This is a genomic window from Pantoea endophytica, assembly GCF_002858935.1.
GTDB lineage: Bacteria > Pseudomonadota > Gammaproteobacteria > Enterobacterales > Enterobacteriaceae > Pantoea > Pantoea leporis.
This window is the reverse complement of record NZ_PJRT01000002.1, coordinates 114,301-225,957: the sequence shown is the minus strand read 5'-3', so window position 1 is coordinate 225,957 and position 111,657 is coordinate 114,301. Positions and strand designations below refer to the sequence as shown.

The window sequence follows — 111,657 nt, the reverse complement described above, 5'->3', positions numbered from 1 at the left end:
CGGTGGGCGATGACTGGCAGGCAATCTATCGCTTTAGCGGTGCCGAAATGAGTTTGACCACCGCGTTCCATCACTATTTCGGCGATGGCGATCGCTGCGTGCTGGATACCACCTATCGCTTTAACGATCGTATTGGTGAGATAGCCAATCGCTTTGTACAACAGAACCCGCATCAGCTGCGCAAGCCGCTGAACAGCTTGAGCAAAGGCAATAAAAAATCGGTGACTTTGCTGCCGCAGGATCAACTGGAAGCGCTGTTCGATAAACTGAGCGGTTATGCCAAACCCGAAGAGCGCGTACTGCTGCTGGCGCGTTACCACCATTTGCGGCCAGCAATCCTCGATAAAGCTAAAACGCGCTGGCCAAAGTTAAAGCTGGATTTCATGACGATCCATGCCAGCAAAGGACAACAGGCGGATTTTGTTATTGTATTGGGGCTGCATCAGGGACGCGACGGTTTCCCGGCACAAGCGCGGGAATCCATCATGGAAGAGGGTTTGCTGCCGCAGCCGGAAGATTTCCCGGATGCAGAGGAGCGACGGCTGGCGTATGTGGCGATGACGCGTGCGCGCCAGCAGGTGTGGCTGATGTTCGATAAAGATCGGCCTTCGGTATTTGTCGAGCACCTGCGCGAATTAGGTGTGCCACAAAGCCGTAAGGCCTGATGATTAGGGTTTCAGGCGTTCGGCGAGATAACGCTGATAGTCTGGAATCTGAATCTCAATCTGTTGGGCAAACTTCGGTGACTGGATAATAAAATCTGCGGTGGTGCGGTTATTGGCCACCGGGATATTCCACACCGTGGCGAGGCGCAGCAGCGCTTTGACATCTGGATCGTGCGGCACCGCATTCAGCGGATCCCAGAAGAAAATCAGCACATCAATTTTACCTTCCGAAATCAACGCACCCACTTGCTGATCGCCGCCCATCGGGCCGCTTAGCATGGCGTTAACATCCAATCCGGTATGACGATTAATCAGATTGCCGGTGGTGCCGGTAGCGTACAACACATGCTGTTGCAGCGTGCTTTGGTTGGTTTGCACCCACTCCAGCAGCGAGGCTTTACAGTGATCGTGTGCAACGAGGGCGATATGTTTCTGAACCTGAAGGGTACGAACGGTCTGCTCCATAGGGCTTCCTGTTTCTTCTCATGCATTATGTGTTAATGCAGGAGTTTACCCCTGGCGTTTCATCACTATCAACTTGCGCGTAAGGTTTTCATCCAGCTAATAAAACGCAGACGTGTGGCGGCATCAAAACGCTTGAACCAGCCATGCAAAGAGGGAAGATCGCTAACTTCTTGCCAGGCGTAATCCAGATTCAACTGCGCCTCGCTGGCGCTCAGCGAATGTAAGGCAAAACGCGGAACCGAAGCGGCGTGGGCATCACGATTATAATTCACCATCGCCTTTTCGAAATCGTTATCACCTGGCTTCGGCAAATGGTCGCGCAGGCTGGTGATTTCTATGCCGCGTTCATCAATCAGTTGAAAGTTGAGGGTTTTGTCGAAGGTGGTACGTTCACGACGATTAGTGAGCGCAGGCAAGCGAATTGCCACCGAATGGGCATTGGCGCTGAAAGTGACAATCATCGGCACGGAATGAAAGTGCGCGGCGTCAGTGCCCGGTTTTTCCACACGAAACAGAAACTGATGCTGCCCACGATCCAGCTCAAGGCTGCCTGCGCCTTTCAACAGCGAACCAGAAATTTTACGCCCGTCCAGCACCAGCAGTTCGATCTCGGGATCGAGCTTGAGAGTGATGGCCTGGCATGAGGCTGATACGAGCAACAGCAGTAAACCCGTAGCAGTTAAAGACAGCTTCATTTCAACTCCCGGCAGAAGGGGGTAAATCGATTATGTGTAGCAAAGTATTACATTATGGCAGTAAATTTACATTTTTACATATTTATTCGTGCTGCTGCGCAAAGTTCTGGTGCCCAACAGTTGCAGCCTGATGCGCAATGCCATCTACACTTAAGCGAATGAACCAGGAGAAAAAAGATGAATGATCAAACGATTCGCGATGTGCTGACTAAAACCAAACGTATCGCGTTAGTAGGCGCCAGCGACCGCCCCGATCGCCCGAGCTATGGCGTGATGAAATATTTGCTCGATCAGGGATACGAGGTGATTCCGGTGAGTCCTAAATTGGCGGGACAGCAACTTCTTGGCCAAACCGCCTATGCCACGCTGGCGGATGTACCCGGAAAAGTGGATATGGTGGATGTGTTTCGCAATGCCGAAGCGGCGTGGGGCGTAGCGCAGGAAGCGATCGCTATTGGAGCGGATACGCTGTGGTTACAGCTGGGCGTGATTAATGAGCAGGCGGCGGTGCTGGCGCAAGACGCGGGTATGACCGTGATAATGGATCGCTGTCCAAAAATTGAAATTCCTCGGCTGGGGATTAGGCACTAAAACAGAAACGGCGACCGGAGTCGCCGTTTGATTAATGTCTCAGGCTGGGTGCCTGCAGCTGTTGCCGAATTGACGCGGCCAGCTCATCCATTGAAGGTTGTTCGGGATGTTCGAAGGAGGTTTCCCCCGCCAGCTGAACTTCAGCGACATAGGTATGCACCTGATCGCCTTCTTCATCTTCCATCACCACATGATACCAGGGCGCGGCGCGCAGCGTTTCGCTGGCAGCGACATCATCAACTTCTGGCTCATCAAGCGAAAACTCCGGATCGACATCCACGATAACGCCGAGCACCCCGGAGAGACGATGTCGGACCTGCTGTCCAATTCCAAATTTAGTCGTAATCATTGTGACCTCCCAAAAGACTGCCCTGTAACCAATATGGAGGCAGGGACAGCGTTTTCAAGTCACAGCACGCGGCAGGCAAAACCTTTCAGATAAAGCCCTTCAGGATAGCTGGCGATCACTGGATGGTCGGCTGCCTGACGGAACTGCTCTATAAATTGTACATCACGACCGGCATCAACGGCGGCATCAGCGATGATTTTCTGGAACAAATCGGTTGGCATCAGGCCAGAACAGGAGAAGGTCAGCAATACGCCACCGGGATTCAACAGCTGAATGGCCAGCATATTGATATCTTTATAGCCGCGACACGCGCCCATCAACTGGTTCTTGTTCTCTACGAATTTCGGCGGATCCATGACGATCAGGTCGAACTTTTCGCCGCTGTCGCGATAACGACGCAGCAGTTTGAACACATCGTCACGCACAAACTGGGCACGCGACACATCCAGACCATTGAGTTCAACGTTCTGTTTCGCCACGTCGAGTGCGTCTTGCGAAGTATCAACGCTAATCACTTCACGACAGCCGCCCATCAAGGCAGAAACCGCAAAACCACCGGTGTAAGAGAAGCAGTTCAGCACGCGTGCATTATCTGAGTAGCCACGCGTGGCAAAACGGCTGTCACGCTGATCAAGGTAATAGCCGGTTTTATGACCGCCCTGAATATCCACCAGCAGCTTCATACCGTGTTCAGTAATCGGCAGCAGCGGTGGCGGCAGTTCACCCGAAACCGGCCCTTGCGCCAGCTCCAGTCCCTCTTTTTTACGCACTGCCACATCTGAGCGATCGTAAATAGCGCAATCCGGGAAACACTGCTGTAAGGCGGAGACGATGGCCGGACGCTGATACTCGGCACCCGCAGACAACAGCTGCATCACCAGGAAGTTGCCGAAGCGATCGATGGTTACGCCCGGCATGCCATCAGACTCACCGGCAATCAGGCGATAGCTGTCCAGCCCATCACGTTTCGCCAGCCAGTCACGCCACAGCTGGGCTTGCTCAAAGCGGCGCACGAAGAAGGTGATGTCGATTGACTCATCCTGTTGCCAACTCCAGACGCGTGCGCGAATTTGTGATTGCGGAGAATACGCGGCGCGAGCCAGCCATTTGCCATTGCTGTCACAGATATCAATGGTTTCACCAGACTGGGCTTTACCTTCCATACGTGCAACGGCACCAGAGAACACCCACGGATGGCGGCGGAGCAGGGATTTTTCACGTCCCTTTGTGAGAATCAATCGAACGGTCATAGTTTGCTATGCTTACCTGAAAAAATGAGGCGCCATTTTCCGGCGGATGGCGGCAAATTGCAACGCAAGACGATGGGAGAACGCAATGGCTACCACATGCTGCAAAATTTGGGTGCACGGCATCGTGCAGGGCGTGGGGTTTCGCTACCACACCCAAGCGCAGGCCAGAGAGTTGAATCTTAACGGTTATGCGCACAATCTGGCGGACGGCAGCGTTGAAGTGCTGGCGTCCGGTGAGGCGCAGCAGGTCGATGCATTGATCAGTTGGCTCAAAGCGGGTGGGCCGCGTAGCGCGCGGGTAGATAAAGTGCTGGTGGAGCCGCATCAGCCCAGGGAGATGCCGACCCGATTCACCACCGGCTGATTACAAGCATTTCGCCGGTTTTGGCAATCCGGCAATTTTGGTCGCCTGCTTCGCCGGGCCTTCCGGGAACAGACGGAACAGATAGCGGCTGTTGCCTTTCTCCTCGCCATACTTTTGCGCCATAGCTTTCACCAGCATGCGCACCGCCGGCGAGGTATTAAATTCCTGGTAAAAGTTGCGCACAAAGTGCACTACTTCCCAATGCGCGTCACTCATCACGATCGCTTCTTGCTCCGCGATGGCAGCAGCCAGCGGTTCGCTCCAGTCCGCGCTATTTTTCAGATAGCCTTCCGCATCGGTGGCAATCTCTTTACCAGCAAAATTCACAGTCATTCCTCATGGCGTTAATCGACACATTGTAAATTCGCCCGGCCATAAAAAGCAAAAACCCCGCCGAAGCGGGGTTTGATAACTCTTGCGGCAGCTTAATCGCGGTTAGCGAAGCCCAGCAGGCTCAACAGGCTAACAAAAATGTTATACAGCGAAACATACAGGCTTACGGTGGCGCGAATATAGTTGGTTTCACCACCGTGAATGATGTTGCTGGTTTCCCACAGGATGGCACCCGCAGAGAACAGGATGAACAGGGCGCTAATCGCCAGATGCAGCGCAGGCAGTTGCAGGAAGATATTAGCAACCACCGCCACCAGCAGCACGACAAAGCCGGCCATCATCATGCCACTCAGGAATGACATATCGCGGCGTGTGGTCAATACGTAGGCCGAGCAACCGAAGAACACCAGCGCGGTGCCGCCCAGCGCCATAGCGATCACATCACCCATGCCTGCAGTGAGGAACGAGCTCAGGATTGGACCAAGGCAGTAACCGAGGAAGCCGGTGAAAGCGAAGGCCGCCAGAATACCTGCCGGGCTGTTAGCCAGTTTATGCGTCAGGAACATCAAGCCATAAAAGCCGACCAGCATCAGAATCAGGCCCGGTGAAGGCAAGGCAAACACGGTGCTGAGTGTGGCGGTGACGGCCGAGAAGGCCAGCGTAAAGCCAAGTAACAGATAAGTATTGCGCAGCACCTTGTGGGTGCTGACTAACGATTGCTGCGACGAGCTAAAAATTCTTTCCATCATGCGCTCCTTAAAGAGAGAAACACCAAATATGGCACGAGGATACGCAGCGCCTGAAAGACAGAAAAGGCGTTTTACCCATCTTTACGCGATAAATTGCTGTTTCGCTGAGCAGAATGGCGAAATAGACGCCGAAAAAATAGAATTTGGCTGTTTTTCAGCCGAACGATTCATTGCAGGCTTTACATCGTTATGGGGGATGTTTATAGTGCGCCTCATTGCGGAGGGGTGGCCGAGTGGCTTAAGGCAACGGTCTTGAAAACCGTCGATGGGAAACCATCCGAGAGTTCGAATCTCTCCTCCTCCGCCATTCACTCTTGCAGAGTGACGCAACAAAAAAATCCCCGGAGGGATGGCCGAGTGGCTTAAGGCAACGGTCTTGAAAACCGTCGATGGGAAACCATCCCAGAGTTCGAATCTCTGTTCCTCCGCCATATTAAAGAAGCCCGCAGAAATGCGGGCTTTTTGCTTTTCTGCGTTCACAAATTCCGAAAAACATCGCGTTGCTTTTCCATCTGCTGCCGTTCCCCGACGCCACGCGCGTTAACTGCTATATTCCATGCACGGTTTTTTGCAAACATCTGGCGATTTTCCGATGCAAGCTGAGTTACACTGTGCGGTAATTCGCTCTTTGGCGGGCTAATCGTTTGAAAGCCAGAGTGTTTCACTGATGAATTATGGAATAGGCACAATGATCAAGAAACTGAGTCTTTGCGCGTTGTCAGTCATCGCTGCGCTCCCGATGGGCATGTCCGCCTATGCTGCGGATGGAGATATGCAACTCCAGCAGGTGCTGATGTTAAGCCGTCATAACCTGCGTGCGCCGCTCGCCAACAACGGCAGCGTACTGGAACAATCCACCAAAAAGAGCTGGCCGCAGTGGGATGTCGCGGGCGGTGAGCTCACCACCAAAGGTGGCGTGCTGGAAGTCTACATGGGGAATTATACCCGTCAGTGGCTGGCACAGCAGGGCTTAGTCCAGAACGGGACTTGCCCGGACAGCAGCAACATCTTTGTCTACGCCAACAGCCTGCAGCGCACCGTGGCGACCGCGCAGTACTTTATCACTGGCGCCTTCCCTGGCTGTGATATCGCGGTCACGCATCAGGATGCGATGGGCACCATGGATCCGATCTTCAATCCGGTCGTTACCGACGGCAGCGATGAATTCAACAAGAAAGCCTTGGCTGCTATGACCGCCGCCAATGAAAAGCTGGCACTGAAGCCTGCCTTCCAGCATCTGGAAAAAATCGTCGATTACAAATCTGCCCCGGCCTGTAACGGCAAAAAGCAGTGTGATTTGAGCAGCGGCGATAACACTTTCAGCGCGGATAACGGTAAAGAGCCGAACGTAAGCGGTCCGCTGAAAATCGGCAACTCGCTGGTGGATGCGTTTACGCTGCAATATTACGAAGGTTTCCCGGCCGATCAGGTTGCCTGGGGCCAGATCAAAACGCCTGAACAGTGGAAAGAGCTGGCGTCGATCAAAAACGGTTATCAGGATGCGCTGTTCGCCTCTCCTGAAGTGGCGCGCGAAGTGGCCGCACCGCTGGTGGATTACATCCGCAGCCAGTTAGTCGATCAGGATAAAGCCAACGCGCCAAAAGTGACGCTGATGGTTGGTCATGATTCCAACATCGCCTCCTTACTCAGCGCGCTGCAGGTTAAGCCTTATGAACTGCCGGGCAACGATGAGAAAACGCCGATTGGCGGCCAGGTAGTATTCGAACGCTGGCACGATGTGAAGAACAACAAAGATCTGCTGAAAATTGAGTACGTCTATCAAACGGCCGATCAGCTGCGCGATGCCGATGTGCTGAGCCTGAAAAATCCACCGAAGCGCGTCACGCTGCAACTGGCGGGCTGTGAAACGGATGCCAACGGCTACTGCAGTTGGGATCAATTCATCGGCGCATTGAACGGTGCTCTGCAAGGTACGCCACTGCAGCCTGCTGCGGCACCGGCTGCGGCAGAACAGCCAGCACCTGCGGCCGCAGCACCAGCCGCAGATGACGCTAAGCAGAAAGCCGATCAGACTGCTGCGGATAAAGCAGCCGCAGACAAAGCAGCAGCGGATAAAGCCGCAGCACAGAAGGCTGCAGACGCGAAAGCGGCTGAAGAGAAAGTGAAGGCGGATAAAGCGGCCGCGCAGAAAGCGGCAGACGAAAAAGCCAAAGCGGAGAAAGCCACTGCCCAGAAAGCAGCGGATGAGAAAGCCAAGGCTGATGCGGCAGCAGCACAGAAAGCGCAAGCCGATGCTACGCCAGCCAAATCAGAAGAACCGGCCAAAGCAGCGACCAGTAACTGAGTTTGCTGCTCAAAGAAAACCCCGCCGCGGCGGGGTTTTTTGTGCCTGTTAACCGGCGACGACCACCAGTTTTTGGTTGGCGAACTCTTTAATCCCCAGATCCGACAACTCACGTCCGTATCCGGAACGTTTCACGCCACCAAACGGCAGCTCTGCGGAGGTATCGCTCTGCGAATTGATAAACACCATGCCGGTTTCAATCTGCGATGCCATCTTACGGCCGCGCGCAATGTCTTTAGTCCAGACTGAACCGCCCAGGCCGTAATTTGAATCATTCGCCAGTGCCACAGCGGCACGATCGTCCGCCACCACATACACCTGTGCTACCGGGCCAAAGAACTCCTGATAGTAAGCAGGATTGTCTGGCGTCAGACCAGTGAGCACCGTTGGCTGGTAATAGCAGCCGACGCCATCAATGGCGCGTCCACCAAACTCCACGCGCGCGCCATTTTGCACCGCTTCCTCAACCTGCTTCACTAAACGATCGCGCGCATCTTTTGAAGAGAGCGGACCAAGCGTGGTTTTCTCATCAAGCGGATCGCCCGGCGTGGCCGATTGCAGAGCCGCGCTAAATTTGGCCATAAACGTATCGGCAATTTTCTCATGCAAAATAAAGCGCTTGGCGGCGGTACAGACCTGGCCGCAGTTACTGAGGCGAGCTTGCGCACCCTGACGTACCGCTTCATCGATATCGGCATCGTCCAGCACCACAAACACATCGTTACCGCCCAGCTCCAGCGTCGATTTCTTCAAGTGTTTACCGGCCTGTTCCGCCACGGCACTACCGGCGCGTTCGGAACCCGTCAGCGCCACGCCTTGCACGCGCGGATCGGCAATCAAATCCGCGACTTGATCGGTGGAGATAAACAGGTTGGTCCATGCGCCTTTTGGCGCACCGGCTTCTTCTACCAGCTTTTCAAACACATCGGCGCAGTGCGGCACGATATTGGCGTGTTTCGCCAGCACCGGATTGCCGAGCGCCAGGTTTGGCGCCAGCACGCGCATCAGCTGATAGTAAGGGAAGTTCCACGGCTCGACCGCGACGATCACGCCAATCGGATGGTACTCAAGCCAGGCATCGCCCACATCGCTGGCGTAGGGTTGCGGCTGTAAAAATGTCGCGGCATGTTCAGCGTAGTAGCGGGCGATCTGCGAACAGATTTTTACTTCACCACGGCTCTGGCCAATCAGTTTGCCCATCTCTTTACTGGCGATGGTCGCCAGCTCTTCGGCCCGTTGGTCAATCAAATCGGCTAAACGGTGTAGCACCTGCAGACGCGGTTGAATATCGCCTTTACTCCACGCGGAATGATAAAGCGCATCTGCGGTTTCCAGCGCCTGTTGTGCATAGGCATCATCGTGCTCGTTCCACGCTTTTAGCAGTTGGTTATTGGCTGGATTGATACTTTGATAGGCTGACATACAAGGCTCCTTGGTGATGTAAAGGTAACAAAGGCGGGACAATGCCCGCCTGCAATTCAAACGTTTTTGCGCTCGACCGTTTTATCGTCCCAGGTCAGAACATCCTGGTCGGTCTTTTTGAAGGCGCGAATCAGCACTTCATCGCTGCCTTGCTGGCTCCAGATCTGCTCGGCTAAACGTTCGTCGTAGTTGGCTACCTCAAAAATGGCTTCAGCGATTTCGCGTGAAGTGTGGCGCAGTGATGCCCATTCGCCTACGTGATGCTCTTTCGACTGTTCTGTTGTCATGAAGGTCTCCTGTTGTGGATTTTATCCCTGTAGCTTTACCGCCAGTCCGGCGACGTGTTGGCCCTGAAAACGGGCAATATCCAGTTCTTCCGCCGAAGGTTGACGTGATCCATCTCCGCCCGCCAGGGTGGTGGCGCCGTAGGGCGTTCCGCCGCGTACGTGGGAGATGTCGAAGAGTTCTTTAGTGCCATAACCGATGGGAACAATCACCATGCCGTGATGGGCGAGGGTGGTCCAGACGGAAGTGATGGTTTGCTCCTGGCCGCCGCCGGTACCGGTGGAAGCAAAGACGCTGGCGATTTTGCCGTACAGCGCGCCCGAAGCCCACAAGCCGCCAGTGCGATCCCAGAAGTTACGCATCTGCCCCGCCATGTTGCCGAAGCGTGTGGGTGTGCCAACGATGATGGCATCATACTGCGGCAAATCTTCCGGTTTCGCTTCAGGCGCAGCCTGATCCACTTTGCCGCCAACCTGGGCGAAACGCTCGGCATCCATGCTTTCCGGCACGCGCAATATTGTAACTTCCGCGCCGCTCACGCTCTTTGCACCGTCGGCCACGGCTTGCGCCATGGTTTCAATATGTCCGTACATCGAATAATAGAGCACCAAAATCTTTGCCATGGTTTTCATCCTGCGAGGGTGGTGAGTAACCAAAAGTATAGAAGAGCCTGCGCAGGCTGCTGTACAGAGGTTAAGCAGGTGCCAATAAGTGTCGGCTAACTGCTTGTAACGCGGCGGTAAATTTGCTTTTTCGCAGTGAAATGAGTGAATTATCTGTTTCAAATTGTGAATATCAGGCCGATCTCACCGCTGCGTTGTCTATTATTTAATCAGGTGTGCGGAATATCCGCCGCCAGGCTTTTCACGGCAGCATCGTGACAAGCCCCTAATCTGGATGCTCAATCCGTGGAGGAAATGATGGCCGAACATCGTGGAGGATCAGGCAATTTCGCAGAGGACCGTGAAAGGGCCGCAGAAGCGGGTCGCAAAGGCGGCAAAAACAGCGGGGGTAATTTTAGAAACGACCCACAGCGCGCGTCTGTAGCCGGTGAAAAAGGGGGACGCAGCCGCGGCAAGAAATAGCGCGACTGACCGTTAATCCCCGGCCGCCGGGTTCGCCCGGCGGTGACAGGCATTGCAATTTCCCCGCTCTCTGAGCAAACTGACCGCCAACTGATTATTCTGGTGCGTTATGTCCGCTTCTTCTTCTCGTCTCAGCCTGCGTATTTCGCGTCAGGAGTTGGTGCTCATATTTATTACCATGGTTTGGGGTGGCACTTTTTTGGTGGTACACCGGGCGATGGCCCATTCCGGTCCGTTCTTTTTTGTGGGATTACGTTTTGCTACGGCATCGCTGCTGCTGGCCTTTTTCTTCCGTCGTTATCTCAAGCAAGTTACCTGGCTGGAAATCAAAGCCGGGGCGCTGATTGGCCTGTCGATTGCCGGCGGCTACGGTCTGCAAACCTGGGGCATGCAAACCATTTCCAGCAGTCAGTCGGCGTTTATCACCGCGCTCTACGTGCCGGTGGTGCCGCTGCTGCAATGGTTATTCCTGCGCCGTCCGCCGGGATTGATGGCGTGGCTGGGCATTTTGCTGGCGTTTACCGGTTTAGTGCTGGTGGCGGGTCCGCAGGATGGCAGTTTGACGCTGAATGCCGGTGAAATCGCCACCTTACTGAGCACGCTGGCAATCGCGGCGGAGATCATCCTGATCAGCCGTTATGCCGGACAGGTCGATGTGCGCCGCGTCACGCTGATTCAGCTGATGGTGGCATCGGCCTGCGCCTTTGTTCTGATGATCCCGAATGGCGAATCGGTTCCTGCCATGTCAACGCCGTTGCTGCTGAGCGCGTTGGGTCTGGGCGCGGCCAGCGCCTTGATTCAGGTGACGATGAACTGGGCGCAACGCAGCGTTTCACCGACGCGTGCCACGGTGATTTACGCCGGTGAACCGGTGTGGGCGGGCGTGGTAGGGCGTTTGGCGGGCGAGCGTCTACCTGCTGCTGCGCTGCTGGGCGCGGCCTTGATTGTTTGTGGGGTAATCGTCAGCGAACTGCGTATACGCCGCAAGAAAGCGGTGCCCGATCAGGCACCGCTCGAGCCTTAAGGGTGTTGCCGTGCCGCCTCGTTCGCCAGCGCGGCGCCGCGACGTTGTAAAATCGCGTTCAGGATGATGGCACCAAAGGTGGCGGTGCCGATGCCGCCAAGGGTGAAGCTGCCAATCTTCAGGGCAAAATCACCGGCGCCCAGCACCAGCGTGGTCGCCACCATGATCAAATTGCCATTCTGATTGAAATCCACATGGTTCTGCACCCAAATGCGTGCGCCTGCCACCGCAATCAAACCAAATACTACAATCGAGGCGCCACCAATCACCGGACCGGGAATGGTGTGGATTAGCGCGCCAAATTTCGGTGAGAAGCCAAGCACCAAAGCGATCGCCGCGGCGGCCACAAAGGCCAGCGTTGAATAGACTTTGGTCACCGCCATCACACCGATATTTTCCGCGTAGGTGGTGACACCGCTGCCGCCGATTGAGCCCGACAGCAGGGTTGCCAGACCGTCACCGACAAAGGCGCGGCCCATCCAGGGATCGAGATTGCGCCCGGTCATGCCCGCCACGGCTTTAATGTGCCCGAGGTTTTCCGCCACCAGAATGATCGCCACAGGCGCGATCATCACGATGGCCTGCATATCAAAGATCGGTGCGGTGGTGTGCGGCAGGCCAAACCACGGTGCGTTGGCAAGGCCGCTGAAATCCACCGGTTTGCCGAAGCCCATCACGTTGGTTAGCAGTGCATAGATGGCCCACGCGACAATCAGGCCGACCAGAATCAGCAGGCGCTGGATCATCCCGCGCGTGAATACCGCCACCAGACCAATGCACAGCACCGTCATCACTGCCATCCAGCTGTCAAACATCGAGCCGGATACACCGTGCACCGCAATTGGCGCCAGGTTCAGACCAATCGCCATCACCACCGCGCCCGTGACCACCGGCGGCATCAGACGCTCGATCCAGCCGGTGCCGACCTTCATCACGATCAGGCCAATCAGCGTATAGAGCGCGCCGCAGGCAATCACGCCGCCCAGCGCCAGCGCCAGGTTGGGGTTGAGTCCCTGACCGTTAAAGCCGGTTACCGCGATGATTACGCCGACAAACGCCGCGCTGGATCCGAGATAACTGGGTACGCGCCCGCCGGTGACCAGGAAGAACAGCAGCGTACCGATGCCCGAAACCAGAATCGCCAGATTGGGGTCCAGTCCCATCAGCAACGGCATCAGCACCGTTGCGCCAAACATTGCTACAGCATGCTGCAGGCCAAGCACGACCGTCTGCGCAAACGGCAGCGTTTCGTCCGGCGCAATCAGCCCATCATCGGTCATGGCTGACTTTTGCTGCCAGCGGGGGAACCAGGAACTCGCCATCGTCATCTCCAGGGTGTCAGTGAAAGCGGGCCGCACAAGGCGGCGTTAGCGGGCGTCCTGCCGTAAAAGGTGATGATAGCCACGGTCAAACCATGCCAGACCGTGCGTTTCATCATTGCGTACCAGCGCCTGCACTTCGCAAAACAGAATGTCGTGCGTGCCCACGCTGACCACTTGTGCCACTTTGCAGTCAAACGACACCAGCGCGCCGTCTAACAGCGGTGAACCGCTGGCCAGCGTGTGCCAGTCAGCGGCGGCAAAGCGTTCTGCCATCGGCGTTTTGCCGCCAAATAGCGTCGAGAGATCTTCATGCCCGGCGGCCAGGGTGTTAACGCAGAGATAACCGTTGTCGCGAAAAATCGGCCACACCGACGCTGAGCGATTAAGACAAACCAGCAGCGTAGGCGGCGTATCAGTAACGCTGCACACCGCCGAGGCGGTAAATCCGGCGCGTCCAGCGGGACCGTCGGTGGTGATGATATTCACCGCCGCGCCTAAGCACGCCATCGCGTTACGAAACGCATCGCGTTCTACACCGGGTAAAACTGGCAGTTCATGCACGCTCATTGGCGGCTCCTGTGATTAGCTGGCCGCTCGCTGGGCAGGCGCAGCCGTATCGGCCAGCCAGCGCAGCAGCAGCGCATTAAAGTTGTCGGCATCGGTGACGCTCATCGCGTGTCCGCCCCAGGCCATCTCAATCAGGCTGCCGTTGGGCAGCGCCTGCGCCAGCTGCGGTGAGCAGCTCCACGGCACCAGCAGATCGTCCTGGCTGCAGATCGCCAACACCGGCTGGGAGATGCGCCCCACATGTGCGCGGAAATCCGCGCTTTTCAATGCATGCAAGCGACGCAGCAGGTTTTCCATGCCCTGAAAATGGGCGACATGGTGCGCATCTTCAGCGTTAATGCGCTCCTGATTGCGCGCCAGCCATTCCGCGGGATAGAGGAACAGCGGCTGCGCACGCACAAAGGCTTCGACGCCGACGTTCATCAGCAGATCCTGACGCACCTGGAAGCAGCGCTGCGTGTGCGCATCCAGCGAAAGCCAGCCGTTGATCACTACCACGCGGCCCACGCGCTGCGGGAAGTCCAGCGCCAGCTGCAGGCCGATTAAGCCGCCCAGCGCATGGCCGATAATGTCGTAATGTTGAATGCCGTGCTGTTCCAGCGTTTCTGCCAGTTCCGCCGCCATCATCGTCATGCTGTAGCCGTCCGGCAGCGTATCGGCGCTGCGGCCAGTACCGCGCTGATCGTACGTCACCACGCGATAATGCGGCGTCAGCGCCGCCAGCTGCGGTTGCCAGAAACCGGCGACGCCGCCTAAACCGGAAGCGAGCACCAGCGTCGGCGCATCTTCAGTGGTTAAACCCTGGATCTCCAGATGCATCACGCCTCCTGTTTGCCGATATGCGCAACGCTGGCGATTTCGATCAGCGCATCCGGTTTCACTAAGCCGCACTGAATGCAGAAGCGCGCCGGTTTATCTCCGGGGAAGTATTCGGCGTAGATCTGGTTAATCGCTGCGTAGTTGCTCCAGTCGGTGAGAAAAATCGAGTTGAAGGTCACGTCTTCCATGGTGCCGCCGGCAGTTTCGATCACCTTTTTAATGGTCTCCAGCACGTGACGCGTTTGCGCGGCGGCATCACCGACGTGCACCACGTTGTTGTTGGCATCGAACGGCAAGGTGCCGGAGACGTAGACGACGCCGTCAGCTAAGGTGCCGGGCACGAATGGCGCTATGGGCATACCGGTGCCGGGCGGAATAATCACACTTTTAGGCATGGCGAAATCCTCTTCTTATCGGTTTGCAGGTGAATCGAGGCGTTAGCTTTTCAGCGTTTCGCAGAAGGTGTCGGTATCGCTGACCCAGCCAAAAAACGTTTCGATATTGAAAATGGCCGCCTGCTGGGCAAACGCCGGACCCGCCTGATAGGTCGCGTCTTCCAGCACCACGCCGAAATATTCCAGGAAGAAGCCGTCACGCAGCGTCGATTCCACGCAGATGTTGGTGGCGATGCCGGTAAACACCAGATGGCGGATGCCACGGCTGCGCAGCATGCTGTCGAGCGAGGTGTTGAAGAAGCCGCTGTAGCGCGGTTTCGGCAATACGATATCGCCGGCCTGCGGCACCAGTTCATCGACCAGCGCATAATCCCAGCCGCCTTTCGACAGCAGCGTGCCCTGTAACTCCGGGCGCTTGCGCATGGTTTTCAGCGCATTAGATTTGTGGAAGTTAGGCGATCCGGCATCACCGGCTTCAACGTATTGGTCGTCCCAACCGTTCTGGAACCAGATGATCTGCATCCCGGCGGCCCGCGCTGCGGTGACCGCCTGATGGATTTTGGCAATCACCGGCTTGGTAGCGGAGACATCAAAGCCCGCCAGATCGAGATAGCCGCCTTGCGTGGCGTAGGCGTTCTGCATATCCACCACAATCAGCGCACTTTGCGCGGGCGGCAGCGCGATGGCTTCCGGGCGCGCCGGCAAGGTGACGTTCGGTAAACTTGAGGTATGGGCGCAAACAACGGTACTCATCAGGCAACCTCCTGCTGGGATGCGATTAAATCGTGGCGACACTGCATTAAGGGCTGAATACGTTCACCGAAATCTTCGATGCCTTGCAGGAAGTCGTCGAAGGTGAGCAACACGCCTTGCGTGCCATCGACTAATGCAACCTCATCCAACATTCGTGCCACATTGGCGTAAGAACCCACCAGCGTGCCCATATTGATGTTGACGGCGGAGGTCGGATCGGCCATCTGGCGCACGTTGGTGTCGCTGCCAGATTTGGTGTCCTGCTGACTTTGCGTGGTGAGCCAGGCGAGCGCCTCTTCATCGGCACCGGCTTTGTAGTGCTCCCATTTGGCGCGTGCGGCTTCGTCGCTCTCGGCGGCAATGATCATAAACAGCACATAGGAACCGACGTCGCGGCCCGCTTTATCGGCAGCTTGCTTCATACGCGCGGCGGTTGGCGCGAAGGCAGTTGGCGTGTTGACGCCTTTGCCGAAGCAGAAGTTGTAATCGGCGTGCTGCGCCGAGAACGCCATGCCCGCATCGCTCTGGCCGGCGCAGATCACTTTCATCGGTTTCTGCGGCTGCGGGCTGACGCGGCAATCGTTCATGGTAAAGAACTCGCCTTTAAAGTCGCTCTGGCCGGTGCCCCACAAATCGCGCAGCACGGTGACGTATTCGGTCAGATATTGGTAGCGGCTGGAGAAGTAAGCATCGCCCGGCCACAAGCCCATCTGCTCGTACTCGGGTTTCTGCCAGCCGGTGACGAGGTTGACGCCGAAGCGGCCATTGGAGATGGAATCAATGGTGGAGGCCATACGCGCCACAATCGCGGGCGGTAAGGTTAGCGTGGCGGCGGTGGCGTAGATCTCAATGCGTGAGGTCACCGCCGCGAGTCCCGCCATCAGCGTGAAGGATTCGAGGTTGTGATCCCAAAACTCGGTTTTGCCGCCGAAGCCGCGCAGTTTGATCATCGAAAGGGCAAAGTCGAAATGATAATGCTCTGCTTTCAGCACGATCTCTTTGTTCAGTTCAAAAGTCGGTTTGTACTGCGGCGCATGGGTGGAGATCAGCCAGCCGTTATTACCAATCGGGATAAAAACGCCAATTTTCATGTGAAACCTCTCTGCATTAGACGGGGACTGCTTCACGCGCTGCGCTGCTTCCTGCACGCATCCTGCGGGCGGCGCTCCATCACAAAATTGCAAAGGCTGTGCCACATTTTTAAAAGAGATAAATAACAATGCGTTAAAAGTATCGCCTGTTCTAAACTGGAGTAATTGGTCCATTTCAGACCGTTTGGTCAAAACGTTTTGCACGTTTTTCATGCGCCGCATGGTCAAAAAAGGTGCAGGCGGGCGATTAGGCAGGAAAGAAGGCCTTTGTTATGATGCGTTGACGCAGGACGGAAGAGGTAACAGTGTGAAAAGCGATGAAAAAAAACCGGGACGCCGTTCGCGAGCGGTCGCCGCAAAGCGGGCAGCCATTCTGGAAGCGGCGTTAACCTTCTTCTCGCAATACGGTATTCACGGCACCAGCCTGGATAAAGTGGCGGAGCGCGCCGACGTCTCCAAAACCAATTTGCTGTATTACTATCCGTCGAAAGAAGTGCTGTATGTGGCTGTTTTAAAAGAGATTCTTTATGTGTGGCTGGCGCCGCTGCGCGCGCTGCAGCACGATCACGATCCGCTGACCGCGATACGTCAATACATTCGCCTTAAGCTGGAAGTCTCGCGTGATCATCCGCAAGCTTCGCGATTGTTCTGCCTTGAGATGTTGCAGGGCGCGCCGCTGCTGAAAGGTGAACTGGCCGGTGATTTAAAAGCGCTGGTGGATGAGAAAGCGGCGATTATCGAACAGTGGATCGCCGAAGGTCGGTTGGCGGGTGTGCAGCCGCAGCACCTGTTTTTCCTGCTATGGGCGACTACGCAGCACTATGCGGATTTCGCCTCACAGGTGGAAGCGATTACCGGCCAGACGTTGAACGATGCGGCGTTTTTTGAACAGACGCTGGAAAACGTGCAGCGCATGATAATTGAAGGGATCCGCGTGCGCTGATCCCGCGTTTTCAAGGAGAGTGCATGGATTCGTTATCACAACTGACGTTAGGCGCGGCGGTCACCGTTGCGGTGATGGGCAAGCGCGTCCCGCTGTGGCAAGCGGCGCTGGTGGGCGCGGTGGCGGGCACCTTGCCGGATCTCGACGTGTTTATCGATCACGGCGATGCCATCCGCAATATGACGCTGCATCGTACCGAAAGTCATGCGCTGATAATCCTCACCTTAATTGCACCGCTGCTCGGCTGGCTGGTGGCCGGTGCGACACGCAGTCGCGCGCACTGGCGCGGCTGGACGCTGGCGATGTGGCTGGCGCTGGTGACGCATCCGCTGCTGGATCTCACCACCGTTTACGGTACGCAGCTGGGCCTGCCGCTCACCGATTTCCCTTATGCCATTGGCAGCATGTATATCATCGATCCGCTGTATACCTTGCCATTGCTAATTGCGCTGCTCGTCGCCCTGTGGCGACGCGATGCTGTGGGCTTGCGCTGGAATCAGGCGGGATTATTGGTGAGTACGCTTTATCTCGGCTGGAGCATGGTGGCACAGAGCATGGCGACGCAACACATTGAGCAAGCGCTGGCGCAGCAATCAGTGCAACCGGAGCAACTACTGGTGACGCCAACCGCGTTTAATACGCTGGTGTGGCGCACGGTGATCATGACGCCAGAGCGTTATGGCGAAGCCTATTGGTCGCTGTTGTCACCGGGGCGTTCGCTGCAGATAAGCTGGCACGATCGTCAACCCGCGCTGTTTACGCCGTTCAAAGGGCAATGGCACGCCGAGCGTGTAGCGTGGTTTAGTCATGGGTTTTACGCAATGAAGCAGGAGGGCGATCGCACGTTGATCAGCGATTTGCGGATGGGGGAAGAGCCGGATTACACCTTTACCTTCAATCTGGGATCGCCGCAGTCGCCGGAGCTAGCACCGCAGCGTGAACCTTCGGTGCGTCCTGCATTGGGTGAGGCGTGGCATAAGCTGCGGGAGAGATTGTGACTTCGTGGTGAAGCGTGTTTGCTGATGAGGTGCGCTTTCTGTCAAAAAAGAAAAAGGCTGCACTTTCTTTCAAAAGGCAGCCTTAACGTAGCCGTGATAAATCAGGCTTTACGACGACGTAACAACCAGCCCATGGTCAGCATCACAAACCACAGCGGCGTGACCATTAGCGCCTGACGGGTGTCTTCCTGCAGCGTCAGCAGCACCAGCACAAAGGCGAAGAACGCCATGCATACCCAGCACATAAACTTGCCCAGCGGCATTTTGAACTTCGATTCAGCATGACGCTGTGGATGCTGCTTACGATACGCCAGATAGCTGCACAGGATGATGGTCCAGACGAACATAAATAGAATCGCCGACACCGTAGTGACCATGGTGAACACCGTCATCACATCCGGAATCAGGTAGATCAGCGCCACGCCCGCCAGCAGACACAGACAAGAGAAGAACAGGCCGGTGGTTGGCACCGCACGCGCCGAGAGGCGACCAAAGGCTTTATGCGCTACGCCTTGTTCCGCCAGGCCGAACAACATGCGGCTGGTGGAGAAGATACCGCTATTGGCGGACGAGGCGGCGGAGGTCAGCACCACGAAGTTGACGATGCTGGCGGCGGCAGGCAAGCCGATCAGCACAAACATCTCAACGAACGGGCTGCGATTCGCCAGCACCTGATTCCACGGCGTCACCGCCATGATGACCATCAGCGCCAGCACGTAAAACATAATAATGCGCAGCGGAATGGCGTTAATTGCACGCGGCAAAACTTTGTGCGGATCTTTGGTTTCTGCTGCCGCGGTGCCGACCAGCTCAATGCCGACAAAGGCGAAAACCGCAATCTGGAAGCCAGCAAAGAAGCCGCTCAAGCCTTTCGGGAACATGCCGCCGTGATCCCAGATGTTGCTCAGGGACGCGGTGCCACCGTTCGGCGACGGATAATGCATGCTCACCAGCACAATGCCGGTGATGATCAGCGCCACAATGGCGACGATTTTGATAATCGCGAACCAAAACTCCATCTCACCAAACAGCTTCACCGTAGCGATGTTCAAAGCCAGGAAGACAAAGACGCACAGCAGGGCGCTCATCCAGATGGAGAAGTCCGGGAACCACAGCTGGAAATAGGCGCTGATGGCCACCACGTCGGCAATGCCGGTCACCACCCAACAGAACCAGTACGTCCAGCCGGTAAAATAGCCCGCCCACGGACCGAGTAAATCGGCAGCGAAATCGCTAAAGGATTTGTATTCGAGGTTGGACAACAGCAGTTCGCCCATGGCGCGCATGACGAAGAACAGCATAAAGCCAATGATCATGTAGACGAAAATGATCGACGGGCCCGCGAGGCTGATGGTTTTACCCGAGCCCATAAACAACCCCGTGCCGATGGCGCCACCGATAGCAATTAACTGAATGTGACGATTATGCAGGTTACGCTGGAGTTTATCCGGCTGTTCGGCCGTAGCGAGCGCCTCTTTTGATTGATCAACCATAAATTTTTCTTTCCTGTCGAGATGTTGTGTCAGCTCTATTGGCTGTTTTGCCCGTCATACTTCAAGCCGCAGATGCGTTGGCTACGCGTGTTCACCCCAGGAACTGACTAAATTAAGCTCCCAATGATTCACACACTTGCCGCCTTTCTGCGGCTCACATTATTTAGGGCATTCGTTATGAGCCTTTGTCCAGGCAAGTGGCATAAGATAGTGGAAAGCCAACCCGTTTCGGTAATGGTTTTTCCCCCTTTGTGACCTTTTACGTGCTTTGCTCTGTCAGTAATTATTTACAGAGTTTAAAGCGCAGTCATTTTGCGTAAATCTTCAACAATTAAGCGATTTACGTCACTTTCCGCGCACATGACTTCTACACTTGTTAGTTCATTTCATCAGGAAAAGTGAGGCATTGTGCGCGCTCTGTTCGCCGTCGCGTTGTTGGCTGTATGCGGCTGGTTTAGTTTGCCGTGGTTGAAAACGCATCTGCCGCCTCAGTGGAACCCCTTTACACCGCTCAACGTTACCGATCCGCCCGGTTGGATGACGCGTTACAAGCTAAAAAAGCTGAGTGGCGATCCGGCTGCCTGCCTGGCGGTGATGCGGCAAGCCAGTGAACAGCGGCTGGTGCAGTTTCGTGCCGTGCCGCCTATGCAAGGGAATTGCCCTATTGAGCAGCCGCTACGCATCAGCGGCTACGGTGACGTCACGCTGAGCAGCAGTTTTCTCGCCAGCTGTCCGATGGCGGTGGCCAGCACCATGTTTGTGATTAACAGCGACAGCGCATTACGTCAGGCCGGTTTTAACAGTCCGCTGAAACGCATTGCCCATGTTGGCAGCTACGCCTGTCGCAATATTTATCATCGTCAGGAAGGGCGTTTGAGTGAGCACGCCAGCGCCGATGCCTGGGATATTACCGGATTTCAGCTGGCAAATGGGCGTTGGTTGCAGGTAGGAAAAAACTGGCAACAGCCAGAGGATGCGGCGGCTGGACTGCATGCGCTGTGGCGTAACGGCTGTGCGACGTTCGGTAATGCGCTGGGGCCCGATTATAACGCCGCGCATGCCAGCCATTTTCATCTTGGCATGCGCGGTTCGGGTTACTGCCGTTAGCTACACCGCGGGATTAAGCCCACGTTTTATCAGGAAATGATTAGCCGGCCAGGAGAAAATAAAGCCAATCATTATGGCCAGTTGCAGCATAAACCAGAATGCCGCCACCAGCGGGTTGACCTGCTCGTTCAGCACAAACTTTAGGGCCAACGCCATAAAGATAAAAATACCTAATTGAAAAATCAGCAGGGGGAAAATTTCGGTTTTTAACGCCAATAATAATGCGCTGCCAAATGAATGTTTTTCACGTTGGCGAATCGCCAGAAATTGAAAAAGTAATCCCATAAACAATGAAGCGATAACGCAAATAAGCGCCTGCATCCCTATCGTCGGATTAATGGCAAAGTGTTTTAGTAAAGTGACTATCGGGATTGTCATTATATCGCCAAATATACAAGCCGCTGCGGATAATGACGTGGAAATAAATATAGTTTGCCAGCTGGCGTTACTGCGTATTTTTTGTGGAACCAACAGCGCAAGTTTTTGCTGTTGTGATGGTTTACGGCCTAAGTACCACCAGACGATCCAGCCAATAAAAGGCATATACAAACCGGTAAATGGCCAAATGATATTCATCACCGCCACCGGATGTGGATGGCGAAAAAGATCTTTTAAAATCATCAGGGCAGTGCAGACGCCCAGAACAAGGAAAGGTAATGCAAACTGGTTCAACATAGTCAGTTCCGCTAAGTTTCCCACCTACATGCGACAATGCGCCTGAGCCTTACTGCAGCACTGTCTTCCAATGCATCTTTTCACTCCGCTAGCATTAAGCGTAGCCGTTAATCAGCGTGAGAGAAATCACATCATTACTTAATGTATTATCTTAACCGCAGAAATAGGTGGGATTAACATTAAGTCAAAACTCATTCACCGTACAAACCCCTTTCACAGCAAAACAATCTGCTTTTTGCATCAATAATTTTAGTTAATGACGATGCTAAAAATTTATCAATCTAACGATCATTTTCAATCAACTGGATGATTGAAACTACTTCAGAAAAATCCTATTCTAATCTGCTGAGGAATTAAAGTTGTCAACCTGTTAACAATTAACGTGAACTTACACATCTCCATTACGTTAACGCATTGACAGTAGAAGAGTTATGCTAGCTGCTGGCAAATTTGCTCCTTTTTCAATCAATATTTTTTGTCTGGCTAATTTATTTTTTGCGTTAACACGAACTAATTTCAGAATGTAAAAGCGTGAAACAGCGCTAAGGCAATAATGACGACCGATAATTATTTCGTCTGGCGAGGCGAAATGGAAAATGAATTTCTGGCGCTAACGCAAGTGACGCAATTGAAATCCCTGTTGCAACAGCAGATTGAAAAGCTGGGTTTCGATTACTTCGCTTTTTTGGTTCAGCATCCGGTGCCCTTTACCCGGCCGCGCTTGTTTTTGTTCAGTACATACCCGGAAGGCTGGGTAAAACGCTACGAAAGCGAGAACTATTATAAGGTCGATCCGGTGCTATTACTCTGTCAGCGGCCGGGACGGGGTGTTGAATGGACGCGCGATTTATTTACCGGTGCGGGTAATTTGTGGGCAGAAGCCAACGCTGCGGGATTAATGAGCGGCTTTTCCTGCTCAGCAATGGCACCAAATCGTACCATTGGTATATTATCTATTGCATCGACACTTCACAGTAAGACCCAACACTTGCGCATAGAGCTTGAGGTGAAACTGCATCTTCTGGCGGAACTGAGTTTGCGCGTGTTGGAGCGTTTGAATGACGATTCTATGGTCGTTTTATCTAACGATTTTAGTCAGCGTGAATTAGAAATCCTGAAATGGACGGCGGAAGGAAAAACGTCGGCGGAAATTTCACTTATTTTAGCCATATCTGAACATACGGTGAATTTTCACCAAAAGAATATGCAAAAGCGTTTTAATGTTTCCAATAAAACGCAGATTGCCTGTTATGCCGCTGCGGTTGGCCTGATATAGCGAAAAAGCAACTACTAATTTTAGTAGTTCCTTCTCCCGTGTCAGTTGTCTACCCTGCGCGCAACGTTGCCAGGCTGGCTCAAAGAAATCATTGCATACATGGGGATGTCAGAGGCGCATGATGAAAGTAATTCAAACACAGCTTAAGGATATGCCGTCCTCACTGTTGGCAGAACTGGGAACGTATCGCTATAGCGTGTTTGCGCGCGGCGAAGGGTGGTCGATTCCACCGCGATTGAGTACGCCAGGGCAAGAGTACGATCGTTTTGATCGTTCGGATGTCACCTGGTTGATTGCCTGGAACGCTCGTCAGGGTATTTGCGGCTGCGCACGTCTGTTGCCGTGGCATGAACCTGAGGTGCCGGAAGGTTTTATTCTGCCTTTCGATCAGGAAAAGGTATGGGAAATGTCGCGCTTCTCGGCGCGCCTTGAGGTGGACGCGGAGCTACCGCTGAGTATTTTGTGGCACTCGGTGCAATTAGCAGAACTGAGCGGCATGGAGTATTTGATCAGTTCGGCGACGCCAATGCTTGAGAAGATGTTCGAACAGCATCAGGTAGTCTACGAGCCGCTCTCACCGGGCTTGATCCAATCTGAAGACAATCTGTTTGCCATTCGCATTCCGGTTGATCAACCGGCGCTGGCGGAGAAATATCGGGGTACACGACGCTTTAGCCCGGAAGAGGTGCTGCCGTCGCTGGGTGTTTCAGTAAACTGGCAATCACACAGCTAAATACCCCGCGCATTTCGCGCGGGGCACATCGCTTATTGACGGTAAGCGGTTTTGATCTGACGAATTGTATTATTAAACACTTCCGCCTGCGGCTTATCGCCTAACGAAGCTTGCACATAACGCTCCATGTTGATGATCACCTTACCGGCATCGGCTTGACCCATTCCTTTCAGAATCAGCGTCACCATCATTTTCAGACAGGCGACTTCGTCGGCCAGCGCCTGCGTGTCTCGTGAAGTTGCGAAATCTTCATCACTCATAATTGACTCCTTGGGGGTATTACTCAATGTTGACACATTCTTCCTGTGCGTAAGAAAGAGAGTATATCATAGGGTTTTCAGATGAATTTTAATGAAGCGAAGCGGTAAAAGTCAGACCGCTTTTTAATTGCGCATTGCGCTATTTGTCAGCAACCAGAATTGGCGTTTAGCTGTTATTTACCAGGCGATCGGAATGCGACAATAAAATCGAGCTATAAATTATAACTTAATGATATTAATAACAATTTAACTTATCTCATTTTGCATCTCATTGCCCTTTGCAGTAAAAGCTGGATCAAAGAAATGTTATTGATTTGCATCAGTTCATTTGAGATTTATCTGTGACTGTAGATGTTTTTTCCACCTGAAAACCGGTAAGATGACCGTTCTGAAATATATTTCCCTTTCTTAACCTGCGGAGTACGTCCCGTTGATCAGCCTGCTTCTTGTTGATGACCATGAACTGGTACGCGCCGGTATTCGCCGCATTCTGGAAGATATGAAAGGCCTCGTTATTGCGGGTGAAGCGGCGTGCGGTGAAGACGCCGTGAAATGGTGCCGCAGCAATCCGGTTGACGTAGTGCTGATGGACATGAACATGCCCGGTATTGGCGGCCTGGAAGCGACACGCAAAATTGTGCGCTTTAACCCGGATATCCGCATCATCATGCTCACCATTCATACTGAAAATCCACTGCCGGCGAAGGTGATGCAGGCGGGCGCAGCGGGTTATCTCAGTAAAGGCGCCGCGCCGCAGGAAGTGGTGAGTGCGATTCGCTCGGTGCATTCAGGGCAACGCTATATCGCTTCGGATATTGCCCAGCAAATGGCACTCAGCCAGATCGAACCGCAAAAAGCCGAATCCCCCTTCAGCTGTTTGTCGGAAAGGGAATTGCAGATTATGCTGATGATCACACGCGGGCAGAAAGTGACGGAAATTTCCGAACAACTCAGTCTCAGCCCTAAAACCGTTAACAGTTACCGCTATCGCATGTTCAGCAAGTTGAATATCAGTGGCGACGTCGAGTTAACGCATTTGGCCATTCGACATGGCTTGTTCAATGCGGAGCCATTAATCAGTAGTGAGTGACGTTTTCGATTCCAAAGCCTTTCTCAGCACCGTGACCAGCCAACCCGGCGTCTACCGTATGTACGATGCGACCGGCACGGTGATCTATGTTGGTAAAGCCAAAGACCTCAAAAAGCGCCTGACCAGCTACTTCCGTACGCAGGTGGGCAGTCGCAAAACTGAAGTTCTGGTCAGCAACATTCAGAACATCGACGTCACCGTGACGCACACCGAAACGGAAGCGCTGCTGCTGGAGCATAACTACATCAAGCTCTACCAGCCGCGCTATAACGTGCTGCTGCGCGATGACAAATCCTATCCTTACATTTTCCTCAGTGGCGATAGCCATCCGCGTCTGGCGATGCACCGTGGCGCGAAGCACGCCAAAGGCGAATACTTTGGCCCGTTTCCGAACGGCTATGCGGTACGTGAAACCCTCGCGCTGCTGCAGAAGGTATTCCCGATTCGCCAGTGTGAAAACAGCGTGTATCGCAACCGCTCGCGCCCGTGTTTGCAGTATCAAATTGGCCGCTGCCTTGGACCCTGCGTTTCCGGCTTGGTTAGCGAAGAGGAGTATGCGCAGCAAACCGATTACGTGCGTTTGTTCCTCGCGGGGAAAGATGATCAGGTGATTAATCAGCTGGTCAAGCGCATGGAAAATGCCAGTGAGGAACTGCGTTTTGAAGAGGCCGGGATTTTACGCGACCAGATTCAAGCGGTAAGACGCGTAACCGAGCGGCAATTTGTCTCCAATCAGGGTGAAGACCTGGATGTGATGGGCGTGGCCTTTGATGCTGGCATGGCTTGCTTGCACGTGCTGTTTATCCGTCAGGGCAAAGTGCTCGGCAGCCGCAGCTACTTCCCGAAAGTACCTGCCGATACCGAACTGACCGAAGTGGTACAAACCTTTGTCGGGCAGTTCTATCTGCAAGGCAGTGAAGCGCGCACTTTGCCGGCGGAAATTCTGCTGGACTTTACACTACCGGAACGTGAGCTGCTGGCGGAATCGCTGAGCGCGCTGGCGGGACGTAAAGTGAACATTCAAAGTAAGCCGCGTGGTGACCGTGCACGCTACCTGAAACTGGCGCGCACCAATGCGGCAACGGCACTGACTACCAAGCTGTCGCAGCATTCGACCATTCAGCAGCGTCTGGCGGCGCTGGCGACGTTCCTTGAGCTCGACACCATTCATCGCATGGAGTGCTTCGACATCAGCCACACCATGGGCGAGCAGACCATTGCGTCGTGCGTGGTGTTCAACCGTGATGGTCCGCTGCGTTCGGATTACCGACGCTACAACATTGAGGGCATCACGCCGGGCGATGATTACGCGGCGATGAATCAGGTGCTGCGCCGTCGTTACGGCAAAGCGCTGGAAGAGGACAAAATCCCCGACGTGATCATCATCGACGGCGGTAAAGGTCAGTTAGCGCAGGCGAAACAGGTTTTCGCCGAGTTGAATGTACCCTGGGATAAAGATCGTCCGATTTTACTCGGCGTGGCGAAGGGTAGCGATCGTAAAGCCGGGCTGGAAACGCTGTTCTTTGAAGCGGAAGGTGAGGGCGTTTCCTTACCGCCGGACTCGCCTGCGCTGCATGTGATTCAGCATATTCGTGATGACTCTCACAATCATGCGATTTCAGGTCACCGGAAAAAACGCGCCAAAGTGAAGAACACCAGTGCGTTGGAAAGTATTGAAGGCGTGGGGCCCAAAAGGCGCCAGCAGCTGCTCAAGTATATGGGGGGCCTGCAACCGTTGATGAATGCCAGCGTCGAAGAGATTGCCAAAGTGCCGGGAATTTCCACCGCGCTGGCGGAAAAAATCTACTACTCACTGAAACACTAACGTTGAAAGAGGGGGGGCAATGTAGCAACATACATGAAACCCTACTCACACCAGACAGTTACTGGCATATGCAATTTAACATTCCGACGTGTCTTACCCTGTTTCGAGTCGTACTTATTCCCTTTTTTGTCCTGGCGTTTTATCTGCCATTTCAATGGGCTCCCTTTGCTACTGCACTGATCTTTGTGATTGCTGCGGTTACTGACTGGTTTGATGGTTTTTTAGCGCGTCGCTGGAAGCAGACCACGCGTTTTGGCGCGTTCCTCGATCCGGTTGCGGATAAAGTGCTGGTGGCGATTGCGCTGGTGCTGGTGGCGGAGCATTTCCACGCGTGGTGGATTACGCTGCCTGCGGCAACGATGATCGCGCGTGAAATCATTATCTCTGCGCTGCGTGAGTGGATGGCGGAGATCGGCAAACGCAGCAGCGTGGCAGTGTCGTGGATCGGCAAGGTGAAAACCACCGCGCAGATGTTCTCGCTGTTTGCCCTGCTGTGGCGTCCAGAAGCCACGGTGGTTGGCGTGGGTGTGGTCGCACTGTACATCGCAGCCGTGCTGACGTTCTGGTCAATGTTCCAGTATTTAAGCGCAGCGCGCGGCGATTTGCTCGATAGCTGATCGATGCGATTTAAAAAGCAGCAAACGGACGCAGTGTGTGGATAATTCTGTTGACTCACTGCGTCAGATAAGTAGAATGCATCGCATCGAACGGCAGCAAGCCTGCAAGAAGCTGAACAAAATCAGCAAGTTCGATGAAGAAATACAGAATCGAGTATTTCAATTTGTAGCAAGGCAGCAACTGAACGAATCATAGAGAGCTTACTTCAGTAAGTGACCTGTGTGAGTTAAGGAAGCTAACGCAGCAACAAATTGAAAGACGAAGATTATGCGGGAATAGCTCAGTTGGTAGAGCACGACCTTGCCAAGGTCGGGGTCGCGAGTTCGAGTCTCGTTTCCCGCTCCAAATTTAGTGGTTCGTATTCAACGAATTACATATCAGATTAAAGGCGCGTTGGCAGAGTGGCCATGCAACGGATTGCAAATCCGTCTACCTCGGTTCGACTCCGGGACGCGCCTCCAATTTATACCCTGCCCGGGTGGTGAAATCGGTAGACACAAGGGATTTAAAATCCCTCGGCTTATGGCTGTGCGGGTTCAAGTCCCGCCCCGGGCACCATATTTGCAGTCGATAAAACGAATAAAATAAAGCAATAAGCAGTAATGTCGTAACCGCCCAAGGGCGGTTTTTTTGTTTTTGTCCTTACCTCATCGCCAATAAAAAACCCGGCTAAGCCGGGCAAGTCATTACGATTGCGGTTGTCCCACCGGACCTGCACCTTCGCTGGCACCCGGCACCGGTTGGTTACTTGGCGCATGTGGGCGCCCATCGTTGCCGACCGCATCACTCTTGTGCATACAACCCGCCAGCGATACCAAGGTTAACGTCACCAATGCTGCTTTTGCTAAAACGTTCATCTGCTGCTCCTTATAATTAAGCGATTGAGTAACCAATCCCAAAGAGATCAAAGGATTGACCATGAGCTAAGCAAAGTCAGTGACAGCAAATTTCGCAAGCGAAGCGCGGCAGTAACCATAAAAAACGCCGGATTTCCGGCGTTTTTCGTCTCAATCCTAATATTTCTATCCCAGATTGCCACTCAGCCGCTCGCGGAAATCGCTGCTGCGGTTATCCAGCCCGATAAAGGTGACGTTCGCTCCATGGCGCTGATAGCGATATTCGATAGCATCAAGGGCCGCCACGCTGGAAGCGTCCCAAATCTGCGCATGCGTCAAATCGATGGTGACAGTTTTTGGATCGTGGCCGTAATTGAAGTGTTCAAACAAATCATTGCTGCTACCAAAGAACAGCGGGCCGCGCACGGTGTAATTGACCTGTTGGCCATCCTCGCTCAGCTGGCGTTCAGCGTGAATGACGTGAGCGATGCGGCGTGCGAACAGCATCATCGCCAGAATCACACCAACCAGCACGCCAATCGCCAGGTTACCGGTCCACACGGTGACCGCCACCGTCAGCACCATTACAAAGGTTTCCGACCACGGCATGCGTTTCAGCGTTGCCGGCTGAAGGCTGTGCCAGTTCACGGTTTTCACCGCTACCACCATCATAATGCCCGCCAGTACTACCATCGGGATCTGCGCCATAATCTGGCTCAGTCCGGTCACTAATAACAGCAGCACGATACCCGCCGCGACCGTCGAAACACGCGTACGTGCTTTGCCCAGCTCGACGTTAACGATGGTTTGGCCAATCATCGCGCAACCGGCGATGCCGCCATAGAAGCCCGCAAGAATATTGCCGACGCCCAGCGCCCAGGATTCGCGGCGTTTAGCGGAAGGCGTATCGGTGATGTCATCCACCAGTTTGGCGGTCAGCAATGATTCCATCAAACCCACAAAGGCGATGCTCAAGGCGGTGGGCCAGATGATTTGCAGCGTGTGCAGATTGATTGGGACCAGCAGCGTCGTGAAGCCTGGCAGACCGGCGGTCATTGGCCCTTCATCGCCCACGTTCGGTACGCGATAGCCAAGCAGCAACGCCACCGCCGTCACCACCACAATCGCCACCAGCGGTGAAGGGACGCTTTTCAGCACTTTTGGTAGCAGCAGCACGATGGCGAGCGTAACGGCGAACAGCACCCACACCAACTCGGATTGTCCCCAAACGTGCGGGACCTGCGCAAAGAAGATCAGGATGCCGAGGGCGTTAACGAAGCCGATCATCACCGAACGCGGGATATAGCGCATCATGCGCGACAACCCAGCGAGCCCAAAGATAATCTGGATAATGCCGCCCATAATCACCGCCGGCAGGATGTATTCAACGCCGTGCGCATGCACCATTGGGCCGATCACCAGCGCCACCGAACCGGCCGCTGCGGTGACCATCGCCGGACGACCACCCAGAATCGACAGCGTCAGGCACAGCACCACCGAGGCAACAAGGCTGACTTTAGGATCGACACCGGCAATCACGGAGAAGGAGATAACTTCCGGGATCAGCGCCAGCGCGGTAATAATGCCGGCCAGACACTCGCGGGTTAGCAGGTCAGGCGAACGTAAAACGCGCCCCACAGTGATATCGCTCTCCACCGCAGTGGTGCGCTCAGTTGGTTGACTCATAAATTGTGCAGGCTCTTTTATTATTGTGCGCATACCGTCGCGGTACGGCAGTAACCAGTTAGGATTTTCCGAGAAGGGATGTTACCGGGCAATAAGGTGAGACGCTAGCGCGTTGGGTCAGGTGAGGGTGATTCCATCCCTGGAATCCGGCTTTAGACCGCGAGATCGTCAGGTGTTTTATTCACAACCAATTCAAGCAGATGGCGATAAATATCCAGCTGAATCACATCGCTTTCCATCTCAAGACGGTTAATCAGCGAAGCAATAATCGCTTTATTAGAAACCGGCATACCGGCTTGCAGGATTTCGGCGATGATCTGCCCGAAAACTTCCATTTCACTGCTGTCGCTGTTACCGGCCAGTTTGAAATAGTCAGCGATGGCAGCGCTACTGTGTGCGGCGTTTTGCATATGTGAAGCCCTTAAGATCGGCCTGATGGCAATGTGCCTTCAGCTCCATGATGAAAAAATTTGCACGCGGACAGGCGCGCAACACCCAACTCATCAACCAACGCAAAAAGACACCTCTGAAGGTGGAAATCCACAACACTTTCAGAGGCGACGCAAAGTGCATCATTCGTTACGGAGCCATCTCCTGGCTCACGGGACGTAAACTTATACAATCCAGCACAACTTGTACAAGCTGGATTTTAAGCAATTTGTGCTAGCCCTTATTTAACAGTTACTTATGATTTGTAATGTTTTCTAAAAGCTATACAAGAATAAGCCCAAACCGCCAAATTTTCGGTGAGTTGTACAACTGATAAAGAAAGCTGGAGATTTTTTGTCCTGCCAACTACGTTTGCAGGTGTAAGCAAAATTTTCATTGGCGAGCGGCTTACCTTATAATAACGCTCCCGTTTAGTTAGATACCTAACCATTAGGCCACTACGTTTTGAGCGACTATCCCCAACCCTTTTCTCGTTTGCTGCATCTCACCGCGCACGCGTGGCGTTTGGCTGTCGATCGTCGCCTCAAAGAGAGCGGACTGAGCATGAGCAGCTGGATGGCAATTGCCAGCGTTGCCACCGCCGCCGAGCCGCCAACGCAAAAAGCGCTGGCGCAGTTGCTTGGTCTGGAAGAGGCCAGCGTCGTGCCGCTGGTGGATCGTCTGGTGAAGCAGCAGCTATTGGCGCGCGTGCAGCCGCCGGAAGATCGCCGCAAACGCCTGCTGATTCTGACGGAGCAGGGCAGCGTGGCCTTTGCCGAAGTGAAAACGCAGGCCGATGCGCTACGTGCACAGTTGCTGGCGGATATCGATCCTGCATCGCTGGCGATAACGGAACAGGTGCTGCAACAGCTGCTCGCGCGTCTGGGAAGCGTTTAACCGTGGCAAAACGTAATCCTTATGCTCCGCGCGAATGGCTGCCGCATGAGAAGCCGATGCTGCCGGGCTCGCCCTCAACGCCGCTGCATTCGCCTTCGAAGCGCATCGCGTTTGGCATCATTGGCTTATTGATTTCGATTACCGGCGCGCTGAGTAACGCGCTGGTCTCTGCCAACCTTACCAATCTGCAAGGCACCTTCGGCGCCTACAGCAATGAGATCGCCTGGCTGCCCGCGGTATATGTGATGGGCAACATCTCCATCAACCTGCTGCTGGTGAAGTTCCGCCAGCAGTTTGGTCTGCGGCTGTTCACCGAAGCGTTTCTGGTGCTGTATGTGATCGTGGCATTTTTCCACCTGCTGGCTAACGATCTCAGCTCGGCGATCATTGTCCGCACCGCGCACGGCATGGTCGGCGCGGCGCTCAGTTCGCTCGGCATCTATTACCAGATTCAGGCCTGGCCGGCGAAGCATCGGCTTAAAGCCCTGGTGATTGGCATCACCGCATCGCAGCTGGCGATTCCGCTGGCACGATTGTTCTCCACCGAACTGCTGCAGCTGCAAGAGTGGCGCGGTTTATACCTGTTTGAACTCGGTCTGGCGATGATCTCGCTGGGCTGCGTGCTGGTGGTGAAACTGCCGCCCGGCGACCGCATCAAAGCCTTTGAAAAGATGGATTTCCTCACCTTCATGTTGATGGCGCCGGGCATGGCGCTGCTGTGCGCGGTGCTGTCGCTGGGCCGCATCGAATGGTGGTTCAGCACGCCGTGGCTCGGTGTGGCATTGGCGCTGGCGTTGGTGTTGATCGTGGCGGCGATTGTCGTCGAGCACAATCGTAAGAATCCGTTGCTGAATACCCGCTGGCTCAGCAACGGCACGATTGTGCGGCTGGGCATTGTGATGATCATGATGCGTATTCTGCTGGCCGAGCAAAACACCGGCGCGGTCGGTTTCCTGCAGCAACTCGGCTTACTCAACGATCAGATGCGCGGTCTGGCGTTAGCGATCATTGCCGGGGTGATTTGCGGCATGATCGCCAGCGCATTAACCATCAAACCTACGCATCTGAGCTGGCCAATTGTCGTGTCGCTGGTGGTGATGATCGTCGCCTCGCTGATGGATGCGCAATCCAACCCGCTGACGCGTGCCCACAATCTCTACTTTAGCCAGTTTCTGCTCGGTTTCGGCAGCGCCTTCTTCCTCGGGCCTGCCATGCTGCTGGGGATTGGCGGCGTGGTGACGCAACCGAAAAACCTGGTCAGCTTCTCGGTGCTGTTCGGCATGAGCCAGAACTTAGGCGGCCTTATTGGCGCGGCCATTCTCGGCACGTTCCAGACGTGGCGCGAAAAATACCACTCCAGCCTGCTGGGCGATCAGCTGTCGCAGCTGGATCCCAACGTGACCGAACGCCTTAGCCAGTACAGCTCGCTGTTTAGCAGCCAGTTGCCGGATAGCGTGCTGCTCAGCGCGCAAAGCAGCAGCCAGTTGCAAACGGTGGCGACGCTGCAAGCCAACGTGCTGGCCTATAACGATACTTATCTTCTTACCGCCGCGCTGGCTTTCATCACCTTAATCTGGGTGCTGTATCGCCTGACGCGCTTACGCTATATCAACTGGCGTCAGACTAAAATGAATGCGGCACAACCAGTAACCCCGACGGAGAATTCATGAGCCAACAGGACGACATTCAGGCGGCGGAGCGCGAGCGCACCAACCGCCGACGCATTCTTTCCATCGCCGCTGGCAGCGGCATTGTCATCGTCGGCGTGCTGGTGATCCTCTATGCCTGGCAGCTGTGGCCGTTCACCAGCACCGTTCAGTCCACGGAAAACGCCTACGTGCGTGGCCAGGTAACCTTTATCAGCCCGCAGGTGAATGGCTATCTGACCGAAGTGAACGTGGTGGATTTGCAGCCAGTGACCAAAGGCCAACTGCTGATGACCATCGACGATCGTATCTATCGTCAGCGCGTGCATCAGGCGCAGGCGCAGCTGGATATGAAAATCGCCGCGCAGAATAATAACCAGCAGCAGCGTAAAAGTGCCGAAGCCAACATTCTCAGCAATAAAGCGGCGCTGGAAAATGCCAAAGCGCAGGCGCTGAAAAGCAGCCTCGATCTCAAGCGCGTTGAAAATCTGGCGGCTGATGGCTCGCTGTCGGTACGTGAGCGCGACGCCGCGCGCGCAGCGAATGCCCAGGCGCAGGCACAGTTGCGTCAGGCGGATGCGCAGGTGGCCGTTTCACAACAGAATCTGCAAACCGTGGTGGTGAATCGCGCCTCACTGCAAGGCGATGTTGCCAGTGCGCAGGCGGCGCTGGAGTTGGCAAATATCGACCTGGCGAATACGCGCATCATCGCGCCAGACAGCGGCCAGCTCGGTCAGCTGTCGGTGCGCAAAGGCAGCTATGTGACCGCCGGCACGCGTTTGACATCGGTGGTGCCAGAAAACAAATGGATCATCGCGAATTTCAAGGAAACTCAACTGGCGCGCGTGCGTCCTGGCTTGCCGGTGAACATCCGCGTCGATGCGCTGGACGGTAAGCACTACGATGGCCGCGTCGAGTTTATTTCGCCTGCCGCCGGTTCCGAATTCAGTGCTATCTCGCCGGATAACGCCACCGGCAACTTTGTGAAAATTGCCCAGCGCATTCCGGTGCGCATCAAAATTTTGAATGACGATCTGCAAGCACTGCGTCCGGGCATGTCAGTGGAAGTGAGCATTGATACCGCCTCAGAGCCGCACAAGGATGCGCCATGAGGCGCTTATTGTTAGCCACCTGTGTGGCATGGATGGTGAGCGGCTGTGCAACGCAAGTGGAAAAAGCGCCCTCATCGTTGCCGATTCCTGAGAGCTGGCGTCAGCAGGTGGGCCCGCATGCGCTGCCGGAGGCGCAATGGTGGCAGAATTTTGGCGATGCCAATCTTAATCGCCTCGTCACGCAGGCGCTGCAGCACAACAGCGATGTCCTCACCGCGCGTTCGCGCGTGGATCAATACCGTGCCGAGTTGCGTGCCGCGCAGGGCGATAATTTCCCAACGCTGTCGGCGGGCGTGGCGGCTACGCATCAGCGTGCGCTGTCGGCGGCCACCGGTCAGCCGTATGAAAACGCGGTATTTCAGGGATTGCTGCAGGCTAACTACGAGGTGGATTTATGGGGCAGCCGCAGCAACAGCATTCGCGCTGCGGAAGCTTCGCTGGATGCGCAGCGTGCTGCCGCTTCTGCCGCTGAGCTCACCGTCGCCAGTTCGGTGGCATCGGGCTATCTCAGCTTGTGTGCGCTGGATGAACAGCTGCGCGTAACCCAGGCAACGCTGGCGACGCGCAAAAACTCGCTCAACCTGGCTCAGCGCCAGTTTGAAACCGGCTACACCTCGCGCCTTGAATGGATGCAGGCCGCCTCGGAATATCAAACCGCCAAAGCGCAGATCCCGCAGTTGCAGCATCAGATCGAGCAGCAGGAGAACGCGCTTAGCGTGCTGGTGGGCATGAATCCGCGCCAAATCGCGCGCAGCAGCCAGTTCGACCACATCAAGCCGCAAACCTTGCCATCGTTGCTGCCGTCGCAGCTGCTGAATCGTCGTCCCGATATTGTTCAGGCGCAGCGCCAGCTGCTGGCCGCCGACGCGTCACTGGCGTCAACCCAGGCCAAACTGTTGCCGTCGCTCAATCTCACCGCCAGCGGAACCTTGCAAAGCAGCGAACTGCATCAGCTGCTGGATAATCCGTTCCGTCTGTGGAGCATTGGCGGCAGCATTCTGGCCCCGCTGTTGAATCGCGAAGCGCTGACTGCTCAGGTGGATGTGGCGATGGCGACGCGTAATCAGGCGCTGTACGGTTATGAAAAAGTGGTGCGTAACGCCTTCTCCGACGTGGATAACGCGCTGGATGCCATTCGCCGTAGCGAGGAGCAGCTGGCGGAGTTGCAGAAACAGGAGAGTTATGTGGCGGAAGCGTATCGCATTGCCCACAACCGTTACCAAAATGGTTACGCCTCTTATCTGGATGAGCTGGACGCCCAGCGCACGCTGTTCAGCACTCAGCTGAATATCGTGTCAGTAAAAAATACGCTGCTGTTAGCGCAAATCGATCTATATCGTTCGCTCGGCGGCGGCTGGCAGGGTTAAACATCATGTCGCAAGGCCATTTTTCGGTAGAAATTCCGCCGTAAAACGGCCTTCGTCTGGTTTTAAATCGGCAGTAAACGATTCTAAAGTCATTCATGCTTCTTTTTACTTGTCTTTACAAATAATGTTATTATCCGCCCGCTTTACACAGTCTGAACGGAACAGTGTTGGTAAGTTTACCAGCGCGGTCGCTCACTTAAGCGGCATGCAAAGACAGGGGAAGGAAAGGAAATGATGAATAAAAAAATCGGTTTTGCGTTGTTAGTTACTGCGGTCCTGTTAACCGGCTGTGCGCCGCGTACCGCGCCGATCCAGAATGTTAGCCAGACCGTGGGTCAGAGCTACTCGGATGAGCAAATGAAGCAAGCTATCGTCCAGGCGGGCGCCGCTAACCATTGGGTGATGACGCCCGCGGGTCCGGGCGTGATGAATGGTCACCTGGCCGAGCGCGGACATACCGCGGATATTCGCGTGAACTACACCGCGAACAGTTATCAAATTCAGTATGTCAGCAGCCAGAATCTGAAAGCAGGCAGCGGTCAGATTCACCGCAACTATAACCGCTGGATTCAGAACCTGAGCCAGGGCATCCAGACGCGACTGGCGGTCGAAGCCGCTAAATAAGCGCGAAGCGTGATTGCTGACATAATGTTGTAAAGTTAGCCGTAACGCTGCCGAAATAGAAACAGGCGGGCCACGTGCCCGCCTTGTTAATCGGCGACATCCGCATGGGATGACGGGTATAGAGAGCAAGGAAGGGATGCCGCGCAGCGAAAACCGGACCATCCCTGAGGCTGAAGAAAGAATACAGGTATGAAACTCGCTTACTCCCTTGTTGACTGGCACGCCATCGCGCCGGGCAACAGCACCGCAGAAGAGTGGCAACGTTGGGCGCAACAGGCACCGGCGTTAGATGCCACGCAACCTATCGCGAAACCCCAATTTTTGCCGATGATGACCGCGCGTCGTCTCAGCGCCGGCAGCCGTGCTGCGGTTGAATGCGGGCTGGCGTTATTGGCGCGGCACAGCGTGGACGCCATCGTCTTCACCAGTCGCCACGGTGAACTGGAGCGTAATCTGCGCATCCTCACCGCGCTGGCGGAACAGCAAGCGCTGTCGCCCACCGATTTCGCCATGTCGGTTCACAACTCAGCGGTGGGCAGTTTGACCATCGCCGCGCGTCAGCCGCTGGTTTCATCCTCGGTTTCGGCCGGTATTGATAGCTTCCAGCAAGGATTGATAGAAGTGGCGGCGCTGCATCAGGCGGGTTATGCGCAGGTGCTGCTGGTGGATTTTGACGGCGTGGTGCCGGATTACTACCGTCCGTGGCTACCGGAAATCGATCGCTTTAATGCGCCGTACGCGGTAGCGCTGCTGCTACGCGCAGGCGTGGCGTGGCGTTGCGAAGCGCAGGCCGGCAAACCCGCTGAGCTGCACAACCCTCTGCCGCAAAGTCTGCAATTTCTGGCGGCGATGCTGCACAACACGCCACGTTTTAGCGTGGCCGGCGAGCGCCATCAGTGGCACTGGGAGCGTCTGCATGGTGGATAATTCGCTGACCGAGGTGCGTCCCGGTTTCAACTATTACTGGCGGCTGGTGATGACCGCCGTCAGCTTTACGCTGTTCAGCGTGGGCGGCCTGCTACTGTCGCTGATTTGGTTCAATCTGCTGTTACTGGTGCAGCGTGATGGCCTGCGCCGTCGCCATATCGCCCGCAGCAGCATCGCCTGGAGCTTCCGCTGCTTCCTGCGTTTCTGCCGCTTTGTCGGGGTTTACGATTACCAAATCATCGGCGCAGAACAGCTGCGTCAGGATCGCGGCTGCCTGATCGTCGCCAACCATCCGTCACTGATCGATTACGTGATGATCGCTTCGGTGCTGCCGGAGATGGATTGCCTGGTGAAAGCCGAGCTGCAGCACAACATTTTCTTCCGTGGCGTGATTCGCGCCGCCGATTACCTGATTAACAGCGAAGCCGATACGCTGCTGCCAGACAGCCAGCAGCGACTGGCGCGCGGCGATACCATTCTGATTTTCCCGGAAGGCACGCGCACACGTTATGGCGAGCCGCTGAAGCTGCAGCGCGGTGCCGCCAACATTGCGGTGCGCGCGGGCTGCGATTTGCGTGTGGTGCACATCAGCTGCACCGAGCGCATGCTCGATAAGCAAAGCCGCTGGTATCAGATTCCGCTGGTTAAACCGATTTTTACTGTACGCGTACAATCGCGTATTGCCAGCCACGCCTTTAGTGAGGCCGAAGAGGATTCGCAGCCGCTGGCCGCACGTCGTCTGACGCGTCATCTGCAACAGGCGCTGGTGCCTGAAGAGACCAACTAAGTTATGCAAGTACTGATTAACGACATCAAACAGATGATTATCGACACGCTGAATCTGGAAGATATCAGCCCTGACGACATCGAAACCGACGCACCGCTGTTTGGCGAGGGGCTGGGCCTCGATTCAATCGATGCGCTGGAGCTGGGACTGGCGGTGAAAAATCGCTTCGGCGTACAGCTCTCCGCCGAGAGTGAAACGTTGCGCGCGCACTTTTTTTCCGTGGCTACACTGGCCGCGTTTGTTGAACAACAGCAAGCCTGAGAGCAGTCAACATGATGAACAAAAACGAAATTTACCAGGAAGTGGCTTCGCTGCTCACCTCGCTGTTTGAAATTGAGCCGGATGATATTCGTCCGGACGCCCGCCTGTATGAAGACCTCGAGCTGGATAGCATCGATGCGGTCGATATGGTGGTGCATCTGCAAAAGCGTACTGGCCGTAAGATCAAACCGGAAACCTTCCGCGCGGTGCGTACCGTGCAGGATGTGGTGGATGCCGTCGATCAACTGATGCGCGACGAAGCCTGATCGCATGCTGCTGCGGCTGCTAAACGGAGCGGCGCTGCTGGCGTGGCCGTTTCTGGTGTGGTTAACCCTCACCCAGCCACAGTGGCGCGGCGTGACGGGCCTGCTGGCGCTGCTGTTTGTGCTGCGCGTCTGGACGCTGCGCCGCGCCGCCGGGCCGATGGCGCGTGTGATGCTACTGCTGGCGCTGGTGGGCAGCGCGTTATGCCTCGCCAGCCTGCTGCTGCGATCGCAACATCTGCTGCAGTGGTATCCGCTGGTGGTCAATGCATCGATGCTGCTGCTGTTTGGCGCGTCGCTGTGGAGCCCCATGCCGCTGGTGGAACGGCTGGCACGGCTGCGCGAACCGGATCTGCCACCGCGCGCGGTGCGTTATACCCGCCGCGTGACGCAAGTGTGGTGCGGCTTTTTCATCTTCAACGGCAGCGTGGCGCTGCTCACCTGCCTGCTCAATGATGTCACGCTCTGGACACTCTGGAATGGGTGCATCAGCTATCTGTTGATGGGCACGCTGATGGGCGGCGAATGGCTGCTGCGTCAGCGCATAAGGAAACAGGCATGAACTTACATAGCCTCCGCGACTGGTTCAGCGCGCCGGATCGCATGGTGGCCTGGCACGGCCAACAGCAACATACGCTGCATACCTTGCGTCAGCAGGTACGGGCGCTGGCCGATCGGCTGCAAAACCAGCCCGGCCAATATTGGGCGCTGTGCTTTGATAACAGCTATGCGTTTACCGCCGCGCTGCTGGCGCTGTGGCACGCCGGTAAAACGCCGGTGATCCCCGGACACTGTCGCGCGGCCCAGCTGGAAGAGATGGCCGACAGCCTGGATGGCGTGATCAGCGATATGCCGCTGGCAGTCGCGCTGCCGCAGCTGCGCTGGGACGGCGCGCTGGCGAGCGGTGCGTTACCGCCGATCGCCGCCGACGCCACGCTGGTGTTGTTCACCTCTGGTTCGACCGGCACGCCGCGTCGCGTAGTGAAATCGCTGCGCGCGCTGGATCTTGAAGCCCGCTGGCTCTCCAGCTTGTGGGGCGCACGCTTACGTGATTGCCATGTGATTGCCTCCGTCAGCCATCAACATCTGTATGGCCTGAGTTTTCGCATCGTGCTGCCGATGGCGTTGGGTTTACCCTTTGCCGCGCAGCAAATTTTCTACAGTGAACAGCTGGCCGATCATTCACCCGATCGTCGCTACGCGTTTATCAGCAGCCCAGCGTTTCTGCGGCGTCTCGATCCTGCATTGGCCGGGCCGCGCTGCGAACTGATCGTGTCCGCCGGTGGTGCGTTGCCGTGGACGGCGGCGCAGCATGCGCAACAGGCGCTGAGCTGCACGGTTGATGAAATTTATGGCAGCACCGAAACCGGCGTGATTGGCTGGCGCTGCGCCCACGAGGAGAACGCGCTGTGGCACTGTTTCCCGCAGATCACCTTGCGTGAGCAGGACGCCGGACGCTGGCGAATATTTTCCGCCTTGCTGGAAACCGACGCCGGTTGCGCGCTCGACGATCGTATCGTGCAGCAGCCGTCCGGCCAGTTTCAGCTGGCGGGACGTCAGGATCGCGTGGTGAAGATCGAAGATAAACGCGTATCGCTGAGTGAAATTGAACGCCGCCTGCTGGCGTTGCCCGGCGTGGAAGATGCCGCCGCGCTGGCGATTCAGCGTCACGGTCGTCACGCGATTGGCGTGGTGCTGGCGCTGCCTGAGATGCTGGATGCGGCGACGCTGCATCAGCTAAAAATTGAGTGGAAACGCGCCCTGCAACCCTGGCTGGAGCCGGTGGCGATTCCGCGCTATTGGCGCGTGGTGACGTCGATTCCTGTCACCGCACAAAGTAAACGCGCCTGGCCACAAATTGAGGAGTTATTTGATGCTGCCGGTTGAACTGCATGCCGAACAGCAGGGCGATGCACTGATATTGCGCCTGCACGTTGTTGCCGATCTCTTTTGGTTTCGCGGCCATTTCCCGACGCTGCCAATTCTGCCCGGCGTGGCGCAGCTCGACTGGGCGCTGCATTACGGCCTGACGCGTTTAGCCATCGGTAAATCTTTCGCCGCGGTTGACAATATCAAGTTCCAGCAGCCGGTGCCGCCGGATGCCGAACTGGCGTTACAGCTGCAGTGGCAGGCAGAAAAATCGCTGCTCAGTTTCAGCTACAGCCTGATCAACGGTGACGTGGCGACGGTGGCCAGCAGCGGGAAGATCCGCCTGTGTTGAGTTCTCACTTCACGCCTTGTGTGCTGATTCCCTGCTATAACCACGGCGCGATGCTGGCGTCGGTGCTGGCGCGGCTGGCACCGTTCAACTTGCCAGTGATTCTGGTGGATGACGGCAGCGATGCCACCACCAAACAGCAGATTGCGGCGCTGGAGGCACCGCAGTTGCGGGTACTGACGCTACCCCACAATCAGGGCAAAGGCGCGGCGGTGATTGCCGGGATGCGCGCGGCGGCGGCGGCGGGTTACAGCCACGCGCTGCAACTCGATGCCGATGGCCAGCATCAGGTGGAAGACACGCCGCGTATGCTGGCCGAAGCGCAGCGTCATCCGCACTGTCTGATCTCCGGTCAGCCGCTTTACGACGCCTCGATTCCCAAATCGCGCCTCTATGGCCGCTACATCACCCATTTCTGGGTGTGGGTGGAAACGCTGTCGTTCTCGCTGAAAGACAGCATGTGCGGCTTCCGCGTCTATCCGCTCGCGCCATCGCTGGCGTTGTGCGATCGCCGTCCCATTGGTCAGCGCATGGATTTCGACACCGAAATCATGGTGCGCCTCTATTGGCAGGGCACGCCGAGCCGTTTTATCACCACGCGCGTGACCTATCCGGCCAGCGGCGTATCGCACTTTGATGCGCTGCGGGACAACCTGCGCATCTCATGGATGCACACGCGGCTGTTCTTCGGCATGTTGCCACGCATCCCGCAGTTACTGCGTCAGCGTAGTGATGCGCAACACTGGTCTGCAACGCCGGAACGACGCGGGCAGAGCGGTTTGCGCTTTATGCTGTGGCTCTATCGCCGCGCCGGACGCTTGCCTTTTATCTTGCTGCTGTGGCCGGTGGTGGCGGTTTACTGGCTAACCGGACGCACCGCGCGCGCCGCCTCGCAGCAGTGGCTGAAGCGAGTGCGGGCGATGGCGCAGCAGCAGAACATCGCGCTGCCTGCGCCGCTCAGCAGCTATCGTCACTTTCTGCGTTTCGGCTACAGCATGCTGGATAAAGTCGCTAGCTGGCGCGGTGACCTGCAATGGGGACGCGACATTGATTTCGCGCCAGGTGCGGAAGCCACCATTCGTGCCGCCGAGGGCAAAGGCCATCTGATTCTGGCCTCGCATCTCGGTGATATCGAAGCCTGCCGCGCGATGGCCAAACAGGTCAGCGGATTGGTGATTAATGCGCTGGTGTTTACTGACAATGCGCAACGCTTCCGCGAGGTGCTGGAGAGCATTGCACCGCAGGCGGGCGTCAATCTGCTGCCGGTCACCGATATCGGTCCGGACACCGCCATTCTGCTGCAGCAAAAACTTGATGCCGGTGAATGGGTGGCAATCGTTGGCGATCGTACCGCCGTGCATCGCCAGCGCGGCGGCGAGCGTCGCGTGGTGTGGAGTGAATTTATGGGCCATCCTGCACCGTTTCCCCAGGGACCGTTTGTGCTGGCGGCGGCGTTGCGCTGTCCGGTGCTGCTGATGTTTGCCCTGCGCGAACAGGGGCGATTGCGGGTGCACTGCGAAGCCTTTGCCGATCCGCTCTCGCTGCCGCGCGCCCAGCGCCAGCAGGCGTTACAGGCCACCGTCGATCGCTACGCCGAACGGTTACAACAGCACGCGCTGATGGCGCCGCTGGATTGGTTTAACTTTTACGATTTCTGGACGTTGCCCGAGGAGAAAAGCCGCGATGAGTGAAAGCAACTACCGCGCTGAGGTGGACATTACCGTGTCGTTTCACGACTGCGATCCGATGGGCGTGGTGTGGCACGGCAACTATTTCCGCTTTTTTGAAGTGGCGCGCGAAGCCTTGCTGCGCAGCGTCAATTACAGCTACGGCGAAATGGCCGCCAGCGGCTACGTCTGGCCGGTGGTCGATACCCATGTGAAATACCGCCAGCCGCTGCGCTGCGAAGAGGTGGTCCGCGTCGTCGCCAGTATCAGCGAATACGAAAACCGTTTACGCATTGATTATGTGATCCGCAACGCGGCGGGGCAGGTGACCACCAAAGCACACACGCTGCAGGTGGCGGTCAATGCAGCGACGCAGGAGATGTGTTTTGTCTCGCCCGATATTCTGTTTGAACGCCTGGGAGTGAAACCGTGATCAGAACCCTTTGTCTGCTGCTGCTGGTGATCTGCGCCAACGCCAGCGCGGTTACGCTCGAGCAGTTGCAACAGCGCTTCGCCAGCCAACCGGTGATCCGCGCCAATTTTGTTCAGGTGCGCACCATTGCCGGGATGGCGCAGCCGCTGGTGTCACGCGGTCAGCTGCTGATCGCCCAGCAGCAGGGTTTGTGGTGGCAACAAGCCACGCCGTTCCCACTGATGCTGATCCTCGATGATAAGCGCATGGTGCAGAGCATGAGCGGCCAGCCGCCGCAGGTGATCACCGCCGACAGCAATCCGCAGATGTTCCAGTTCAACCATTTGTTACGCGCGCTATTCCAGGCAGATGAAAAGGTGCTGCGTGAGAATTTTGCGCTCGATTTCCATGATCTGGGCAACAACCGCTGGCAACTTGGTTTGACGCCGAAAGCCGCGCCGCTGAATAAGATCTTTAACCGTATCGATCTGCAAGGCGAGGCGTTTCTTAATCGCATCACGCTGGATGATAAGCAGGGCGATAAAACCGAGATCACCCTTAGCGCTACCCGCACCGAACCGAAACAGTTAACCGATGAAGAGCGAGCCCGTTTTGCCCCAGCGCAGTGAAAAAACCGTTGCGCTGCTGTGGCTGGCGGTGTGCCTGACGTTAGCGCTGGCGCTGGCGGTTTTGCTGCCGCGCAGCCAGCTGAACAGCAGCGTGCTGGCGTTATTGCCGCAGCAAAACCTCGGGCAGGCACCAGCGGAGATTCAGCACGGCTTTATGCAGCGCCTCGATCGTCAACTGGTGTGGCTGGTAAGTGCCAACGATCACCACGGCGATGCGGTTGCGGCTTGGTGGCAAGCGCAGCTGCAAGCCTTGCCGATGCTGACACAGGTAAGCGGCGCGCTGGATGACGATCAGATGCAGCGCTGGGGCGCCTATGCGTTTCAACATCGCAACGGCTTGATCGATCCGGCCACGCGCGCGCGCTTGCAGAACGGCGGTGACGCGCAGGCCGACTGGATTCTGGCGCAGCTGTTCTCGGCTTTCGCGAGCGTCGGCAGCAAAGAGATCGGCCACGATCCGCTGCTGCTGGTGCGCGGCGCACAGCTGGCGATGCAGCAGAACGCCAATAAAATGCTGCTGCATAACGGCTGGCTGACGGTCAAGGATGCGCAGCAGCGCCGCTGGTATTTCCTGCACGGCGAGCTGGCGAGCAATGCTTTCAGTATCAAAGAGAGCCATCAGCTGGTGACCGCGCTTAATCAGCTGGAGCAACAGCTGAAAACCCGCTGGCCGGATGCGCAACTGCTGACGCGTGGCACGGTGTTGTTTAGCGACGATGCCAGCCAGCGCGCGCAGCAGGATGTCGAAACCCTCGGCAGCGCAACGTTAGCGGGGTTGCTGCTGCTGGTGTGGCTGGTGTTCCGTTCATTACGGCCGCTGGCGCTCTGTGCATTGTCGGTGGCGATGGGCGCGATGGCGGGCACGGTGCTGACGCTGCTCTGTTTTGGTGAGCTGCATCTCACCACCTTAGTGATGAGCCTCAGCATTGTGGGTATCTCGGCCGATTATACGCTCTACTATCTGACGGAACGCATGGTGCACGGCGAGCAAGCCACGCCGTGGCAAAGTTTGCATAAGGTGCGTGGTACGTTGCTGCTGGCGCTCGGCACCACGGCGATTGCCTGGCTGTTGATGCTGCTGGCACCGTTCCCCGGCTTGCGCCAGCTGGCGGTATTTGCCGCCAGCGGATTAAGTGCTTCCTGCCTGACGGTGATCTGTTTTTATCCGTGGCTGGTACGCGGTTTACCGGTGCGGCCGATTCCGGCCATGGTATGGCTGGCGCGCTGGCTGGCCGCGTGGCGACGCAATAACGGGCTGAAGCGCGGCTTACCGGCGCTGGTGGCGATCTATGCGCTAAGCGGCATGCTGCAACTCAAGGTCGATGATGATATTGCCCATCTGCAAAGCGCCCCGGCGCAGCTGTTAGCGCAGGATCGTCAGCTGGCGCAGCTGACCGGTCAGCAGGCCGATCAAACCTGGTTTGTGGTGTGGGGCGATAATGAACAGCAAGCACTGCAACGGCTGAGCGCGCTGGCACCCAAGCTGCAACAGGCGCAGCAGCAAGGCTGGTTCAAAAGTTATCGCGTGCTGCCGCTGAGTTCGCTGGCGCAGCAGCAGCAGGATGTAGCGCTGCTACAGCAGGCTGCACCAACCATTCTGGATCGATTGAAGCAGGCGGGCATTACTGTAGCGAATGCTAATCTCAGCGCCATGCCGGTGACCGCCGCCGACTGGCTGGCGAGCCCGCTGAGTGAAGGCTGGCGGCTGCTGTGGCTGTCGTTGCCGGACGGACGCAGCAGCGTGCTGGTGCCGATCGGCGGCGTTAAGAACAGCGCCGCGTTGCAGCAGCTGGCATCCCAGCAGGCGGGTGTCAGTTGGGTTGATCGCAAGGCCAGCTATGATGAACTGTTCCGCTTTTGGCGCACGCTGCTGAGCGGATTGCTGGCGCTGGCATTATTGCTGATTACCGCCAGCTATATGCTACGGTTGGGCGTAAAAGCCGGGATGCGCAGCGCGCTGCCGTCGTGGCTGTCGCTGGCGGCGGCGCTGGCGACGCTGGGCTGGATCGGCGCGAGCCTCAATCTGTTTGCCTTGCTGGCGCTGATTCTGGTGCTGGGCATCGGCATCAACTACACGCTGTTCTTCAGCAATCCGCGCGGCACGCCGTTAACCTCCATGCTGGCGGTGACGCTGGCGATGATGACCACGCTGTTAACGCTAGGCATGCTGGTGTTCAGCAGCACCGCCGCCATCAGCGGTTTTGGCACCGTGCTGTGCAGCGGGATTTTTTGTGCATTCTTGCTGGCGCCGTTGGCGCTGGCTCCGGGGAAAAGGAAGCAACGATGAAAATGGGCATTTTGCTGCTGTTGAGCCTGCTGGTAAGCGGCTGCGCGCAGCATCAGAGCGACCTCAATCGGCCAACCGCGTGGCTGAAACCGGGCGTGCGCGTCACGTTGCCGGCGCCGGGCATCTCGCCCGCGTTTCAGCAGCAGCAGTTGCTGACCGGCCACGCCAAAGGCAAAACCCAGTCGCTGCTGGTGCTGCTGAGCGCGGATTCACAGCAGCTGAGCCTCGCCGGTTTGTCATCGCTTGGCATTCGCCTGTTCCGCGTCACCTATGATAAAAACGGCATTCACACGCAGCAGATGATGGCGCTGCCGGAAATGCCGCCCGCCAGTCAGGTATTGGCGGATGTGATGCTGAGCCACTGGCCGATCAGCGCGTGGCAGCCGCAGTTGCCGCGTGGCTGGACGCTGACCGACATCGACGATCGCCGCGAGCTGCGCGATCCCGCTGGCAAGGTGGTAACGCTGATTCGCTATCTGCAGCGTGGCGAGTTGCGTGAGCCGATCAGCATCGATCAACGTGCGTTTGGTTATCAGATTCAAATCCAACATCTGGATGCCTCATCATGATTTACATCTCCGCCTTTGGCATGGTGAATGCGCTGGGCAACAACCTGGCGCACATCGCCACACAGCTGCAAGCGGGCCACGCGCCCGGCATGCAACCGCGTGACGGCTGGCTGCAAGACGGCAAACGCTGCTGGCTGGGCGAAGTGCAGGGCGCGTTGCCGCTGATTCCTGCCGCGCTGGCGGCGCATAACACCCGCAACAATCAGCTGCTGCTGGCCTCGCTGGCGCAGATACGCCCGGCAGTGGATGCGGCGATCGCGCAATATGGGCGCGATCGCGTGGCGATTGTGCTTGGCACCAGCACCTCCGGCGTGGATGAAGGCGATCGTCAGGTGGATGACGCCTTGTCGGGCTACGATTACCGCATGCAGGAGCTTGGCGATCCATCACGCTTCCTGGCGCATTTTTTAGCGCTGGACGGTCCGGCTTACACCATTTCGACTGCCTGCTCATCCAGTGCGCGCGCCATAATCAGCGGCCAACGTTTGATTGATGCTGGTTTAGCGGACGTGGCGCTGGTGGGCGGCGCGGATTCGCTGAGTCGCATGCCGATTAACGGCTTCGCCAGCCTGGATTCGCTTTCTGAACGTCACTGCGCGCCGTTTAGCGCCGATCGCGACGGCATTTCGATTGGTGAAGCTGCCGCGCTGCTGCTGCTGACGCGCGAAAAGCATCCGCTGGCGCTGCTCGGCTGCGGTGAATCGTCGGACGCGTGGCACATGTCGGCACCGCATCCTGAAGGCGTCGGCGCCGAGCGCGCTATGCTGATGGCGCTGCAACAGGCGGGTTTACAGCCGCAGGATGTTGGTTACATCAACCTGCACGGTACCGCCACGCCGCTGAACGATCAGGTGGAATCTGCGGTGATTCATCGCCTGTTTGGTGAACGCGTGCCGTGCAGCTCAACCAAACACCTGACCGGCCACACGCTGGGCGCGGCGGGCGCGACCGAAGCGGCTTTAGCCGCACTGATTCTGCAGCAGCAGCTGCCGCTGCCGCCGCAGGATTTCTCGTTGGCGGCACGCGATACCTCGCTGCCGGCGTGCGGTTTGATCACCACGCCGCAGCTTTTGGCGCGCCCGGTGATTGCCTCAAATTCGTTTGCTTTTGGCGGGAACAATACCTGCCTGATTGTAGGAAAGCCTCATGAGTGATTTTCTGCCGGTAGATGCTTATCTGCCGCATCGTGCACCGATGCTGCTGCTGGATCGCGTCATCCAGGTTAGCGACGACAGCGTGATCTGCGAAGTCAGTATCAACGCGACAGGCGTGCTGGCCCCTTTTCTCACCGCACAGGGCGATTTACCGGCGTGGTACGGCGTGGAAATCATGGCGCAGACCGTTGGCGTCTGGTCGGGCTTTCATGCGCGTCAGCGCGGCGGCGATGAGATTCGTCCCGGCATGCTGCTTGGCGGACGCGGTTATCGTGCCAGCAGCGCCGCTTTCGCCGCCAACAGCACGCTGCGCGTTGAAATGCGTCTGCTGATGCGTGACGACCGATTGGGCAGCTTTGAAGGGGAGATCCGCTGCGGCGAGGCGATCATTGCCAGCGGGCGGCTGAATACCTATCAGCCCAATGAACACGAGTTAATTCAATTGCAACAAGGAGTTCAGCCATGACACGCAGCGTTTTAGTGACCGGCGCAAGTAAAGGTATTGGCCGCGCCATCGCACTGCGTCTGGCGCAGGATGGCTTTGAGATAGTGGTGCATTATCACCGCGACAGCGCCGGTGCCGCGCAGACGCTGGCTGAGATTGAGGCGGCAGGCGGATGTGGGCGCACCTTGCAGTTTGACGTGGCGCAGCGCGATGTCACACGCAGCGCACTGGAACAGGATATCGCCGCACACGGCGCCTACTACGGCGTGGTGAGCAATGCGGGCATCACGCGCGATGCGGCGTTCCCGGCCCTGACCGATGACGAGTGGGACAGCGTGATCCACACCAATCTCGACAGCTTCTACAACGTGATTCATCCGTGCGTGATGCCGATGATTGGCCTGCGCAAGGGCGGACGTATTATTACGCTCTCCTCGGTATCGGGGATCATGGGCAATCGCGGCCAGGTCAACTACAGTGCGGCCAAAGCCGGCATTATCGGTGCCACCAAAGCGCTGGCGATTGAGCTGGCGAAACGCAAAATTACCGTTAACTGCATCGCGCCCGGCTTAATTGATACCGGCATGACCGATCTTGAGCCGCTGGTGATTGACGAGGCGATGAAGCTGATCCCGATGAAGCGCATGGGCGCGGCGGATGAAGTCGCCGGACTGGCCAGCTACTTAATGTCGGACATCGCGGGCTACGTCACGCGTCAGGTGATTTCAATCAATGGAGGTATGCTGTGATTCAGCGCGTAGTGGTAACCGGCATGGGCGGCGTGACCGCTTTTGGTGAGCGCTGGAGCGCGGTGGCTGAGCGGATCAAACAGGGCAAAAATGCGGTGCGCCATATGCCGGAATGGCAAGTGTACGACGGCTTGCACACGCTGCTCGGCGCGCCGGTGGACGACTTTACGCCGCCAGCGCATTACACGCGCAAACGCATTCGTTCGATGGGGCGCGTGTCACTGATGGCGACGCGCGCCACCGAACTCGCGCTGGAGCAGGCCGGTTTGATCGATCATCCGGTGCTGACCAGCGGTGAAACCGGCATTGCTTATGGCTCCTCCACCGGCAGCACCGGACCGGTGAGTGAGTTCGCCACTATGCTGACGGAAAAGCACACCAACAACATTACCGGCACCACTTACGTGCAGATGATGCCGCACACCACCGCCGTTAACGCGGGCCTGTTCTTTGGCCTGCGCGGCCGGGTGATCCCGACGTCCAGCGCCTGTACGTCGGGCAGCCAGGCGATCGGCTATGCGTGGGAAGCGATTCGTCACGGTTATCAAACCGTGATGGTGGCGGGTGGGGCGGAAGAGCTGTGTCCATCCGAAGCGGCGGTGTTTGACACGCTGTTCGCCACCAGCCAGCGTAACGACGCGCCGCACACGTCGCCCGCGCCGTTCGACCAGCAGCGCGACGGATTAGTGATTGGCGAAGGTGCCGGCACCTTGATCCTCGAATCGCTGGAACATGCGCAGGCGCGCGGAGCCACCATTTATGCCGAGCTGGTGGGTTTCCACACCAACTGCGATGCCGCGCATATCACCCAGCCGCAGCGTGAAACCATGCAGATTTGTATCGAGCGCGCGCTGAAAACCGCCGGCGTCACGCCGGGGCAGATTGGCTATATCAATGCCCACGGCACCGCCACCGATCGCGGCGATATCGCCGAGAGTCAGGCCACCGCAGCGATTTATGGCAACAGCACGCCAATCTCTTCGCTAAAAAGCTACTTTGGCCATACGCTGGGCGCGTGCGGGGCGCTGGAAGCCTGGATGAGCATTGAGATGATGCGTGAAGGCTGGTTTGCGCCGACGTTGAATTTGTCACAACCGGCCGCTGAATGCGGTGAACTTGATTACATCATCGGTGAAGCGCGCCAGATTGAGACAGATTACATCCAATCCAATAACTTTGCCTTTGGCGGGATTAACACTTCGCTGGTGTTTAAACGCTGGCGCGAAGGCTGATAGCAGGGCGCCATGAATGGCGCTTGTTAGTTAAGTCCGCGACGAACGCATGCCTGCTGCTTCGGTACATGTTGTTGAAAAGGGCACAGTTGCCAGAGGCGCTGGCGCGTCTGCTGCGGCAAAAGGGCTATTCGCAGCGCTGAGGCTTTTACGTTGGGCCAGGAGCCTCACGCATGGATGCGTGAGGCAGTTCGGTGTCGGCCAGTGAAGGCCGATCCGCGAACGGTCCGTTGGCACGACGTGGAAGCCGAAGGCACCGCGCTAGCGGCGCGAGGACGGCCCGTGACGCAGCAGATGTGTCAGAGCCCGCTACCTAGTCAAAGCAAAACCCTTTCTTCAGTGATAAGCATTGGTCGCCATGAATGAATGGCGACCCTACAAGACCGGGCAGGGTACCTATTGCACCACTCCTCCATGATATGAACGCAAAAAGTGGGATTTTTCTTGCTTTCGCACAACGACTGCGCATAATCGCAAACCGCAATAATAATGATTATCACTTCGTTTGCATTAGGGGATCCCATGCGCACTATGCCTTTCAATCCCGGACTGAAACCGACGCTGTTGGCCGTAATGGTCAGCGCCGGTTGTTTGCCAGTGATGGCTGCTACCACCAACACCACAACCTCAACTGACGCGAAAAACGAGCAGCAGACGCTGACCGTGACCGCGACACCGCAAACCGATTTCAAACCAGGCGGCAACGATCTGGTACCGGCTTTCCTCGATGGCCAGGTTGCACACGGCGGCCGCCTTGGCATGCTGGGTGAGCAAAACGCCATGGACGTGCCGTTTAACGTCATTGGTTTTACCTCGAAAATGATTCAGGATCAGCAGGCGCAAACCATCGGTGACGTGGTGCGCAACGATGCTGGCGTGCAGAATCTGAAAGGCTACGGCAACTTTGCCGAGAGCTATCGCATTCGTGGCTTCAAGCTGGACGGCGATGCCATGACCTACGGCGGCCTGGCGGGTATCGTGCCGCGTCAGGTGATGGATGCCTCGCTGATTGATCGCGTGGAGATCTTTAAAGGGGCTAACGCCTTGCTGAACGGTTCGACGGAGAGCGGCGTCGGCGGCATGATTAACCTCGAGCCGAAGCACGCTGATGATACGCCGCTGACGCGCATCGGGGTGGATTACACGTCCGGTTCCCAGGTGGGCGGCACCGCCGATATTGGTCGTCGTTTTGGCGACAACAACCAGTTCGGCGTGCGTCTGAATGCGGTTAACCGCGAAGGCGGCACCGAGGTAGATGGCGAGAAAAAACGCACCACCGCTGCGTCACTCGGCCTGGATTATCGTGGCGATCGTCTGCGTACGTCGCTCGACGTTGGCTACCTGAAAAAGACCTTCCACGATGCGCGTAACGGCGTCAACATCAGCGGCATCGATTTCATTCCTGATGTGCCGTCCAACGCGAAAAACTACAGCCAGAAGTGGGTGTTCAGCGATATCGAGTCGGAGTTTGGTCTGGCGAAAGCCGAATACGATCTGACCGATCAGTGGACCGCCTATGCGGGCCTCGGCGCGCAGCACACACATGAAGTGGGCAACTACGGCATTCCGAAGATCCGCGACAGCGCCGGCAACGCCACCATTGGTCGCTTCCGCACCAATCGCGTGCAGGACAACATGAGCGGCATGGTTGGACTGCGTGGTGATTTCACCACCGGTCCGGTGACGCATAAAGTGAATTTCGGTTATTCGGCGATGACCACGAATGCGAAAAACAGCTATCGCATGTCGTCGGGCAACGATGCCAACGTAAATATTTATCACCCGCAGGATGTGGCTGAACCGGATAGCGTGTTCGCCGGTGGCGCTAAGTTCAGCGATCCGCTGACCACTTACCGTTCACGTTCGCAAGGCTACCTGCTGAGCGATACGCTGGGCTTCTTTGATGACACCTTGCTGGCAACCGTCGGCGCGCGTCATCAAAAAGTGGTGGTGCGTAACTACGGTTATGACGGCGTTGAAGATACCGCGACACGTTTCGACAGCAGCCGTTGGTTGCCGGCCTACGGTTTGCTGTATAAAGCCACACAAAATATCTCGCTGTATGCCAACCATACCGAATCGCTGACGCCAGGCACCGCCGCGCCGTTTACCGCCACCAACTACGGTAGCGTGACCGGCATCGTACATGCTAAGCAGAACGAAGTGGGTGTCAAAGCGGACTTTGGTCGCGTCGGCGGATCGCTGGCGCTGTTTGAAATCAAACAGCCGGTTGGCGTGCTGAACAATTCGGTCTACCAGCTGAATGGCGAGCAGCGCAACCGTGGCGTGGAGTTGAACGTATTCGGTGAGCCGGTGCTGGGCCTGCGTCTTAACAGCAGCGCCACCTGGATCGATCCGGATATGACCAAAACCGGTGACAGCGATCAGGATGGCAAAAACGCCATCGGCGTACCGCGCTTCACTGCGGCGCTGGGTGCGGAGTATGACATCAAGCCGGTGGACGGTTTGACCGCCACAGCATTGCTGAACTACACCGGTTCACAATATGCCGACCTGGCAAACAACATGAAGCTGGATGATTACACCACGCTGGATTTGGGTCTGCGTTACCGCATGAAGGTTAACCAGAACGATATGGTGTGGCGCGTGGGCGTGGATAACGTCACGAATGAGAAATATTGGGCCAATGTTGATGATAGCGGCACCTATTTGTCGCAGGGTGAACCACGCACGGTGAAGGTTTCACTCAGCTACGATTTCTAATCTGCTCTCCAATGGGGCGCGCCTGCGCCCCATTATTTCTCCGCCAGAAATTTTCCTGTAACTTAGGGCGCATTGCATTACACTCTGTGCGGCAATCCTGCGCGAAAACTCGCCTTTATTTTTGAGTCATCATGAGTTCACCTGCACCACCAGACGACCACGACGAACCTTATCGGCAGCCGCTCGACGACGCGCTCTTCGCCATTGTGGTGCTTGCAGTCACTTCGGTTACGCTTATAATCTTCGTCCTGATGATTACGCTGTGGATGAGTTAAGGTCAGCACCGGGAAAAGGAAGCCTGCAAGGAGATGTCGATGGAATCCAGCGATGACAAACTGATCGCCATAATTGGCCTGCTCTCCGCCTGTTTAATTGGCGTGGTGTTTCTCTTCACCATGACCTGGCTCACCGACGTGCGTCACCCCGCGGATCCTTCACTCGATGTGCAAACCTGCCCGCAAAAACCCGCCACTACGCAACAGTCTTAGCTTTTTGTCTGCCAGTTCTGCCACTTAATCTGTTGACTGCGCAACTCCAGCGCCAGCGCCTCATGCAGGGTGCGATTGCCATTGGGATCGCCGAGGCCAAACAGCGCGCCCGGTGAACGCCGATCGTCGGCCCACGCCGGATACTCCACCACCGGATAGAGCGAAATCCCTTCCAGCGCCACGCCGTGATCCAGCGCCAGACGCGCTTCTTCACTGATCTGCCGCAGCCAGGGCGCTCGCGCATCACCTTCGGCTCCGGTTTCGGCCAGAATCATCGGGCGCTGATAACGTTGCCAGCACTGCATTAACAAACGGTGCAGCGGTTGGCGCGTCGGATGGTCGATTGGCATGGTTTCGCCTGAGAAAAACCAGTGATTGTCGGGATAGTAATTAAGACCCAGAATATCGAGGAAATCCGCGCGGCCACCCAGTTCCGGCGCATCGCGTCCGCCAATCCAATCCCAGGCTTCAAACTGCGCCTGATGCTGCGCGTCGGCATAAGGTTTGCTGTCAGGGTTATCGGGATCGGTCGCCACCTGCACCAGCGGATCGGTCAGCACAAAGCGGGCATCGGGATAAACCTCGCGAATGGCGTGCATCGCCGCCAGCGAGGCGCGCACTAATTGGCGCTTCAGCTCACGACCGCGATCGCTGGCGTAGGGATCGAGCCAGGAAACATCCGCGCCGGCCCACGACCAGAATGAGATCTGATTGATCGGCGTGAAAAAGGGCTTTTCGATGCCTTCATCGCGCATCAGTTGCGCCATCGCGCGGGCGAAGCGTTCAAAGTGATCGATAAAGCTGGCTTTCCAGATATCCAGGTGATCGGGATAGCCAAAGTGCGCCAGCTCCCAGATAATCTGCATATCGTGACGCGCCGCGGCGTGCACCATCGGCAGAAAGGTGCGCCAGTCATATTCGTTGGGCACGGCTTCAATCAGATGCCAGCGAGCGCCATCGCGCGCGGTGTGCAAACCTTCCTGCGCCAGTGCGGCATAATCTTTCTCCAGCAGCATGTCGTGGCCGCTGCTGATCACCATATCGAGCCGACGTCCGCCTGCGCGACGGGCGGTTGAACAGGGAAAACTGCCCTGAAAGAAACTGCGGAACAGCTGAGGGTGATGGCGCAGGGATTGCTGAGTCATAATCCTCTCCTCACATTGAGCGCCGGATGCAGAATGCAGAACGCCTGGCTAAGTCTAGACTAAATTGACGGTGCGCCATTGGGCAGAAAAGGAAGCCTCCGATTGCTTCTTCGCGCATTGATACCAACAATAATAGGTCCACAGCTTTCAGGGATTCACTATGAGTGAAGCAGCAACCTCTTTGCCGCCTGAGGAACATTCGGGCAACCGGCTGAAACCGAGTGTTGAGGCGCGTTGCGCACGACATCCGGGCATGAGCGGCATCCATCCGCTTAACGATGGATTGGACGCTTTTGCTGCGCGCTATCAGTTGATGAGCATGGCGCAGCACACCATTGATGTGCAGTACTACATTTGGCACAACGACATGTCCGGCCGCTTGCTGTTCAGCGCGCTGCTGGACGCCGCCGAGCGCGGGGTGAAAGTGCGATTGCTGCTGGATGACAATAACACGCCGGGTTTGGATGAGACGCTGGCGGAACTCGATCGCCACGCCAATATCGCCGTGCGCCTGTTTAATCCGTTCTCGTTCCGCACGCTGCGCGCGCTCGGTTATCTCACCGATTTTTCCCGCCTCAATCGACGTATGCACAATAAGAGCCTGACGGTGGATGGCGCGGCGACGCTGGTGGGCGGGCGCAATATCGGCGACGAATATTTTGGCACCGGCGATGAACCACTGTTTACCGATCTCGATGTCCTGGCGATTGGTCCGGTGGTCGACGAAGTGACGCAGGATTTCGAACGCTACTGGCGCAGTAAAGCGGTATCGCCGCTGCGCAAAGTGGTTGATGTGAGCGGCGATGCGCATCAGGCAGTGCGCTTGCCACAAGAGTGGCAGCAGAGTGAAGCGGTGGAGCGCTATCTGGCACGGTTGGAGCACTCGTCGTTTATCAGCCAGATGGAGCAGGGCGAGTTGGAGATGACGTGGGCGGAATCGCGCCTGCTGAGTGATGATCCGCGTAAAGGGCTCGGCAAAGCAAAACGCCGCAGTCTACTGCCGCAGCGCATGCTAGAGGTCATCGGCACGCCGCAGCAGCAGTTCGATATTATCTCGGCCTATTTTGTCCCGACGCGATCTGGCGTGGCGCAGCTGCTGGCATTGAAGCGTCGCGGGGTGAAGATTGCCATCCTTACCAATTCGCTGGCGGCCAATGACGTCACGGTGGTGCACGCCGGTTATGCGCGCTGGCGCAAAAAACTGCTGCGCCACGGCATCGCGCTGTATGAACTGAAGCCGCAGGACAATCCGCAAACCGCGCCACACGATCGCGGTATCACCGGTAATTCAGGTTCCAGTTTGCATGCCAAAACCTTCACCGTGGACAATCGCAAAGTATTTATCGGCTCGTTCAATTTCGATCCGCGTTCCGCCATGCTGAACACCGAAATGGGGTTGGTGATTGAGAGTGAAGCCCTGGCGCAGCAAACGCATCAGCGCTTTATTGCCGGGATGCGCGATCGCGCCTGGACGCTACGTCTGGATAAGTGGGGACGCGTCAATTGGGTCGAGTTTGCTAACGAGCAGGGCGAAGTGGTGCACAAACATGAACCGCAATGCACGCTGCTGCAGCGCTTGCTGGTGCGACTGGTGTGGCGCTTGCCGGTTGAGTGGTTGCTTTAGATAAAAAGGGCCAGCTTAGCGGGCCCTTTTTTCATTTGCGTTGCGGCTTACCGGAGAACAGGAAGCGCAGCAGCGGAATGCGCAGATGGATTTCATACAGCGTAAACGCCACGCCAAATACCATCAGTAAGCCGACGAAGAAGCCGAGCGTGTTGTTGCCGATGTGCGGCGTGATGTAGATGCCGTACAAAATGGTCAGCGGATGGTGTACCAGATAGATAAACAGCGAGGCATTCACCAGATACATGATGCGCGGCGAATGGCTGTTCAGCAGCTTATGGCCGAAGCTAAAACAGACGTTTAGCATGCACAACCCCATCAGCGTCGAAATGATCATATCGATTTCATACAGCCAACCTTCACCGCTGCTGTAACGCTGATTCAGGCTATAGGCGATGAATACTGCGATAGCGCCAAAGCACATCACCGGATTAAAGCGCACAAACAACGCTTTCAGCGCCTGATGCTTCCAGCTCAACGCACCCAGCATAAAGAACGGCAGGAACATCAGCGTTTGCATCACGGCAATGCTGAACAGGCCATCGGCAAACACGGCCGGAACGAAATAAAACAGCACGCGGCGGAACGCACACCAAATTAAGGCATAAGTCAGTAGCGCCAGCGTCAATTTGCCCCAGCCAATTTGCTGATAATCGATGCTGCGCTGCTGCTTATTCAGCCAGCGAAACGCCACCATACCGAACGTCGTCAGAATCACCAGTACCAATAAAAACCACAGATGAGATATCAGCTCCCACGCCAGCGTGTTGTACTTGTCGTACAGCGAGAAACTGTTCCAGTCGCCGATTTTATCGGTGAGATTTTTGGTGATGAAAAACTGCGGCAAGGTAATCAGCGGCACGGCAGTCAACATCGGGATGCCGACACGCTCCAGACGCACTTTCAACCAGCGCTGCGGCTGGTAGCGTAAGTAGAGCATGTAGGAAAAATAGCCTGAAATAACAAAGAACACCTGCATGCGGAAGGCGTGAATAAAGTCGTTCAGCACCGTCAACCACATTGAGGCGTCATGGCTGTTCACGGCCCATTTCTGCGTGGAGTAAATCAGGGAGACGTGAAAAGGCACGCCCAATAACATTAAATACGCGCGAATCGAATCGAGGAAATATTCACGTTCGGGTTTAGCTGAACTCATAATCTTCCAATAGTCAGTTTACTTGCCGGTTTCGCCCTGAAACCGGATTATGCCGAAGGAAAATTCTACCGGCTGTAAACAGGGTATACTATCAGGTGAATCTGTATGTGATTTTGCGGGGTTTAATTATCCTAAAAGCACATTTTCAGCTTACAAATCAGCGGAACAATCTATTACATACGCTGTCGGAAAACCGAATAATCCTTTAAGATAATCGGGTTTGATCTAAGCACACGAAAGGGGGGGATGTGCTGAATAATGTGAATAATAAAGTGGGACTGGTAAAGATGCGCTGGGTAGGCGCGGCAGTTCTGCTGGCTATGTATGCCAACAATAGTTGGGCGTTTAACATTGATGATGTTGCAAAACAAGCCAAGGCGTTGGCAGGGAAAAGTTTCGAAGCGCCAAAAAGCAATTTACCCTCTCAGTTTCGTGAAATGAAGTTTGCTGACTATCAGCAGATCCAGTTTAACCACGACAAAGCTTATTGGGGCAAACTGCGCACGCCGTTTAAGCTTGAGTTCTATCATCAGGGCATGTATTTCGATACGCCGGTGAAAATCAACGAAGTGACGGCGTCTTCAGTACGTGAAATTAAATATAACCCTGACTACTTCAATTTCGGCAACGTAAAACACGATGCTGATGCAGTCAAAAACCTCGGCTTTGCTGGGTTTAAGGTGTTGTATCCTCTAAATAAAAAGGGCAAAGACGACGAGATCACCAGCTTCCTCGGCGCCAGCTATTTCCGTGTGATTGGCGAGGGCCAGGTGTACGGTCTTTCGGCACGTGGACTGGCGATTGATACCGCCTTGCCGTCGGGCGAAGAGTTCCCGCGCTTTAAAGAGTTCTGGATTGAGCGTCCAAAACCGCAGGACAAACAGCTGGTGATCTATGCGCTGCTGGATTCGCCACGCGCGTCCGGTGCCTATCGTTTCATCATCAAACCGGGCAAAGAATCGACGGTTGATGTGCAATCCAAAGTTTATCTGCGTGATAACGTCGGCAAACTGGGCGTGGCGCCACTGACCAGCATGTTCCTGTTTGGTGCAAACCAGCCTTCGCCAGTGACCAACTTCCGTTCTGAGCTGCACGATTCAAATGGTCTTTCGATTCATGCCGGTAACGGTGAGTGGATTTGGCGTCCGCTAAATAACCCGAAACATCTGGCGGTTAGCACTTTTACCGTTGAGAACCCGAAAGGTTTTGGTCTGCTGCAGCGCACGCGTGATTTCAGCCGTTTCCAGGATCTCGACGATCGCTATGACCTGCGCCCTAGTGGCTGGGTTGAGCCGCAGGGTGATTGGGGTAAAGGCCGCGTTGAACTGGTCGAGATTCCAACTGCCGATGAAACCAACGACAACATCGTTGCGTTCTGGACGCCGGAAAAACTGCCAGAGCCGGGCAAAGAGATGAACTTCCAGTATCGTCTGCACTTCACCCGTGACGAGAATCAGCTGCACACAGACGATATCGCCTGGGTAAAAGACACGCTGCGCTCTGCCGGTGATGTGAAGCAGTCGAATCTGGTGCGTCAGCCGGATGGTTCTATCGCCTTCACCATTGATTTCGTTGGCAAAGCGATGAGCAAGCTGCCGGAAGATACGCAAGTGGCGCCGCAGGTGAGCGTGGGTAACAACGCTGACGTGGTTGAGCAGAGTGTGCGCTACAACCCGGTGACCAAAGGCTGGCGTCTGGTGTTGCGTCTGCGTGTGAAAGATAACAAGCAGCCGACTGAGATGCGTGCGGCGCTGGTGAGCGGCGACAAGACATTGACGGAAACCTGGAGCTATCAGCTACCTGCCAATGAATAAATCGATATTTCTACCTCAATCTTACGTGGAGGCTCTGCCGCTTGATGCGGCAGGGCGCGCCCGTCTCAGCGATTCGCTGCAAAATGCGCAGGCGTTCCACGCTATTCATACGTCGCTGGGGCAAGATAACGCCGCCAGCGAGCGCCCGGATGATGCGCCGCTGAAATCGGTGTCATCCCGTGTGCAAATGGCCTGGCCGGACTCACTGGCGGATGGTCAGCAGCTCAGCAAGGATTATCTCGATCGCACCACACTGAAGGCGATGCCGAAAGTGAAGCGTTCGCTGATGTTCCCGGAGATCTGGCGCACCAACCCGATTGCGCGCGCCTGGGATTCCCTGCGCGGCCAGAAATCCACCCCACGCTATGCCACCGTTGAAGAGCAGAAAAACGAGGACAAGTGGCGCCACGTTGGCTCCATGCGTCGTTACGTACTGCTGATTCTGACGATTCTGCAGACCGTGGTGGCAACCTGGTACATGAAAACCATTCTGCCGTATCAGGGCTGGACGCTGATCGATCCTATCGAGATGTTCAACCAGAACTGGCTGCAGTCGGTTGAGCTGATCCTGCCGTACATCCTGCAGACCGGGATTCTGTTCCTGTTCGCCATCCTGTTCTGCTGGGTTTCAGCCGGTTTCTGGACCGCGCTAATGGGCTTCCTGCAGCTGCTGATCGGTCGCGATAAATACAGTATTTCGTATTCGACAACCGGCGATGAGCCACTGAATCCGGAACACCGTACTGCGCTGATCATGCCGATCTGTAATGAAGATGTAGAACGCGTGTTTGCTGGCCTGCGTGCGACCTGGGAATCGGTCAAACGAACTGGCAATGCCGAACACTTCGACGTCTACATTCTGAGCGACAGCTACGATGCCGATATTGCCATCGCCGAGCAGAAAGCCTGGATGGAGCTGGTGCGTGATGTCGGTGGCGCCGGCAAGATTTTCTATCGTCGTCGTCGTCGTCGTGTGAAGCGTAAAAGCGGCAACATCGATGACTTCTGCCGTCGCTGGGGCAGCAACTACAGCTACATGGTGGTGCTGGACGCCGACAGCGTAATGAGCGGTGAGTGTCTTACCGGTTTAGTGCGCATGATGGATGCTAACCCGAACGCCGGTATTATCCAGTCTTCGCCGAAAGCGTCAGGCATGGATACGCTGTATGCGCGTTGCCAGCAGTTTGCTACCCGTGTGTACGGTCCGCTGTTCACCGCTGGTTTGCACTTCTGGCAGTTGGGTGAATCACACTATTGGGGCCATAACGCCATCATTCGTGTGCAACCGTTTATCGAGCACTGTGCGCTGGCACCGCTGCCGGGTGAAGGTTCCTTCGCGGGTTCGATCCTGTCGCATGACTTCGTTGAAGCCGCGCTGATGCGTCGTGCCGGTTGGGGGGTGTGGATCGCCTACGATCTGCCAGGCTCCTATGAAGAACTGCCGCCGAACCTGCTGGATGAGCTGAAGCGTGACCGTCGCTGGTGCCACGGTAACCTGATGAACTTCCGTTTGTTCCTGGTAAAAGGGATGCATCCGGTTCACCGTGCGGTGTTCCTGACGGGCGTAATGTCCTATCTCTCTGCGCCGTTGTGGTTCATGTTCCTCGCGCTTTCTACTGCCTTGCAGGTGGTACACACGCTGATGGAACCGACCTACTTCCTGCAACCACGCCAGCTGTTCCCGGTGTGGCCGCAGTGGCGTCCCGATCTGGCGATAGCCTTGTTCTCAACTACGTTGGTGCTGTTGTTCCTGCCGAAATTGTTGAGCGTGGTGCTGATTTGGTTCAAGGGAGCGAAACCTTATGGTGGCGCCATCCGCTTGTTCTTCTCGCTGATTCTGGAGATGCTGTTCTCAGTGCTGCTGGCGCCGGTACGCATGCTGTTCCACACCGTGTTTGTGGTCAGCGCGTTCCTTGGCTGGGAAGTGGTGTGGAACTCGCCGCAGCGTGATGATGATGCGACGCCGTGGAGCGAAGCTTTCCGTCGTCATGGTTCACAGATGCTGTTGGGTCTGGTGTGGGCGGGCGGTATGGGCTTCCTCGATCTGAACTTCCTGTGGTGGCTGTCGCCGATCGTCGTCTCACTGATCCTGTCGCCGTTTGTGTCGGTGATGTCGAGCCGTGCAACGGTAGGGCAGAAGAGTAAGAACGCCAAACTGTTCCTGATCCCGGAAGAGTATGAGCCGCCTAAAGAGCTGGTTGATACCGATCACTATCTGCAGATCAATCGTCAACGCGCGCTGAAAAATGGCTTTATGCATGCACTGTTTAACCCGGCGTTTAACGCGCTGGCGACGGCGATGGCAACATCGCGTCATAAGCAGAGCGATTTACTGGATCATGCGCGTGACCGTCGTGTCGATCAGGCACTGAGCGATGCGCCAGAGAAACTGAATCGCGAGCAGCGTTTGCAGCTGATTAGCGATCCGGTGGTGCTGGCTCGTGTGCACTCACGCCTGTGGGAAAGCGCGGACAAATATCATCAGTGGGTGGAAAGCTATCAGAAGCTGAAGCTCAATCCAGAGGCGCTGCCACAGCGCTGAGGATGAGAAAGTAGAAAGCGGCAGAAATGCCGCTTTTTTTTCGCCAGAAATATGACGCAATCTTTACGTGTTAAGGAGTGGTCATCGTCCCTGCGAGATGGTTAAACTAACGCCAGTTCATTGTGAGTAAATGTTGTGAATTATTTCCTGAAAATAACCGCGCTCAGCGCCGCCATTCTTCTGCTCACCGGTTGTGGCAGTATCATCAGCCGCACCTTTCCCGGACAAGGTCACGGCAACCAATATTATCCCGGCGTGCAGTGGGACGTTTGTGACGGACCGTGGCGCGTGCTAACCATTATCGATTTGCCGCTGTCGCTGGTGATGGACACGCTGTTACTGCCCGTCGATGCCAGTCACGGTCCGTACGAATAAACGTTATTACAGGTTGTCAGAAGGGCTGTTGTCGTCTTCCCACTCTTGTGCCGCCGCTTCGCCCTCTTCAAGGTCACGCGGTGGTTCCAGCTGGAACTCGCCGTCGTCCCATTCGTGCAGCGTATTTTCCGCCTGCCACTCCTGACGCAGTTCGACTTCATCAAAATCGCCATCAAAGATGGCTTGTGCGGCGTCTCCGCTTGAGATTGGCAGGCATTCACCCTGACCGTCCTCTTCCGCGAAAAATTCGGCCTGCCACATAATGTCGCCATCCTGCATCACGTACTTCTGCAGGGCGAACTGGCTTACACTGGCATCTTCTTCAGCGATCTCTGGTTGGCTGGCGAGAAACTCTTCACGAGCGGCTTCAATGGCTTCTTCAAGGGTGGTAAACAGGCTCATCATCAACTCCATGTCTGTAAAAAAGGGATTTCACAGAAGGATAGACGAAAAATCGTGAAGTGCAGGGCGGAGAGGAAATATCAGTTGGGCGGTTGCGTGAAATTCAACCGCCCAACCGGTCAGGCTATTTTCTGCGGGAAGTGCAATACCGGACGTACTGATTCGTGAATAATTGGAGCAGAGTAACGAATACAACATTTAATACAGGGCTTAACCTTTTTAAAATTAATACGCGCGGTTGATAATGCCTGATTTAAATTATATAGAGTGCCAATAAATACCATGTCCTCCTTTACGGGTAAGCGTTTGCACTCTTTCCGATGCAGAAGATGATAACCTTCCTGATCGGTACTGATCGTCACGTAGTAGTAGATACCTTTATTCATATTATATTGTCCTGAGATATATTTGCTGTGTGTAATCTTTTTATATTTTTTAAAAGTGAACGGATGAAGCTAAGTACTGCAATCGAAATTAACTGGATTCGATTTTACGAACCAATTCCATAAAGTTATAAGCGAAGCGATTATTTTAATAAAAAGGAATATGGGGTTTTTTAATCAGACAATACCTTGTTTAGTAAGTTAATTTTACTTCATTGATAAGTGATGCCGAAGGATTTAGCAATATTAAATAGGAATAGCCCTGGAAGTCGTAGAAATCAGGTCCGAAACGCTAAACTTTGGTGAATAAATATTAATGGGTGACAATTCCGGGAATCCTGCATCAACGCAGAATTTGGCTGCTGCGGCGCAAGGAAAGGTTAATTTTACGTCAACATTGCGTGCTGAAGAAAAGTGATGTCTGATTAAATGCGGCGCTAAGCCAACTATCAGCCTAAGTTCAGGCTGGCACGGCGCACTAATAAATTACCGCATGTGATCGCGCCAAAAGGCAAATTAGTGCATATAAACAGTGGAGCACACAGAGTGCCCCGACCAATATTAATAAACTGATGGTTCGCCTTGCGGACGCGTTTTAAAGCGGCGATGCAGCCACATGTATTGCTCTGGAGCCAGCAGCACCGTCTCTTCCACCACTTTATTCATCACCACAGCGGTATCAAGTTCAGATTCCAGCGTAAATTTGTCGCGGATATCTGGCATCATTTTCAGCTCATAGCCGCGCGCGTTCGGCAGACGTCGCGCCAGGAACGGCACCACGCTTGGGTTTGCCAGACGAATCAGCATATGGGTGCCGGTGGTGGTCGCCGCGTCCTGAACCGCGAAGAATGGCGCAAACACGCTGCTGCGCGGGCCATAATCATGATCCGGTGCATACCAGATAATGTCGTTGTTCTTCATGGCGCGAATCATGCCTTTCAGATCTTTGCGGTCCAGCATGCTTTTATTGGAGCGCATCCGGCCCCAGGTTTGCAGCCAGTCGATCAACTTGTTGTCGTTGGGACGATACACGCCAATGCCTGGGTTGTGCATACCAAATACCCGCGCTCCCAACTCCAGAGTCAGAAAGTGCATACCAATTAATAATATGCCGCGCTTCTCTGCCAGCGCGTTAGTCACGTGCTCCAGTCCGCTGGTGGTGACCCATTTACGAATACGCCAGTCTGGCCAGAACCACGCCATCCCGGTTTCAATCAGCCCCATGCCTACCGATTCGAAGTTGTGCTTTACCATCGCGTCGCGTTCATTGGTCGGCATAGTGGGGAAGCACACTTCAAGATTACGCTGCGCCACTTCAACGCGCCGCTTCATAAAGCGCATGGCAACGCGACCCAATCCGCAGCCAATTGCATGCAGTACCGGATAGGGCAACAGCACCAGCAGATAAAGAAAGCCAATGCCGAGCCAGGTCAGCCAATAGCGTGGATAGAAGAGTTCACGGGTGAGTTGGGGAAGTTGAGTCATGGAAATGTCAGTATCCTGCGTCTTATGCCAGAGAGTCCGGTTTCTGTAATTTTTTGTCATTATGCCATTTTTTCATTCTGGCTGAAATCAAGCATAGACCGAGGACGGCTTTCCGACAGCAGGTATGCGCACGAAAACGCAATTGTGGCGCACAAATGCGTGTGTAATTTCAGCCGGCAGGCTTATCAAACCAACATTTTTGTATCAGGCAGAATTCGGGTATCATACGCGCGCTAAATTTCTCTGATTGCTAACAGGACGAACACCATGCCAGTGTTACATAACCTTGTTTCCAATAAAGAGCTGAAGGAACGTATGTTGGCGGAAACCGAACCACGTACCACAGTCTCTTTTTATAAATACTTCCAGATTGCCGATCCTAAAGCCTTCCGTGATGCCCTCTACGTTGAGTTAACCAAACTCAAGGTGTTTGGTCGCGTCTATGTTGCGCATGAAGGCATCAACGCACAAATCAGCGTGCCCGCCAGCCGCTACGAAAAGATGAAGGCCGCTTTGTATGCCTTTGATGCGGCGCTAAATAACTTGCGCATGAACATTGCGCTGGATGATGACGGTAAATCTTTTTGGGTGCTGCGCCTGAAAGTGCGTGAACGCATTGTAGCGGATGGGATTGAAGACAACAGCTTTGATGCCAGCGATGTGGGTGCTTACCTGAAAGCCGCGGACGTTAATGCGATGCTCGACGATCCGGATGCGCTGTTTGTGGATATGCGTAACCACTACGAATATGAAGTGGGGCGCTTCGATAACGCGATGGAAGTGCCGGCCGATACCTTCCGCGATCAACTGCCGATGGCCGTTGATATGCTGCAGGATCAGAAAGACAAAAAGATTGTTATGTACTGTACCGGTGGCATTCGTTGTGAAAAGGCCAGCGCCTGGATGAAACACAACGGCTTCAAAGATGTTTATCACATCGAAGGCGGGATTATTGAATACACCCGTCGGGCGCGTGAACAGGGCTTACCGGTGCGTTTCAAGGGCAAAAACTTTGTCTTTGACGAGCGCATGGGCGAGCGTATTTCCGACGATATTCTTTCCAGCTGTCATCAGTGCGGCACGCCTTGCGATAGCCACACCAACTGCATCAATGATGGCTGTCATTTGCTGTTTATTCAGTGCCCAAGCTGCGCTGAAAAGTACAACAACTGCTGCAGCCCAATCTGCATGGAAGAGTCAACGTTGTCGCCAGAGGAGCAGCGCGCACGCCGTGCGGGCCGTGAAAATGGCAACAAAGTGTTCAACAAATCACGTGGTTTGCTGAACATGACGATGGCAATTCCGGCGCCAGATAAAAAATAAGCGTAAAACAGCCTGAGGTCTGCGGACTTCAGGCTGTACTTCGTTTACTTACGCACGCCTTCCACCGAAATAATCAGTTCAGCTTTCTGCGATGCCGGGCCAAGATCTTTGCTGATGTTGAACTCTTTCAGCACGATCTCACCGCTGGCTTCAAATCCTGCACGGTAGCCGCCCCATGGATCTTTGCCTTCACCGATCAATTTTGCATCCAGCGTGACGGGCTTGGTCACGCCATTCAGCGTCAGGTCACCGGTGATCTTGTAATCTTTACCCTCTTTCTTCACGGCGGTAGAAGCAAAGGTTGCCTGCGGGAACTTACCGGTGTTGAGGAAATCCGCGCTGCGCAGGTGTTTATCACGCTCAGCATGGTTGGTATCGAGGCTGTTGGTGTTGATGGTCACGTTGACTTTATCTGCCGCAGGATTGGCTTCATCAAAAGTGAAGCTGCCATCAAAGTCTTTAAAGGTGCCGTACAACCAGCTGTAGCCCAGGTGCTGAATGCGGAACTGCACAAACGCGTGCTGGCCTTCCTTATCAAATTTGTAATCAGCCGCGCTGGCCGTCAGGCTGGCGCTCAATAATCCGGCCGCTGCTACTGCCAATAATGTCTTCTTTAGCATGTTACTTTTCCTTTTCAGAGATTAACGGGATGCGGTAACCCAACATCCTTTTCAGTGTCACATCACGGTCGATAAAATGGTGTTTCAGGGCTGCCAGCGCGTGCAGTGCTGAGATCAGCACCAAACCCCACGCCAGCCAAAGATGAATGTCACCCGCCAGATCCGCTTGTTGCGCGGCACCGCTGAACAGGGCGGGAACCGCGAACCAGCCAAATACGGAGATCGGTTTGCCATCGGCGGTGGAGATGAGATAACCGGTGAACAGCAGCACCAACAGTAAGCCGTATAACAGCCAGTGCGCGGCGGTAGCGCTGCGTCGTACGGCGGGCGAATAACTCGCCAACGGTTTGGGCGGCGGTGAAATAAAACGCCAGCCGAGGCGCAGCAGCAGCGCAGCGAACAGCAGAATGCCGATGCCTTTATGAATTTCGGGCGCATCGTGATACCAGCCATCGTAATAGCCCAATCCGACCATCCACAAACCCAGCGCGAACATGCCGTAAATAACCAGCGCCATAAGCCAATGCAATAAAATCGAGACAGCGCCGAATTGCTGTGTGGAATTACGCCACATTAAAATCACCTGAATGAAATAAGTGGTAATGAGCATCTACATTTTGCAATGAAAGATCAATTAACCTTACTTTTCTATAAAGTTGAAAATCATCTTCGGAATAAATGAGGATTTAATTAAAACTCAGTCAGAATAATTGAAGGGATAGCTTAAAAGGCGGGGCTTATTGCGAAGTATTGCATATTCACTACACCAAATGCGGCATAGCGCGGCGCTGAATGTTGATATAGGTAATTAACTGTCAGTTTGTGTCAATTTCGCCGGCACAGGATTAGTACCGGCAAGTATGGTTTAGTTAAATCGCGCGAGCGAGAAAGGCGCAATATCGAAAGAGAACGGTTTGTTCTGCGCAAATTCACTGGCAAGTTCACCCAGCACGCTGGCGAATTTGAAACCGTGTCCGCTTAAGCCGGTGATGATCAGACGATTAGGTTCGCCCGGTAGCGTATCGATAATGAAATCTTCGTCCGGCGTATTGTCGTAGCTGCAGGCTTCGCCATGCAAACAGACGCCCACGCCCGGCAGGAATTTACGCAGGAAGCTAAAAGATTCGTTGCCGTCTACCGCGATGCTGCCAAAAGGTTTGCGATCGGCCGGCGTTTGCATCAGCTGTCCGCCATCGTGACGTCCCACTTTCAGCGCGTTGTTATCCGCCGGGAAGCCGTAAAAGTGGCTGCCATCGCTCATCTCCACGGTAAAGCCGGGGAATTTATTGTTCTCGCTGTAGCGACCATCTGCCTGATACCAGGCGAAAACTTTGCGCACGGGCGCAACCGGCAGATCGGCGACCAACTGGCTCACCCAGGTACCGGCGCTGACCAACAGTTTACGCGCGCGGAAAATGCCATCGCTGGTGGTGACTTGCTGCAGATCGCCGTCACGACCTATCTCTGTCACCGGACAGTTAAACAGCTGCGCGCAACCGGCCTGTTCCGCCAGCTGCACCCAGCTGCGCACCGCTTGCTCACATTTGAGGAAGCCGGAGTTGGGTTCGTACACGCCGATGTAGCCATCCGGCACCGTGAACTGCGGCCAGCGCGCGCGCACTTCATCGGCTTGCAGGATTTTCACATCCAGCTGCCACGCTCTCGCGCTATCGATAACATTTTGAATAAAGGAGGAGGTGATGGGCGCTAAGTTGAGGATGCCGCTGCGATGCATGATGCGCTCGCCGCTCTGGCGTTCCAGCTCATCCCAGAGTTTCTGTGCGCGTAGCACCAGCGGCACGTAGCGTTCACCTTCACCATACGCATGGCGAATCAGGCGGGTTTCCCCATGATGTGTGCCCTGGCTGTGCGGCGGATGGGCGCTATCAATCATCAGCACCGATAAGCCAGCCTGCGTGGCGTAAAACCCGGCTGCTGCGCCGACCGAACCGCTTCCCACCACAATCAGATCATAAACCATAACGACATCACTCCAGCAAAACAGCGAAATTTTTCAACAGCATATCAAAAGAGAGCGCCCATGAAAAAGGCACCCTGTTGGGTGCCCTTTCACGCGATAGTAGAAATTAATGCTTTTGATTGTCGCGTAGGTACTGCTCGGTAGACTCTATTTTTGCAATGCCAGCTTCGAGTAGAGAGATGAACTGTCTGGCTACGTCGGTAGTCAGCCAGTAGGTCGGACCCACGTCAGCTTCTTCTTCTTTCTGCCCCTGCGAGGAGAGCGAGTGCAGGCGAATCATCATGGCGTCATAACTGTCTACGGTGCTGATGTCCCATCCTACCAACGGATGAGTCTGGATGACGTCTTTATTTCTGTCCATTATAACCTCCGTATTACTCGTTAAACGAAGTGCTTCTTGAGGTTCAATGCGGCTGTATCGTGCACTAGCGAAACAATTATAACATGAAATAGCGGGTACAATAGTTAAAAGGTATGACGAACCTAAACAGAGTAAAAATAAACGCGGTTAACATTGCCGTTTAATCGAATAATAAAATGCCCGCAGCATCAGGCATTTTATTGGAATTATTACTGGCAACACTGACGAAGTTATCGGCTTTTATAAGGGAAAACTTTAGGCCGAAAAAGGGGGCACTTTTATGAGTGTGGCTCGACCGGCAGCAGGCCGTGACGTTTCTGAATCTCTTCCGCCAGCCGGGTAAAATGCTGCTGTAACTGCTCGTCATGGTTCTGGTTTTGCGCTTCCAGCGTCAGGTTGTGGACCAGCAACTGATTGGCGCGATCGTCGAGACAGAAGGTCAAGGTGGCAAACGCATTTTCTAATACGGTTAAGCGGCGCTGTTGCTCAGCAATAAATGCCAGCAATTCTCCGAAGGTCATCGCCTCTTCTGGTTTTTCAGTAGTCATGTAAAACACCTCCTGTAAGCATGACGAGGCAAGAATAGGGGATCGTTTAACATGAGTCTAGATGCAGGAAGTTTTTCTGGCGAGAGGGAAATAAAAACAAAAAAGCCGGATAGCGATACCCGGCAAAAACGGCACAGTGGCAGTTAATCGTTATTGAACCAGTCGTCAGCGCTTTCCCAGGTTTCTTGTAACAGTTCGCTGATGCGTTCGCGTGACTCTTTACAGCCACCAAACACGCTGAGTTGGTTGCCGCCGGCATAACGCACTTTGACGTGATGATCGTCGTCGGGGAAATCCTGCGTAATGCGACGAACCAGTTCGACGCTGAGTGCATCCAGTGCACCCGCAGGAAGGGGCGAAGTTTTTGCTACGGTAATTTCAACACGCATAGAAGCCTCCGGGATAATATACTGTTTATTTGTACAGTATAAATTTCCCGAAGGCAAGCAGCAGATAATTATTCTTTGATGCGCCAGTTCAGCGTTTCACCGGCAAGGAAAGGCACCAGCGTGTCATCCGCCAGCGCAATGCTCTCTTCAACCTGCCAGGATTCTCGCACCAGCGTCAGCGTGCCTTCATTCAGCGGCAGACCGTAGAAGTTCGCGCCGTTCTCCGAGCAGAAGGCTTCGAAATGTTCCAGCGCATTCAGCTCCTCAAACACTGTGGCGTACGCCGGCAATGAGGTCGGCGCATTAAACACGCCGGCGCAGCCACAGCTGGCTTCCTTGAGGTGACGCAGATGTGGCGCGGTATCGGTACCGAGGAATACGCGACGATTCCCGCTGGCAACCAGCTTACGCAGCGCTTCCTGATGGATATTGCGCTTCAGAATCGGCAGGCAGTAAAGATGCGGACGCACGCCGCCCACCAGCATGTGGTTACGGTTGAACATCAGGTGCTGTGGCGTAATTGTGGCGCCCAGCAGATCATTACCGGCTGCCAGATACTCCGCCGCTTCTTTCGTGGTGATGTGCTCCATCACCACTTTCAGCGCCGGGAACTGTTTACGCAGCGGTTCCAACACGGTTTCAATAAAGCGCGCTTCGCGATCAAAAATATCGATGTGAGAATCGGTCACTTCGCCGTGCACCAGCATTGGCATGCCGATCTGCTGCATGCGATCCAGCACCTTAGCGATGGCGGCGATGTTGGTCACGCCGTGGCTGGAGTTGGTGGTGGCGTGCGCAGGATAGAGTTTGGCGGCGGTAAAAGTGCCGTCACGGAAGCCTCGCTCGATCTCATCGGGATCAAGTGAATCGGTGAGATAGCAGGTCATCAGCGGAGTAAAAGCGTGCTCAGCAGGTAACGCAGCCATGATGCGCTCGCGATACGCCACGGCAGCGGCCACGCTGATAACCGGTGGAACCAGGTTTGGCATGACAATCGCACGACCATTTACTGCGCTGGTATAAGGCAGTACGGCGTTAAGCATCGCGCCATCGCGCAGATGGATGTGCCAGTCGTCAGGGCGGCGGATGGTAATGTGCTGAGGTTGGGCTGTCATTCAAAAAGACTCCGGCTGAGAAGAAAACGAGAGGCACGTTTAGGCCGGGGAGTAATCATAAGGATGTGGGCAACCGTTTGCACGGGATTTTATTGTGACAAACAAAAACCGCACCGGAAGGTGCGGTTGCGCGGATTAATCTGTAAACGGAATCACCAATTGGCCCGGTTTCACTTCAATTCCTTTAGCAAGTTTCTTCGCCAGCGCTTCGCCTTTGCTGCGGTCTGCACTCAGCACATAAGCAGGTCTCTCATTAAAGTAGCGCTTCAGCGACTCATTGAGATACGGCGTGAGGGTTTTCATAATCGACGCCATTTTCTCTGGCTGCACCTGCGCATCGACAATCTCCATGTCATGCAGATAAATCGCGCCTTCCTGTGCGTTGTAAACCGGCTGCGCCTTCATCTTCAGCAGCATTTCGGCCTGCTGCGGACCAAACAGCGAGCTGACATTGATGTTGGCTTTACCCGAGAGCGTTATTTTGCCGGGTTCTTCACGGCCAATCTGGCTGTTGAGATCGCTCAGCACAATGTGCGCATTCACCAGCCCGGAAACGCCGATATCTTTTTCGAAGTTATTGCGCTTTTGCAGCGCCTGATTCACTTCCTGTTCGCTGATGGTGTATTGCGTCAATTGGTTACAGCCGCTGAGTAGCACGGCAAAAAGCAGAGCGAAAAGCCCGGTAAGCGCCTTTTTCATATTGTCCTCATCCTGATCGAAACGGCAAAACAGCGATAGCCTGCCTGAATCAGCGGCATGTGTCACCAGGAGAGAGATGAGAAGCGCCGCAGCGCCTCTCAGGGATGAAGATTATGCGGCGATGGAGGAGAGCAGATTAACCTGGGTTTGTTTCGCCATGTTGTCGCGATAATCGGCAACGCGACTTGGCCATTCAATGCCGTTGACCAGCGTTAAGGAGCGCAGCAGCGGGAAAAGATGAATATCATCTTCCGACAGTTCGCCATTTACCGCATTGGGTTTGACGATCAGCTTGTCGAGCTGACGCAGATCGTCGCTGATGTTTTTGATTAAGCCCGGCGCGTGTTTACGCAACTCGCTGAAATCGCCCACGCTGGCCTGCTTCTTCTCGCTGAAGTAGCTACGCGCTTCCGGCGTAGCGAATTCGGCGAAGGAGGCATCGGCGATGCGCGGCAGCAGCAGCTTATTGACGTAGCCATTCACGTGGCGCAGCCAGTCGCTGATCGCAGGGTTGCTTTTGCCATTAAGCAGCGGTTGGTGATCGTATTTATCTACCAGCCGCACAATATCCATACTTTCCGGTACAGCGCTGCCGTCGGCCTGTTGCAGAATCGGCGCCATTTTCTGGCCGATCAATTTTTTCGGTGTTTGCTCGTCGTCATTTAGCATAACGATGAGTTCTAACGGCAGATTTTTTAAGCCGAAAATCATGCGTGCTTTGACGCAGAAAGGGCAGTGATCGTAGATGTAGAGTTTCATCCCGTTTCTCCTGTGGTTCTAAGGGTGACAGAGGTCACCCTTTTTCCGGACGTGCGGGAAGTATGGAAGAGATCTGTGGCGGGGGCAAATTAGCTGCTGAAAATCGCTGGTGCCACCGAACGCGGCTGGAACTGCCACCAAAGCGCCAAAAGGGTGATCATGCCAACGCTGCTCAGCAGCATCCACGGCAGTTCCGGCAGCGCCCATTGCTGGCCCATATCGAACATCCAGCCGCCACCGGAGTAGCCGATCAAACCGCCAATCGCGAGGCCGAGTCGGCTGAAGCCCATATAGCTGCCGCGCGCACGCGAACTGGCCAGCGAAGCGCTGAGCGTTTCTCGCGCCGGTTCCGCGATGATTGAGCCCAGATAAAAGAGGGCGATCAGCATAAACAGCGACGGCAGCGAATCGGTCATGCCAACCGGCAGCAGGCTGAACGTCATCAGGAACAAGCCGGCCATCAAACGCGTTTCGAGGCGGAAGCGTTTTTCGCTCCAGCGCGCCAGCGGATAGAGCAGGCTTAATGACAGCAGCGCTTCAATCGCGTACATCCACTTCACCGCAGCAGGCGCCCCGGCTACCTGATTCACCATCACCGGCAGCATCAACATCACCTGCACGGCGAGAATGTAGTAGCCGGTCAAAGTCAGCACGTACAGGCGAAAACGCTTGTCCTGCCAGACGCGTTGCATCCCTTCACGCATCGCAATGCGTTCGGTCGAGATGCGCCACGCCGGTAACCAAACGGCGTTAAACAGCGCAGCAGTGACAAATACCGCCGCGCCAACCCAGCACACCAGACGGAAATCCCACGCCAGCAGCCAGCTACCAATCAGCGCACCCAGCACCGCACCGGCGCTGTCCTGCATCATCAGCAGGGAGAAGAAGCGGCCGCGATCGCGTGCGCGCACCAGTTTCATCACCAGCGCGCTGCGTGGCGGATCAAACAGCGTACCGCCAAGGCCGGAAAGCAAACAGGCAAACCACAGCAGCCAGGGTTCATGCGCCAGCGCCATGCAGGCAAAACCCGCCGCGCGCATCAGCATACCAGTAACGATCAGCGGACGCGCACCAAAACGGTCGGCAATCGCACCGCCGAAGATGCCGAATCCCTGCTGGACGAACTGGCGCAAGCCAAGCGCAATACCGACCATCAACGCGGCCCAGCCCAGCTGTTCGACAAAATGGATGGAAATGAGGGGAAACACCACGAAAAAGCCCATCACAACCAGCATGTTATCCACTAAAAGAAATGTTTTACCGAGGCGTCGTGCCCGCGCAACCCGAGACATGCTAATTCCTGAGCAAATGAGAGGAGATAAGAGACCAATTGGTCTATTTTCCGCCTGCACAGCGGCGAAAAACAGCTTTCTCAGGATGATATTTTTTCATCGAATCCGCAGAAATATTAATCCTAAATCAGGATGAATCCTGAGGAACGCGTTCAAGGGTTTTACCGCAAGCTGGGTGACGGTTATAGTGAGAAGTATCGCCGCTGGCGTACATCTTTCTTAAGTTATGGATTTCAGGAGTCATGATGTTTGGCTATCGTTCTGCTGGCCCACGCGTGCGCCTCACTACCGATCGCTTAGTGGTGCGTTTAGTACACGAACGCGATGCCTGGCGATTAGCGGATTATTACGCTGAAAATCGTGCGTTTCTCAAGCCGTGGGAACCGGTGCGCGACGAGAGCCATTGTTATCCTTCGGGCTGGCAAGCGCGCCTCGGACTGATCGCCGACATGCATAAACAGGGCTCAGCCTACTATTTTGTGCTGATGGACCCGGAAGAGACCGAAGTGCGTGGTGTGGCGAATTACAGCAACGTGCTGCGCGGATCGTTTCACGCCTGCTATCTCGGCTATTCACTGGGCGAGAAGTGGCAAGGTCAGGGACTGATGTTTGAAGCGCTCACTACCACCCTTCGCTATATGCAACGCCAGCAACGTATTCACCGCATAATGGCTAATTATATGCCGCACAATCAGCGCAGTGGCGATCTGCTGGCGCGTCTTGGTTTTGAAAAAGAGGGTTACGCCAAAGATTACTTGCTGATCGATGGGCGCTGGCAGGATCATGTACTCACCGCGTTGACCTGCCGGGAGTGGACCCCGGATCGTCGTGGACAATAATAAGGGATCACCTCAATGAAAATGGCCTTATCCGCGCAGGCATTGCGCGTGATTGGATGCCTGCTGGAGAAGCAGGTCACCACGCCGGATCAATATCCGCTCTCCCTTAATGGCGTTGTCACCGCCTGTAATCAGAAATCTAACCGCGAACCGGTGCTCAATCTCAGCGAGATGGAGGTGCAAGCGCAGCTTGATGAGCTGGTGAAAAAGCATCTGGTGACCGCCAATAACGGCTTCGGTCAACGCGTCAGCAAGTATGAACAGCGCTTCTGCAATTCCGCTTTCGGCAATCTGCAGTTGAATAGCGCTGAAGTCGCCGTGCTGACGCTGCTGTTCCTGCGCGGTGCACAGACGCCGGGCGAACTGCGCACCCGCAGCGGTCGTCTGCATGAATTCAGCGATATGAATGAAGTCGAGCAGACGCTTATCGGTTTAAGCACGCGCGAGGATGGCCCAATGGTGGTGCGACTGGCGCGCGAACCGGGCAAACGTGAAAGCCGCTATATGCATCTTTTTGGTGGCGAAGTAGAGGAAGACGCGGCCAGCGCAGAAAGCGTCAGTGACAACGGCGATTTAACCGCGCGTGTCGCGCAACTTGAAGAAACGGTTGCTGAGTTGCAGTCGCAACTGCAACAGCTGCTGCAAAAGGAGCACTAATATGACATTGCGTATTGGCATTGTAGGATTGGGCGGTATCGCGCAGAAAGCATGGCTGCCGGTTTTATCGCAAGCCAGCGGCTGGCAATTAGCGGGTGCGTTTTCGCCCAATCAGGCAAAGGCGCAACCGATCTGCGATAGCTATCGCATACCTTATTTTGGTCAACTGGATGCGCTGGCCGCCGCCAGTGATGCGGTGTTTGTTCACAGCAGCACCGCCAGCCATTACGAAGTGGTTAAAGCGCTGCTGCTGGCGGGCAAAGATGTGTGCGTCGATAAACCGTTAGCCGAAACGCTGCAACAGGCCGAAGCGCTGGTGGCGCTGGCGGACAAGCAGAAGCGCAAGCTGATGGTGGCATTTAACCGCCGCTTTGCGCCGCGTTATCAGCAGCTGAAAAGTGACATGTCACGCGCCGCCTCGCTGCGCATTGAAAAGCACCGCGCGGATAGCGTGGGTCCACAGGATTTGCGTTTTACCCTGCTGGACGATTATCTGCACGTGGTGGACACCGCGCTGTGGCTGGCGGGCGGCAGCCTGACGCGCGAGTTAGGGCACATTGAGACCAATGATGATGGCGCGATGCTGTACGCCGAACACCATTTCTCCGCCGGATCGCTGCAAATCACCACCAGCATGCATCGTCGCGCCGGGACGCAACGCGAAGTCGTCAGCGCCATCTGCGACGGTGATTACATCGAAATTAACGAGATGCGCGACTGGCAGCAGGAAAACCGCGGCGGCATGGTGCGTGATGTGCCGCCCGCGTGGCAAAGCCACCTTACTCAGCGCGGTTTCAGCGGCGCAGCGCACCATTTCATTCAGTGTGTTGAAAATCAGACGATGCCTGAAACCAGTGGCGAACAGGCGCTGGCGGCGCAGCGTCTGGTGGAAAAATTGTGGCGCGATGCCGAACGTGAATAATTCCTTGTAACACTCAATGCTGGTCATTTCCCGCCGTGGCAGTAGACTATCGCCGGACATCACGGGATGTCCGCGCTAAGTCGCTCATTTCTCCGACACTTTTCAGGATGCGCCACTCAATATGAATTTGTTGAAATCGCTGGCTGCGGTCAGTTCGATGACCTTGTTTTCCCGCGTACTGGGCTTTGCCCGCGATGCCATTGTGGCGCGCGTTTTCGGCGCAGGAATGGCAACCGATGCCTTCTTTGTTGCCTTCAAACTGCCGAACCTGCTGCGCCGTATCTTCGCTGAAGGCGCGTTTTCTCAGGCGTTCGTGCCGATCCTCGCGGAATATAAAAGCAAGCAGGGTGAAGATGCCACGCGCGTGTTTGTCGCTTACGTCTCCGGATTACTGACGCTGGTGCTGGCGGTGGTGACCGTGTTAGGGATGATCGCTGCGCCCTGGGTGATTGTGGTGACGGCGCCAGGCTTTGCCGATACCGCCGATAAATTTGCCTTAACCAGCGCGCTGCTGCGCGTCACCTTTCCCTATATTTTGCTGATCTCGCTGGCCTCGCTGGCGGGCGCGATCCTCAATACCTGGAACCGGTTTTCCGTGCCGGCGTTTGCGCCGACGCTGCTGAACATCAGCATGATTGGTTTTGCTGTCTTCGCTGCGCCGCATTTTAATCCGCCGGTGATGGCGCTGGCGTGGGCCGTGGTGGTCGGCGGCGTGTTGCAGCTGTTCTATCAGTTGCCGCATCTGAAGAAGATTGGCATGCTGGTTTTGCCACGTCTGAATCTGCGCGATGCGGGCGTATGGCGCGTAATGCGTCAAATGGGGCCGGCGATACTCGGCGTGTCGGTGAGCCAGATTTCACTGATCATCAACACCATTTTCGCCTCCTTTTTGGTTTCCGGTTCGGTTTCGTGGATGTACTACGCCGATCGCCTGATGGAGTTTCCTTCCGGCGTGCTGGGCGTGGCGCTGGGCACCATTTTGCTGCCCTCGCTGGCGAAGAGTTTTGCCAGCGGTAATCAGGAAGAGTATTCACGGTTGATGGATTGGGGCCTGCGCCTCTGCTTCCTGCTGGCGCTGCCGAGCGCGGTGGCGTTGGGCATTTTGTCCGGGCCGCTGACGGTCGCGCTGTTCCAGTACGGCAAGTTCACCGCGTTTGATGCCCTGATGACGCAGCGCGCGCTGATTGCCTATTCAGTGGGTTTGATGGGGCTGATCGTGGTGAAAGTGCTGGCACCCGGCTTCTATTCTCGTCAGGACATTAAAACTCCGGTGAAAATTGCCATCGTGACACTGATTGTGACGCAGCTGATGAACCTGGCGTTTATCGGCCCGCTCAAACATGCCGGTTTGTCGCTGTCGATCGGTCTGGCCGCTTGCCTGAATGCTGCGCTGCTGTACTGGCAACTGCGTAAGCAGGATATCTTCCAGCCGCAGCCTGGCTGGTTCAGTTTCCTGACCCGTTTGCTGATTGCCGTAGTGGTAATGGCCGCAGCGCTGTTTGGCATTCTGCAGGTGATGCCGGCATGGGAAGAGGGGCAGATGTGGTGGCGCCTGATTCGTCTGGCGGCGGTCTGCGCCATTGGCGGCGGCGCATACTTTGTGATGCTTGGTCTGCTCGGCTTCCGCCCGCGCGACTTCGCGCGACGCACGCTGGTTTAAAGGCCGCACTCTCTTAATGGACATGCAGCGTCTGCCGCTGCGTAAGGGCAATCCGCAGCGCTGAAGCGTAAACGGTGGGCCAGGAGAGACCCGCATGGATGCGGGGCTCAGTTCGGGCCGGGCAGGAAGCCCGATCCCGAACGGTACGTCGGCACAACGTTGAAGCTGAAGGTACCGCGTAAGCGGCGCGAGGACCGCCCGGCAGCGGCAGATGCTGTAGGTCCCGCACACAACAAAAAGGCCGCCATCCCAAAAGATAGCAGCCTCTTCAAACCCACTTTTTTCTACCCTTTACGACTCAGCGTCGCCTGACCTTTACCCAAACCATCCGGGCCGTAAAACGCCTGGGTTTGGTGGGGTCGCAACACCGCCAATGCTTCATTGGTGTAGCCGATTTGATGCTGCAACAAAATCCCGTTATGCGTATTGGCATCGCGCAAGCGGCGCGTGTGCTGCTGAATACGCATCCAGCGGCTTTCGCGATCGCTGTGATCACCATAGGGCGCCTGCGTGCCGAGCGTTTTCTCGGTGGTGCGGCGCATCTCGTCCAGATAATTCAACGTCGTCAGCAGCGCGCTTTTATCTTCAGAAATACGCTGCAGCAGGTTGCCATTGATCTGGCCGGCAGAAAGTTGCTGTTGTTCCTCATCCATTACCACCGCAAGGGATGTCAGCACGTCCTGCATTTTGTCTAAGGTGATCAGCAGATGGTCCATTGGGATTAGTTACCCTCTAAATACGCCTTGGTATCGGCGATCAGCGCGTCGGCGATCTTACCGGTATCCATTTTCAATTCGCCATTACGAATGGCCGTCTTCAGCTGCTCAACGCGCGCTGTATTAATATCTTTGCTGCCAGGCTGCATCAGTTGCGCCTGCGCGGTACTCAACTTCACTTCCGCACCGCTTTCGCTGGTGGTGCTGGCTGCGGGCGTCGCGCTCTGACGCACTTTGCTGCTGTTATCGTTATTGTCGCGTGTTTGAACAGTGCTAACCGGATTCGTAGGCTGCGTTCTGTCGATGCTCATGGTAAGGCTCCTGTAAGGTCAGTTGGGGGTCAGCCAACTGAGTCAGCATAGGGTAATGTCTTTGTTGATATCTCTATCGGCAGAACAACAGGGTTCTTTAACGCTTTATAGCGATATCAGAATATTCCCATCCGCGTCGACGCGACCACTGACAACCTGACCATTTCCCATCCTCACGCGCACCATTTGTGCCGCGCTGGCGTTGTTCAGCGCACGTCCTTCGCTGCTGGCATTAAACCCGTTTCCACTGGCGACTACCATCACATTTTGACCGGCTTTCACGCGCCACGGCTGACGTACCATGGTGGCGGTGACCGGCTGTCCTGGCGGGATATCGCGTAGTGCGATCGCATCGATGACGCCGCTGCTGTCCATCAATGCGCGTGCTGGCAGTTCATCGAGACGTCCGGTTGCCAGACGCACGTCCGTCGGGCTGAGATTGCTGCCGCGCGCCACCTGACGGCTCGCCACCAGATATTGCCCGGTGACCTGCACCTGAACCTGCAGGAAACGACGATTTTGGTCGCAGTTGGCGGCGATGCTGATGTTGCCCCACTGACGGCTATTGCCCGGTAGCTGCAGTTCAGGGGTTTCGCAGTTTGGCCACTGCGCCTGTGGCGTACGCACCACCACCGTCATGCCCGCGGCATGTTGTGGGTCGCGCGCTTTAAAAAATTGGGTCAACTGCGCGGTAAGGTCCGCAGCAGAGCTGGGTAGCGCCAGTGCCAGCAAAAGTGTGGCTAGCAAGGTGGAATATCTGCGCATAACGCCTCCTGACGAGAAGATGGCACTGAGTCTACGCCTCGCGCAAAAAAATCAATGTCAAAAATAGCCGTCATTTTTGCTGCTATTCAGACGATCACCCTTGCATTTGTCCACTTAAGCTGTCAGCTCGAAATTCTCATTCGCGGAGGAAGCATGCTCGACAAACTCGATGCCGCGCTGCGATTTGGTACTGAAGCGTTAAACCTACGTGCTCAGCGTCAGGAAATCCTGGCGTCAAACATTGCCAACGCCGATACCCCGGGCTACCAGGCGCGGGATATCGACTTTGCCAGCCAGCTGAGCAAGGTGATGCAAAACGGTCGCGCCGAAGGCAGCAGTCTGGCGCTGAATGTGACGTCCTCACGCCACATTGAAGCGCAAACCAACTCTCAGCCGTCACTGGATCTGCTGTACCGCATTCCCGATCAACCCGCCGCGGATGGCAACACCGTGGATATGGATCGCGAACGTACGCAGTTTGCTGATAACAGCCTGAAATACCAAACCGATCTCACCCTCATCAGTAGCCAGATCAAAGGCATGATGAGCGTTCTGCAGGGGCAATAAGCATGGCATTGCTGAATATCTTTGATATCGCCGGTTCTGCGATGACAGCGCAATCACAGCGCCTCAACGTCAGTGCCAGTAACCTGGCCAACGCCGACAGCGTGACCGGCCCAGATGGCCAGCCTTACGTGGCGAAGCAGGTGATTTTCCAGACCGACGCCGCACAAGGTGCAGCCACCGGCGGCGTGAAGGTCGCTGGCGTGGTGAACGATCCTACCCCGGCAAAACTGGTGTACGACCCGGGCAATCCGCTGGCGGATCAGAAGGGCTACGTCAAGATGCCAAACGTTGATGTGGTGTCCGAAACCGTTAACACCATGTCCGCGTCGCGCAGCTACCAGGCCAACGTTGAAGTGCTGAACACGGTGAAGTCAATGATGATGAAAACTCTCACTATCGGTCAGTAACGGAGAACGAATATGAGCGTAGCAGTAGGAATTAAAGACAGTCTGGACCCAACGGTACTGACCTCCAGTAGCGCTTCGAGCGGTAACTCTTCCGCCGACCTGCAGAATCAGTTCCTGAACATGCTGGTGGCGCAGCTGAAAAACCAGGATCCCACTAATCCTATGGATAACAGCCAGCTCACCACGCAGTTGGCACAGATCAACACCCTGAGCGGTATTGAAAAGCTGAATACCACGCTGGGATCCATCTCTGGCCAGATCACTACCAGCCAGTCGCTGCAGAGTTCAACGCTGATTGGTCACGGTGTGATGGTCAATGGTTCGCAGATATTGGTGGGCAGCGGTACGACTACGCCGTTTGGCATTGAGCTGGCGACAGCGTCCACGGCCACCAGTGTCACGATTAAAGACAGTAACGGCGCCACGGTCCGCACCATTGACCTCGGCAAACTGAGCTCTGGCGTCCACACCTTCTCGTGGGACGGCAAGCTGGATGACGGTTCTACCGCCGCGGATGGCAAATATTCTGTTTCGCTGGCCGCCAGCAATGGCAGCACGCAACTGGTGGCGCAGCCGCTGAACTATGCCTACGTCAATGGCGTCAGCACCACTGATGGCACCACAAAACTGGATCTCGGCACCATGGGCTCCGCAACCCTCGATGAAATTCGTCAGATTCTCTGATTAACCTTTTAGCAGGAGAGATTACATGTCTTTTTCACAAGCGGTGAGCGGCCTCAATGCTGCCTCCAGCAATCTGGATGTGATTGGTAACAACATCGCCAACTCCGCCACAGCCGGTTTTAAATCCAGCACCATTGCTTTTGCCGATATGTTTGCCGGCTCTAACGTGGGTTTGGGTACCAAAGTTGCCGCCGTCATTCAGGACTTTGGTGATGGAAGTACGACGTCAACCAGTCGTGGACTGGATGTGGCACTGAGCGGCAACGGTTTCTTCCGCATGACCGACGCCAGCGGCGGTGTGTTCTATTCCCGTAACGGCCAGTTCACGCTGGATGCCAACCGTAACCTGGTGAACACCCAGGGTCTGAACGTCACCGGCTATCCGGCCAGCGGTACACCACCAACCATTCAGACCGGTGCCAACCCAGTGGCGCTGAGTATTCCAACCACGCAGATGGGGGCACGTGCAACAACAACTGCTACCCAGGTTGCCAACCTGAACTCCACCAGCACCACCCCGACCGTCACCCCGTTTGATAAGTCCAACGTTGATAGCTACAACGCGAAAACCACCATGACGGTGTACGACACGCAGGGTAACGATCACCAGTTAGACATGTACTACATCAAAACGGCGGATAACACCTGGACCGTGCACATGGTTGACTCCACCACCGGTAATGAAGTTGGTAATACTTTGGGCGGTGACAACCTGGGTTATCAGATGCAATTTGATGCTAACGGTAAGCTGACGCAGGTGGGGAAAATCACTGCAGCGGGTGTTGCTGACACCAGCGCTTCCCTGGCAAACCTGGTTGTGGACGGCACCAACGGGGCGAATGGCATGAATATCAGCCTGAGCATGTTGGGTAGCCTGCAGCAAAACACCGGTGCGACCACTTTTGGTAACCCAACGCAAGACGGTTATCAGCCTGGCGATCTCACCAGCTACACCATCAATGATGACGGCACCATTACTGGCACCTACTCCAACCAGAAAACCCAACTTCTGGGACAAATTGTCTTGTCGAGTTTCTCTAACCCGGAAGGTCTGAAGTCTGAAGGTGACAACGTCTGGTCTGCCACCAGCTCATCAGGTCAGGCCGCCACTGGTCTGGCAGGCACCGGTACTTACGGCAACCTGACTTCAGGTGCGCTGGAAGCGTCCAACGTCGATATGAGCAAAGAGCTGGTGAACATGATCGTTGCGCAGCGTAACTATCAGGCCAACAGCCAGACCATCAAAACTCAGGACCAGATTCTTAACACCCTGGTTAACTTACGTTAATTCGCTAACGGGATTGCTTTATGGATCACGCAATATATACCGCCATGGGCGCGGCCAGTCAGACGTTGGATCAGCAGTCGGTAACGGCCAGCAACCTCGCCAACGCCTCAACGCCGGGCTTTCGTGCTCAGCTCAACGCGTTGCGCGCGGTGCCGGTCAGCGGCTGGTCGCTGCCGACGCGTACGCTGGTTGCCGCTTCCACGCCGGGCGCCGATATGTCACCGGGCTCGATGGACAACACCGGCCGCACGCTGGATGTGGGGGTCGCGCAGGACGGCTGGTTGGCGGTGCGTGCCGCTGACGGTACCGAAGCTTATACCCGCAACGGCAACATGCAGATCAGCGCGACCGGTATTTTGACTATTCAGGGCAATCCCGTAATGGGCGATGGGGGTCCGATCGCCATCCCGCAAGGCGCTGAATTGACCATCGCGGCAGACGGGACCATCACCTCGCGTAACGCCGGTGATGCACCCAATGCCACGGTGCAGATTGGTCGCCTGAAGCTGGTGCGCGCCACCGGTAAAGAGATGCAGCGCGGTGATGACGGCATGTTCCGTCCTAATCAGCAAACCCAGGCGACGCGCGGCGCTGCGCTGGCAAATGATGCCACCATGACGGTGATGCCCGGCGTGCTGGAGGGCAGTAACGTCAAGCCGGTGGAAACCATGGTCGATATGATCGCCAACGCCCGACGTTTTGAGATGCAGATGAAAGTGATCTCCAACGTCGATGAAAACGAACAAAAAGCTAACAGCTTGCTCAACATGAGCAGCTAAGGCGTAAGGAAAACACCATGATTCGTTCTTTATGGATCGCCAAAACCGGTCTTGACGCTCAGCAAACCAACATGGACGTCATCTCCAACAACCTCGCGAACGTAAGCACCAACGGCTTTAAACGTTCGCGCGCGGTATTCGAAGATTTGATGTACCAAACCCTGCGTCAGCCGGGCACGCAGTCGTCAGAGCAAACCACGCTGCCGTCTGGTTTGCAGATAGGTACCGGTGTGCGTCCTGTCACCACTGAACGTCTGCATCAGCAGGGTAACCTGTCGCAGACCAGCAACTCGAAAGACGTGGCGATTAACGGCCAGGGTTATTTCGAAGTGCAGATGCCGGACGGCACCTCGGCGTATACCCGTGATGGTTCATTCCAGGTTGACCAGAACGGTCAGCTGGTGACTAACGCCGGTTATCCGGTACAGCCAGGCATCACTATTCCGGCTAACGCCACCAGCATCACGATCTCGCGCGATGGCGTGGTGAGCGTAACGCAGCAGGGCCAGACCAACCCGGCGCAGGTCGGTCAGCTGACGCTGAGCACCTTCATGAACGATGCGGGCCTGAACAGCCAGGGTGAAAACCTCTATCAGGAGACGCAGGCATCCGGTGCGGCGACGCAGAGTACGCCAGGCCAGAACGGCGCGGGTCTGCTGTATCAGGGTTATGTCGAAACCTCGAACGTCAACGTGGCGGAAGAGCTGGTCACCATGATTCAGACGCAGCGCGCCTACGAGATCAACAGTAAAGCGATCAGCACCTCCGATCAGATGCTGGCGAAGTTAACCCAGCTGTAATGCTGGTGTCGTTGGGCCAGCTCCGCTGGCCTGATTAAGCAACATGAAGAAGGTCAAAAAGTGGCGAAGCAAGTGATTCTCAAGCCTGGTCATTGGTTGGTAGCCACGCTGCTACTCACGCTTAACGGTTGTGCGCTGGTTCCGCGCACACCACTGGTACAGGGATCGACTACGGCAGAGCCGACGCCATCCGCACCGCCGGTGGTGAACGGTTCCATTTTTCAGGGCGTCGCACCGCTGAACTACGGCTATCAGCCGCTGTTTGAGGATCGTCGTCCACGCAACATTGGCGATACATTGACGATCACCTTGCAGGAAAACGTCAGCGCCAGCAAAAGTTCTTCGGCCAATGCCAGCCGCGATGGCAGCAACAGTTTTGGTGTGACAGGTGTACCAACCGGCCTGAGCGGTCTGGTGGGTGCTGGTGGCGAAAAAGCCACGCTGGATGCCAATGGCAAAAATGACTTCGCCGGTAAAGGTGGCGCGACGGCCAACAACACCTTTACGGGCACCATCACCGTCACCGTCAATCAGGTGTTGTCGAACGGCAACCTGCGCGTGGTGGGTGAGAAACAGATCGAAATTAACCAGGGCACCGAATTTATCCGGTTCTCGGGCGTGGTTAACCCACGCACCATCAGCGCCAGCAACGCGGTGCTGTCAACGCAGGTGGCCGATGCACGTATTGAGTACGTCGGAAATGGTTATATCAATGAAGCGCAGACGATGGGCTGGTTCCAGCGTTTCTTCCTGAACGTCTCGCCGATGTAAGAGGTAGTAACAATGAATATGACGACTCTGCTCCGCCTGAGCCTTGGCATGCTGCTCGGTTTCAGCTTACTGGCGCATGCTGACCGCATCCGCGATCTGACCTCCGTGCAGGGCGTGCGCGACAACCAGCTGATCGGTTACGGTTTGGTGGTGGGCCTTGATGGTACCGGTGACCAGACCACCCAAACGCCGTTCACCACCCAAACCGTGAGCAACATGCTCTCCCAGCTCGGCATTACTGTGCCGGCTGGCACCAATATGCAGCTGAAAAACGTAGCGGCCGTGATGGTGACCGCCAAGCTGCCAACCTTTGCGCGTCAGGGGCAAACCGTTGATGTGGTGGTTTCTTCGCTGGGTAACGCCAAGAGTTTGCGCGGCGGTACGCTGCTGATGACGCCGATGAAAGGCGTCGATAACCAGGTTTATGCGCTGGCGCAGGGTAACATTCTGGTCGGCGGTGCCGGCGCTTCAGCCGGTGGCAGCAGCGTGCAGGTTAACCAGCTGAACGGTGGCCGCATTACCGGCGGCGCCACGGTAGAGCGTGAACTGCAGAGCAACTTTGGTAGCCAGAACACCATTAACCTGCAGCTGAATAATGAAGATTTCAGCATGGCGCAGCGCATTGCCGACGCCATCAACAGCCGTGGGATTGGTTCGGCGCAGCCGCTGGATGCCCGTACTGTGCAGATTCGCGTCTCGCCGAATAACAGTTCTCAGGTGCGTCTGCTGGCCGAAATTCAGAACCTCGATGTTGCGGTGCCGCTCGAAGATGCCAAGGTGATTATCAACTCACGTACCGGTTCGGTGGTGATGAACCGCGAAGTGACGCTGAACACCTGTGCGGTGGCGCAGGGCAATCTGTCGGTTACCGTCAATCAGCAGCAGAACGTCAGTCAGCCGGATACGCCGTTGGCGGGTGGGCAGACTGTGACCACCAACAATACCCAGATCGATCTGCGCCAGAGTGGCGGCGCGCTGCAACGGGTTAACGCCAGCGCCAACCTCAATAACGTGGTGCGTGCACTGAATGCGCTGGGTGCGTCACCGATTGAGCTGATGTCGATTTTGCAATCGATGGAAAGCGCAGGCTGCTTGCGCGCCAAACTGGAAATTATCTGATGAACGATACGCAATCGCTGGTGAATGCGGCGTACGACAGCCGCTCGCTGAACGACCTGAAACGCGAAGCCGCCGCCGACCCGAAAGGGAAGGCGATGCAGGTGGCCAAACAGGTGGAAGGGATGTTTGTGCAGATGATGATGAAAAGCATGCGTGCAGCGCTGCCGCAGGATGGCCTGCTGAGCAACGATCAGACGCGGCTTTTCACCTCGATGTACGATCAGCAGATTGCACAGGACATAGGCAAACGTGGTCTCGGCATGGCCGATATCATCGTTAAGCAGATGCAGCCCGCTCAGGAGCCGGACGAAACCGCCGGTACGGTGCCGATGAAGCTGGATAACAGCTTCATCTATAGCAATCTGCCGTCGAATCAGCTGGAGCAGATGGTACGTAAAGCGGTGCCGCGTTTGCCGGTCTCGCCCAGCAGTTTGCCGAGCGACAGCAACGACTTTATCGCGCAGCTGGCGCAGCCGGCGCAGGTCGCCAGCCAGCAGAGCGGTATTCCGCATCACCTGATTCTGGCGCAGGCCGCGCTGGAATCCGGCTGGGGCCAGCGACAGATTCTGACGCGTGACGGCAAGCCGAGTTACAACGTGTTTGGCATCAAGGCGAGCGGCGACTGGAAGGGCGAAACCACCGATATCATGACCACCGAATACGAAGGCGGGGCAGCGAAGAAAGTGCGCGCCAGTTTCCGTGTGTATGGTTCCTATATGGAAGCGCTCAGCGATTACGTCAAACTGCTGTCCAATAATCCTCGTTATGCCGCCGTTGCCAACGCACCGAGTGCCGAGCAGGGCGCGCGTGCCTTGCAGGCCGCCGGTTACGCCACCGATCCAAACTATGCGCAGAAACTGGTGGGAATGATCCAGCAATTCAAAAACATGGGCGAAAAAGTGGTGAAGGCGTATAGCAACGACATCACCGATTTGTTCTGATTTTTGCTCTCAAGTTTCACTTAAGCACGCCGATAACAATCACATGCCGCGGGCGTTCTCGTCCGCGCAATCGCACTGATGACTGCCAGCCCGGTTAACGGGAAATTAAGGAACCGAGATGTCCAGCATAATTAACTCAGCGATGAGTGGGCTGAGCGCCGCACAGGCTGCATTAAGCACCACCAGTAACAACATCAGTAATTACACGGTAGCGGGCTATTCGCGTCAGACGGCGATTTTGTCGCAGTCGAACAGCACCTTGCAGGGCAACAGCTATTACGGCAACGGTGTAACGCTCTCCGGCGTACAGCGTGAATACGATGAGTTCATTACTGCGCAATTGCGTGGCTCCAGCGCCAATTACAGCGCAGTGAACACGCAATACAACCAAATTTCCAACATTGACGATCTGCTGTCGACGTCGACCACCAGCTTGTCGACCTCAATCCAAAGCTTCTTCACCAACGTGCAGAACGTGGTGAGTAACGCCAACGATCCCTCGGCGCGTCAGTCAATGCTGAGCTACGCCCAAGGCCTGGTGAACCAATTCCAGACCACCGCGCAATATCTCAACAATATGCAAAATAGCGTTAACACGGATATTGCCTCGAACGTCGATCAGATCAACACCTTCACCAGCCAGATTGCCGACCTGAACAGCCAGATCGCCAAGCTGACCACCGGCGGTGGCGCGGCGCCGAACAATTTGCTGGATCAGCGCGATCAGCTGGTGAATAGCCTGAACAATGTGGTGGGCGTGAACGTATCCCAGCAGGACGGCAGCTATATTGTCTCGATGGGCAGTGTGACGTTGGTGAATGGTAAAAACTCCACCAGCTTAGTGGCGATGCCGTCCAGCAGCGATTCAACACGTACCACTGTCGGTTATGTCGATAAGCAGGCAGGTAACGTTGAGATCCCTGAGAAGACGCTAACCACCGGTTCACTCGGCGGTTTGCTGGCGTTCCGCACCCAGGATCTGGATACCGCGCAAAATCAGCTCGGCCAGTTAGCGGCAGCGTTCACCACCAGCTTCAATACCGTGCACAGCGAAGGTTATGACAGCAACGGCGACCAGGGGGGCAACTTCTTTAATATCGGTTCGCCAACCGTAGTGGGTAACAGCAAAAATACCTCAGCGGCTACCGTTACGGCGGCATGGTCAGACACCAGCGCGATGAAAGCCTCTAACTACACCGTAAGTTATGATGGCAGCAACTGGTCGGTGACCCGCATGTCCGACAACGTGAAGTTTAGCGTTACGCCAGATGCGACCGACGGCACCCTCAACTTTGATGGCCTGAAACTGACGGTGAGCACCTCACCCGCGCCTAACGCGAAAGACAGTTTCCTGGTCAAACCGGTCCAGAACGTCATTGCGGGCATGTCGGTCGCGATCACCGATGAGTCGCAAATTGCTGCGGCATCCAGCGCAACCAGCGGTGAAAGTGATAATACAAACGCGCAAAAACTGCTGGCTTTGCAAGATGAAAAGTTAGTGAACGGTAATGCGACGATCTCGCAAGCTTACGCCAGCCTGGTCAGTACAGTAGGTAATAAAACTAGCACCCTTGAAACCGCCAGTACCACGCAGAAGAATGTGGTTACTCAGCTTAGTGACCGTCAGCAGTCAGTGTCCGGCGTGAACCTTGATGAAGAGTATGCCAACCTTACCAGGTACCAGCAGTTTTATATGGCGAATGCGCAGGTTCTGCAAACAGCAAATACTATTTTTAATGCCTTGATGGGCATTCGTGGCTAATTGGAGAAATCATAACCATGAGACTTAGCACGAGTATGATCTTCGACCAGCAGGTGCGCGGCATTAGCGATGCGCAATCTTCTTGGTTAAAAGTTGGAACACAGCTTTCTACTGGACGTCGTGTTAGCAACCCGTCTGACGATCCGATTGCAGCATCGCGTTCCATCGTGTTGTCACAATCGCAGGCTAAAAGCAGCCAATATGCGACGGCGCGTAGCTTCGCAAATCAAAGTTTGTCGCTGGAGGAGAATTCACTGTCCAGCGTGACGTCAAGTATTACCAAAGCGCAGGAAATTATTGTTGCCGCATCCACCGGCACACTCAGCGATGATGATCGTGCGTCGTATGCCACTCAGTTGCAGGGAATTCGTGATGAGATCCTGAACCAGGCTAACAGTAAAGACGGCTCCGGGCGTTACATTTTTGCTGGTTACAAAACCGATGTTGCGCCGTTCTCTGATACTGCTGGTGGCGTTACGTATGTCGGTGGGACGGAAGCTATTACTCAGAAAGTTGATGAAAGCCGCACTATGTCTGTGAGCGATACGGGAAGCTCGGTGTTTATGGCCATCACCAGCAATGCTAAACCTGAACCGGATGGAACGCCGAGTGAAAAAAGTCTTTTTGCAATGCTTGATGGTGCGATTGCCGCGCTGAAAATACCGCAAGAGAATGCTGATGCTGCTACTACACAGTCTTTTACCGACGCGATGAATAAAACGAACCGTGGATTAAGTAACTCATTAAATAATGTGCTTACGGTGCGTTCTGCAATTGGAACTCAAATGGCCGAGTTGGATACGCTGGATGGTCAAGGCGATGATCGAGATTTGATTCTTAGTTCGCAAATGAGCGACCTGGTTGATGTCGATTACACCGCGGCTATTTCCAGCTACACCATGCAACAGACGGCACTGCAAGCTTCGTATAAGACCTTTACCGATATGTCGCAGATGTCGCTGTTCCAACTCAATTCTTAATTAGCCTAAACCTTTGAGCGTACTTTAACCGGGTGCGCTTAGCTTCTCCCACCTCCCTTTGGGGGTGTGGGATTTTTTTTGCCCGTTATTCAGGTCGCCATAAATGGCGTCATGGTTGTCCGTTAGCGTAAATCGGTCGCCATAGATGCCGCCTGCAGGCAATAAAAAACCCCGGACTGGCCGGGGTTTGATGTTGACTGACTTGCCAGAGGTTACGCGCTTTCCGGACGGGTTGCCGGTGCGGTTGCCTGATGCGTCGCGCTGTGACCACCGGCTGAGCCGCGGCCCTCAAAGCCAAAGGCTGGACGGACCCAGTCGCTGTTGCGAACCGGTTCTGGTTCCCACGCCGGTGCTGGTGCTTTAGTCATCGGTGCAGTCGCGTGATGCTTGAAGCGCGTCTCAACCGTGGTTACTGCGGTATCACGTGCTGCAACCGGCGCATGAGGTTCAGTGACTGGCGTGACTTCGGCTTCAGCCGCGACTGGCGCAGCCAGCACGTCTTCAACCTGAGCTTCAACGGCTGGCGATACATCCACCGGCGCCTGTTCAGCAACTGCAGCCACTTCGCTTACTTCAGGCTTCGCTTCTTCAGCCACGGCAGCCGGTTCCGCTTCAGCCGCGGTTTCCTGTGCAACCTGTTCGTCAGCAGCAGAGATCACTGATGGCTCTTCGTTAACGGGCGCGGCAATCGGCGTGACGTCATCCGTATTCACCACGGGCACATCGGTGTGCGCCTGCGGTTCAACCTGATGTACGGATTCTTCAGCGGCAACCTGCTCAACGGCCGGTTCAACAGCGTCAGCGGGTTGAGTCTCGGCATCCGGTGTTTGCTGGTAACCGTAATCCGACACTTCATGCATCGCATCTTGCGTGCTGTACTCTTCCTGCGCTTGCGCAACCGGGTAAGAGATCCACACTTTGCCTGACGCCATTTCTGGTGAAGCAGCAGCAGATTCCAGCGGCATTGCAGACTGCGTTGGGTAACGCTCGTCACGATAGCGACGACGACGCTGACCGCTTACGCGCAGATGACGCGGTGAACGACGTGAACGGCGCGGCATATTGGCGCTATCACGGTTATCGCTATCATCTTGCTCGTCATTGCTGGCTTCAGGATGCTCTTTGTACTGAGCACGCGGCGCAGTTTCAACGGCAGCATCATGAACCACCGGCGCTTCGACAGTGATGTCAGGCGTTTCGCCAACACGCACGCGCTGTGACAGCTGACGCTGCTTACGACGCGGCATGACCTGAACGCGTTCTTCTTCGTGCTCAACGTTTTCGTCAACCGCAGGCGCCTGAACAACCGGTTCAGCGGCTTTCTGATCCTGCTGCTGAGCACGTTTTTCTTCCTGACGACGACGCTGGCGATCGGCACGCTGTTCGCGGCGCTGTTGCTGCTGCTCATCACGTTGCTCAAGCGCTTCATCGCTCAGCACTGGACGCGCTTCACGCGGCTCGTTCTGACGCTTGTTACGACGGTTGTCCTGATTATCACGCGGTTCGCGGGCTTCACGTGGCTCACGTGCTTCGCGCGGCTCGCGCGGTTCACGACCTTCGCGCACCTGACCGTTCTCGCCATTACGCGGCGTACGTTCACGACGATTGTTGCGACGGTTGTTATTGTTACGACGTTCGCCACGCTGCTGGGTGGTTTCAGATTCAGCGGCAACAACGGCTGGGGCTTCCTGCTTAGTTTCAGCAGGCGCCGCAGCAGGCGCATCACCGGCAAACAGTTTCTTCAAGCCACTCAGCAGGCGAGCCACGAAACCAGTGTTGGTTACTGCAGGCGCAGCAACTGCTGGTTTGGTTTTCACTTCTGCCGCTGGCTGAGTTTCTTTCACCACTTCAACCGGCGCAGGCGGCGCATCAGGCATCGCGAAAGCGGCCAGTGCTGGCTGCTCCGGACGACGACGCTCAGCGTGCTCTTCTTCAGAAGGCAGCGCCATTTCCGCTTCGTGCAGTTTCGGTAAGTGATAGCTCAGCGTTTGCGTCTCTTCGCCAGTACGAACACGCAGTACCGAGTAGTGTGGCGTTTCCATCTGATCGTTTGGCACGATGATGGCACGCACACCGCCCTGGCGTTTTTCGATGGCGCTAACGGCATCACGCTTTTCGTTCAGCAGGTAAGAGGCGACCTGAACCGGCACAATGGCATGCACTTCTTTAGTGTTGTCTTTCAGCGCTTCTTCTTCAATCAGACGCAGAATAGACAGCGACAGCGATTCGTTATCACGGATGGTGCCGGTTCCGCTGCAGCGTGGGCAGACGTGATGGCTGGATTCACCCAGTGACGGGCTCAGACGCTGACGCGACATCTCCAGCAAGCCGAAGCGTGAAATGTGGCTGATCTGAATACGCGCACGATCCTGACGTACTGCTTCACGCAGGCGGTTTTCCACCGCGCGCTGGTGGCGTACTGGCGTCATGTCGATGAAGTCGATAACAATCAGGCCGCCGAGATCGCGCAGACGCAATTGGCGTGCAATCTCATCGGCCGCTTCCAGGTTGGTGTTGTACGCGGTTTCTTCGATATCACCGCCGCGAGTAGCGCGTGCGGAGTTGATATCAATCGCCGTCAGGGCTTCGGTGCTATCGATAACAATCGATCCGCCTGATGGCAGACGCACTTCACGCTGAAAGGCGGATTCAATCTGCGATTCGATTTGGTAGTGGCTGAACAGCGGGATTTCACCGGTGTAGAGTTTGATTTTGCTGCTGAAGTCCGGACGACCCAGTGCAGCAATGTGCTGACGGGCCAGTTCCAGTACTTTTGGATTATCGATAAGGATTTCACCGATATCCTGACGCAGATAGTCGCGGAAGGCGCGCACGATAACGTTGCTTTCCTGATGGATCAGGAAAGGCGCTGGGCGGCTATCTGCGGCTTTCTTAATGGCTTCCCAGTGCTTCATACGGAAGCTGAGATCCCACTGCAGTGATTCGGCAGATTTACCCACGCCCGCAGTGCGGACGATCAATCCCATGCCGTCTGGAAGTTCCAGTGCGGAAAGTGCTTCTTTTAATTCGGTACGGTCGTCGCCCTCAATGCGGCGTGAAATACCACCGGCACGTGGGTTGTTCGGCATCAATACCAGATAGCTACCGGCCAGGGAAATAAAGGTGGTGAGTGCTGCACCTTTATTACCGCGTTCCTCTTTATCAATTTGAACGATAACTTCCTGACCTTCACGCAGCACATCTTTGATATTCGGACGACCATGTGCGTTGTAATTGGCGGGGAAGTATTCGCGGGAAATTTCTTTCAGAGGGAGGAAACCGTGACGTTCTGCACCATAATCGACAAATGCAGCTTCAAGGCTGGGTTCAACGCGGGTGATTTTACCTTTGTATATGTTGGCTTTTTTCTGTTCGTGTCCAGGACTTTCAATATCCAGATCGTACAGACGTTGTCCATCAACCAGGGCAACGCGCAACTCCTCCTGCTGAGTTGCGTTAATTAACATTCTTTTCATCGTGACTTACTCGTTATTCTCACATGAGTGATCTAGCTGCGGGCATCGTTACCCTGGACGAGAATCAACCGATGGCCCCGTGTCTTAATGCACTGACGTCAACCTCACGGTTGTCGGCGGCTAAAGGGGCGCAAATCTTGTCGGTGGCCTGTTTTTCATAAGGAAATCCAGCGCCTGAAGGTGGAAATGTTACAGAGTATTCAAAAATCCACACATCCTGGTCTGTCGTCCAGGCCGCAACCCGCAGCCCGCTAAGTGCCTGATTTAACATTACGTCTTACGCCATTGCTGCGTGTCCGTTAAATCCGGCAAAATGACTTATTTCGCTCTTTTTCCTGCCTGAATCTTTCCAGGGCAGAAACCCCTGCATTATTCCATTGCTAACTCACATTAAGCAAGGCGACTTTTGCCAAGCTGAGAAGTTTATTCATCCATAACCTGTTCATTTGCAGGGCTAATCATCGCATCGCTGAAAATGTCGCCATTTTCACCGTTTCAATACGCGACAAAGAGAGAGTTAAGCACAGAAAAAGGGGTGGCGCTATCCAGGTACACTAATTAGAATCGCCGCCATGAAAACTGAGAATCCCGGCGTACAGTATGTCGCCATCACGGCTGAAAATGCCGGACAACGAATTGATAACTTTTTGCGCACCCAGCTCAAGGGCGTGCCGAAAAGCATGATTTACCGCATTTTGCGTAAAGGCGAAGTACGGGTAAATAAAAAGCGCGTGAAACCGGAATATAAGCTGGAGGATGGCGACGAGCTGCGTATTCCGCCGGTGCGGGTTGCCGAACGCGAAGAGAACACGGTTTCACCGAAACTGGATAAAGTGGCGGCGCTCACCAATGCCATTCTGTATGAAGATGATTACCTGATGGTGCTGAATAAACCGTCGGGCACTGCGGTGCACGGTGGCAGCGGATTAAGTTTTGGCGTGATTGAAGGGCTGCGTGCGCTGCGTCCGGAAGCGCGTTTCCTTGAATTAGTCCATCGTCTGGATCGTGATACTTCTGGCATTCTGCTGGTGGCGAAGAAGCGTTCTGCTTTGCGCTCGCTGCATGAGCAACTGCGCGAAAAGGGCATGCAGAAGGATTACCTGGCGCTGGTGCGCGGTGACTGGCCGTCGCATCTGAAAGTGGTGCAGGCTCCGCTGTTAAAGAACATTTTGCAGAGCGGCGAACGCGTGGTGCGCGTGAGTGCGGAGGGCAAACCTTCCGAGACGCGCTTTAAAGTAGAAGAGCGTTTTGGTTTCGCGACCTTAGTGAAAGCCAGCCCGGTGACGGGCCGTACCCATCAGATTCGTGTGCATACGCTGCACGGTGGCCATCCGATCGCTTTTGACGATCGTTACGGCGACCGCGACTTTGATGCACAGCTGGGTTCGACGGGCTTGTCGCGTCTTTTCCTGCATGCGGCTGCGTTGACCTTTACCCATCCCAATACCGGAGAAGTGCTGCGCATGGAAGCGCCACTGGATGGCGCACTGAAACACTGTCTTGCACAGTTGCGTCAGAAGAAAGACTGATTGAAGGGGCATCAACACAATGCGTTGATGCCCACCGCTCTTAACATCTCATTTAGCGCGATCAGCGGTAAGCCAATCAAGGTATTAGGATCGCGACCCTCTAGCTTGTCAAATAAACAAATCCCCAATCCTTCGCTTTTGAAGCTGCCGGCGCATTGTAGCGGTTGTTCCTTTTCGACGTAGCCGCGAATCTCTTCGGCACTCAACTCGCGGAAATGCACGGTAAAGGGTTCGCAAATAACCGATTGTGTGTCGCTCTGCGGTTGCAGAAGCGCCAAGCCAGTATAAAAGGTGATGGCGTTGCCGCTGGCGGCCGCGAGTTGCTGGCAGGCCTTCTCCACGGTATGCGGTTTACCGGTTATCTCGCCATTCAATACACAAACCTGATCGGAACCGATAATCCAGCGGTCCGGGTAACGTGCAGCCAGCGCCTGCGCTTTGGCTAATGCCAGCCGCTGCACCAGCTCGGAGGCTGATTCATGCGGCAGCGGGGATTCGTCGCAATCGGGAGCGGCGGTAATAAAAGGCAGGCCCAGTTTGCTTAGCAGCGCCTGACGAAAAGGGGAGGTAGAAGCTAAAACCAAAGGTGTCGTCATTTTTTTTCAGAATAGATAGCGTAAAGATGACAGTCATTTTAAACTATGCGCCGCACTGGATGCGACTAACGGGTGAAAGATGCCGTAAACCGGCCTTTTTCTTTGACTCTATGACGTTACAAAGTTAATATGCGCGCCCTATGCAAAAGGTAAAATTACCCCTGACGCTCGATCCGGTCCGCGCCGCGCAAAAACGCCTTGATTATCATGGTGTTTATGCACCTGAATTGGTGGCGCGCTTGGCCGAAACGGTCGTGAGTGTGGACAGTGAAGTTGAATGCGATATGTCGTTTGCGGTTGATAACCAGCGCCTCGCCGTTCTGCAAGGAACAGCCGAAGTGCAGGTGACTCTGTCATGTCAACGCTGCAACCAGTCGTTTCCACGTCATGTTCACGTAAGCTATTGCTTCAGTCCTGTCTCTTCTGATGAACAGGCCGAGGCACTACCGGAAGCCTACGAGCCAGTTGATGTCAATGATTTTGGTGAGATCGACTTGCTGGCAGTGATCGAAGATGAGCTCATCCTCGCGCTGCCCGTGGTTCCGGTGCATGATTCTGAACACTGTGAAGTGTCCGACGCGGACATGGTATTTGGTCAATTGCCTCCAGAGGCAGAAAAACCAAATCCCTTTGCCGTATTAGCCAGTTTAAAGCGTAAGTAATAGGAGTAAGGTCCATGGCCGTACAACAGAATAAACCAACCCGTTCTAAGCGTGGTATGCGTCGTTCACACGATGCGCTGACCACTGCTGCTCTGTCAGTAGATAAAGTTTCTGGCGAAACTCATCTGCGTCACCATATCACTGCGGATGGTTACTACCGCGGTCGCAAGGTTATCACCAAGTAATCCTCGCGATTACACAAGGCGATACCTTGACACGTTTGACCCTGGCAGTTGATGCCATGGGCGGGGACTTCGGTCCTTGCGTGACAGTGCCTGCAGCCTTGCAGGCACTGGCCTCTCATTCGGAGCTGGTTCTTCTTCTGGTCGGCGATCCCGACATCATCTCGTCATTTCTTGCCAAAGCGGATTCCTCGTTACAGAGGCGTGTGCAGGTTATTCCTGCCGAATCGGTTATTGCAAGTGATGCCAAACCTTCTCAGGCGATTCGTAACAGCCGCGGCAGCTCCATGCGTGTGGCGTTAGAGTTGGTCAAAGAGGGGAAAGCACAAGCCTGTGTCAGTGCGGGAAATACCGGCGCACTGATGGGCCTGGCGAAAATGCTATTAAAACCGCTGGATGGCATTGAGCGTCCGGCGTTGATGACGGTGTTGCCGCATCAGCAGCATGGCAAAACGGTGGTGCTGGATCTCGGCGCTAACGTTGAATCCGACAGCGCCATGCTGGTGCAGTTTGCGATCATGGGCGCAGTGATGGCCGAAGAAGTGTTGGAGATCGCCCAGCCGCGTGTTGCGCTGCTGAATATTGGTCAGGAAGAGACCAAAGGATTGGAAACAATCCGCGCCGCATCTGCGGTGCTGCGAGCGTCACCGCAAATCAACTATATTGGATATCTTGAGGGGAACGATCTCCTCACCGGCAAGACGGATGTGCTGGTTTGTGATGGCTTCGTTGGTAATGTCACGTTGAAGACCATGGAAGGCGTGGTAAGAATGTTCCTCACTCTGATTAAATCGTCAGAGGAAGGAAAAAAACGGGCCTGGTGGCTAACATTGCTGGGACGCTGGATTCAAAAGCGTCTGGCGAAGCGTTTCGGCCATCTCAACCCCGACCAGTACAATGGCGCTTGTCTGTTAGGATTGCGCGGGACAGTGATCAAAAGCCACGGTGCGGCGAATCAACGTGCATTTGCCGTGGCGATAGAGCAGGCAGAGCAGACGGTGCGAAAGCAAGTCCCTGAAAGGATTGCGGCGCGCCTTGACACTGTATTAGCCAGGAGTGACAAAGCGTAGATGTTTACCAAAATTATCGGTACGGGCAGCTATTTGCCTGAGCAGATTCGCTCCAATGCGGATCTGGAAAAAATGGTCGAGACGACGGACGAGTGGATTGTCACCCGTACCGGCATCCGTGAGCGTCGTATTGCCGCTCCGGAAGAAACCGTTGCTACTATGGGCTTCACCGCAGCACAGCGCGCGTTGGAAATGGCGGGTGTGAATGCGAGCGACATTGGCCTGATCATTGTGGCGACCACCTCTTCCAGCCATGCCTTCCCAAGTTCAGCATGCATGATCCAGCAAATGCTGGAGATTAACGATTGCGCTGCCTTCGATTTGGCCGCTGCTTGTGCGGGCTTCACCTATGCACTGAGCGTTGCCGATCAATACATTAAAAATGGTGCGGTAAAACATGCGCTGGTGATCGGTGCAGACGTGCTTGCACGTACGCTCGATCCTAACGATCGCGGCACCATCATTCTGTTTGGTGATGGCGCGGGCGCGGTGGTGCTGAGTCAAAGCGAAGAGCCAGGCATCCTTTCTACCCATCTGCACGCCGACGGCCGTTACAGCAAACTGCTGACGCTGCCGTATCAGGATCGTGCCCATCAGGATGAGCCTGCTTATCTGACGATGGCGGGGAATGAAGTCTTCAAAGTGGCCGTGACTGAACTGGCGCACATTGTGGATGAAACTCTGCAAGCCAACAATCTTGATCGTGAAATGCTCGACTGGCTGGTGCCGCATCAGGCGAATCTGCGCATTATTAGCGCAACCGCCAAAAAGCTCGGTATGGGCATGGAGAAAGTTGTGGTCACGCTGGATCGTCACGGTAATACCTCGGCCGCGTCAGTGCCAAGTGCACTTGACGAAGCGGTGCGCGATGGCCGTATCAAGCCGGGACAACTGATTCTGCTGGAAGCCTTTGGTGGCGGTTTCACCTGGGGTTCTGCGCTGGTTCGCTTTTGATTGACAGGAACGAAAGATGACGCAATTTGCTTATGTTTTCCCAGGACAGGGATCGCAGACCGTCGGCATGTTAGCCGAGCTGGCCGCTGAAAACCCGCAGGTTGAAGCCACTTTCCGTGAAGCTTCTGACGCACTGGGTTATGACTTATGGCAGCTGGTCCAGCAGGGACCAGCTGAAGAATTGAATAAAACCTGGCAGACACAGCCTGCGCTGCTGGCGGCTTCTGTTGCCATCTATCGCGTATTGCAGAGCAAAAATGCGGTGCAGCCAAGCATGATGGCCGGTCACAGCCTTGGTGAATACTCGGCGCTGGTTTGTGCCGGTGTGCTGAATTTCGCTGACGCCATTAAATTGGTTGAGCTGCGCGGCAAACTGATGCAGGAAGCGGTACCGGAAGGTACTGGCGCTATGCAGGCGATTATCGGCCTGGATGATGCATCCATCCGTAAAGCCTGTGAAGAGAGCGCTCAAGGCCAGGTGGTTTCACCGGTTAACTTCAACTCGCCGGGCCAGGTGGTTATCGCGGGCAACAAAGAAGCGGTTGAACGTGCGGGTACAGCCTGTAAAGCTGCCGGTGCCAAACGTGCATTGCCGCTGCCAGTCAGCGTGCCATCGCACTGTGCGTTGATGAAACCTGCTGCCGATAAGCTGGCAGTAGCGCTCGAAGCGATCACCTTTAGTGCGCCTTCGGTGCCGGTGGTGAATAACGTCGACGTGAAGTGTGAAACTGAAGGTGCTGCGATTCGAAGTGCGCTGGTCCGTCAGCTGTATAGCCCCGTGCGCTGGACCGAATCGGTCGAATTTATTGCTGCGCAGGGCGTTGAGCAGCTGCTGGAAGTCGGTCCAGGTAAAGTTCTGACCGGTCTGACCAAACGTATTGTGGATAGCCTGAGTGCCGCTGCGGTGAACGATTCTGTTTCACTGAGCGCTGCACTTACCCAGGAATAAGAGGAAAAACATGAGCTTTGAAGGTAAAGTAGCGCTGGTTACCGGTGCAAGCCGTGGAATTGGTCGCGCCATTGCGGAAACGCTGGCTGCGCGCGGTGCCAAAGTGGTGGGAACCGCCACCAGTGCAAGCGGTGCGGAAGCAATCAGTGCTTACCTCGGCGACAAGGGCAAAGGCCTACTGCTGAACGTTACTGATGCCGCCTCAATTGAGAGCGTCCTCGAACAAGTTCGCGCCGAATTTGGCGAAGTGGACATTTTAGTCAATAATGCAGGCATTACGCGTGACAATCTGTTGATGCGCATGAAAGACGATGAGTGGGCGGATATCCTTGATACCAACCTGACATCTGTCTTCCGTCTTTCTAAGGCGGTTATGCGTGCCATGATGAAAAAACGCGTGGGCCGTATCATTACCATCGGTTCTGTAGTTGGGACCATGGGTAACGCGGGTCAGGCAAACTATGCGGCTGCAAAAGCAGGTTTGATTGGCTTTAGCAAATCACTGGCGCGAGAAATTGCGTCACGTGGCATTACTGTAAACGTCGTGGCTCCGGGCTTTATCGAGACGGACATGACGCGTGCACTGAACGAAGATCAACGTTCGGGTATTTTGGCAGAAGTTCCCGCAGGTCGTTTAGGTGACCCGCAGGAGATTGCCAATGCTGTTGCATTCTTAGCCTCTGACGAAGCAGCCTATATCACGGGTGAAACGCTTCATGTCAATGGCGGCATGTACATGGTCTGATAATCACGAAAACATTTGCTTTATCTACGGTAAACACCGCAGAATAACGCAAAATCGTGGTTCGACCAGCCGGGATTTTGTTGCATCTTTTTCAACATTTTATACACTACGAAAACCATCGCGAAAGCGAGTTTTGATAGGAAATTAAATAGTATGAGCGATATCGAACAACGCGTTAAGAAAATCGTAGCTGAGCAGCTGGGTGTTAAAGAAGACGAAGTGATTAACACTGCTTCTTTCGTTGAAGACCTTGGTGCAGATTCTCTTGACACCGTTGAGCTGGTAATGGCTCTGGAAGAAGAGTTTGATACTGAAATTCCAGACGAAGAAGCTGAGAAAATCACTACCGTTCAGGCAGCGATCGACTACATCACTAGCCATCAAGGTTAATGAATATCTTCAGGCGGTCACCTCGACCGCCTGAGTTTTATGTTTGCCCCACATAGCGTTATTTTTTCCCTCCCTGGAGGACGTGCGTGTCTAAGCGTCGTGTAGTTGTGACTGGTCTTGGCATGTTGTCTCCTGTCGGCAATACCGTAGAGTCTACCTGGAGTGCTCTCCTTGCCGGTCAGAGCGGCATTAGCCTGATCGACCATTTTGATACTAGTGCCTACGCAACGCGTTTTGCGGGCTTAGTAAGAGATTTTAATTGCGATGATTTCATCTCGCGCAAAGATCAGCGCAAGATGGATGACTTCATCCAATACGGCATCGTTGCTGGTATTCAGGCTATGGCAGACTCCGGTCTGGTCGTAACCGATGAGAATGCTGGTCGCATTGGTGCGGCAATCGGTTCTGGTATTGGCGGACTGGGTTTAATCGAAGATAACCACAGCTCGCTGGTCAACGGTGGACCGCGCAAAATCAGCCCATTCTTCGTGCCTTCAACCATCGTCAACATGGTTGCTGGTCATCTCACCATCATGTACGGCCTGAAAGGTCCAAGCATCTCTATCGCAACTGCCTGTACGTCTGGTGTGCACAACATTGGTCATGCAGCGCGTATCATTGCGTATAACGATGCTGATGTGATGTTGGCCGGTGGTGCGGAGAAAGCCAGTACGCCACTTGGTGTCGGTGGTTTTGGTGCTGCTCGTGCGCTCTCCACGCGTAATGACAATCCTCAGGCGGCAAGCCGTCCGTGGGATAAAGATCGTGACGGTTTCGTGTTGGGTGACGGTGCTGGCATTGTCGTACTTGAAGAGTACGAACACGCTAAGAAACGTGGTGCGAAGATTTATGCTGAGATCATTGGTTTCGGCATGAGCAGCGATGCTTACCACATGACGTCACCTCCGGAAGACGGTTCAGGTGCAGCCGCGGCGATGGTTAACGCGCTACGTGACGCACAGCTGAACGCTGAGCAGATCGGTTATGTCAACGCGCATGGCACCTCGACGCCAGCCGGTGACAAAGCGGAAGCGCAGGCGGTGAAATCGGTGTTTGGTGCGGCAGCTCACAGTGTGATGGTCAGCTCTACCAAGTCGATGACTGGCCACCTGTTGGGTGCGGCGGGTGCAGTAGAAGCGATTTATTCGATTCTGGCGCTGCGCGACCAGGCGATTCCACCGACCATCAACCTCGACAATCCTGACGAAGGTTGCGATCTGGACTTCGTGCCGCATACGGCGCGCCAGGTCAGCGGACTGGAGTACACCTTGTGTAACTCCTTCGGATTTGGCGGCACTAACGGCTCGCTGATCTTCCGCAAGGTTTAATCGCTCCTCAGCCATACAGAGGCCCGCAATGCGGGCCTTTTTTATATTTTCTACCGGGCTAATCAAGGCGGCCAGCATGTGGATAAACGGCATACCGCAAACCGAGCTTTCAGCACGCGATCGCGCAGTGCAATTTGGTGATGGCTGCTTTACCACCGCCGCGGTGATTAACGGCCATGTTGTGATGCTGGATGCGCATCTGCAGCGGCTCAAAGAGGGCTGTGCAAGGCTAATGATGGATGCGCCGGATTTAGTTCAGCTCGCTACAGAAATGCATAATGCCGCTGCGGGACAAAAACAGTCGGTGCTGAAGGTGATCGTGACGCCGGGCGCAGGCGGACGCGGTTACAGCCGCGCAGGCTGCCACTCACCTACGCGCATTCTTTCGCTCTCGCCGTGGCCGCAGCATTACGCCACGCTGCAACAGCAGGGCGCTGTGCTCCACACCAGCCCAATACGTCTGGCGCGCAATCCGTTGCTGGCCGGCGTAAAACACCTAAATCGCCTTGAGCAAGTGCTGATTCGCCAGCATCTTGACCAGACGGGCGGTGACGAGGCGCTGGTGCTTGACACTGGCGGGACGGTGGTGGAATGCTGTGCGGCCAATTTGTTCTGGCGTAAGGGCAATAATGTTTTTACGCCGCAGCTTGAGCAGGCTGGCGTGGATGGCATTATGCGTCGTTATCTGATGGCGCAGATGGCCGCAAATGGCCAGACTTGTCAGCTGATTGATGGCAGCAGGGACGACGTATTGAACGCCGATGAAGTGGTGATATGTAACGCCCTGATGCCCGTTTTACCCGTGCGACAAATTGACGACGTTTCATTTACCGCACGCTCGCTGTATCAGCAACTGCGCGCCAGTTGCCCGACGATGGAAGTATCATGACTCGAATGAAAAAAATTCTCGCAGGCGTTGTAATTGTCGCAGGACTCACCGCCGCTTTTGGCTATTGGCAGATTGAACGTTTAGCTGATACGCCCTTAACACTGCAGCAAGAAACCATTTACACCTTGCCCGCTGGCAGCGGTCGCGTGGTACTGGAAGCGCAACTGGAAAGTCAGAAGATCATTCCGCAAAGTATCTGGTTTGGGCCGCTGCTGAAACTGGAACCGGAACTGGCACGTTTCAAAGCCGGTACCTATCGCCTGGAAACCGGCATGACGGTGCGCCAGCTACTGCAACTGTTGGCCAGCGGTAAAGAAGCGCAGTTCCCGGTGCGTTTTATTGAAGGTTCGCGTCTTACCGAGTGGTTAGCCGAGCTACGCAAAGCGCCATACCTGAAACACACGCTGAGCGACGATCAATTTGCCACCGTTGCCGCCGCGCTTAAGCTTGATGTTAGCCAGCTGGAAGGCAGTTTCTATCCGGATACCTATCTCTATACCGCCAATACCAGCGATGTGGCGCTGCTGGAGCGTGCCCACGCGCGCATGAACAAATTGGTTGATGAGATTTGGCAGGGACGCATGGAAAATCTGCCTTATAAGAAAGCGCAGGACATGGTCACCATGGCGTCGATCATTGAGAAAGAGACCGGCGTGAGCGAAGAGCGCGCGCGCGTGGCGTCGGTGTTCATCAATCGACTGCGGACTGGAATGAAGCTGCAGACCGATCCCACGGTGATTTACGGCATGGGCGACAGCTACACCGGCACGCTAACGCGTAAAAATCTGGAAACGCCGACCGACTATAACACTTACACCATTAGCGGTTTACCGCCGGGGCCGATCGCGATGCCGGGCCGTGCTTCACTGGAAGCGGCTGCGCATCCGGAAAAAACCAATTACCTCTATTTTGTCGCGGATGGCAAAGGTGGACACACCTTTACCACCAATCTGGCCAGCCACAACAAAGCGGTGCAGGTTTACCGGCTGGCAATGAAGGAAAAAAATGAAAAGTAAGTTTATCGTCATTGAAGGTCTGGAAGGTGCAGGCAAAACCACCGCACGCGATGCGCTGGTTGCCGTGCTGCATGAGCACGGCATTAATGATGTCGTCTTCACGCGCGAGCCCGGCGGTACGCCGCTGGCGGAACAATTGCGTATATTGGTCAAGCAGGGCATAGACGGCGAGCAGGTGACCGATAAAGCCGAGCTGCTGATGCTGTACGCGGCACGCGTGCAGCTGGTAGAGAACGTCATCAAACCGGCGCTGGCACGCGGTGCCTGGGTGGTGGGCGATCGCCACGATCTCTCTTCCCAAGCCTATCAGGGCGGCGGACGCGGACTGGATGCGCAACTGATGACCACGCTGCGTGATGCGGTGCTAGGCGATTTCCGTCCCGATCTCACGCTCTATCTCGACGTCACGCCAGAAATTGGACTGCAACGCGCCCGCGCACGCGGTGAGCTGGATCGCATTGAGCAGGAATCATTGCGCTTCTTCGAGCGCACGCGTGAACGCTATCTGACCTTAGCTGCTCAGGATCCCTCGATACTCACCATTGATGCGACGCAAAACATTGCAAACGTGACATTGTCACTTCAACGCACCTTGCGTAGCTGGCTGGCAGGCCAATCCGCATGAATTGGTATCCGTGGTTGAATCAGCCTTATCGACAAATTATCGCCCGTCATCAAAGCGGCCAGGCGCATCACGCCTTGCTGGTACAAGCCATTGCAGGCATGGGTGACGATGCGCTGATTTGGGGCGTGAGCCGTTGGTTGATGTGTTTACAGCCGGAAGGATTGAAAAGTTGCGGCCATTGCCACGGCTGCCAGTTAATGCAGGCGCACACGCATCCCGATTGGTATCGCCTGGAAGCCGAAAAGGGGAAATCTTCGCTCGGTATTGATGCGGTGCGCGACGTCACTGAAAAGCTGTATCACTTTGCCCAGCAGGGCGGCGCAAAAATCGTTTGGTTGCCCGATGCCGCGCAGCTGACGGAAGCCGCCGCCAACGCATTATTGAAAACGCTGGAAGAACCACCGGCCAATTGCTGGTTTTTCCTCAGCGTGCGCGAATCTTCACGCCTGCTGCCTACGTTGCGCAGTCGCTGTATGACGTGGCATCTGTCGCCGCCGGAAGAGGCGCATAGTTTGCAATGGCTGCAGAAACAGCAACCGCAGCCGGAAGAGAAGCTGCGCGCTGCCTTGCGTTTGAGTAATGGCGCACCCGCCGCCGCCTTGACGCTGTTGCAGCCCGAGCGCTGGCAGGCGCGTGAAACGTTGTGTGAAACGCTGATTAAAGCGCTCAACGGCGATGTGCTGCAGCTGTTACCCGCGCTGAACAGCGAAGATGTGGCCGTACGTCTCAGTTGGCTGATTTCACTGCTGGTGGATGCGATGAAAGTGCAGCAGGACGCAAGTCAGTGGCTAAGCAACGGTGATCATCCGGATGTGGTCACACAGTTGGCGCAAAGAATGAACAGCAGTGCGCTCAACAGCAGCGCGCAGCAATGGATGCAGTGTCGCGAACAGCTGTTACATGTCGCCGCACTCAATCGAGAATTAATGTTGACCGATCGTTTACTCGCCTGGGGACGTTTACTGGCTCCGGCAACGGTCGGCTAAGCGAAAAGAGAGCTCTATGTTTATTGTCGATTCCCACTGCCATCTCGATGGCCTCGATTATGAAAAGCACCATCGCGATCTGGATGATGTCATCGCCAAAGCGGCGGCGCGCGATGTGAAGTTTATGCTGGCGATTGCCACCACCTTGCCGGATTACTACAAAATCAAACAGCTGGTAGGCGATCGTGAAAACGTCGCGCTGGCTTGTGGCGTCCATCCGCTTAATCAGGAAGCGCCGTACGACGTCGAAGAGTTCCGCCGTCTGGCCGCAGAGGATCGCGTGGTCGCGCTGGGTGAAACCGGGCTGGACTATTTCTATCAGCAGGAAACCAAAGCGCAGCAACAAGCTTCGTTTCGTGAGCACATTCGTACCGGCATTGCGTTAAATAAACCGATCATCGTGCACACGCGTGATGCGCGTGAAGACACGCTGGCGATTCTGCGCGAAGAGCAGGTAGAGAAGTGCGGCGGCGTGCTGCACTGTTTTACCGAAGATAAAGAGACCGCCGCCAAATTGCTCGATCTCGGTTTTTATATCTCTTTCTCCGGCATTCTGACTTTCCGCAACGCCGAACAGATCCGCGATGCGGCGCGCTACGTGCCGCTTGATCGTATGCTGGTGGAAACCGATTCGCCGTATCTGGCGCCGGTACCGCACCGTGGTAAAGAGAATCAGCCAGCCTTTACGCGTGATGTGGCGGATTACATGGCGGTGTTAAAAGGCGTTGATATCGAAACCCTCGCCGCTACTACTACCGAAAATTTCTCCCGCCTGTTCCACATCCCGATGAGTCGTCTCGGCGGCTAAACGCTTTATTTCAAACGCTGTAATTAATCAGAAATCATTCAACTGCACTGCGTCTTACGGGACGCAGGCAGTGATTTATTGCTGTTTATTAGCGCAAGTCAGTAAGAAATGGCTGAAAGGAAAGGGGCCTCCTTAGCGAAATGTGATGGCCGTCAATTTAACAATTAGCGATTTATTTTACTCTTCGTAATAAATCAAAAGACGCTCAGCGTCACCCCGGCGAAGGATCCTCCCCCTAAGCCATGCGCACTGCGCAAAAAATTGCACTCATACTCAGGAGTTTCTATGTTCAAGAACGCATTTGCGAACCTGCAGAAAGTAGGTAAATCGCTGATGTTGCCGGTATCGGTTCTGCCGATTGCCGGTATTTTGTTAGGTGTTGGTTCTGCAAACTTCAGCTGGCTGCCGGAAGTGGTTTCCCACGTCATGGCCGAAGCGGGTGGTTCGGTGTTTGCCAATATGCCGCTGATCTTTGCGATCGGTGTGGCGCTTGGCTTTACCAATAACGACGGCGTTTCCGCGCTGGCGGCCGTGGTTGCCTACGGCATCATGGTGAAAACCATGGCGGTGGTTGCACCGCTGGTGCTGCATATGCCTGCCGGAGAAATTGAGGCTAAGCATCTTGCAGATACCGGTGTGCTCGGCGGAATCATCGCCGGTTCCATCGCGGCGTATATGTTTAACCGCTTCTATCGCATCAAACTGCCTGAGTATCTCGGCTTCTTTGCCGGCAAGCGCTTTGTGCCGATCATCTCCGGTCTGGCGGCGATTTTCACCGGTGTGGTGCTGTCATTCATTTGGCCGCCAATCGGTACGGCGATTCAGGAATTCTCACAGTGGGCAGCCTATCAAAACCCAGTCGTCGCCTTTGGACTGTACGGTCTGATTGAGCGTTCGCTGGTGCCGTTTGGTCTGCACCATATCTGGAACGTCCCTTTCCAGATGCAAATTGGTGAGTTCACCAATGCCGCAGGTCAGGTATTCCACGGTGATATCCCACGTTACATGGCAGGCGACCCAACCGCAGGTAAACTGTCTGGCGGCTTCCTGTTCAAAATGTACGGTTTGCCAGCGGCAGCGATTGCGATTTGGCATACGGCTAAACCAGAAAACCGCGCCAAAGTGGGCGGTATTATGATCTCCGCCGCGCTGACCTCGTTCCTGACCGGTATCACCGAGCCAATCGAGTTTGCCTTCATGTTCGTGGCGCCGATTCTGTATGTGATCCACGCGATTCTGGCAGGTCTGGCCTTCCCAATCTGTATTCTGCTGGGGATGCGTGATGGCACCAGCTTCTCACACGGTTTGATCGACTTTATCGTGCTGAGCGGTAACAGCAGCAAAATCTGGTTGTTCCCGATTGTGGGTATCATCTACGGCCTGATTTACTACACCGTATTCCGTTTCCTGATTGTGAAACTGAATCTGAAAACCCCTGGCCGTGAGGAGACCGCGATGGAGCAGAGCAGCGCAACCGGCAGCGAAATGGCGGGTAAACTGGTTACCGCGTTTGGTGGTAAAGAGAACATCACTAACCTTGATGCCTGTATCACGCGTCTGCGTGTCAGCGTGGCGGATGTCGGCAAGGTTGATCAGGCTGAACTGAAAAGCCTCGGCGCACGTGGTGTGGTGGTAGCAGGTTCAGGCGTTCAGGCGATTTTCGGCACCAAGTCCGATAACCTGAAAACCGAAATGGATGATTATATCCGCAGCATGTAACGGAAAAAGGCGGGCAGAGCCGGTGCGATGAAGCGGCGTCAGATCGTAAAGACGCCATAAACCATCCCTGGGGCTCGGCCCAAGCCATCCATGGCTTGGGACGCTTTACTCCTCTGCCGCCGCTTCAACGCACATTACTTACTGTGCGTAAAAATGCCCTCAAATGAGGGCATTTTTTTATTTACAGATAAACCCGCAAATACTCCGTCAAACACAGCAGCGCCATGGCCTGACCATACGGCATCGAGGTGAGCGGTATCTGGCGGTAGTACGCCAGATCGCTGCCCATCGCTGTGCCGAACGACACCTGCTTCAATTCCCCATCCTCATCGATATTGCCGATCACGCCGCGCAACGCTTTCTCCGCCAGCGGCAAATATTCGGGCGAAAGATAATGTTTGCGCACCGCTTTAAGAATGCCATAGGCGAAACCGGCGGTGGCGGAGGCTTCCGGGTAGCTGTTGGGATCGTCGAGCAAGGTGTGCCACAAACCGCTGCTGTGCTGACAGGCGCTCAGCGCCTTCACCTGGCTTTCCAGCACCTGTTGCAGGAAACGGCGCGTGGCATGCTGTTCCGGCCAGTTCATCATCTCGAGGAAATCAGGAATGACGATAGTCAACCAGCTGTTGCCGCGCGCCCAACGTGCATTGGCAAAGTTGTGCCGTCCCTCAAACGTCCAGCCGTGGAACCACAAACCGGTTTGGCGATCCATTAAGTATTGGGTATGAATCAGGAACTGATAACTGGCTTCTTCGACAAACTCAGGACGATCCAGCAGCTGGCCAATCTTCGCCAGCGCCATCACGCTCATCATTAAGGTGTCATCCCACAGCTGCTGGGTGTTTTCATTGTTGTAGACGATGTGCTGCAAGCCGCCTTGCTCGGTGCGTGGCATCTCATACATCACCCATTCAGCCCAGCGCTCCAGCACCGGTCGCCATGCGGCATTGCGCGTCTCTTCATAGCGATACGCCAGCGTCAGGAACGGGCAGACGGTATTGACGTTCTTGGTTGGCGTACCTTCCGCCAGCCGCGTGCTGAACCAGTCATCGATAATCTTCAGCGTCGCTTGATCGCCGGTTTGCTGATAATAGTGCAGCATGCCGTACAGGCCGATGCCGTGCGTCCACTCCCAACCGGCCCAGCCTTTGGTATCGATCACGCGGCCATCATCGAGGCGCAGCAAAAACTCGCCGCTGTGATCGGTAATATTCACCAGATTATGGGTTAGCCGCTGAATCAACTGCACCAGCTCAGTACGTGGCAACAGATATTCAGGCTGGCGCAGTAACGCGCTGTGCTTTACAGGAAATACAGTCATGGTTCATTCCTATCGTTAATCAGGGTAGAGAGAGAAGGTAAAGATCGTGGCTGCGTCGGCAGCGGCGGTGCGGCAGGCTTATGACGGTTGAGATACCCGACGTTGTTATTGCCCCACAGATTTTCATACGGCATGCCCGCCAGCATTTCGACCACTTCACGCGCCTGTGGCGAAATACGCTCTGGCACCACGCGTCCGGCTTCGCGCATTTTCAACGTCTCTTCGCGCAGCACGGTGTGGGTTTGCAGATTGAGTTTAAAGCGCAGTGAAATAATGAAGCCGCAGGCCAGCACACAGAGCGTGCCCACGCTGAGGATCGCCAGAATGGTATGGCCGACAGCCGGCACCTGCGTGGCCTGGCCGGAAGAGAAGCCCGCCAGCTGCAACACGATACCGACGAACATCACCGCACCTGCTTGCGAGGCTTTGCGCGTCAGCGTCATGATGCCGGCAAAAATGCCTTCGCGACGTTGGCCGGTAATCACTTCATCGACGTCAGCGATATAGGTGTAAGTATTCCACGGCACATAGTTGATGCCGCCGCGACCAAGACCGGCAAGACCGGAAATCAGTACCAGCAGAGCGAAGTTGTCGTTCATGCCGGTGTACCACAATCCGGCGTAGGAGAGGGCGCTAAGCCCAAACAGCACCACCACCATACGGTATGCGGGCGCAGGCCCAAGGCGGATACACAGCGGAATCATCGCCATCACCGCAATAAACTGCATCACCGCCATGGTGCCCATCAGGTTGGAGGCGATCTGCGCGCTTTGCATCAGCACAAACACCACATACCAGGTGAACACCGCGTTAAACACGTCCTGCGCGATATAGCCGCCGAGATACATGCCCAGATGCTGACGGAAAATACGAATGCGCAGCGTTGAGGCCAGCTCGGTGTAGAGGCGCTTCAGGCTCTGTAGCAAGGTCAGCTGTGATTTTTCCTGCTCGGCGCGGCGCGATTCGGCAGAGAAATCGTCGGGATCGCGTTCCCAGGTAAACAGCCACACCAACGTTAACACCAGCGCACAAATCACGGAGAACACCAGGCTGGCGTAGAAGAAGGAGATCGGATTCTCTTTGCCAAACCAGCCAATCAGTATGCCTGGCAGGAACGCTGCCAGAATGGCCGACAGCTGCGCCAGGCCAATACGCGCGCCAGAGAAGCGGGTTTTCTGTTTGAAATCGTCGGTCATCTCCGGCACCAGCGTTTCGTAAGGCACCAGAATCATGGTGTAGACCATATCGAACAGCAGATAAGTCAGCAGATACCACCAAAAACTCATGTCGCCAACCCACATCAGGCTGTAGCTGAACACGCACGGAATACCGAGCAGGATAAAAAATTTGCGGCGGCCAAAGCGCTTGCCGAGCCAGGTCGAACCGAAGTTATCGGTCAGGAAACCCATCAGCGGGCTCACCACCGCATCCAGTACGCGGGCGGCGGCGAAAATGAAGGTCGCCTGAATCGGCGAGAGCCCACAAAAGGTGGTGTAAAAGTAGAGCAGCCAGGCGGCGGTTAACGCCGTGGTGCCTGCACCGAGGAAATCCCCGGCCCCATAGGCCAGATAATGGCCCAGGCCAATCTTACGAGAGCGCATGGCAGGTTCTCCTTGAATTAGTCAGTAAACACATCCCTCATCACTCCGTACAATTTGCGCGGATTGGATTGAAAGTAGAGCGGCTTAAGCTGGCAAACCTTCGTGATTTCGCAATGACCTGCAGGTGAGTGGCAAAATCACAAAGAAAAAGGCGTGATATCTCTAATTTATAAAACAGCGTTTCATTTTTGTGGTTAATGAGAGGTTAGAAATGCGAGCTGCAGCACATGCGTGGCGAAGGGTTAAATCGGCTTAAAGGCAGCCATTTAATGCAGGAATTGTGGTCCTGAGGTTGAAAGAAATGGAATTTCTCACGCATACTGCCTGACTGAACTCAGGCTTAAGGAAATGCACCATGGCTGAAGAAACCATTTTCAGTAAAATCATCCGTCGCGAGATCCCCGCCGACGTGGTTTATCAGGACGAACTGGTCACCGCCTTCCGTGATATCGCGCCGAAAGCGCCTACCCATATCTTGATCATCCCTAACGTATTGATTCCCACCGCCAACGATGCGCAGCCCGCACACGAGCAGGCGCTGGGCCGGATGATCACCGTGGCCGCCAAAATTGCCCGTGATGAAGGCATTGCCGAAGATGGCTATCGTCTGATCATCAACTGCAACAGCCATGGCGGTCAGGAGGTTTACCACATCCATATGCATTTGGTTGGCGGTCAGCCGCTGGGCCCGATGCTGGCCAGCTAACTCAGGCGGACAACGTGATGCGTCAATGGCTGAGTGGCTTGCTGTTGCTGACCCTTGCAGGTTGCAGCAGCGATAAGCCGATGATTAATACCTCGCAGTCGCTGGTGATGGAATCGGCGGTATTATCCGCGGGCATTATTACCGATGATCCGAAGTTGACCGAACAAGATGGTCAGCAGCGTGCCATGAGCGTGTTGTACAACCAGCGTGAAACGCCAGTGAAAGTGCACTATCGTTTCTATTGGTACGACGACAAAGGATTGGAAATCACGCCGGAAGAGCCGGCGCAAAGCCAAATCGTTCCGGCGCACGGCAGCGTAGAAGTGGCCTCACAAATGGGCAATCCGACCGCCAGTAAGGTGCGTCTCTATCTTTATCTTTGAGGAGTAAGCTGTGATTCGCAGTGTAAAACGTTCGGGCGCGTTGTTATTTGCGCTAATGCTCACCGGTTGTGTGGTGCAACAACAGACGCCGGCACCGGTAGAACCCACGCAGCCGACTACGCCCACTCAGCCGGTTGAACCCACGCCGCAGCCAGTGCCGCCGCCGCAAACCGTGCCGCAGCCACCAAAGCTGAAAACCATTAACTGGGATGCCAGCGTCCAGCCGTTGGTCGGCAAGATGGTGCAATCTTCAGGCGTGAATCCGGGCAGCGTGCTGCTGGTGGATCGCATCAAGAACAGTACTAATGGCGCGCTGCAAACCGACAAAGCCACCGACGCGATTCAAAATGCGCTGGCCAACAACGGCAAGTTCACGCTGATCACCCCAGAACAGCTGGCGCAGGCCAAGCAAACGCTGGGCTTGTCGCCGGATGACAGCCTCAACTCGCGCAGTAAAGCGATTGGCCTGGCGCGCAACGTTAACGCGCAGTATGTGCTCTACAGCAATGCGCAGGGCGATGTGAAATCACCGACGCTGCAAATGCAGCTGATGCTGGTACAAACCGGTGAAATCATCTGGTCAGGAAACGGTGTTGCTCAACCCTGATCCACAGCTGCAAAACCTGCTTCAGCAACAATGGCCGACGGCGCAAGCTGCCGGTCATTTTTTCGCGCTGCCGGGACTGAGCGGGCAAAGCGTGCGCGTGCAGATGCCGCAGGGCGAATTGCTGGCGAGACGTGCGCCGTCGCAGCCGATCCCGTTTGTCGATCGCCAGCGCGAATAC

Annotated in this window: 120 protein-coding genes and 5 tRNA genes (2 of these 125 cut by a window edge); 81 read left to right on the top strand and 44 right to left on the bottom strand. The window is 55.4% G+C overall.

Going from position 1 to position 111,657, the window contains the following annotated elements; translation table 11 throughout:
* A protein-coding gene (helD, locus tag PZBJ_RS01830) for a DNA helicase IV (RefSeq protein ID WP_101760918.1) crosses the window boundary here: on the top strand, positions 1-665 show its 3' end. The gene continues 1,390 nt to the left of window position 1, outside the view; the window shows 665 of its 2,055 coding nt (coding positions 1,391-2,055); its start codon lies off the left edge, out of view; its stop codon occupies positions 663-665.
* 3 nt (positions 666-668) lie between these two features.
* Here helD and PZBJ_RS01825 read toward each other — a convergent pair whose 3' ends face one another.
* Positions 669-1,130 (bottom strand): methylglyoxal synthase, encoded by a 462-nt coding sequence (locus PZBJ_RS01825; RefSeq protein ID WP_101760917.1) that lies wholly within the window; start codon positions 1,128-1,130, stop codon positions 669-671.
* A 68-nt stretch (positions 1,131-1,198) separates the two neighbouring features.
* A complete protein-coding gene (locus tag PZBJ_RS01820; protein WP_101760916.1) occupies positions 1,199-1,825 on the bottom strand; it encodes a YccT family protein in 627 nt (208 codons plus the stop codon).
* A gap of 177 nt (positions 1,826-2,002) precedes the next feature.
* Here PZBJ_RS01820 and PZBJ_RS01815 point away from each other — a divergent pair, with 177 nt between their 5' ends.
* Positions 2,003-2,416 (top strand): CoA-binding protein, encoded by a 414-nt coding sequence (locus PZBJ_RS01815; protein WP_101760915.1) that lies wholly within the window; start codon positions 2,003-2,005, stop codon positions 2,414-2,416.
* 31 nt (positions 2,417-2,447) lie between these two features.
* On the opposite strand, the gene hspQ is transcribed toward PZBJ_RS01815, so the two are convergent.
* On the bottom strand, positions 2,448-2,765 hold the full coding sequence (gene hspQ, locus PZBJ_RS01810; RefSeq protein ID WP_008101422.1) for a heat shock protein HspQ: 318 nt from the start codon (positions 2,763-2,765) through the stop codon (positions 2,448-2,450).
* A gap of 59 nt (positions 2,766-2,824) precedes the next feature.
* Positions 2,825-4,015, bottom strand: coding sequence for a 23S rRNA (cytosine(1962)-C(5))-methyltransferase RlmI (gene rlmI / locus PZBJ_RS01805; protein ID WP_101760914.1), 1,191 nt, complete (start codon positions 4,013-4,015; stop codon positions 2,825-2,827).
* 85 nt (positions 4,016-4,100) lie between these two features.
* On the opposite strand from rlmI, the gene yccX reads away from it, so the two are divergent.
* On the top strand, positions 4,101-4,379 hold the full coding sequence (gene yccX / locus PZBJ_RS01800) for an acylphosphatase (protein WP_101760913.1): 279 nt from the start codon (positions 4,101-4,103) through the stop codon (positions 4,377-4,379).
* Here yccX and tusE read toward each other — a convergent pair whose 3' ends face one another.
* Positions 4,380-4,706 carry a sulfurtransferase TusE gene (tusE, locus tag PZBJ_RS01795; protein WP_101761038.1) on the bottom strand — a complete coding sequence of 109 codons (327 nt, stop codon included), beginning with the start codon at positions 4,704-4,706 and terminating at the stop codon, positions 4,380-4,382.
* Positions 4,707-4,804: 98 nt separating this feature from the next.
* On the bottom strand, positions 4,805-5,458 hold the full coding sequence (gene yccA, locus PZBJ_RS01790) for an FtsH protease modulator YccA (RefSeq protein WP_007887332.1): 654 nt from the start codon (positions 5,456-5,458) through the stop codon (positions 4,805-4,807).
* 222 nt (positions 5,459-5,680) lie between these two features.
* Here yccA and PZBJ_RS01780 point away from each other — a divergent pair.
* The 3 genes from PZBJ_RS01780 to agp all read left to right on the top strand — a co-directional run bounded on the left by PZBJ_RS01780 (position 5,681) and on the right by agp (position 7,766).
* A tRNA-Ser gene (locus PZBJ_RS01780) sits at positions 5,681-5,768 on the top strand.
* 36 nt (positions 5,769-5,804) lie between these two features.
* Positions 5,805-5,892: transfer RNA gene (locus PZBJ_RS01775), tRNA-Ser, on the top strand.
* A 257-nt stretch (positions 5,893-6,149) separates the two neighbouring features.
* Positions 6,150-7,766 carry a bifunctional glucose-1-phosphatase/inositol phosphatase gene (agp, locus tag PZBJ_RS01770; protein WP_206098188.1) on the top strand — a complete coding sequence of 539 codons (1,617 nt, stop codon included), beginning with the start codon at positions 6,150-6,152 and terminating at the stop codon, positions 7,764-7,766.
* A 48-nt stretch (positions 7,767-7,814) separates the two neighbouring features.
* Here the strand turns inward: agp and PZBJ_RS01765 are convergent, their stop codons facing one another.
* Genes PZBJ_RS01765 through wrbA form a run of 3 tightly spaced genes read right to left on the bottom strand, consistent with a single transcriptional unit; the run spans position 7,815 to position 10,096 of the window.
* On the bottom strand, positions 7,815-9,188 hold the full coding sequence (locus PZBJ_RS01765) for an NAD-dependent succinate-semialdehyde dehydrogenase (protein ID WP_101760910.1): 1,374 nt from the start codon (positions 9,186-9,188) through the stop codon (positions 7,815-7,817).
* Between the two features lie 56 nt (positions 9,189-9,244).
* Positions 9,245-9,475, bottom strand: coding sequence for a YccJ family protein (locus PZBJ_RS01760; RefSeq protein WP_007887329.1), 231 nt, complete (start codon positions 9,473-9,475; stop codon positions 9,245-9,247).
* 21 nt (positions 9,476-9,496) lie between these two features.
* Positions 9,497-10,096 (bottom strand): NAD(P)H:quinone oxidoreductase, encoded by a 600-nt coding sequence (gene wrbA, locus PZBJ_RS01755; protein WP_101760909.1) that lies wholly within the window; start codon positions 10,094-10,096, stop codon positions 9,497-9,499.
* A gap of 297 nt (positions 10,097-10,393) precedes the next feature.
* On the opposite strand from wrbA, the gene PZBJ_RS01750 reads away from it, so the two are divergent.
* Together PZBJ_RS01750 and PZBJ_RS01745 are read left to right on the top strand one after the other, a co-directional pair.
* On the top strand, positions 10,394-10,558 hold the full coding sequence (locus PZBJ_RS01750) for a con-10 family general stress protein (RefSeq protein WP_061717065.1): 165 nt from the start codon (positions 10,394-10,396) through the stop codon (positions 10,556-10,558).
* Between the two features lie 109 nt (positions 10,559-10,667).
* Positions 10,668-11,582 carry a DMT family transporter gene (locus tag PZBJ_RS01745; protein ID WP_008109428.1) on the top strand — a complete coding sequence of 305 codons (915 nt, stop codon included), beginning with the start codon at positions 10,668-10,670 and terminating at the stop codon, positions 11,580-11,582.
* Here PZBJ_RS01745 and rutG read toward each other — a convergent pair.
* Genes rutG through rutA form a run of 6 tightly spaced genes read right to left on the bottom strand, consistent with a single transcriptional unit; the run spans position 11,579 to position 16,529 of the window.
* Complete coding sequence (gene rutG / locus PZBJ_RS01740) at positions 11,579-12,904, bottom strand: pyrimidine utilization transport protein G (protein WP_101760908.1); 1,326 nt, start codon at positions 12,902-12,904, stop codon at positions 11,579-11,581. The genes PZBJ_RS01745 and rutG overlap by 4 nt on opposite strands.
* 45 nt (positions 12,905-12,949) lie before the next feature.
* Positions 12,950-13,471, bottom strand: a complete 522-nt coding sequence (rutF, locus tag PZBJ_RS01735) for an NADH-dependent FMN reductase RutF (protein ID WP_101760907.1) — start codon at positions 13,469-13,471, stop codon at positions 12,950-12,952.
* A gap of 15 nt (positions 13,472-13,486) precedes the next feature.
* Positions 13,487-14,290, bottom strand: coding sequence for a pyrimidine utilization protein D (rutD, locus tag PZBJ_RS01730; RefSeq protein WP_101760906.1), 804 nt, complete (start codon positions 14,288-14,290; stop codon positions 13,487-13,489).
* Positions 14,290-14,685, bottom strand: coding sequence for a pyrimidine utilization protein C (gene rutC / locus PZBJ_RS01725; protein ID WP_101760905.1), 396 nt, complete (start codon positions 14,683-14,685; stop codon positions 14,290-14,292). Before rutC ends, rutD begins: the two co-directional genes overlap by 1 nt.
* A 42-nt stretch (positions 14,686-14,727) precedes the next feature.
* On the bottom strand, positions 14,728-15,438 hold the full coding sequence (gene rutB, locus PZBJ_RS01720; protein WP_101760904.1) for a pyrimidine utilization protein B: 711 nt from the start codon (positions 15,436-15,438) through the stop codon (positions 14,728-14,730).
* Positions 15,438-16,529, bottom strand: coding sequence for a pyrimidine utilization protein A (rutA, locus tag PZBJ_RS01715; protein ID WP_049851054.1), 1,092 nt, complete (start codon positions 16,527-16,529; stop codon positions 15,438-15,440). Before rutA ends, rutB begins: the two co-directional genes overlap by 1 nt.
* Before the next feature lie 307 nt (positions 16,530-16,836).
* Here rutA and rutR point away from each other — a divergent pair, with 307 nt between their 5' ends.
* Complete coding sequence (rutR, locus tag PZBJ_RS01710) at positions 16,837-17,472, top strand: HTH-type transcriptional regulator RutR (protein WP_101760903.1); 636 nt, start codon at positions 16,837-16,839, stop codon at positions 17,470-17,472.
* Positions 17,473-17,495: 23 nt separating this feature from the next.
* Entirely contained in the window at positions 17,496-18,470 is a 975-nt protein-coding gene (locus PZBJ_RS01705) for a metal-dependent hydrolase (protein WP_101760902.1), read from the top strand.
* Between the two features lie 101 nt (positions 18,471-18,571).
* Here the strand turns inward: PZBJ_RS01705 and cycA are convergent, their stop codons facing one another.
* Positions 18,572-19,963, bottom strand: a complete 1,392-nt coding sequence (gene cycA, locus PZBJ_RS01700; protein WP_101760901.1) for a D-serine/D-alanine/glycine transporter — start codon at positions 19,961-19,963, stop codon at positions 18,572-18,574.
* 408 nt (positions 19,964-20,371) lie between these two features.
* On the opposite strand from cycA, the gene PZBJ_RS01695 reads away from it, so the two are divergent.
* On the top strand, positions 20,372-21,070 hold the full coding sequence (locus tag PZBJ_RS01695; protein ID WP_101760900.1) for an extensin-like domain-containing protein: 699 nt from the start codon (positions 20,372-20,374) through the stop codon (positions 21,068-21,070).
* Here PZBJ_RS01695 and PZBJ_RS01690 read toward each other — a convergent pair whose 3' ends face one another.
* Positions 21,071-21,745, bottom strand: coding sequence for a DUF4396 domain-containing protein (locus PZBJ_RS01690; protein WP_101760899.1), 675 nt, complete (start codon positions 21,743-21,745; stop codon positions 21,071-21,073). It abuts the gene before it with no gap.
* A gap of 553 nt (positions 21,746-22,298) precedes the next feature.
* On the opposite strand from PZBJ_RS01690, the gene sdiA reads away from it, so the two are divergent.
* The gene (gene sdiA, locus PZBJ_RS01685) at positions 22,299-23,021 is read left to right on the top strand and encodes an autoinducer binding domain-containing protein (RefSeq protein ID WP_101760898.1); all 723 of its coding nucleotides are present in this window, start codon (positions 22,299-22,301) and stop codon (positions 23,019-23,021) included.
* Positions 23,022-23,142: 121 nt separating this feature from the next.
* Positions 23,143-23,754: an acyl-homoserine-lactone synthase gene (locus PZBJ_RS01680; protein ID WP_101760897.1), complete on the top strand. Its 612-nt coding sequence runs from the start codon at positions 23,143-23,145 to the stop codon at positions 23,752-23,754.
* 32 nt (positions 23,755-23,786) lie between these two features.
* Here the strand turns inward: PZBJ_RS01680 and PZBJ_RS01675 are convergent, their stop codons facing one another.
* Positions 23,787-24,014 (bottom strand): DUF2594 family protein, encoded by a 228-nt coding sequence (locus PZBJ_RS01675; protein ID WP_007887303.1) that lies wholly within the window; start codon positions 24,012-24,014, stop codon positions 23,787-23,789.
* A gap of 430 nt (positions 24,015-24,444) precedes the next feature.
* On the opposite strand from PZBJ_RS01675, the gene uvrY reads away from it, so the two are divergent.
* The 6 genes from uvrY to PZBJ_RS01645 all read left to right on the top strand — a co-directional run bounded on the left by uvrY (position 24,445) and on the right by PZBJ_RS01645 (position 28,105).
* Positions 24,445-25,104 (top strand): UvrY/SirA/GacA family response regulator transcription factor, encoded by a 660-nt coding sequence (gene uvrY / locus PZBJ_RS01670; protein WP_008102320.1) that lies wholly within the window; start codon positions 24,445-24,447, stop codon positions 25,102-25,104.
* On the top strand, positions 25,097-26,929 hold the full coding sequence (uvrC, locus tag PZBJ_RS01665; protein WP_101760896.1) for an excinuclease ABC subunit UvrC: 1,833 nt from the start codon (positions 25,097-25,099) through the stop codon (positions 26,927-26,929). Before uvrY ends, uvrC begins: the two co-directional genes overlap by 8 nt.
* A 68-nt stretch (positions 26,930-26,997) precedes the next feature.
* Complete coding sequence (pgsA, locus tag PZBJ_RS01660) at positions 26,998-27,546, top strand: CDP-diacylglycerol--glycerol-3-phosphate 3-phosphatidyltransferase (protein ID WP_008102316.1); 549 nt, start codon at positions 26,998-27,000, stop codon at positions 27,544-27,546.
* A gap of 270 nt (positions 27,547-27,816) precedes the next feature.
* A tRNA-Gly gene (locus PZBJ_RS01655) sits at positions 27,817-27,892 on the top strand.
* A gap of 42 nt (positions 27,893-27,934) precedes the next feature.
* Positions 27,935-28,008: transfer RNA gene (locus tag PZBJ_RS01650), tRNA-Cys, on the top strand.
* 11 nt (positions 28,009-28,019) lie between these two features.
* A tRNA-Leu gene (locus tag PZBJ_RS01645) sits at positions 28,020-28,105 on the top strand.
* 128 nt (positions 28,106-28,233) lie between these two features.
* Here the strand turns inward: PZBJ_RS01645 and PZBJ_RS24190 are convergent.
* The 3 genes from PZBJ_RS24190 to PZBJ_RS01635 form a co-directional block, all read right to left on the bottom strand.
* Positions 28,234-28,404 (bottom strand): hypothetical protein, encoded by a 171-nt coding sequence (locus tag PZBJ_RS24190; protein ID WP_167391169.1) that lies wholly within the window; start codon positions 28,402-28,404, stop codon positions 28,234-28,236.
* 165 nt (positions 28,405-28,569) lie between these two features.
* On the bottom strand, positions 28,570-30,069 hold the full coding sequence (locus tag PZBJ_RS01640; RefSeq protein WP_101760895.1) for a SulP family inorganic anion transporter: 1,500 nt from the start codon (positions 30,067-30,069) through the stop codon (positions 28,570-28,572).
* Positions 30,070-30,221: 152 nt separating this feature from the next.
* Positions 30,222-30,479: a biofilm/acid-resistance regulator YmgB/AriR gene (locus tag PZBJ_RS01635; RefSeq protein WP_101760894.1), complete on the bottom strand. Its 258-nt coding sequence runs from the start codon at positions 30,477-30,479 to the stop codon at positions 30,222-30,224.
* Between the two features lie 484 nt (positions 30,480-30,963).
* Here PZBJ_RS01635 and PZBJ_RS01630 point away from each other — a divergent pair, with 484 nt between their 5' ends.
* The 23 genes from PZBJ_RS01630 to PZBJ_RS24185 all read left to right on the top strand — a co-directional run bounded on the left by PZBJ_RS01630 (position 30,964) and on the right by PZBJ_RS24185 (position 52,956).
* Complete coding sequence (locus PZBJ_RS01630; RefSeq protein WP_101760893.1) at positions 30,964-31,395, top strand: MarR family winged helix-turn-helix transcriptional regulator; 432 nt, start codon at positions 30,964-30,966, stop codon at positions 31,393-31,395.
* 2 nt (positions 31,396-31,397) lie between these two features.
* Entirely contained in the window at positions 31,398-33,065 is a 1,668-nt protein-coding gene (locus tag PZBJ_RS01625; protein ID WP_101760892.1) for an MFS transporter, read from the top strand.
* The gene (locus PZBJ_RS01620; protein ID WP_101760891.1) at positions 33,062-34,153 is read left to right on the top strand and encodes an HlyD family secretion protein; all 1,092 of its coding nucleotides are present in this window, start codon (positions 33,062-33,064) and stop codon (positions 34,151-34,153) included. Before PZBJ_RS01625 ends, PZBJ_RS01620 begins: the two co-directional genes overlap by 4 nt.
* On the top strand, positions 34,150-35,520 hold the full coding sequence (locus PZBJ_RS01615) for an efflux transporter outer membrane subunit (RefSeq protein ID WP_101760890.1): 1,371 nt from the start codon (positions 34,150-34,152) through the stop codon (positions 35,518-35,520). The genes PZBJ_RS01620 and PZBJ_RS01615 overlap by 4 nt, the downstream gene beginning before the upstream one ends.
* A gap of 234 nt (positions 35,521-35,754) precedes the next feature.
* Complete coding sequence (locus tag PZBJ_RS01610) at positions 35,755-36,144, top strand: hypothetical protein (RefSeq protein WP_167391170.1); 390 nt, start codon at positions 35,755-35,757, stop codon at positions 36,142-36,144.
* A gap of 189 nt (positions 36,145-36,333) precedes the next feature.
* Complete coding sequence (locus tag PZBJ_RS01605) at positions 36,334-37,071, top strand: beta-ketoacyl synthase chain length factor (RefSeq protein WP_101760888.1); 738 nt, start codon at positions 36,334-36,336, stop codon at positions 37,069-37,071.
* Positions 37,061-37,858, top strand: coding sequence for a lysophospholipid acyltransferase family protein (locus PZBJ_RS01600; protein WP_101760887.1), 798 nt, complete (start codon positions 37,061-37,063; stop codon positions 37,856-37,858). The genes PZBJ_RS01605 and PZBJ_RS01600 overlap by 11 nt, the downstream gene beginning before the upstream one ends.
* Positions 37,859-37,861: 3 nt before the next feature.
* On the top strand, positions 37,862-38,119 hold the full coding sequence (locus PZBJ_RS01595; protein WP_007887282.1) for a phosphopantetheine-binding protein: 258 nt from the start codon (positions 37,862-37,864) through the stop codon (positions 38,117-38,119).
* Positions 38,120-38,130: 11 nt separating this feature from the next.
* The gene (locus PZBJ_RS01590) at positions 38,131-38,385 is read left to right on the top strand and encodes an acyl carrier protein (protein ID WP_101760886.1); all 255 of its coding nucleotides are present in this window, start codon (positions 38,131-38,133) and stop codon (positions 38,383-38,385) included.
* A gap of 4 nt (positions 38,386-38,389) precedes the next feature.
* Positions 38,390-38,944, top strand: coding sequence for a COG4648 family protein (locus tag PZBJ_RS01585; RefSeq protein ID WP_101760885.1), 555 nt, complete (start codon positions 38,390-38,392; stop codon positions 38,942-38,944).
* Positions 38,941-40,269, top strand: a complete 1,329-nt coding sequence (locus PZBJ_RS01580) for an AMP-binding protein (protein WP_101760884.1) — start codon at positions 38,941-38,943, stop codon at positions 40,267-40,269. Before PZBJ_RS01585 ends, PZBJ_RS01580 begins: the two co-directional genes overlap by 4 nt.
* Positions 40,256-40,603 (top strand): ApeI family dehydratase, encoded by a 348-nt coding sequence (locus PZBJ_RS01575; protein ID WP_101760883.1) that lies wholly within the window; start codon positions 40,256-40,258, stop codon positions 40,601-40,603. The genes PZBJ_RS01580 and PZBJ_RS01575 overlap by 14 nt, the downstream gene beginning before the upstream one ends.
* Positions 40,597-42,291, top strand: a complete 1,695-nt coding sequence (locus tag PZBJ_RS01570) for a glycosyltransferase family 2 protein (protein WP_101760882.1) — start codon at positions 40,597-40,599, stop codon at positions 42,289-42,291. The genes PZBJ_RS01575 and PZBJ_RS01570 overlap by 7 nt, the downstream gene beginning before the upstream one ends.
* Complete coding sequence (locus PZBJ_RS01565) at positions 42,284-42,700, top strand: acyl-CoA thioesterase (protein ID WP_101760881.1); 417 nt, start codon at positions 42,284-42,286, stop codon at positions 42,698-42,700. The genes PZBJ_RS01570 and PZBJ_RS01565 overlap by 8 nt, the downstream gene beginning before the upstream one ends.
* Positions 42,700-43,308 carry an outer membrane lipoprotein carrier protein LolA gene (locus PZBJ_RS01560; RefSeq protein ID WP_370445552.1) on the top strand — a complete coding sequence of 203 codons (609 nt, stop codon included), beginning with the start codon at positions 42,700-42,702 and terminating at the stop codon, positions 43,306-43,308. The genes PZBJ_RS01565 and PZBJ_RS01560 overlap by 1 nt, the downstream gene beginning before the upstream one ends.
* Positions 43,274-45,595 carry an MMPL family transporter gene (locus PZBJ_RS01555; RefSeq protein WP_101760879.1) on the top strand — a complete coding sequence of 774 codons (2,322 nt, stop codon included), beginning with the start codon at positions 43,274-43,276 and terminating at the stop codon, positions 45,593-45,595. Before PZBJ_RS01560 ends, PZBJ_RS01555 begins: the two co-directional genes overlap by 35 nt.
* Positions 45,592-46,164, top strand: a complete 573-nt coding sequence (locus PZBJ_RS01550; protein ID WP_101760878.1) for a DUF3261 domain-containing protein — start codon at positions 45,592-45,594, stop codon at positions 46,162-46,164. The genes PZBJ_RS01555 and PZBJ_RS01550 overlap by 4 nt, the downstream gene beginning before the upstream one ends.
* Positions 46,161-47,318, top strand: coding sequence for a beta-ketoacyl-[acyl-carrier-protein] synthase family protein (locus PZBJ_RS01545; protein ID WP_101760877.1), 1,158 nt, complete (start codon positions 46,161-46,163; stop codon positions 47,316-47,318). The genes PZBJ_RS01550 and PZBJ_RS01545 overlap by 4 nt, the downstream gene beginning before the upstream one ends.
* Complete coding sequence (locus PZBJ_RS01540; protein WP_101760876.1) at positions 47,311-47,784, top strand: hotdog family protein; 474 nt, start codon at positions 47,311-47,313, stop codon at positions 47,782-47,784. Before PZBJ_RS01545 ends, PZBJ_RS01540 begins: the two co-directional genes overlap by 8 nt.
* Positions 47,781-48,512: a 3-ketoacyl-ACP reductase FabG2 gene (locus PZBJ_RS01535; RefSeq protein ID WP_101760875.1), complete on the top strand. Its 732-nt coding sequence runs from the start codon at positions 47,781-47,783 to the stop codon at positions 48,510-48,512. The genes PZBJ_RS01540 and PZBJ_RS01535 overlap by 4 nt, the downstream gene beginning before the upstream one ends.
* Positions 48,509-49,744, top strand: a complete 1,236-nt coding sequence (locus tag PZBJ_RS01530; protein WP_206098187.1) for a beta-ketoacyl-ACP synthase — start codon at positions 48,509-48,511, stop codon at positions 49,742-49,744. The genes PZBJ_RS01535 and PZBJ_RS01530 overlap by 4 nt, the downstream gene beginning before the upstream one ends.
* A gap of 522 nt (positions 49,745-50,266) precedes the next feature.
* Entirely contained in the window at positions 50,267-52,468 is a 2,202-nt protein-coding gene (locus tag PZBJ_RS01525; RefSeq protein ID WP_101760874.1) for a TonB-dependent receptor, read from the top strand.
* Positions 52,469-52,782: 314 nt separating this feature from the next.
* Positions 52,783-52,956 carry a hypothetical protein gene (locus PZBJ_RS24185; protein ID WP_167391168.1) on the top strand — a complete coding sequence of 58 codons (174 nt, stop codon included), beginning with the start codon at positions 52,783-52,785 and terminating at the stop codon, positions 52,954-52,956.
* Here PZBJ_RS24185 and PZBJ_RS01520 read toward each other — a convergent pair.
* The gene (locus PZBJ_RS01520; RefSeq protein WP_101760873.1) at positions 52,953-54,101 is read right to left on the bottom strand and encodes a glycoside hydrolase family 1 protein; all 1,149 of its coding nucleotides are present in this window, start codon (positions 54,099-54,101) and stop codon (positions 52,953-52,955) included. The genes PZBJ_RS24185 and PZBJ_RS01520 overlap by 4 nt on opposite strands.
* A 160-nt stretch (positions 54,102-54,261) precedes the next feature.
* Here PZBJ_RS01520 and PZBJ_RS01515 point away from each other — a divergent pair, with 160 nt between their 5' ends.
* Positions 54,262-55,725 (top strand): phospholipase D-like domain-containing protein, encoded by a 1,464-nt coding sequence (locus PZBJ_RS01515; protein ID WP_101760872.1) that lies wholly within the window; start codon positions 54,262-54,264, stop codon positions 55,723-55,725.
* A gap of 31 nt (positions 55,726-55,756) precedes the next feature.
* Here PZBJ_RS01515 and mdoC read toward each other — a convergent pair whose 3' ends face one another.
* Positions 55,757-56,881, bottom strand: a complete 1,125-nt coding sequence (mdoC, locus tag PZBJ_RS01510; protein WP_101760871.1) for a glucans biosynthesis protein MdoC — start codon at positions 56,879-56,881, stop codon at positions 55,757-55,759.
* Between the two features lie 278 nt (positions 56,882-57,159).
* Here mdoC and PZBJ_RS01505 point away from each other — a divergent pair, with 278 nt between their 5' ends.
* The 3 genes from PZBJ_RS01505 to PZBJ_RS01495 all read left to right on the top strand — a co-directional run bounded on the left by PZBJ_RS01505 (position 57,160) and on the right by PZBJ_RS01495 (position 61,612).
* Positions 57,160-58,695, top strand: coding sequence for a glucan biosynthesis protein G (locus PZBJ_RS01505; RefSeq protein ID WP_206098190.1), 1,536 nt, complete (start codon positions 57,160-57,162; stop codon positions 58,693-58,695).
* A complete protein-coding gene (gene mdoH, locus PZBJ_RS01500) occupies positions 58,688-61,237 on the top strand; it encodes a glucans biosynthesis glucosyltransferase MdoH (protein ID WP_101760869.1) in 2,550 nt (849 codons plus the stop codon). Before PZBJ_RS01505 ends, mdoH begins: the two co-directional genes overlap by 8 nt.
* 135 nt (positions 61,238-61,372) lie before the next feature.
* Positions 61,373-61,612: a YceK/YidQ family lipoprotein gene (locus PZBJ_RS01495; RefSeq protein WP_101760868.1), complete on the top strand. Its 240-nt coding sequence runs from the start codon at positions 61,373-61,375 to the stop codon at positions 61,610-61,612.
* A 6-nt stretch (positions 61,613-61,618) separates the two neighbouring features.
* On the opposite strand, the gene PZBJ_RS01490 is transcribed toward PZBJ_RS01495, so the two are convergent.
* The 3 genes from PZBJ_RS01490 to PZBJ_RS01480 all read right to left on the bottom strand — a co-directional run bounded on the left by PZBJ_RS01490 (position 61,619) and on the right by PZBJ_RS01480 (position 63,882).
* Positions 61,619-62,014, bottom strand: a complete 396-nt coding sequence (locus PZBJ_RS01490) for a MysB family protein (protein ID WP_101760867.1) — start codon at positions 62,012-62,014, stop codon at positions 61,619-61,621.
* Between the two features lie 119 nt (positions 62,015-62,133).
* On the bottom strand, positions 62,134-62,400 hold the full coding sequence (locus PZBJ_RS01485) for a hypothetical protein (protein WP_008103132.1): 267 nt from the start codon (positions 62,398-62,400) through the stop codon (positions 62,134-62,136).
* 558 nt (positions 62,401-62,958) lie between these two features.
* The gene (locus PZBJ_RS01480) at positions 62,959-63,882 is read right to left on the bottom strand and encodes a Kdo(2)-lipid IV(A) acyltransferase (RefSeq protein WP_101760866.1); all 924 of its coding nucleotides are present in this window, start codon (positions 63,880-63,882) and stop codon (positions 62,959-62,961) included.
* 267 nt (positions 63,883-64,149) lie between these two features.
* Here PZBJ_RS01480 and trhO point away from each other — a divergent pair, with 267 nt between their 5' ends.
* Entirely contained in the window at positions 64,150-65,205 is a 1,056-nt protein-coding gene (gene trhO, locus PZBJ_RS01475; RefSeq protein ID WP_101760865.1) for an oxygen-dependent tRNA uridine(34) hydroxylase TrhO, read from the top strand.
* A gap of 44 nt (positions 65,206-65,249) precedes the next feature.
* On the opposite strand, the gene PZBJ_RS01470 is transcribed toward trhO, so the two are convergent.
* From PZBJ_RS01470 to mdtH, 10 genes are all read right to left on the bottom strand, one after another.
* A complete protein-coding gene (locus tag PZBJ_RS01470) occupies positions 65,250-65,825 on the bottom strand; it encodes a YceI family protein (protein WP_101760864.1) in 576 nt (191 codons plus the stop codon).
* A 1-nt stretch (position 65,826) separates the two neighbouring features.
* Positions 65,827-66,399, bottom strand: coding sequence for a cytochrome b (locus PZBJ_RS01465; protein WP_101761036.1), 573 nt, complete (start codon positions 66,397-66,399; stop codon positions 65,827-65,829).
* Between the two features lie 291 nt (positions 66,400-66,690).
* The gene (solA, locus tag PZBJ_RS01460; protein WP_101760863.1) at positions 66,691-67,806 is read right to left on the bottom strand and encodes an N-methyl-L-tryptophan oxidase; all 1,116 of its coding nucleotides are present in this window, start codon (positions 67,804-67,806) and stop codon (positions 66,691-66,693) included.
* Between the two features lie 106 nt (positions 67,807-67,912).
* The gene (gene bssS / locus PZBJ_RS01455; protein ID WP_008103119.1) at positions 67,913-68,167 is read right to left on the bottom strand and encodes a biofilm formation regulator BssS; all 255 of its coding nucleotides are present in this window, start codon (positions 68,165-68,167) and stop codon (positions 67,913-67,915) included.
* 278 nt (positions 68,168-68,445) lie between these two features.
* Positions 68,446-68,715 (bottom strand): hypothetical protein, encoded by a 270-nt coding sequence (locus PZBJ_RS01450; RefSeq protein WP_101760862.1) that lies wholly within the window; start codon positions 68,713-68,715, stop codon positions 68,446-68,448.
* Positions 68,716-68,858: 143 nt separating this feature from the next.
* Entirely contained in the window at positions 68,859-69,104 is a 246-nt protein-coding gene (gene dinI, locus PZBJ_RS01445) for a DNA damage-inducible protein I (RefSeq protein WP_101760861.1), read from the bottom strand.
* Positions 69,105-69,172: 68 nt separating this feature from the next.
* Positions 69,173-70,219 (bottom strand): dihydroorotase, encoded by a 1,047-nt coding sequence (gene pyrC, locus PZBJ_RS01440; protein ID WP_101760860.1) that lies wholly within the window; start codon positions 70,217-70,219, stop codon positions 69,173-69,175.
* A gap of 135 nt (positions 70,220-70,354) precedes the next feature.
* Positions 70,355-70,918, bottom strand: coding sequence for a lipoprotein (locus tag PZBJ_RS01435; protein ID WP_101760859.1), 564 nt, complete (start codon positions 70,916-70,918; stop codon positions 70,355-70,357).
* A gap of 111 nt (positions 70,919-71,029) precedes the next feature.
* Entirely contained in the window at positions 71,030-71,677 is a 648-nt protein-coding gene (gene grxB, locus PZBJ_RS01430; protein ID WP_101760858.1) for a glutaredoxin 2, read from the bottom strand.
* An 89-nt stretch (positions 71,678-71,766) separates the two neighbouring features.
* Positions 71,767-72,969, bottom strand: a complete 1,203-nt coding sequence (gene mdtH / locus PZBJ_RS01425; protein WP_101760857.1) for a multidrug efflux MFS transporter MdtH — start codon at positions 72,967-72,969, stop codon at positions 71,767-71,769.
* Positions 72,970-73,214: 245 nt separating this feature from the next.
* Here mdtH and rimJ point away from each other — a divergent pair, with 245 nt between their 5' ends.
* The 4 genes from rimJ to murJ all read left to right on the top strand — a co-directional run bounded on the left by rimJ (position 73,215) and on the right by murJ (position 77,047).
* On the top strand, positions 73,215-73,808 hold the full coding sequence (rimJ, locus tag PZBJ_RS01420) for a ribosomal protein S5-alanine N-acetyltransferase (RefSeq protein WP_101760856.1): 594 nt from the start codon (positions 73,215-73,217) through the stop codon (positions 73,806-73,808).
* A gap of 15 nt (positions 73,809-73,823) precedes the next feature.
* Positions 73,824-74,465, top strand: a complete 642-nt coding sequence (locus tag PZBJ_RS01415; RefSeq protein WP_101760855.1) for a DUF480 domain-containing protein — start codon at positions 73,824-73,826, stop codon at positions 74,463-74,465.
* Between the two features lies 1 nt (position 74,466).
* Positions 74,467-75,387, top strand: a complete 921-nt coding sequence (locus PZBJ_RS01410; RefSeq protein ID WP_101760854.1) for a Gfo/Idh/MocA family protein — start codon at positions 74,467-74,469, stop codon at positions 75,385-75,387.
* Positions 75,388-75,508: 121 nt separating this feature from the next.
* Positions 75,509-77,047 carry a murein biosynthesis integral membrane protein MurJ gene (gene murJ, locus PZBJ_RS01405; RefSeq protein ID WP_101760853.1) on the top strand — a complete coding sequence of 513 codons (1,539 nt, stop codon included), beginning with the start codon at positions 75,509-75,511 and terminating at the stop codon, positions 77,045-77,047.
* Between the two features lie 284 nt (positions 77,048-77,331).
* Here the strand turns inward: murJ and flgN are convergent, their stop codons facing one another.
* From flgN to flgA, 3 genes are all read right to left on the bottom strand, one after another.
* Positions 77,332-77,763: a flagellar export chaperone FlgN gene (flgN, locus tag PZBJ_RS01400; protein ID WP_101760852.1), complete on the bottom strand. Its 432-nt coding sequence runs from the start codon at positions 77,761-77,763 to the stop codon at positions 77,332-77,334.
* A gap of 5 nt (positions 77,764-77,768) precedes the next feature.
* The gene (flgM, locus tag PZBJ_RS01395) at positions 77,769-78,074 is read right to left on the bottom strand and encodes a flagellar biosynthesis anti-sigma factor FlgM (RefSeq protein WP_101760851.1); all 306 of its coding nucleotides are present in this window, start codon (positions 78,072-78,074) and stop codon (positions 77,769-77,771) included.
* A 105-nt stretch (positions 78,075-78,179) separates the two neighbouring features.
* On the bottom strand, positions 78,180-78,839 hold the full coding sequence (flgA, locus tag PZBJ_RS01390; RefSeq protein WP_101760850.1) for a flagellar basal body P-ring formation chaperone FlgA: 660 nt from the start codon (positions 78,837-78,839) through the stop codon (positions 78,180-78,182).
* Positions 78,840-78,992: 153 nt separating this feature from the next.
* Here flgA and flgB point away from each other — a divergent pair, with 153 nt between their 5' ends.
* From flgB to flgL, 11 genes are all read left to right on the top strand, one after another.
* Positions 78,993-79,406: a flagellar basal body rod protein FlgB gene (flgB, locus tag PZBJ_RS01385; protein ID WP_008103091.1), complete on the top strand. Its 414-nt coding sequence runs from the start codon at positions 78,993-78,995 to the stop codon at positions 79,404-79,406.
* Positions 79,407-79,408: 2 nt separating this feature from the next.
* Positions 79,409-79,813: a flagellar basal body rod protein FlgC gene (gene flgC, locus PZBJ_RS01380; protein WP_064740862.1), complete on the top strand. Its 405-nt coding sequence runs from the start codon at positions 79,409-79,411 to the stop codon at positions 79,811-79,813.
* Positions 79,814-79,825: 12 nt separating this feature from the next.
* Positions 79,826-80,497 (top strand): flagellar hook assembly protein FlgD, encoded by a 672-nt coding sequence (gene flgD / locus PZBJ_RS01375; RefSeq protein WP_101760849.1) that lies wholly within the window; start codon positions 79,826-79,828, stop codon positions 80,495-80,497.
* Positions 80,498-80,522: 25 nt separating this feature from the next.
* Positions 80,523-81,785, top strand: coding sequence for a flagellar hook protein FlgE (flgE, locus tag PZBJ_RS01370; protein WP_101760848.1), 1,263 nt, complete (start codon positions 80,523-80,525; stop codon positions 81,783-81,785).
* A 20-nt stretch (positions 81,786-81,805) separates the two neighbouring features.
* Positions 81,806-82,564 (top strand): flagellar basal body rod protein FlgF, encoded by a 759-nt coding sequence (locus tag PZBJ_RS01365; RefSeq protein WP_101760847.1) that lies wholly within the window; start codon positions 81,806-81,808, stop codon positions 82,562-82,564.
* A 17-nt stretch (positions 82,565-82,581) separates the two neighbouring features.
* A complete protein-coding gene (gene flgG, locus PZBJ_RS01360; RefSeq protein WP_007885801.1) occupies positions 82,582-83,364 on the top strand; it encodes a flagellar basal-body rod protein FlgG in 783 nt (260 codons plus the stop codon).
* A 60-nt stretch (positions 83,365-83,424) separates the two neighbouring features.
* Positions 83,425-84,135 carry a flagellar basal body L-ring protein FlgH gene (locus PZBJ_RS01355; protein WP_097094260.1) on the top strand — a complete coding sequence of 237 codons (711 nt, stop codon included), beginning with the start codon at positions 83,425-83,427 and terminating at the stop codon, positions 84,133-84,135.
* A gap of 12 nt (positions 84,136-84,147) precedes the next feature.
* Positions 84,148-85,254 (top strand): flagellar basal body P-ring protein FlgI, encoded by a 1,107-nt coding sequence (locus tag PZBJ_RS01350; RefSeq protein ID WP_101760846.1) that lies wholly within the window; start codon positions 84,148-84,150, stop codon positions 85,252-85,254.
* Positions 85,254-86,195 carry a flagellar assembly peptidoglycan hydrolase FlgJ gene (gene flgJ / locus PZBJ_RS01345; RefSeq protein ID WP_101760845.1) on the top strand — a complete coding sequence of 314 codons (942 nt, stop codon included), beginning with the start codon at positions 85,254-85,256 and terminating at the stop codon, positions 86,193-86,195. Before PZBJ_RS01350 ends, flgJ begins: the two co-directional genes overlap by 1 nt.
* A gap of 118 nt (positions 86,196-86,313) precedes the next feature.
* Positions 86,314-87,957 carry a flagellar hook-associated protein FlgK gene (flgK, locus tag PZBJ_RS01340; protein ID WP_101760844.1) on the top strand — a complete coding sequence of 548 codons (1,644 nt, stop codon included), beginning with the start codon at positions 86,314-86,316 and terminating at the stop codon, positions 87,955-87,957.
* Between the two features lie 17 nt (positions 87,958-87,974).
* On the top strand, positions 87,975-88,937 hold the full coding sequence (flgL, locus tag PZBJ_RS01335; protein ID WP_101760843.1) for a flagellar hook-associated protein FlgL: 963 nt from the start codon (positions 87,975-87,977) through the stop codon (positions 88,935-88,937).
* 212 nt (positions 88,938-89,149) lie between these two features.
* Here the strand turns inward: flgL and rne are convergent, their stop codons facing one another.
* Together rne and PZBJ_RS01325 are read right to left on the bottom strand one after the other, a co-directional pair.
* Positions 89,150-92,413 carry a ribonuclease E gene (rne, locus tag PZBJ_RS01330; protein ID WP_101760842.1) on the bottom strand — a complete coding sequence of 1,088 codons (3,264 nt, stop codon included), beginning with the start codon at positions 92,411-92,413 and terminating at the stop codon, positions 89,150-89,152.
* A gap of 64 nt (positions 92,414-92,477) precedes the next feature.
* On the bottom strand, positions 92,478-92,684 hold the full coding sequence (locus tag PZBJ_RS01325; protein ID WP_101760841.1) for a hypothetical protein: 207 nt from the start codon (positions 92,682-92,684) through the stop codon (positions 92,478-92,480).
* Positions 92,685-92,985: 301 nt separating this feature from the next.
* Between PZBJ_RS01325 and rluC the strand changes: the two genes are divergently transcribed.
* Positions 92,986-93,942: a 23S rRNA pseudouridine(955/2504/2580) synthase RluC gene (gene rluC / locus PZBJ_RS01320; RefSeq protein WP_101760840.1), complete on the top strand. Its 957-nt coding sequence runs from the start codon at positions 92,986-92,988 to the stop codon at positions 93,940-93,942.
* Between the two features lie 11 nt (positions 93,943-93,953).
* Here the strand turns inward: rluC and PZBJ_RS01315 are convergent, their stop codons facing one another.
* Complete coding sequence (locus PZBJ_RS01315; RefSeq protein WP_101760839.1) at positions 93,954-94,538, bottom strand: Maf family protein; 585 nt, start codon at positions 94,536-94,538, stop codon at positions 93,954-93,956.
* A gap of 140 nt (positions 94,539-94,678) precedes the next feature.
* Between PZBJ_RS01315 and yceD the strand changes: the two genes are divergently transcribed.
* The 14 genes from yceD (at position 94,679) to ptsG (ending at position 106,861) form a co-directional block, all read left to right on the top strand.
* Complete coding sequence (gene yceD / locus PZBJ_RS01310; protein WP_007885785.1) at positions 94,679-95,200, top strand: 23S rRNA accumulation protein YceD; 522 nt, start codon at positions 94,679-94,681, stop codon at positions 95,198-95,200.
* A 14-nt stretch (positions 95,201-95,214) separates the two neighbouring features.
* Positions 95,215-95,385, top strand: coding sequence for a 50S ribosomal protein L32 (rpmF, locus tag PZBJ_RS01305; protein WP_007885783.1), 171 nt, complete (start codon positions 95,215-95,217; stop codon positions 95,383-95,385).
* 26 nt (positions 95,386-95,411) lie between these two features.
* Positions 95,412-96,452, top strand: a complete 1,041-nt coding sequence (plsX, locus tag PZBJ_RS01300; protein WP_101760838.1) for a phosphate acyltransferase PlsX — start codon at positions 95,412-95,414, stop codon at positions 96,450-96,452.
* Entirely contained in the window at positions 96,453-97,406 is a 954-nt protein-coding gene (locus tag PZBJ_RS01295; RefSeq protein ID WP_101760837.1) for a beta-ketoacyl-ACP synthase III, read from the top strand.
* A gap of 16 nt (positions 97,407-97,422) precedes the next feature.
* Positions 97,423-98,355, top strand: coding sequence for an ACP S-malonyltransferase (fabD, locus tag PZBJ_RS01290; RefSeq protein ID WP_101760836.1), 933 nt, complete (start codon positions 97,423-97,425; stop codon positions 98,353-98,355).
* Between the two features lie 10 nt (positions 98,356-98,365).
* Positions 98,366-99,100 (top strand): 3-oxoacyl-ACP reductase FabG, encoded by a 735-nt coding sequence (gene fabG, locus PZBJ_RS01285; RefSeq protein ID WP_007885776.1) that lies wholly within the window; start codon positions 98,366-98,368, stop codon positions 99,098-99,100.
* Positions 99,101-99,253: 153 nt separating this feature from the next.
* Positions 99,254-99,490, top strand: a complete 237-nt coding sequence (gene acpP / locus PZBJ_RS01280; protein ID WP_101760835.1) for an acyl carrier protein — start codon at positions 99,254-99,256, stop codon at positions 99,488-99,490.
* Positions 99,491-99,576: 86 nt separating this feature from the next.
* A complete protein-coding gene (gene fabF, locus PZBJ_RS01275) occupies positions 99,577-100,818 on the top strand; it encodes a beta-ketoacyl-ACP synthase II (protein WP_101760834.1) in 1,242 nt (413 codons plus the stop codon).
* A gap of 76 nt (positions 100,819-100,894) precedes the next feature.
* The gene (gene pabC / locus PZBJ_RS01270) at positions 100,895-101,707 is read left to right on the top strand and encodes an aminodeoxychorismate lyase (protein WP_101760833.1); all 813 of its coding nucleotides are present in this window, start codon (positions 100,895-100,897) and stop codon (positions 101,705-101,707) included.
* Complete coding sequence (gene mltG / locus PZBJ_RS01265) at positions 101,704-102,723, top strand: endolytic transglycosylase MltG (RefSeq protein WP_101760832.1); 1,020 nt, start codon at positions 101,704-101,706, stop codon at positions 102,721-102,723. The genes pabC and mltG overlap by 4 nt, the downstream gene beginning before the upstream one ends.
* Complete coding sequence (tmk, locus tag PZBJ_RS01260) at positions 102,713-103,348, top strand: dTMP kinase (RefSeq protein ID WP_101760831.1); 636 nt, start codon at positions 102,713-102,715, stop codon at positions 103,346-103,348. The genes mltG and tmk overlap by 11 nt, the downstream gene beginning before the upstream one ends.
* The gene (gene holB, locus PZBJ_RS01255) at positions 103,345-104,334 is read left to right on the top strand and encodes a DNA polymerase III subunit delta' (RefSeq protein ID WP_101760830.1); all 990 of its coding nucleotides are present in this window, start codon (positions 103,345-103,347) and stop codon (positions 104,332-104,334) included. The genes tmk and holB overlap by 4 nt, the downstream gene beginning before the upstream one ends.
* Before the next feature lie 16 nt (positions 104,335-104,350).
* A complete protein-coding gene (locus PZBJ_RS01250) occupies positions 104,351-105,142 on the top strand; it encodes a metal-dependent hydrolase (protein ID WP_101760829.1) in 792 nt (263 codons plus the stop codon).
* A gap of 285 nt (positions 105,143-105,427) precedes the next feature.
* Positions 105,428-106,861 carry a PTS glucose transporter subunit IIBC gene (gene ptsG, locus PZBJ_RS01245; RefSeq protein ID WP_101760828.1) on the top strand — a complete coding sequence of 478 codons (1,434 nt, stop codon included), beginning with the start codon at positions 105,428-105,430 and terminating at the stop codon, positions 106,859-106,861.
* A 181-nt stretch (positions 106,862-107,042) separates the two neighbouring features.
* Here the strand turns inward: ptsG and bglB are convergent, their stop codons facing one another.
* Both bglB and PZBJ_RS01235 read right to left on the bottom strand, forming a co-directional pair.
* Positions 107,043-108,182: a beta-galactosidase BglB gene (gene bglB / locus PZBJ_RS01240; protein ID WP_101760827.1), complete on the bottom strand. Its 1,140-nt coding sequence runs from the start codon at positions 108,180-108,182 to the stop codon at positions 107,043-107,045.
* Positions 108,179-109,783 carry an MFS transporter gene (locus PZBJ_RS01235; RefSeq protein ID WP_101760826.1) on the bottom strand — a complete coding sequence of 535 codons (1,605 nt, stop codon included), beginning with the start codon at positions 109,781-109,783 and terminating at the stop codon, positions 108,179-108,181. The genes bglB and PZBJ_RS01235 overlap by 4 nt, the downstream gene beginning before the upstream one ends.
* A 355-nt stretch (positions 109,784-110,138) precedes the next feature.
* On the opposite strand from PZBJ_RS01235, the gene hinT reads away from it, so the two are divergent.
* The 4 genes in view from hinT to thiK are tightly spaced (at most 17 nt apart) and all read left to right on the top strand, a layout consistent with a single transcriptional unit that may run on beyond the window.
* Entirely contained in the window at positions 110,139-110,489 is a 351-nt protein-coding gene (gene hinT / locus PZBJ_RS01230) for a purine nucleoside phosphoramidase (RefSeq protein WP_101760825.1), read from the top strand.
* 17 nt (positions 110,490-110,506) lie between these two features.
* Positions 110,507-110,872: a YcfL family putative periplasmic lipoprotein gene (locus PZBJ_RS01225; RefSeq protein WP_101760824.1), complete on the top strand. Its 366-nt coding sequence runs from the start codon at positions 110,507-110,509 to the stop codon at positions 110,870-110,872.
* Positions 110,873-110,882: 10 nt separating this feature from the next.
* Entirely contained in the window at positions 110,883-111,479 is a 597-nt protein-coding gene (lpoB, locus tag PZBJ_RS01220) for a penicillin-binding protein activator LpoB (RefSeq protein ID WP_101760823.1), read from the top strand.
* On the top strand, positions 111,439-111,657 hold the 5' portion of the coding sequence (gene thiK, locus PZBJ_RS01215; RefSeq protein WP_420818491.1) for a thiamine kinase. It continues 624 nt past the right edge of the window; the window shows 219 of its 843 coding nt (coding positions 1-219); it begins with the start codon at positions 111,439-111,441; its stop codon lies off the right edge, out of view. Before lpoB ends, thiK begins: the two co-directional genes overlap by 41 nt.

Excerpts from the sequence above, each read along its gene's own strand:
- PZBJ_RS01825 (WP_101760917.1), bottom strand. The coding sequence starts at position 1,130 with ATGGAGCAGACCGTTCGTACCCTTCAGGTTCAGAAACATATCGCCCTC.
- PZBJ_RS01820 (WP_101760916.1), bottom strand. The coding sequence starts at position 1,825 with ATGAAGCTGTCTTTAACTGCTACGGGTTTACTGCTGTTGCTCGTATCA.
- PZBJ_RS01815 (WP_101760915.1), top strand. The coding sequence starts at position 2,003 with ATGAATGATCAAACGATTCGCGATGTGCTGACTAAAACCAAACGTATC.
- hspQ (WP_008101422.1), bottom strand. The coding sequence starts at position 2,765 with ATGATTACGACTAAATTTGGAATTGGACAGCAGGTCCGACATCGTCTC.
- rlmI (WP_101760914.1), bottom strand. The coding sequence starts at position 4,015 with ATGACCGTTCGATTGATTCTCACAAAGGGACGTGAAAAATCCCTGCTC.
- yccX (WP_101760913.1), top strand. The coding sequence starts at position 4,101 with ATGGCTACCACATGCTGCAAAATTTGGGTGCACGGCATCGTGCAGGGC.
- yccA (WP_007887332.1), bottom strand. The coding sequence starts at position 5,458 with ATGGAAAGAATTTTTAGCTCGTCGCAGCAATCGTTAGTCAGCACCCAC.
- agp (WP_206098188.1), top strand. The coding sequence starts at position 6,150 with ATGATCAAGAAACTGAGTCTTTGCGCGTTGTCAGTCATCGCTGCGCTC.
- PZBJ_RS01765 (WP_101760910.1), bottom strand. The coding sequence starts at position 9,188 with ATGTCAGCCTATCAAAGTATCAATCCAGCCAATAACCAACTGCTAAAA.
- PZBJ_RS01760 (WP_007887329.1), bottom strand. The coding sequence starts at position 9,475 with ATGACAACAGAACAGTCGAAAGAGCATCACGTAGGCGAATGGGCATCA.
- wrbA (WP_101760909.1), bottom strand. The coding sequence starts at position 10,096 with ATGGCAAAGATTTTGGTGCTCTATTATTCGATGTACGGACATATTGAA.
- PZBJ_RS01750 (WP_061717065.1), top strand. The coding sequence starts at position 10,394 with ATGGCCGAACATCGTGGAGGATCAGGCAATTTCGCAGAGGACCGTGAA.
- PZBJ_RS01745 (WP_008109428.1), top strand. The coding sequence starts at position 10,668 with ATGTCCGCTTCTTCTTCTCGTCTCAGCCTGCGTATTTCGCGTCAGGAG.
- rutG (WP_101760908.1), bottom strand. The coding sequence starts at position 12,904 with ATGGCGAGTTCCTGGTTCCCCCGCTGGCAGCAAAAGTCAGCCATGACC.
- rutF (WP_101760907.1), bottom strand. The coding sequence starts at position 13,471 with ATGAGCGTGCATGAACTGCCAGTTTTACCCGGTGTAGAACGCGATGCG.
- rutD (WP_101760906.1), bottom strand. The coding sequence starts at position 14,290 with ATGCATCTGGAGATCCAGGGTTTAACCACTGAAGATGCGCCGACGCTG.
- rutC (WP_101760905.1), bottom strand. The coding sequence starts at position 14,685 with ATGCCTAAAAGTGTGATTATTCCGCCCGGCACCGGTATGCCCATAGCG.
- rutB (WP_101760904.1), bottom strand. The coding sequence starts at position 15,438 with ATGAGTACCGTTGTTTGCGCCCATACCTCAAGTTTACCGAACGTCACC.
- rutA (WP_049851054.1), bottom strand. The coding sequence starts at position 16,529 with ATGAAAATTGGCGTTTTTATCCCGATTGGTAATAACGGCTGGCTGATC.
- PZBJ_RS01705 (WP_101760902.1), top strand. The coding sequence starts at position 17,496 with ATGGATTCGTTATCACAACTGACGTTAGGCGCGGCGGTCACCGTTGCG.
- cycA (WP_101760901.1), bottom strand. The coding sequence starts at position 19,963 with ATGGTTGATCAATCAAAAGAGGCGCTCGCTACGGCCGAACAGCCGGAT.
- PZBJ_RS01690 (WP_101760899.1), bottom strand. The coding sequence starts at position 21,745 with ATGTTGAACCAGTTTGCATTACCTTTCCTTGTTCTGGGCGTCTGCACT.
- sdiA (WP_101760898.1), top strand. The coding sequence starts at position 22,299 with ATGACGACCGATAATTATTTCGTCTGGCGAGGCGAAATGGAAAATGAA.
- PZBJ_RS01680 (WP_101760897.1), top strand. The coding sequence starts at position 23,143 with ATGAAAGTAATTCAAACACAGCTTAAGGATATGCCGTCCTCACTGTTG.
- PZBJ_RS01675 (WP_007887303.1), bottom strand. The coding sequence starts at position 24,014 with ATGAGTGATGAAGATTTCGCAACTTCACGAGACACGCAGGCGCTGGCC.
- pgsA (WP_008102316.1), top strand. The coding sequence starts at position 26,998 with ATGCAATTTAACATTCCGACGTGTCTTACCCTGTTTCGAGTCGTACTT.
- PZBJ_RS24190 (WP_167391169.1), bottom strand. The coding sequence starts at position 28,404 with ATGAACGTTTTAGCAAAAGCAGCATTGGTGACGTTAACCTTGGTATCG.
- PZBJ_RS01640 (WP_101760895.1), bottom strand. The coding sequence starts at position 30,069 with ATGAGTCAACCAACTGAGCGCACCACTGCGGTGGAGAGCGATATCACT.
- PZBJ_RS01635 (WP_101760894.1), bottom strand. The coding sequence starts at position 30,479 with ATGCAAAACGCCGCACACAGTAGCGCTGCCATCGCTGACTATTTCAAA.
- PZBJ_RS01620 (WP_101760891.1), top strand. The coding sequence starts at position 33,062 with ATGAGCCAACAGGACGACATTCAGGCGGCGGAGCGCGAGCGCACCAAC.
- PZBJ_RS01615 (WP_101760890.1), top strand. The coding sequence starts at position 34,150 with ATGAGGCGCTTATTGTTAGCCACCTGTGTGGCATGGATGGTGAGCGGC.
- PZBJ_RS01610 (WP_167391170.1), top strand. The coding sequence starts at position 35,755 with ATGAATAAAAAAATCGGTTTTGCGTTGTTAGTTACTGCGGTCCTGTTA.
- PZBJ_RS01605 (WP_101760888.1), top strand. The coding sequence starts at position 36,334 with ATGAAACTCGCTTACTCCCTTGTTGACTGGCACGCCATCGCGCCGGGC.
- PZBJ_RS01600 (WP_101760887.1), top strand. The coding sequence starts at position 37,061 with ATGGTGGATAATTCGCTGACCGAGGTGCGTCCCGGTTTCAACTATTAC.
- PZBJ_RS01595 (WP_007887282.1), top strand. The coding sequence starts at position 37,862 with ATGCAAGTACTGATTAACGACATCAAACAGATGATTATCGACACGCTG.
- PZBJ_RS01590 (WP_101760886.1), top strand. The coding sequence starts at position 38,131 with ATGATGAACAAAAACGAAATTTACCAGGAAGTGGCTTCGCTGCTCACC.
- PZBJ_RS01585 (WP_101760885.1), top strand. The coding sequence starts at position 38,390 with ATGCTGCTGCGGCTGCTAAACGGAGCGGCGCTGCTGGCGTGGCCGTTT.
- PZBJ_RS01580 (WP_101760884.1), top strand. The coding sequence starts at position 38,941 with ATGAACTTACATAGCCTCCGCGACTGGTTCAGCGCGCCGGATCGCATG.
- PZBJ_RS01575 (WP_101760883.1), top strand. The coding sequence starts at position 40,256 with ATGCTGCCGGTTGAACTGCATGCCGAACAGCAGGGCGATGCACTGATA.
- PZBJ_RS01565 (WP_101760881.1), top strand. The coding sequence starts at position 42,284 with ATGAGTGAAAGCAACTACCGCGCTGAGGTGGACATTACCGTGTCGTTT.
- PZBJ_RS01555 (WP_101760879.1), top strand. The coding sequence starts at position 43,274 with ATGAAGAGCGAGCCCGTTTTGCCCCAGCGCAGTGAAAAAACCGTTGCG.
- PZBJ_RS01550 (WP_101760878.1), top strand. The coding sequence starts at position 45,592 with ATGAAAATGGGCATTTTGCTGCTGTTGAGCCTGCTGGTAAGCGGCTGC.
- PZBJ_RS01545 (WP_101760877.1), top strand. The coding sequence starts at position 46,161 with ATGATTTACATCTCCGCCTTTGGCATGGTGAATGCGCTGGGCAACAAC.
- PZBJ_RS01540 (WP_101760876.1), top strand. The coding sequence starts at position 47,311 with ATGAGTGATTTTCTGCCGGTAGATGCTTATCTGCCGCATCGTGCACCG.
- PZBJ_RS01535 (WP_101760875.1), top strand. The coding sequence starts at position 47,781 with ATGACACGCAGCGTTTTAGTGACCGGCGCAAGTAAAGGTATTGGCCGC.
- PZBJ_RS01525 (WP_101760874.1), top strand. The coding sequence starts at position 50,267 with ATGCGCACTATGCCTTTCAATCCCGGACTGAAACCGACGCTGTTGGCC.
- PZBJ_RS24185 (WP_167391168.1), top strand. The coding sequence starts at position 52,783 with ATGGAATCCAGCGATGACAAACTGATCGCCATAATTGGCCTGCTCTCC.
- PZBJ_RS01520 (WP_101760873.1), bottom strand. The coding sequence starts at position 54,101 with ATGACTCAGCAATCCCTGCGCCATCACCCTCAGCTGTTCCGCAGTTTC.
- PZBJ_RS01515 (WP_101760872.1), top strand. The coding sequence starts at position 54,262 with ATGAGTGAAGCAGCAACCTCTTTGCCGCCTGAGGAACATTCGGGCAAC.
- mdoC (WP_101760871.1), bottom strand. The coding sequence starts at position 56,881 with ATGAGTTCAGCTAAACCCGAACGTGAATATTTCCTCGATTCGATTCGC.
- mdoH (WP_101760869.1), top strand. The coding sequence starts at position 58,688 with ATGAATAAATCGATATTTCTACCTCAATCTTACGTGGAGGCTCTGCCG.
- PZBJ_RS01490 (WP_101760867.1), bottom strand. The coding sequence starts at position 62,014 with ATGAGCCTGTTTACCACCCTTGAAGAAGCCATTGAAGCCGCTCGTGAA.
- PZBJ_RS01485 (WP_008103132.1), bottom strand. The coding sequence starts at position 62,400 with ATGAATAAAGGTATCTACTACTACGTGACGATCAGTACCGATCAGGAA.
- PZBJ_RS01480 (WP_101760866.1), bottom strand. The coding sequence starts at position 63,882 with ATGACTCAACTTCCCCAACTCACCCGTGAACTCTTCTATCCACGCTAT.
- trhO (WP_101760865.1), top strand. The coding sequence starts at position 64,150 with ATGCCAGTGTTACATAACCTTGTTTCCAATAAAGAGCTGAAGGAACGT.
- PZBJ_RS01470 (WP_101760864.1), bottom strand. The coding sequence starts at position 65,825 with ATGCTAAAGAAGACATTATTGGCAGTAGCAGCGGCCGGATTATTGAGC.
- PZBJ_RS01465 (WP_101761036.1), bottom strand. The coding sequence starts at position 66,399 with ATGTGGCGTAATTCCACACAGCAATTCGGCGCTGTCTCGATTTTATTG.
- solA (WP_101760863.1), bottom strand. The coding sequence starts at position 67,806 with ATGGTTTATGATCTGATTGTGGTGGGAAGCGGTTCGGTCGGCGCAGCA.
- bssS (WP_008103119.1), bottom strand. The coding sequence starts at position 68,167 with ATGGACAGAAATAAAGACGTCATCCAGACTCATCCGTTGGTAGGATGG.
- PZBJ_RS01450 (WP_101760862.1), bottom strand. The coding sequence starts at position 68,715 with ATGACTACTGAAAAACCAGAAGAGGCGATGACCTTCGGAGAATTGCTG.
- dinI (WP_101760861.1), bottom strand. The coding sequence starts at position 69,104 with ATGCGTGTTGAAATTACCGTAGCAAAAACTTCGCCCCTTCCTGCGGGT.
- pyrC (WP_101760860.1), bottom strand. The coding sequence starts at position 70,219 with ATGACAGCCCAACCTCAGCACATTACCATCCGCCGCCCTGACGACTGG.
- PZBJ_RS01435 (WP_101760859.1), bottom strand. The coding sequence starts at position 70,918 with ATGAAAAAGGCGCTTACCGGGCTTTTCGCTCTGCTTTTTGCCGTGCTA.
- grxB (WP_101760858.1), bottom strand. The coding sequence starts at position 71,677 with ATGAAACTCTACATCTACGATCACTGCCCTTTCTGCGTCAAAGCACGC.
- mdtH (WP_101760857.1), bottom strand. The coding sequence starts at position 72,969 with ATGTCTCGGGTTGCGCGGGCACGACGCCTCGGTAAAACATTTCTTTTA.
- rimJ (WP_101760856.1), top strand. The coding sequence starts at position 73,215 with ATGTTTGGCTATCGTTCTGCTGGCCCACGCGTGCGCCTCACTACCGAT.
- PZBJ_RS01415 (WP_101760855.1), top strand. The coding sequence starts at position 73,824 with ATGAAAATGGCCTTATCCGCGCAGGCATTGCGCGTGATTGGATGCCTG.
- PZBJ_RS01410 (WP_101760854.1), top strand. The coding sequence starts at position 74,467 with ATGACATTGCGTATTGGCATTGTAGGATTGGGCGGTATCGCGCAGAAA.
- murJ (WP_101760853.1), top strand. The coding sequence starts at position 75,509 with ATGAATTTGTTGAAATCGCTGGCTGCGGTCAGTTCGATGACCTTGTTT.
- flgN (WP_101760852.1), bottom strand. The coding sequence starts at position 77,763 with ATGGACCATCTGCTGATCACCTTAGACAAAATGCAGGACGTGCTGACA.
- flgM (WP_101760851.1), bottom strand. The coding sequence starts at position 78,074 with ATGAGCATCGACAGAACGCAGCCTACGAATCCGGTTAGCACTGTTCAA.
- flgA (WP_101760850.1), bottom strand. The coding sequence starts at position 78,839 with ATGCGCAGATATTCCACCTTGCTAGCCACACTTTTGCTGGCACTGGCG.
- flgB (WP_008103091.1), top strand. The coding sequence starts at position 78,993 with ATGCTCGACAAACTCGATGCCGCGCTGCGATTTGGTACTGAAGCGTTA.
- flgC (WP_064740862.1), top strand. The coding sequence starts at position 79,409 with ATGGCATTGCTGAATATCTTTGATATCGCCGGTTCTGCGATGACAGCG.
- flgD (WP_101760849.1), top strand. The coding sequence starts at position 79,826 with ATGAGCGTAGCAGTAGGAATTAAAGACAGTCTGGACCCAACGGTACTG.
- flgE (WP_101760848.1), top strand. The coding sequence starts at position 80,523 with ATGTCTTTTTCACAAGCGGTGAGCGGCCTCAATGCTGCCTCCAGCAAT.
- PZBJ_RS01365 (WP_101760847.1), top strand. The coding sequence starts at position 81,806 with ATGGATCACGCAATATATACCGCCATGGGCGCGGCCAGTCAGACGTTG.
- flgG (WP_007885801.1), top strand. The coding sequence starts at position 82,582 with ATGATTCGTTCTTTATGGATCGCCAAAACCGGTCTTGACGCTCAGCAA.
- PZBJ_RS01350 (WP_101760846.1), top strand. The coding sequence starts at position 84,148 with ATGAATATGACGACTCTGCTCCGCCTGAGCCTTGGCATGCTGCTCGGT.
- flgJ (WP_101760845.1), top strand. The coding sequence starts at position 85,254 with ATGAACGATACGCAATCGCTGGTGAATGCGGCGTACGACAGCCGCTCG.
- flgK (WP_101760844.1), top strand. The coding sequence starts at position 86,314 with ATGTCCAGCATAATTAACTCAGCGATGAGTGGGCTGAGCGCCGCACAG.
- flgL (WP_101760843.1), top strand. The coding sequence starts at position 87,975 with ATGAGACTTAGCACGAGTATGATCTTCGACCAGCAGGTGCGCGGCATT.
- rne (WP_101760842.1), bottom strand. The coding sequence starts at position 92,413 with ATGAAAAGAATGTTAATTAACGCAACTCAGCAGGAGGAGTTGCGCGTT.
- PZBJ_RS01325 (WP_101760841.1), bottom strand. The coding sequence starts at position 92,684 with ATGTTAAATCAGGCACTTAGCGGGCTGCGGGTTGCGGCCTGGACGACA.
- rluC (WP_101760840.1), top strand. The coding sequence starts at position 92,986 with ATGAAAACTGAGAATCCCGGCGTACAGTATGTCGCCATCACGGCTGAA.
- PZBJ_RS01315 (WP_101760839.1), bottom strand. The coding sequence starts at position 94,538 with ATGACGACACCTTTGGTTTTAGCTTCTACCTCCCCTTTTCGTCAGGCG.
- yceD (WP_007885785.1), top strand. The coding sequence starts at position 94,679 with ATGCAAAAGGTAAAATTACCCCTGACGCTCGATCCGGTCCGCGCCGCG.
- rpmF (WP_007885783.1), top strand. The coding sequence starts at position 95,215 with ATGGCCGTACAACAGAATAAACCAACCCGTTCTAAGCGTGGTATGCGT.
- PZBJ_RS01295 (WP_101760837.1), top strand. The coding sequence starts at position 96,453 with ATGTTTACCAAAATTATCGGTACGGGCAGCTATTTGCCTGAGCAGATT.
- fabD (WP_101760836.1), top strand. The coding sequence starts at position 97,423 with ATGACGCAATTTGCTTATGTTTTCCCAGGACAGGGATCGCAGACCGTC.
- fabG (WP_007885776.1), top strand. The coding sequence starts at position 98,366 with ATGAGCTTTGAAGGTAAAGTAGCGCTGGTTACCGGTGCAAGCCGTGGA.
- acpP (WP_101760835.1), top strand. The coding sequence starts at position 99,254 with ATGAGCGATATCGAACAACGCGTTAAGAAAATCGTAGCTGAGCAGCTG.
- pabC (WP_101760833.1), top strand. The coding sequence starts at position 100,895 with ATGTGGATAAACGGCATACCGCAAACCGAGCTTTCAGCACGCGATCGC.
- mltG (WP_101760832.1), top strand. The coding sequence starts at position 101,704 with ATGACTCGAATGAAAAAAATTCTCGCAGGCGTTGTAATTGTCGCAGGA.
- tmk (WP_101760831.1), top strand. The coding sequence starts at position 102,713 with ATGAAAAGTAAGTTTATCGTCATTGAAGGTCTGGAAGGTGCAGGCAAA.
- holB (WP_101760830.1), top strand. The coding sequence starts at position 103,345 with ATGAATTGGTATCCGTGGTTGAATCAGCCTTATCGACAAATTATCGCC.
- PZBJ_RS01250 (WP_101760829.1), top strand. The coding sequence starts at position 104,351 with ATGTTTATTGTCGATTCCCACTGCCATCTCGATGGCCTCGATTATGAA.
- ptsG (WP_101760828.1), top strand. The coding sequence starts at position 105,428 with ATGTTCAAGAACGCATTTGCGAACCTGCAGAAAGTAGGTAAATCGCTG.
- bglB (WP_101760827.1), bottom strand. The coding sequence starts at position 108,182 with ATGACTGTATTTCCTGTAAAGCACAGCGCGTTACTGCGCCAGCCTGAA.
- PZBJ_RS01235 (WP_101760826.1), bottom strand. The coding sequence starts at position 109,783 with ATGCGCTCTCGTAAGATTGGCCTGGGCCATTATCTGGCCTATGGGGCC.
- hinT (WP_101760825.1), top strand. The coding sequence starts at position 110,139 with ATGGCTGAAGAAACCATTTTCAGTAAAATCATCCGTCGCGAGATCCCC.
- PZBJ_RS01225 (WP_101760824.1), top strand. The coding sequence starts at position 110,507 with ATGCGTCAATGGCTGAGTGGCTTGCTGTTGCTGACCCTTGCAGGTTGC.